The organism is Nonomuraea sp. NPDC050643, from assembly GCF_040654715.1.
Classification (GTDB): Bacteria; Actinomycetota; Actinomycetes; order Streptosporangiales; family Streptosporangiaceae; genus Nonomuraea.
This window is the reverse complement of sequence record NZ_JBFAIM010000043.1, coordinates 1-112,469: the sequence shown is the minus strand read 5'-3', so window position 1 is coordinate 112,469 and position 112,469 is coordinate 1. Positions and strand designations below refer to the sequence as shown.

The 112,469-nt window shown below is 69.6% G+C and carries 110 protein-coding genes and 3 pseudogenes (1 of these 113 running past the window's edge); 58 read left to right on the top strand and 55 right to left on the bottom strand.

Annotated features, from left to right (window positions below):
* Positions 1-90, bottom strand: partial view of a hypothetical protein gene (locus tag AB0I15_RS41880; protein ID WP_358108998.1) — the start only. The gene continues 357 nt to the left of window position 1, outside the view; 90 of the gene's 447 nt are visible here — the first part of the coding sequence; the start codon lies at positions 88-90; the stop codon falls past the left edge of the window.
* A 546-nt stretch (positions 91-636) separates the two neighbouring features.
* Here AB0I15_RS41880 and AB0I15_RS41875 point away from each other — a divergent pair.
* Positions 637-957 (top strand): GYD domain-containing protein, encoded by a 321-nt coding sequence (locus AB0I15_RS41875; protein WP_358108995.1) that lies wholly within the window; start codon positions 637-639, stop codon positions 955-957.
* Positions 958-1,678: 721 nt separating this feature from the next.
* Here the strand turns inward: AB0I15_RS41875 and AB0I15_RS41870 are convergent.
* Entirely contained in the window at positions 1,679-1,993 is a 315-nt protein-coding gene (locus AB0I15_RS41870) for a hypothetical protein (RefSeq protein ID WP_358108993.1), read from the bottom strand.
* A gap of 175 nt (positions 1,994-2,168) precedes the next feature.
* Positions 2,169-3,164, bottom strand: a complete 996-nt coding sequence (locus tag AB0I15_RS41865) for a S1 family peptidase (protein WP_358108990.1) — start codon at positions 3,162-3,164, stop codon at positions 2,169-2,171.
* A 1,480-nt stretch (positions 3,165-4,644) separates the two neighbouring features.
* On the opposite strand from AB0I15_RS41865, the gene AB0I15_RS41860 reads away from it, so the two are divergent.
* Positions 4,645-5,304 (top strand): hypothetical protein, encoded by a 660-nt coding sequence (locus tag AB0I15_RS41860; RefSeq protein WP_358108987.1) that lies wholly within the window; start codon positions 4,645-4,647, stop codon positions 5,302-5,304.
* A gap of 60 nt (positions 5,305-5,364) precedes the next feature.
* Here the strand turns inward: AB0I15_RS41860 and AB0I15_RS41855 are convergent, their stop codons facing one another.
* Positions 5,365-5,730, bottom strand: coding sequence for a hypothetical protein (locus AB0I15_RS41855; protein WP_358108984.1), 366 nt, complete (start codon positions 5,728-5,730; stop codon positions 5,365-5,367).
* A 365-nt stretch (positions 5,731-6,095) separates the two neighbouring features.
* Between AB0I15_RS41855 and AB0I15_RS41850 the strand changes: the two genes are divergently transcribed.
* Positions 6,096-6,854, top strand: coding sequence for a helix-turn-helix domain-containing protein (locus AB0I15_RS41850; protein ID WP_358108981.1), 759 nt, complete (start codon positions 6,096-6,098; stop codon positions 6,852-6,854).
* Positions 6,855-7,023: 169 nt separating this feature from the next.
* Positions 7,024-7,188, top strand: coding sequence for a hypothetical protein (locus AB0I15_RS41845; protein WP_358108976.1), 165 nt, complete (start codon positions 7,024-7,026; stop codon positions 7,186-7,188).
* Positions 7,189-7,264: 76 nt separating this feature from the next.
* On the opposite strand, the gene AB0I15_RS41840 is transcribed toward AB0I15_RS41845, so the two are convergent.
* From AB0I15_RS41840 to AB0I15_RS41830, 3 genes are all read right to left on the bottom strand, one after another.
* Positions 7,265-7,639: a VOC family protein gene (locus AB0I15_RS41840; RefSeq protein ID WP_358108973.1), complete on the bottom strand. Its 375-nt coding sequence runs from the start codon at positions 7,637-7,639 to the stop codon at positions 7,265-7,267.
* Positions 7,640-7,641: 2 nt separating this feature from the next.
* Positions 7,642-8,019: a VOC family protein gene (locus AB0I15_RS41835; RefSeq protein ID WP_358108970.1), complete on the bottom strand. Its 378-nt coding sequence runs from the start codon at positions 8,017-8,019 to the stop codon at positions 7,642-7,644.
* Positions 8,020-8,184: 165 nt separating this feature from the next.
* The gene (locus tag AB0I15_RS41830) at positions 8,185-9,189 is read right to left on the bottom strand and encodes a S1 family peptidase (RefSeq protein ID WP_358108967.1); all 1,005 of its coding nucleotides are present in this window, start codon (positions 9,187-9,189) and stop codon (positions 8,185-8,187) included.
* A 303-nt stretch (positions 9,190-9,492) separates the two neighbouring features.
* On the opposite strand from AB0I15_RS41830, the gene AB0I15_RS41825 reads away from it, so the two are divergent.
* The gene (locus tag AB0I15_RS41825; protein WP_358108964.1) at positions 9,493-9,948 is read left to right on the top strand and encodes a hypothetical protein; all 456 of its coding nucleotides are present in this window, start codon (positions 9,493-9,495) and stop codon (positions 9,946-9,948) included.
* Between the two features lie 36 nt (positions 9,949-9,984).
* Complete coding sequence (locus tag AB0I15_RS41820) at positions 9,985-10,443, top strand: GNAT family N-acetyltransferase (protein ID WP_358108961.1); 459 nt, start codon at positions 9,985-9,987, stop codon at positions 10,441-10,443.
* On the opposite strand, the gene AB0I15_RS41815 is transcribed toward AB0I15_RS41820, so the two are convergent.
* Both AB0I15_RS41815 and AB0I15_RS41810 read right to left on the bottom strand, forming a co-directional pair.
* The gene (locus tag AB0I15_RS41815) at positions 10,428-11,567 is read right to left on the bottom strand and encodes an MFS transporter (protein ID WP_358108958.1); all 1,140 of its coding nucleotides are present in this window, start codon (positions 11,565-11,567) and stop codon (positions 10,428-10,430) included. The two genes, AB0I15_RS41820 and AB0I15_RS41815, sit on opposite strands and share 16 nt — an antisense overlap.
* Positions 11,568-11,667: 100 nt before the next feature.
* A complete protein-coding gene (locus AB0I15_RS41810) occupies positions 11,668-12,120 on the bottom strand; it encodes a MarR family transcriptional regulator (RefSeq protein ID WP_358108955.1) in 453 nt (150 codons plus the stop codon).
* A gap of 60 nt (positions 12,121-12,180) precedes the next feature.
* Between AB0I15_RS41810 and AB0I15_RS41805 the strand changes: the two genes are divergently transcribed.
* Positions 12,181-13,461, top strand: coding sequence for a TIGR04013 family B12-binding domain/radical SAM domain-containing protein (locus tag AB0I15_RS41805; RefSeq protein WP_358108952.1), 1,281 nt, complete (start codon positions 12,181-12,183; stop codon positions 13,459-13,461).
* 36 nt (positions 13,462-13,497) lie between these two features.
* Here the strand turns inward: AB0I15_RS41805 and AB0I15_RS41800 are convergent, their stop codons facing one another.
* Positions 13,498-13,716 carry a hypothetical protein gene (locus AB0I15_RS41800; RefSeq protein WP_358108949.1) on the bottom strand — a complete coding sequence of 73 codons (219 nt, stop codon included), beginning with the start codon at positions 13,714-13,716 and terminating at the stop codon, positions 13,498-13,500.
* Between the two features lie 89 nt (positions 13,717-13,805).
* Positions 13,806-14,315: a VOC family protein gene (locus tag AB0I15_RS41795; protein WP_358108946.1), complete on the bottom strand. Its 510-nt coding sequence runs from the start codon at positions 14,313-14,315 to the stop codon at positions 13,806-13,808.
* A 61-nt stretch (positions 14,316-14,376) separates the two neighbouring features.
* On the opposite strand from AB0I15_RS41795, the gene AB0I15_RS41790 reads away from it, so the two are divergent.
* The 4 genes from AB0I15_RS41790 to AB0I15_RS41775 all read left to right on the top strand — a co-directional run bounded on the left by AB0I15_RS41790 (position 14,377) and on the right by AB0I15_RS41775 (position 17,662).
* On the top strand, positions 14,377-14,826 hold the full coding sequence (locus tag AB0I15_RS41790) for a MarR family transcriptional regulator (RefSeq protein ID WP_358108943.1): 450 nt from the start codon (positions 14,377-14,379) through the stop codon (positions 14,824-14,826).
* Positions 14,827-14,888: 62 nt separating this feature from the next.
* A complete protein-coding gene (locus AB0I15_RS41785; protein WP_358108940.1) occupies positions 14,889-15,077 on the top strand; it encodes a hypothetical protein in 189 nt (62 codons plus the stop codon).
* 30 nt (positions 15,078-15,107) lie between these two features.
* Positions 15,108-16,253 carry a xylose isomerase gene (gene xylA, locus AB0I15_RS41780; RefSeq protein WP_358108936.1) on the top strand — a complete coding sequence of 382 codons (1,146 nt, stop codon included), beginning with the start codon at positions 15,108-15,110 and terminating at the stop codon, positions 16,251-16,253.
* A complete protein-coding gene (locus tag AB0I15_RS41775; RefSeq protein ID WP_358108934.1) occupies positions 16,250-17,662 on the top strand; it encodes an FGGY family carbohydrate kinase in 1,413 nt (470 codons plus the stop codon). The genes xylA (AB0I15_RS41780) and AB0I15_RS41775 overlap by 4 nt, the downstream gene beginning before the upstream one ends.
* Positions 17,663-17,665: 3 nt before the next feature.
* Here the strand turns inward: AB0I15_RS41775 and AB0I15_RS41770 are convergent, their stop codons facing one another.
* Positions 17,666-18,562 (bottom strand): TIGR03619 family F420-dependent LLM class oxidoreductase, encoded by an 897-nt coding sequence (locus tag AB0I15_RS41770; protein WP_358108930.1) that lies wholly within the window; start codon positions 18,560-18,562, stop codon positions 17,666-17,668.
* A 151-nt stretch (positions 18,563-18,713) separates the two neighbouring features.
* On the opposite strand from AB0I15_RS41770, the gene AB0I15_RS41765 reads away from it, so the two are divergent.
* From AB0I15_RS41765 to AB0I15_RS41755, 3 genes are read left to right on the top strand one after another with little or no spacing between them, the layout of a single operon-like run.
* Positions 18,714-19,388, top strand: coding sequence for a DUF998 domain-containing protein (locus AB0I15_RS41765; protein WP_358108927.1), 675 nt, complete (start codon positions 18,714-18,716; stop codon positions 19,386-19,388).
* Positions 19,389-19,444: 56 nt separating this feature from the next.
* The gene (locus tag AB0I15_RS41760) at positions 19,445-21,799 is read left to right on the top strand and encodes a nitrate- and nitrite sensing domain-containing protein (RefSeq protein ID WP_358108924.1); all 2,355 of its coding nucleotides are present in this window, start codon (positions 19,445-19,447) and stop codon (positions 21,797-21,799) included.
* Positions 21,796-22,170, top strand: coding sequence for a DUF742 domain-containing protein (locus AB0I15_RS41755; protein ID WP_358108921.1), 375 nt, complete (start codon positions 21,796-21,798; stop codon positions 22,168-22,170). Before AB0I15_RS41760 ends, AB0I15_RS41755 begins: the two co-directional genes overlap by 4 nt.
* Here AB0I15_RS41755 and AB0I15_RS41750 read toward each other — a convergent pair.
* From AB0I15_RS41750 to AB0I15_RS41725, 6 genes are all read right to left on the bottom strand, one after another.
* Positions 22,167-22,739, bottom strand: a complete 573-nt coding sequence (locus AB0I15_RS41750) for an ATP/GTP-binding protein (protein ID WP_358108918.1) — start codon at positions 22,737-22,739, stop codon at positions 22,167-22,169. The genes AB0I15_RS41755 and AB0I15_RS41750 overlap by 4 nt on opposite strands.
* Positions 22,720-23,082: a DUF742 domain-containing protein gene (locus AB0I15_RS41745; protein ID WP_358108915.1), complete on the bottom strand. Its 363-nt coding sequence runs from the start codon at positions 23,080-23,082 to the stop codon at positions 22,720-22,722. Before AB0I15_RS41745 ends, AB0I15_RS41750 begins: the two co-directional genes overlap by 20 nt.
* Positions 23,079-23,486 (bottom strand): roadblock/LC7 domain-containing protein, encoded by a 408-nt coding sequence (locus tag AB0I15_RS41740; RefSeq protein WP_358108912.1) that lies wholly within the window; start codon positions 23,484-23,486, stop codon positions 23,079-23,081. Before AB0I15_RS41740 ends, AB0I15_RS41745 begins: the two co-directional genes overlap by 4 nt.
* Positions 23,487-23,499: 13 nt before the next feature.
* Positions 23,500-25,593, bottom strand: a complete 2,094-nt coding sequence (locus AB0I15_RS41735; protein WP_358108909.1) for an ATP-binding protein — start codon at positions 25,591-25,593, stop codon at positions 23,500-23,502.
* 167 nt (positions 25,594-25,760) lie between these two features.
* Positions 25,761-26,624 (bottom strand): PrsW family glutamic-type intramembrane protease, encoded by an 864-nt coding sequence (locus tag AB0I15_RS41730; RefSeq protein WP_358108906.1) that lies wholly within the window; start codon positions 26,622-26,624, stop codon positions 25,761-25,763.
* Entirely contained in the window at positions 26,621-28,186 is a 1,566-nt protein-coding gene (locus AB0I15_RS41725; RefSeq protein ID WP_358108903.1) for an FAD-dependent oxidoreductase, read from the bottom strand. Before AB0I15_RS41725 ends, AB0I15_RS41730 begins: the two co-directional genes overlap by 4 nt.
* Before the next feature lie 132 nt (positions 28,187-28,318).
* Between AB0I15_RS41725 and AB0I15_RS41720 the strand changes: the two genes are divergently transcribed.
* The 4 genes from AB0I15_RS41720 (at position 28,319) to AB0I15_RS41705 (ending at position 31,400) form a co-directional block, all read left to right on the top strand.
* Complete coding sequence (locus tag AB0I15_RS41720) at positions 28,319-28,519, top strand: hypothetical protein (RefSeq protein ID WP_358108900.1); 201 nt, start codon at positions 28,319-28,321, stop codon at positions 28,517-28,519.
* A gap of 10 nt (positions 28,520-28,529) precedes the next feature.
* Entirely contained in the window at positions 28,530-30,029 is a 1,500-nt protein-coding gene (locus AB0I15_RS41715) for an SPFH domain-containing protein (protein ID WP_358108897.1), read from the top strand.
* Between the two features lie 73 nt (positions 30,030-30,102).
* Positions 30,103-30,777 (top strand): hypothetical protein, encoded by a 675-nt coding sequence (locus AB0I15_RS41710; RefSeq protein ID WP_358108894.1) that lies wholly within the window; start codon positions 30,103-30,105, stop codon positions 30,775-30,777.
* Between the two features lie 140 nt (positions 30,778-30,917).
* Complete coding sequence (locus AB0I15_RS41705) at positions 30,918-31,400, top strand: hypothetical protein (protein WP_358108891.1); 483 nt, start codon at positions 30,918-30,920, stop codon at positions 31,398-31,400.
* 88 nt (positions 31,401-31,488) lie between these two features.
* On the opposite strand, the gene AB0I15_RS41700 is transcribed toward AB0I15_RS41705, so the two are convergent.
* Together AB0I15_RS41700 and wecB are read right to left on the bottom strand one after the other, a co-directional pair.
* Positions 31,489-33,525 carry a glycosyltransferase gene (locus AB0I15_RS41700; protein ID WP_358108888.1) on the bottom strand — a complete coding sequence of 679 codons (2,037 nt, stop codon included), beginning with the start codon at positions 33,523-33,525 and terminating at the stop codon, positions 31,489-31,491.
* A 55-nt stretch (positions 33,526-33,580) separates the two neighbouring features.
* The gene (gene wecB / locus AB0I15_RS41695; RefSeq protein ID WP_358108885.1) at positions 33,581-34,711 is read right to left on the bottom strand and encodes a UDP-N-acetylglucosamine 2-epimerase (non-hydrolyzing); all 1,131 of its coding nucleotides are present in this window, start codon (positions 34,709-34,711) and stop codon (positions 33,581-33,583) included.
* Between the two features lie 176 nt (positions 34,712-34,887).
* On the opposite strand from wecB, the gene AB0I15_RS41690 reads away from it, so the two are divergent.
* The 7 genes from AB0I15_RS41690 to hisC all read left to right on the top strand — a co-directional run bounded on the left by AB0I15_RS41690 (position 34,888) and on the right by hisC (position 43,092).
* The gene (locus AB0I15_RS41690) at positions 34,888-36,438 is read left to right on the top strand and encodes a glycosyltransferase family 4 protein (protein WP_358108882.1); all 1,551 of its coding nucleotides are present in this window, start codon (positions 34,888-34,890) and stop codon (positions 36,436-36,438) included.
* A gap of 118 nt (positions 36,439-36,556) precedes the next feature.
* The gene (locus AB0I15_RS41685) at positions 36,557-37,819 is read left to right on the top strand and encodes a nucleotide sugar dehydrogenase (protein ID WP_358108879.1); all 1,263 of its coding nucleotides are present in this window, start codon (positions 36,557-36,559) and stop codon (positions 37,817-37,819) included.
* A 19-nt stretch (positions 37,820-37,838) separates the two neighbouring features.
* Positions 37,839-38,927, top strand: a complete 1,089-nt coding sequence (locus tag AB0I15_RS41680; protein ID WP_358108876.1) for a glycosyltransferase — start codon at positions 37,839-37,841, stop codon at positions 38,925-38,927.
* Positions 38,928-38,954: 27 nt separating this feature from the next.
* Entirely contained in the window at positions 38,955-40,754 is a 1,800-nt protein-coding gene (locus AB0I15_RS41675) for a DUF4434 domain-containing protein (RefSeq protein ID WP_358108873.1), read from the top strand.
* Between the two features lie 54 nt (positions 40,755-40,808).
* Positions 40,809-41,474 (top strand): NUDIX domain-containing protein, encoded by a 666-nt coding sequence (locus AB0I15_RS41670; protein WP_358108870.1) that lies wholly within the window; start codon positions 40,809-40,811, stop codon positions 41,472-41,474.
* An 80-nt stretch (positions 41,475-41,554) separates the two neighbouring features.
* On the top strand, positions 41,555-42,007 hold the full coding sequence (locus AB0I15_RS41665) for a hypothetical protein (RefSeq protein WP_358108867.1): 453 nt from the start codon (positions 41,555-41,557) through the stop codon (positions 42,005-42,007).
* 26 nt (positions 42,008-42,033) lie between these two features.
* Positions 42,034-43,092 carry a histidinol-phosphate transaminase gene (gene hisC / locus AB0I15_RS41660; protein WP_358108863.1) on the top strand — a complete coding sequence of 353 codons (1,059 nt, stop codon included), beginning with the start codon at positions 42,034-42,036 and terminating at the stop codon, positions 43,090-43,092.
* Here hisC and AB0I15_RS41655 read toward each other — a convergent pair.
* On the bottom strand, positions 43,089-44,030 hold the full coding sequence (locus AB0I15_RS41655; RefSeq protein WP_358108860.1) for an EamA family transporter: 942 nt from the start codon (positions 44,028-44,030) through the stop codon (positions 43,089-43,091). The two genes, hisC and AB0I15_RS41655, sit on opposite strands and share 4 nt — an antisense overlap.
* Before the next feature lie 207 nt (positions 44,031-44,237).
* Here AB0I15_RS41655 and AB0I15_RS41650 point away from each other — a divergent pair, with 207 nt between their 5' ends.
* Positions 44,238-44,714 (top strand): rhodanese-like domain-containing protein, encoded by a 477-nt coding sequence (locus AB0I15_RS41650; RefSeq protein WP_358109013.1) that lies wholly within the window; start codon positions 44,238-44,240, stop codon positions 44,712-44,714.
* A 692-nt stretch (positions 44,715-45,406) separates the two neighbouring features.
* On the opposite strand, the gene AB0I15_RS41645 is transcribed toward AB0I15_RS41650, so the two are convergent.
* The 4 genes from AB0I15_RS41645 to purD all read right to left on the bottom strand — a co-directional run bounded on the left by AB0I15_RS41645 (position 45,407) and on the right by purD (position 50,289).
* Complete coding sequence (locus AB0I15_RS41645; protein ID WP_103956886.1) at positions 45,407-46,696, bottom strand: GTP cyclohydrolase IIa; 1,290 nt, start codon at positions 46,694-46,696, stop codon at positions 45,407-45,409.
* Positions 46,697-46,897: 201 nt separating this feature from the next.
* Positions 46,898-48,163: a UDP-N-acetylglucosamine 1-carboxyvinyltransferase gene (gene murA / locus AB0I15_RS41640; RefSeq protein WP_358108857.1), complete on the bottom strand. Its 1,266-nt coding sequence runs from the start codon at positions 48,161-48,163 to the stop codon at positions 46,898-46,900.
* A gap of 78 nt (positions 48,164-48,241) precedes the next feature.
* Positions 48,242-49,078: a phosphoribosylaminoimidazolesuccinocarboxamide synthase gene (locus tag AB0I15_RS41635; RefSeq protein ID WP_358108853.1), complete on the bottom strand. Its 837-nt coding sequence runs from the start codon at positions 49,076-49,078 to the stop codon at positions 48,242-48,244.
* Positions 49,075-50,289, bottom strand: coding sequence for a phosphoribosylamine--glycine ligase (gene purD / locus AB0I15_RS41630; protein ID WP_358108850.1), 1,215 nt, complete (start codon positions 50,287-50,289; stop codon positions 49,075-49,077). Before purD ends, AB0I15_RS41635 begins: the two co-directional genes overlap by 4 nt.
* 400 nt (positions 50,290-50,689) lie before the next feature.
* Here purD and corA point away from each other — a divergent pair, with 400 nt between their 5' ends.
* Positions 50,690-51,760, top strand: coding sequence for a magnesium/cobalt transporter CorA (gene corA, locus AB0I15_RS41625; protein WP_358108847.1), 1,071 nt, complete (start codon positions 50,690-50,692; stop codon positions 51,758-51,760).
* On the opposite strand, the gene AB0I15_RS41620 is transcribed toward corA, so the two are convergent.
* Entirely contained in the window at positions 51,757-52,662 is a 906-nt protein-coding gene (locus AB0I15_RS41620) for a glycerophosphodiester phosphodiesterase family protein (RefSeq protein WP_358108844.1), read from the bottom strand. The genes corA and AB0I15_RS41620 overlap by 4 nt on opposite strands.
* A gap of 109 nt (positions 52,663-52,771) precedes the next feature.
* Here AB0I15_RS41620 and AB0I15_RS41615 point away from each other — a divergent pair, with 109 nt between their 5' ends.
* The gene (locus AB0I15_RS41615; RefSeq protein ID WP_358108841.1) at positions 52,772-53,419 is read left to right on the top strand and encodes a GNAT family N-acetyltransferase; all 648 of its coding nucleotides are present in this window, start codon (positions 52,772-52,774) and stop codon (positions 53,417-53,419) included.
* Positions 53,420-53,495: 76 nt separating this feature from the next.
* On the opposite strand, the gene AB0I15_RS41610 is transcribed toward AB0I15_RS41615, so the two are convergent.
* From AB0I15_RS41610 to fbaA, 3 genes are all read right to left on the bottom strand, one after another.
* Positions 53,496-54,779, bottom strand: coding sequence for an adenylosuccinate synthase (locus AB0I15_RS41610; RefSeq protein WP_358108838.1), 1,284 nt, complete (start codon positions 54,777-54,779; stop codon positions 53,496-53,498).
* Between the two features lie 106 nt (positions 54,780-54,885).
* Positions 54,886-55,296, bottom strand: coding sequence for a DUF3151 domain-containing protein (locus tag AB0I15_RS41605; protein WP_358108836.1), 411 nt, complete (start codon positions 55,294-55,296; stop codon positions 54,886-54,888).
* Positions 55,297-55,365: 69 nt separating this feature from the next.
* A complete protein-coding gene (fbaA, locus tag AB0I15_RS41600) occupies positions 55,366-56,388 on the bottom strand; it encodes a class II fructose-bisphosphate aldolase (protein WP_358108833.1) in 1,023 nt (340 codons plus the stop codon).
* 128 nt (positions 56,389-56,516) lie between these two features.
* Here fbaA and AB0I15_RS41595 point away from each other — a divergent pair, with 128 nt between their 5' ends.
* Both AB0I15_RS41595 and AB0I15_RS41590 read left to right on the top strand, forming a co-directional pair.
* Positions 56,517-57,233 (top strand): VTT domain-containing protein, encoded by a 717-nt coding sequence (locus AB0I15_RS41595; protein ID WP_358108830.1) that lies wholly within the window; start codon positions 56,517-56,519, stop codon positions 57,231-57,233.
* 37 nt (positions 57,234-57,270) lie between these two features.
* Positions 57,271-57,714: a hypothetical protein gene (locus AB0I15_RS41590; protein ID WP_358108827.1), complete on the top strand. Its 444-nt coding sequence runs from the start codon at positions 57,271-57,273 to the stop codon at positions 57,712-57,714.
* Positions 57,715-57,832: 118 nt separating this feature from the next.
* Here AB0I15_RS41590 and pyrE read toward each other — a convergent pair whose 3' ends face one another.
* Both pyrE and AB0I15_RS41580 read right to left on the bottom strand, forming a co-directional pair.
* Positions 57,833-58,366 (bottom strand): orotate phosphoribosyltransferase, encoded by a 534-nt coding sequence (pyrE, locus tag AB0I15_RS41585; protein ID WP_358108825.1) that lies wholly within the window; start codon positions 58,364-58,366, stop codon positions 57,833-57,835.
* Positions 58,363-59,058: a hypothetical protein gene (locus AB0I15_RS41580; protein ID WP_358108822.1), complete on the bottom strand. Its 696-nt coding sequence runs from the start codon at positions 59,056-59,058 to the stop codon at positions 58,363-58,365. The genes pyrE and AB0I15_RS41580 overlap by 4 nt, the downstream gene beginning before the upstream one ends.
* Before the next feature lie 98 nt (positions 59,059-59,156).
* On the opposite strand from AB0I15_RS41580, the gene AB0I15_RS41575 reads away from it, so the two are divergent.
* Together AB0I15_RS41575 and AB0I15_RS41570 are read left to right on the top strand one after the other, a co-directional pair.
* Positions 59,157-61,499 carry a sigma-70 family RNA polymerase sigma factor gene (locus tag AB0I15_RS41575; protein WP_358108820.1) on the top strand — a complete coding sequence of 781 codons (2,343 nt, stop codon included), beginning with the start codon at positions 59,157-59,159 and terminating at the stop codon, positions 61,497-61,499.
* Positions 61,500-61,686: 187 nt separating this feature from the next.
* The gene (locus AB0I15_RS41570) at positions 61,687-63,027 is read left to right on the top strand and encodes an NYN domain-containing protein (protein ID WP_358109010.1); all 1,341 of its coding nucleotides are present in this window, start codon (positions 61,687-61,689) and stop codon (positions 63,025-63,027) included.
* A gap of 290 nt (positions 63,028-63,317) precedes the next feature.
* On the opposite strand, the gene AB0I15_RS41565 is transcribed toward AB0I15_RS41570, so the two are convergent.
* Positions 63,318-63,947 (bottom strand): response regulator, encoded by a 630-nt coding sequence (locus tag AB0I15_RS41565; RefSeq protein WP_358108817.1) that lies wholly within the window; start codon positions 63,945-63,947, stop codon positions 63,318-63,320.
* A gap of 3 nt (positions 63,948-63,950) precedes the next feature.
* Positions 63,951-68,132, bottom strand: a complete 4,182-nt coding sequence (locus tag AB0I15_RS41560) for a HAMP domain-containing protein (RefSeq protein ID WP_358108814.1) — start codon at positions 68,130-68,132, stop codon at positions 63,951-63,953.
* Positions 68,133-68,603: 471 nt separating this feature from the next.
* Between AB0I15_RS41560 and AB0I15_RS41555 the strand changes: the two genes are divergently transcribed.
* Positions 68,604-69,794 (top strand): SpoIIE family protein phosphatase, encoded by a 1,191-nt coding sequence (locus AB0I15_RS41555; RefSeq protein ID WP_358108811.1) that lies wholly within the window; start codon positions 68,604-68,606, stop codon positions 69,792-69,794.
* A gap of 281 nt (positions 69,795-70,075) precedes the next feature.
* On the opposite strand, the gene AB0I15_RS41550 is transcribed toward AB0I15_RS41555, so the two are convergent.
* The 3 genes from AB0I15_RS41550 to rho form a co-directional block, all read right to left on the bottom strand.
* Entirely contained in the window at positions 70,076-71,842 is a 1,767-nt protein-coding gene (locus AB0I15_RS41550) for a prolyl oligopeptidase family serine peptidase (RefSeq protein WP_358109007.1), read from the bottom strand.
* 144 nt (positions 71,843-71,986) lie between these two features.
* Positions 71,987-73,027 carry a putative RNA methyltransferase gene (locus AB0I15_RS41545; RefSeq protein WP_358108808.1) on the bottom strand — a complete coding sequence of 347 codons (1,041 nt, stop codon included), beginning with the start codon at positions 73,025-73,027 and terminating at the stop codon, positions 71,987-71,989.
* A 31-nt stretch (positions 73,028-73,058) separates the two neighbouring features.
* Positions 73,059-74,126 (bottom strand): transcription termination factor Rho, encoded by a 1,068-nt coding sequence (rho, locus tag AB0I15_RS41540; RefSeq protein ID WP_358108805.1) that lies wholly within the window; start codon positions 74,124-74,126, stop codon positions 73,059-73,061.
* A 433-nt stretch (positions 74,127-74,559) separates the two neighbouring features.
* On the opposite strand from rho, the gene AB0I15_RS41535 reads away from it, so the two are divergent.
* The 4 genes from AB0I15_RS41535 to AB0I15_RS41520 are packed head-to-tail and all read left to right on the top strand — an operon-like array spanning position 74,560 to position 76,852.
* Complete coding sequence (locus AB0I15_RS41535; protein ID WP_358108802.1) at positions 74,560-74,700, top strand: hypothetical protein; 141 nt, start codon at positions 74,560-74,562, stop codon at positions 74,698-74,700.
* A gap of 24 nt (positions 74,701-74,724) precedes the next feature.
* Positions 74,725-75,465, top strand: a complete 741-nt coding sequence (locus AB0I15_RS41530; RefSeq protein WP_358108799.1) for an MBL fold metallo-hydrolase — start codon at positions 74,725-74,727, stop codon at positions 75,463-75,465.
* A 24-nt stretch (positions 75,466-75,489) separates the two neighbouring features.
* Complete coding sequence (locus AB0I15_RS41525; protein ID WP_358108796.1) at positions 75,490-76,359, top strand: hypothetical protein; 870 nt, start codon at positions 75,490-75,492, stop codon at positions 76,357-76,359.
* A 7-nt stretch (positions 76,360-76,366) separates the two neighbouring features.
* Entirely contained in the window at positions 76,367-76,852 is a 486-nt protein-coding gene (locus tag AB0I15_RS41520; RefSeq protein ID WP_358108793.1) for an NUDIX hydrolase, read from the top strand.
* Here the strand turns inward: AB0I15_RS41520 and AB0I15_RS41515 are convergent.
* Positions 76,811-78,712: a nitrate- and nitrite sensing domain-containing protein gene (locus AB0I15_RS41515; RefSeq protein ID WP_358108790.1), complete on the bottom strand. Its 1,902-nt coding sequence runs from the start codon at positions 78,710-78,712 to the stop codon at positions 76,811-76,813. The two genes, AB0I15_RS41520 and AB0I15_RS41515, sit on opposite strands and share 42 nt — an antisense overlap.
* Positions 78,713-78,774: 62 nt before the next feature.
* On the opposite strand from AB0I15_RS41515, the gene AB0I15_RS41510 reads away from it, so the two are divergent.
* Positions 78,775-79,203 (top strand): hypothetical protein, encoded by a 429-nt coding sequence (locus AB0I15_RS41510; RefSeq protein ID WP_358108788.1) that lies wholly within the window; start codon positions 78,775-78,777, stop codon positions 79,201-79,203.
* 4 nt (positions 79,204-79,207) lie between these two features.
* Here the strand turns inward: AB0I15_RS41510 and AB0I15_RS41505 are convergent, their stop codons facing one another.
* Positions 79,208-79,576, bottom strand: a complete 369-nt coding sequence (locus AB0I15_RS41505; RefSeq protein ID WP_358108785.1) for a hypothetical protein — start codon at positions 79,574-79,576, stop codon at positions 79,208-79,210.
* Positions 79,577-79,649: 73 nt separating this feature from the next.
* On the opposite strand from AB0I15_RS41505, the gene AB0I15_RS41500 reads away from it, so the two are divergent.
* The gene (locus AB0I15_RS41500) at positions 79,650-80,177 is read left to right on the top strand and encodes a DUF6886 family protein (protein ID WP_358108782.1); all 528 of its coding nucleotides are present in this window, start codon (positions 79,650-79,652) and stop codon (positions 80,175-80,177) included.
* Here the strand turns inward: AB0I15_RS41500 and AB0I15_RS41495 are convergent.
* The 9 genes from AB0I15_RS41495 to xylA (AB0I15_RS41455) form a co-directional block, all read right to left on the bottom strand.
* The gene (locus tag AB0I15_RS41495; RefSeq protein ID WP_358108780.1) at positions 80,152-81,114 is read right to left on the bottom strand and encodes a 2-dehydropantoate 2-reductase N-terminal domain-containing protein; all 963 of its coding nucleotides are present in this window, start codon (positions 81,112-81,114) and stop codon (positions 80,152-80,154) included. The genes AB0I15_RS41500 and AB0I15_RS41495 overlap by 26 nt on opposite strands.
* 19 nt (positions 81,115-81,133) lie before the next feature.
* Positions 81,134-81,862: a glycosyltransferase family 2 protein gene (locus tag AB0I15_RS41490; protein ID WP_358108777.1), complete on the bottom strand. Its 729-nt coding sequence runs from the start codon at positions 81,860-81,862 to the stop codon at positions 81,134-81,136.
* A gap of 60 nt (positions 81,863-81,922) precedes the next feature.
* Complete coding sequence (locus tag AB0I15_RS41485; RefSeq protein WP_358108774.1) at positions 81,923-82,465, bottom strand: AAA family ATPase; 543 nt, start codon at positions 82,463-82,465, stop codon at positions 81,923-81,925.
* The gene (gene lysS / locus AB0I15_RS41480) at positions 82,462-84,093 is read right to left on the bottom strand and encodes a lysine--tRNA ligase (protein ID WP_358108771.1); all 1,632 of its coding nucleotides are present in this window, start codon (positions 84,091-84,093) and stop codon (positions 82,462-82,464) included. The genes AB0I15_RS41485 and lysS overlap by 4 nt, the downstream gene beginning before the upstream one ends.
* 47 nt (positions 84,094-84,140) lie before the next feature.
* Positions 84,141-84,347: a hypothetical protein gene (locus AB0I15_RS41475; RefSeq protein WP_358108768.1), complete on the bottom strand. Its 207-nt coding sequence runs from the start codon at positions 84,345-84,347 to the stop codon at positions 84,141-84,143.
* A gap of 16 nt (positions 84,348-84,363) precedes the next feature.
* On the bottom strand, positions 84,364-85,707 hold the full coding sequence (locus AB0I15_RS41470; protein WP_358108765.1) for a S8 family serine peptidase: 1,344 nt from the start codon (positions 85,705-85,707) through the stop codon (positions 84,364-84,366).
* Positions 85,708-85,816: 109 nt separating this feature from the next.
* A complete protein-coding gene (locus AB0I15_RS41465) occupies positions 85,817-86,917 on the bottom strand; it encodes a Gfo/Idh/MocA family oxidoreductase (protein ID WP_358108762.1) in 1,101 nt (366 codons plus the stop codon).
* Positions 86,914-87,657, bottom strand: a complete 744-nt coding sequence (locus AB0I15_RS41460) for a sugar phosphate isomerase/epimerase (RefSeq protein WP_358108759.1) — start codon at positions 87,655-87,657, stop codon at positions 86,914-86,916. The genes AB0I15_RS41465 and AB0I15_RS41460 overlap by 4 nt, the downstream gene beginning before the upstream one ends.
* Positions 87,654-88,805: a xylose isomerase gene (xylA, locus tag AB0I15_RS41455; RefSeq protein WP_358108756.1), complete on the bottom strand. Its 1,152-nt coding sequence runs from the start codon at positions 88,803-88,805 to the stop codon at positions 87,654-87,656. Before xylA (AB0I15_RS41455) ends, AB0I15_RS41460 begins: the two co-directional genes overlap by 4 nt.
* 112 nt (positions 88,806-88,917) lie before the next feature.
* Between xylA (AB0I15_RS41455) and AB0I15_RS41450 the strand changes: the two genes are divergently transcribed.
* A complete protein-coding gene (locus AB0I15_RS41450; protein ID WP_358108753.1) occupies positions 88,918-90,006 on the top strand; it encodes an ROK family transcriptional regulator in 1,089 nt (362 codons plus the stop codon).
* On the opposite strand, the gene AB0I15_RS41445 is transcribed toward AB0I15_RS41450, so the two are convergent.
* Positions 90,003-90,518 carry a DinB family protein gene (locus AB0I15_RS41445; protein WP_358108750.1) on the bottom strand — a complete coding sequence of 172 codons (516 nt, stop codon included), beginning with the start codon at positions 90,516-90,518 and terminating at the stop codon, positions 90,003-90,005. The two genes, AB0I15_RS41450 and AB0I15_RS41445, sit on opposite strands and share 4 nt — an antisense overlap.
* A 61-nt stretch (positions 90,519-90,579) precedes the next feature.
* Here AB0I15_RS41445 and AB0I15_RS41440 point away from each other — a divergent pair, with 61 nt between their 5' ends.
* The gene (locus tag AB0I15_RS41440; RefSeq protein WP_358108747.1) at positions 90,580-91,647 is read left to right on the top strand and encodes a beta-eliminating lyase-related protein; all 1,068 of its coding nucleotides are present in this window, start codon (positions 90,580-90,582) and stop codon (positions 91,645-91,647) included.
* A 48-nt stretch (positions 91,648-91,695) separates the two neighbouring features.
* On the opposite strand, the gene AB0I15_RS41435 is transcribed toward AB0I15_RS41440, so the two are convergent.
* Positions 91,696-94,734 (bottom strand): GH92 family glycosyl hydrolase, encoded by a 3,039-nt coding sequence (locus AB0I15_RS41435; protein WP_358108743.1) that lies wholly within the window; start codon positions 94,732-94,734, stop codon positions 91,696-91,698.
* Positions 94,735-94,875: 141 nt separating this feature from the next.
* On the opposite strand from AB0I15_RS41435, the gene AB0I15_RS41430 reads away from it, so the two are divergent.
* The 4 genes from AB0I15_RS41430 (at position 94,876) to AB0I15_RS41415 (ending at position 97,371) form a co-directional block, all read left to right on the top strand.
* Complete coding sequence (locus tag AB0I15_RS41430; protein WP_358108740.1) at positions 94,876-95,241, top strand: YciI family protein; 366 nt, start codon at positions 94,876-94,878, stop codon at positions 95,239-95,241.
* A gap of 90 nt (positions 95,242-95,331) precedes the next feature.
* Entirely contained in the window at positions 95,332-95,886 is a 555-nt protein-coding gene (locus AB0I15_RS41425) for a DUF4352 domain-containing protein (protein ID WP_358108738.1), read from the top strand.
* A gap of 183 nt (positions 95,887-96,069) precedes the next feature.
* Positions 96,070-96,324, top strand: a complete 255-nt coding sequence (locus AB0I15_RS41420) for a hypothetical protein (RefSeq protein WP_358108735.1) — start codon at positions 96,070-96,072, stop codon at positions 96,322-96,324.
* Positions 96,325-96,456: 132 nt separating this feature from the next.
* Complete coding sequence (locus AB0I15_RS41415) at positions 96,457-97,371, top strand: M23 family metallopeptidase (protein WP_358108732.1); 915 nt, start codon at positions 96,457-96,459, stop codon at positions 97,369-97,371.
* 95 nt (positions 97,372-97,466) lie between these two features.
* Here AB0I15_RS41415 and AB0I15_RS41410 read toward each other — a convergent pair whose 3' ends face one another.
* Entirely contained in the window at positions 97,467-98,330 is an 864-nt protein-coding gene (locus AB0I15_RS41410) for a LysR family transcriptional regulator (protein WP_358108729.1), read from the bottom strand.
* Positions 98,331-98,447: 117 nt separating this feature from the next.
* Between AB0I15_RS41410 and AB0I15_RS41405 the strand changes: the two genes are divergently transcribed.
* The 9 genes and pseudogenes from AB0I15_RS41405 (at position 98,448) to AB0I15_RS41365 (ending at position 103,658) form a co-directional block, all read left to right on the top strand.
* A complete protein-coding gene (locus AB0I15_RS41405) occupies positions 98,448-99,107 on the top strand; it encodes a dihydrofolate reductase family protein (protein ID WP_358108726.1) in 660 nt (219 codons plus the stop codon).
* Positions 99,104-99,679 (top strand): NAD(P)H-dependent oxidoreductase, encoded by a 576-nt coding sequence (locus tag AB0I15_RS41400; protein WP_358108723.1) that lies wholly within the window; start codon positions 99,104-99,106, stop codon positions 99,677-99,679. Before AB0I15_RS41405 ends, AB0I15_RS41400 begins: the two co-directional genes overlap by 4 nt.
* The gene (locus AB0I15_RS41395; RefSeq protein WP_358108720.1) at positions 99,669-100,241 is read left to right on the top strand and encodes a hypothetical protein; all 573 of its coding nucleotides are present in this window, start codon (positions 99,669-99,671) and stop codon (positions 100,239-100,241) included. Before AB0I15_RS41400 ends, AB0I15_RS41395 begins: the two co-directional genes overlap by 11 nt.
* A 138-nt stretch (positions 100,242-100,379) precedes the next feature.
* Positions 100,380-100,829 carry a hypothetical protein gene (locus AB0I15_RS41390; protein ID WP_358108717.1) on the top strand — a complete coding sequence of 150 codons (450 nt, stop codon included), beginning with the start codon at positions 100,380-100,382 and terminating at the stop codon, positions 100,827-100,829.
* A 546-nt stretch (positions 100,830-101,375) separates the two neighbouring features.
* Positions 101,376-102,218: pseudogene (locus AB0I15_RS41385) on the top strand (ISAzo13 family transposase); the annotation flags it as partial.
* Between the two features lie 29 nt (positions 102,219-102,247).
* A complete protein-coding gene (locus tag AB0I15_RS41380) occupies positions 102,248-102,643 on the top strand; it encodes a hypothetical protein (protein ID WP_358108714.1) in 396 nt (131 codons plus the stop codon).
* Positions 102,644-102,760: 117 nt separating this feature from the next.
* Entirely contained in the window at positions 102,761-102,922 is a 162-nt protein-coding gene (locus AB0I15_RS41375; RefSeq protein WP_358108711.1) for a hypothetical protein, read from the top strand.
* A gap of 12 nt (positions 102,923-102,934) precedes the next feature.
* Positions 102,935-103,303 carry a hypothetical protein gene (locus AB0I15_RS41370; protein WP_358108708.1) on the top strand — a complete coding sequence of 123 codons (369 nt, stop codon included), beginning with the start codon at positions 102,935-102,937 and terminating at the stop codon, positions 103,301-103,303.
* 4 nt (positions 103,304-103,307) lie between these two features.
* Complete coding sequence (locus tag AB0I15_RS41365; protein WP_358108705.1) at positions 103,308-103,658, top strand: 5-formyltetrahydrofolate cyclo-ligase; 351 nt, start codon at positions 103,308-103,310, stop codon at positions 103,656-103,658.
* Here the strand turns inward: AB0I15_RS41365 and AB0I15_RS41360 are convergent.
* From AB0I15_RS41360 to AB0I15_RS41350, 3 genes and pseudogenes are all read right to left on the bottom strand, one after another.
* Positions 103,655-104,767, bottom strand: coding sequence for a hypothetical protein (locus AB0I15_RS41360; RefSeq protein WP_358109004.1), 1,113 nt, complete (start codon positions 104,765-104,767; stop codon positions 103,655-103,657). The genes AB0I15_RS41365 and AB0I15_RS41360 overlap by 4 nt on opposite strands.
* Positions 104,768-104,843: 76 nt before the next feature.
* Positions 104,844-105,182: pseudogene (cutA, locus tag AB0I15_RS41355) on the bottom strand (divalent cation tolerance protein CutA); the annotation flags it as partial.
* 80 nt (positions 105,183-105,262) lie between these two features.
* Positions 105,263-105,727 carry a UTRA domain-containing protein gene (locus AB0I15_RS41350; protein WP_358108702.1) on the bottom strand — a complete coding sequence of 155 codons (465 nt, stop codon included), beginning with the start codon at positions 105,725-105,727 and terminating at the stop codon, positions 105,263-105,265.
* Positions 105,728-106,136: 409 nt separating this feature from the next.
* Here AB0I15_RS41350 and AB0I15_RS41345 point away from each other — a divergent pair, with 409 nt between their 5' ends.
* From AB0I15_RS41345 to AB0I15_RS41330, 4 genes are all read left to right on the top strand, one after another.
* On the top strand, positions 106,137-106,349 hold the full coding sequence (locus tag AB0I15_RS41345) for a hypothetical protein (protein WP_358108699.1): 213 nt from the start codon (positions 106,137-106,139) through the stop codon (positions 106,347-106,349).
* Positions 106,346-107,341, top strand: a complete 996-nt coding sequence (locus AB0I15_RS41340; protein WP_358108696.1) for a tyrosine-type recombinase/integrase — start codon at positions 106,346-106,348, stop codon at positions 107,339-107,341. Before AB0I15_RS41345 ends, AB0I15_RS41340 begins: the two co-directional genes overlap by 4 nt.
* A 117-nt stretch (positions 107,342-107,458) precedes the next feature.
* Positions 107,459-107,983 carry a helix-turn-helix domain-containing protein gene (locus AB0I15_RS41335; RefSeq protein WP_358108693.1) on the top strand — a complete coding sequence of 175 codons (525 nt, stop codon included), beginning with the start codon at positions 107,459-107,461 and terminating at the stop codon, positions 107,981-107,983.
* Positions 107,980-108,666, top strand: coding sequence for an integrase core domain-containing protein (locus AB0I15_RS41330; RefSeq protein ID WP_358108690.1), 687 nt, complete (start codon positions 107,980-107,982; stop codon positions 108,664-108,666). The genes AB0I15_RS41335 and AB0I15_RS41330 overlap by 4 nt, the downstream gene beginning before the upstream one ends.
* 704 nt (positions 108,667-109,370) lie before the next feature.
* Here AB0I15_RS41330 and AB0I15_RS41325 read toward each other — a convergent pair.
* Together AB0I15_RS41325 and AB0I15_RS41320 are read right to left on the bottom strand one after the other, a co-directional pair.
* A complete protein-coding gene (locus tag AB0I15_RS41325; RefSeq protein ID WP_358108687.1) occupies positions 109,371-111,818 on the bottom strand; it encodes a hypothetical protein in 2,448 nt (815 codons plus the stop codon).
* Between the two features lie 340 nt (positions 111,819-112,158).
* Positions 112,159-112,383, bottom strand: a pseudogene (locus tag AB0I15_RS41320) (integrase core domain-containing protein); the annotation flags it as partial.
* Between the last annotated feature and the right edge of the window lie 86 nt (positions 112,384-112,469).

The window sequence follows — 112,469 nt, the reverse complement described above, 5'->3', positions numbered from 1 at the left end:
GGCGATGGGCGCGGTAGCCAGGCCGGCGCACCCGGTAGTGAGGAGCGCGAAGGCGGTCAGGATCGACAGGCTACGGGGGTGGGCGTTCACGAGGTCTCCCATTCCGGACATTTCACGCTGCGTTTGCAGTTCGTGACACATTGTGAGACATCCCAGGTGAGACGTAGGTTCGCGGCCGTGTCGGAACTGTGATGCGTGGCTCTCGGTCTCGGAAATGAGTCGGGGCCGCCGCTGACGGTGGGCCATGCGGCGGCCGACGGCGCCCCTGCTATCCCTTTTGGGAAGAGCGGCCTCGTGCGGTCCACGCATCGGCCCTTGGGCCGTTCCAGAACTCAGAAGCTTGGTTCAGGCCCGGCATCGCGTGCGGCCGATCGAGTTGGTGATCGAGAGCGGCTCGGTATCAGAGAGATCTCCGATACCTGTCCACGAGGCGCAATGTCCCATGAGTGGATCACGCCTCACAAGAGCCTCCGGCTCCGGGATGATCGCCGCGCCGAGTGGCAGGACCGTGGGTGGTTGAGAGGGGAAACCAGTACAGCGCGTGGGATTACCGTCGCCCCAAGCCGAGAACTTCGACCACGTGACCGTAATGGCCGCCCCTGCGCGGGGTGGTGGCACGAGGAGAGGGACTCGACCATGCCCAAATACCTGATTCAGGCGACCTACACCGCCGATGGCCTCAAAGGAGTGTTGCGAGATGGCGGCACCGGACGTCGGCAAGCGGTGGAGCATATGGCGGAGAGCGTCGGCGGCCGGGTCGAGCAGATGTATTTCGCGTTCGGCGAGACGGACACGTATGTGATCCTCGACCTGCCGAGCAATGCGGCTTCGGCCGCTGTGGGGCTCACGATATCGGCGTCCGGGGCGGTGCGAACGAAGACGGTTGTTCTGCTGACGCCGGAGGAGATCGACGATGCCGCGCGGATGGACGTGGCCTACCGGGCTCCTGGCGCGTGACAGCCGGGTGAATGCGAGCGTCCGGACTGCGGCTTGTATGGCGTCATCGGAACGGGTCGCAACGCCAACCGGGGTTCGAAGCCCGATCCTTCGCAGGTAGAAGGCCCTCACCTTGAGATCGGGGTGAGGGCCTTCTGTGGTTGATGCGGTGTGGTGCGGACGTTCCGGATGGGGGTCCGGGGAAGTCGGCTCCTGGGGGGATGAGGTTCGACGGCGCCGTGGATGGGGTGGGCGGCACGGTGCCCGTTGGTGGCTATCTACGTCGGCCGGTGAATGTGGGCATTACCACCACGAATAATACCATCCGGGATGGGAATGAATGTAGCCGCAGTTGCTGACCTGGTAATAGTAGTCCATTTCCCGCCGAGAATTGCTGCACTCTCGGAGCGATTGGAACGGACCCATCCATATTGCCGCTATATTGACAGGATCGCCGTTCGGTGATCCCGGTGCACGGAATTCAGTATTGTCAGCGGCAATTGCCGGCCCTGCTGATGAGATTATCGTGGCCGCGGTCGCAGCGGTCACGGCCAGTCTTGTGATGACCCTCACTTGTCGGCGGTCTCCGTTCTGAATGCGAGTTCTTCGACCGGGTCGGCAAAGGCCCGGCGCGGGACCCAGGCAAGCAGGGCGCGCTTGTCGGAACCTGTCGCGGCTCTGTCGTCAGGTTGAGAGGCGGAGGTGGGCCGGCGCGTGGGAGGGCGCGTGGGAGGGCGGCGGGTCAGGTGGGGCGGTTCTCGTGGAGTGCGGGGCCGCGCAGGACGCGCCAGAGCAGGTACGACTGCAGGAGGCCGGCGGCGGTGAGGAGCGCGACGAGCAGCACGGGGTCCCCCATCGAAGGGGGGACCAGGTCCCAGCCCCACCAGATCAGTGGGCCGAGAGGGACGGTGATGATCATGAGGGCGACGCCGGTGAGCAGGATCGGATCCTGCACGGTCATCAGGATCACCGCTGAGACGACGCCGAGGATCACCACCAGACCGGCGTACGTGCCGGCGACGATTGCCGCGACAAGGCCTCTCCGGTAACGCCTCATCCGGTAACGCCTCATCCGGTCACGCTTTCTGGGCTGCCTGCAGAGGAGGCCGAGTGTACTCTTCGAGGCCGTTCGGTGATCGCAGGTGACAGGTCGCCCCTGGAACTGGGACGGGATCGCGTACACATGACGGCGTGCCCGGGCGGAGGGTCCGAGCACGCCGTCATGTGGGGAGTCAGCCGGTGACGAGGGTGAGGCCGAAGGCGTTCAGGATCTCGTTGACGGGCTGGTGGTACGTGGTGCCGCCGGACGAGCAGTTGCCGGAGCCGCCGGAGGTCACGCCCTGGGCCTGGCTGCCCGAGATGAACGGGCCGCCGGAGTCACCGGGCTCGGCGCAGACCGAGGTGCGCGTGAGGCCGCTGACCGAGCCCTGCGGGTATGTGACGGTGGCGTTGTGCTGCTGGATGGTGCCGCAGCGCCAGCCCGTGGTCGAGCCGGAGCGGCAGACGGAGGAGCCGACCACCGCCTGCGTGGAGCCGCGGACGATCACGTTGGCGCCGCCCGAACCGCGTACCCACGGGCGCGGCGTGTGGCCGGGGGTGGCGACCCAGGCGTAGTCGTTGCTCGGGAACGACGAGCCCTGGAAGGTGCCGCTGGGGTTGGAGGTGGTGTTACCGGCCCGGCCGCAGTGGCCCGCGGTGACGAAGCCTGGCGTCGAGCCCCTGGTGACGGCGAAGCCGATGCTGCAGCGGCTGGAGCCGATGTAGTAGGGGGCGCCGCCGATGATGTCCATGTACGGGGTCGGGCGCTCGGCGGTGGCCGAGACGGTGACCGCGTTCTTGTCGACGCCGGCCGCGTCGGCCAGGGCCTGGGCGGCCTCCGCCGTGGGGGCCTGGACGGCGACCTTGTTGGCGGTCACGTCCACGTACCAGAGGGCGGCTCCTGACCGGGTCCTCTGCGGGGCCTGGTCGAGCCGGGTCATGATGGCGTCGAGCTGGGCGAGTGTGCGCTCGACGACCACCGGCTGAGCGCCCTGCGCCTCGATCTCGGCGCTCTCGGCCGGGTCGGTGGTGGCGACCACCAGCTTGGAGGCGTCCTGGTTCAGCCAGGCGCCGCCGTAGGAGTCGTCGCCGAGCCGGCCGCTCAGCGTCGCCTGGGTGGCGGTGGCGCGCTCCTCGTTCGCGAGCCGGGTGTTGGCCTGCTCCTCGGTGAGGCCGAGGTCGCGCTCCATGGCGTCGATCATCGTGGGTGGCGCGGGGGAGGGAGAGGCGGATTGAGGGGGTGTGTCAGCGGCTGCGGGACTGAGGGGGGTGGCCAGGCAGGCGGCGAGTACGGCGGCGCCTACCAGCCCACAGCTCTTACTCAACATTTGCACTCCTTGTAACGGGATGCAGTCAAGTTAGCGGCTGGCAGAGATCTACGGAAGTCATACCAAAGGGGTCATATCTTCCCGTTATGGCGCACCAGAAGGGACAACTGGCCGCACGGTCCCCGCCTGTCCCCCGCCGAGCCGCAGGTCGGATGCTTGACAAGCTGTCAGGAAGGAGAGTCGAGACGCCTCTGCTGCCACCAGGGCAGATCGGGGGACGCGAGCGGATCCGGTGAGGTGCGGCTGAGGTAATACCGATCAACGGGGAGGATCAGCCCGTACAGGTACGGTCTCGACCACGGCGGTAAGGCCGAGAGAGCCCGGTGAAGGCGCAGGCGTGGCGCGTCGCCGGTGCATTCCTCGCACAGGCACCTGCCGAAGACCCGGCCGGTGGTTCCGACGAGGACCGCTGCCTGCCAGGCCACCAGGCTCGCCCCGACGTCGCCTGGTCGCATGCGGGTGTGTTCGAGAGCCGTCACCGCGGCCATGGGGCGGCGGCCGAGCCCGGGGACGTGATGGATCAGGGCTCTGTGGGTGCCGCACATCGATCCCGGTGTACGGACCTCGGAAGGGCGCCTACGCGGCACGGCACTTTCTGGTCGGGGTCATGAGGACGATGATCGCATGAAGGGCGCCCGCCGGGCCTTTCCAGGGGATATGCCGAAGGTGGTGACGGTGTTCTCGGCGGCTCGGCGTACTGCGCGATAGGAGGGCACTGATGGAGGCCCCTCGCGTTTTATCAGCTCGGTCCGGATCATTTCCGCGAAATGCTCCGCCTCCTCGTGAAGGGCGGGCATCGCCCCGCGTAATACGGGCTGATCGGCCGGCGAATGCCATTCTGGCGGATCGAGGAGTTGAGCGAGCCGAGTCCCCCGATCTTCGGGACCGATCACCCGCCGCCACCAGTCCAGCCATTCTGCCGCGGCCTGCCGGCGCAGGTCTTCGGCTATTTCGGCGGTGTGGTCGGTGACATCGCCGGACAGCGGAGGCGGTATGTCCGCGCCCGCGCCTACGTTCAGGCCGAGTGCGTCGCGTACGTACAGAGCCGCATGAGGGAGTATGTCGACCGGCTCTTCGAAATCGCCACGACTCGCTGTTCGCGAACGTCATCGTGTCCCCCTCGCAGGATATGGAGGTGGTCCAGGAGGCACGTTACGCCCCGGGCAGTCTTCCGCCTGGACAGGATGACGTCGCCCCCGGAAGTCCCGAACCGGCGCACAGTTCGGTGATTCTCACTGGATCGAGGGATGGCTGTTGCCGGGCCTCTTCCTTGATCTTCGCCGACGTGGGGGTGCGAGAACAAGACTGTTTCTGGCCGGTGCGGCCTGTGAAACTGCCGGTCGTGATGGATGACTTCGCCGGCCTCGGTCGTCGGCTCGCGCATGTTCGCTGGGTCGCCGGTGGCACCGGCACGGGCAAGAGCACGCTGAGCCGGGTCCTGGCCGAACGGTACGACGTGCTCGTGTACGACGGCGACCTGGCCGAACGCGGCTACGTGCGGCGGTGTACCCCGCAGCGACAGCCCCACCTGGACGCGCTGCTGCGAACGCCCCTGGAACAGCGGTGGGCCGGGCGTACCCCGGAGGAGATCTTCCTGGCGATGCCCAGCCTGCACGGCGAGACGTTCGGATTCGTGGTCGAGGACCTGCTCGCCCTGCCCACCGACCGGCCGGTGGTCGTCGATGACTTCCGTACGCTGCCCACCGAGGTCGCGCCCTTGCTGACGCGGCCCGAGCAGGCCGTGTTTCTGCTGCCCACACCCGAGTTCCGCCGCCGCGCGCTGGGCGACCGGTTCGCCGACACCGATCGGGCACGGGCGAACTGGGGGGACGTAGACCACGCCGAAGCGTTCGCGATGAGGCTGGCCCGTGACGAGCTGTGGGATCGGGAGGTACGCCGCCAGGCGCTCGAACTCGACCTCCCGATCCTGGAGGTCGACGGGTCACAGGATGTTGCCCGGCTGGCCGGCCGGCTGGCCGCGATGTTCTGGAACGCCCAGTGAGCGTCCGATGAACGCCCGGGGAGGCGACTCGGTGTGAGCCGCCTCCCCGAGGCCGGGACGTCAGAGCTGGATGGTGTGCGTGGTGCGGGTTCCGAGCAGGCGGTTGTCGCGGTAGAACCAGCACTTGGCCTTGTAGTGGTCGTTGTTGGTGCCGCGGATGCGCGGCGTCAGGAACAGGATCGCGTTGTTCTGGTGCTTGCTGTAGATCCCGTGCTCGTGCCAGCGCGGGAGCGGGAAGCCGTGGCGGTGCAGGGGACGGCAGGTGATCGCGTAGAGGCCGCGGCCGCAGCCGCTCGCGCCGGCGCCGATCTGGTAGCGGGTGTTGCTGCGCCGGTAGATGTTGGCGGCGATGCGACAGGCCGCCCCGGCCGAGGTCTGCGCCGCCGCGGTCGAGGTCTGCGCCGCCGCGGTCGAGGTCTGCGTCACGGTGGTCGAAGTCCGCGCCGCAATGGCAGTGGTCCGTGACGCGGTGGTCGCCGCAGTTGGCGCCGCAGTTGTCGATGCAGTTGTCGACGCGGTGGTCGATGCGGCGGCGGGGGCCGTGGCGAGTACGGGGCTGAGGGTGATCGCGGCGCCCAGAGCGGTCAGTGCGCCTATGACTCTGGTCATGGTGCCTCCTGTCGGGTGAGGGGGTGCGCTGCTGTCGAGGCTCATGGCCGCCGACGGCCTTGAACAGGCTCTGACGTTGCGCATTAATGGCTGCAACAACCGCACCAACCCCGACGCCGGCGGAGGCTGCCGTGGCACGCGGTGGACGCAAGGATCGCCCGATCGATCGGCACTCCGGTCCGTTGGCCGGCTTCGTCGACGACCTGCGGCGGTTGCGGGGGGCGACGTCGCTGCAGGAGATCGGCAGCCGCATGGGGTACCACTCCAGCACGGTGTCGCGCCGCCTGAACCCGGACGAACCACCTTCGCTGGACTTCGTCAGGGCGTACGTGACGGCCTGCGGAGCCGATCCCGGGCTGTGGGAGGAGCGGTGGCGGGAGCTCATGGAGCCCTCCGCCGGCAGCGCCGATGGGCTCGCGTACCGGCCTCCGGCGGTCAGGCCGGCACGCCGCCGGGCAGTGCTCTGGGGCGTCAGCCGCCGGGCGATGCTCTGGGGCGGCATCGGGGCGGCGGCGGCCGTGGTGGCGACCCTGGTCGTGGTGTCACGGCCGCTCGGCCCGCCCCCACCGGCCGTGTCGGCCCCGGCCTCCAGCCCCGCGCCTCCGGCGGGCGGCGCGGGCTTTCCCTGGAGGATCGACCGCATGGCCTCCCGCCTGAACTCGCACGTCTGGTCCCAGGAGGCCGCCGGGAGCGTCGAGATCTGGGCCAACCTGGCCTGCCCGCGGAGCGTGACGCCGTACTGGATCGCCCTGCGGCCGGAGGGCGAGGCCGTACGGTTCACGTGCGGCTCCTGGCAGCACCACCGGTGGGAGTCGGCCCGGCCGGGGAGCCATCATTTCGAGGTCTGGAAAGTCGACGACGGGCAGGCGCTGAGCGGGGAGGGAGTGCTCCGCTCCAGCACGCTCATCGCCGAGCAGACAAAGGCGGCGTCACCGGGCTGATAAGGACGGGCTCTCGGCCGGGGGCCGGGCGAATGCACCGCGGACGGATTCGCGCGATCGCCAGAATTCGTTCCCCGGAATGGGCTGACCGCCGAATTGCCGGTGGTGGTCACAGGAAGGCCGGCCAAAGCGTCGGCTGTCCCTTGGCAGGGCTGCGTACCATTCTCCCGTGATCTTAGGATGGCTGTTCCTCTTTGTGATCCTGGGTATTCCCTTCCTGCTGGCCGCCGGCTCAGTGGTGTTCGCCGCGTGCCGTGCGGGGCTCGCCGCGGTCGTCGCGGGGCTGCTCCCGTCCGACACGACCTTCCGGCGACGCGGCCGGCTCCCGGAGTGATGCGGCCCGCCACCGATCGCGGGGGGCCGGTTGAGCGGGCGCGCGCTCGCCACGGCGCGCGCGCCCGGCCGAGGGATCACACCTGGAGGACCGACAGGATGTTGCCCGCCGGGTCGGTGAACCAGGCGATCGGCGGGCCGCCGTCGCCCCTGGCCACGCCGTGCTCGTCCTGCTCGAAGCCCTCGTAGCGCTCGAACCGCACCCCGCGCGCCGTCAGCTCCGCCACCGCCTTGTCGATGTCCTCGACGGGGAAGTTGAGGATCGTGTACGTGGCCGGGACGTGCGCGTCCCCCTTGGGATAGGCCAGCACCTCCGTGCCGCCCGCCAGGTGCAGGGTCAGCAGGCCGTTGGCCTCCGAGACCCGGATGCCCAGGGTCTCGCCGTAGAACTTCCCGGCGGTCTCGATGTCGTTCACCGAGAAGCCGCTGAACGCCTTGCTCGTGCCGAACATGGTCACATCCCCCCTCGATGCGCCTCGCTGAGCTGGATGATCTGGACGTAGTTGCCGTCCGGGTCGATCGCGGTGGCGAACAGGCTGCCGTCTCGGTCCTCGAGCTCGGCCAGCCAGGTCACGCCCGCCCGGTCCATACGGGCCGCGACGGTTCGGGCGTCCGCCACGTCGAAGTTCATGATCACCCTGCCGGGTTCCGGGTTCTTGTCGGCCACGTCCGTCCTGGAGTCGATGAACAGGAAGAAGTCCCCGAACTTGAGCACCCGGTACCCGTTGACGTCGGTGTCGCCCTCCGGGTCGAGTACGGCGGCGTACCAGGTGCGCAGGCGGTCGGGGTCGGTGCTGGACAGCAGCAGGCTGCCCAGGACGGGTCGCTTCATCGCGAGGTCCTTTCTCTCGTCGATGTGCAGACCCGGCGGCCCGGCGAAAGTCATCGGCCCCGGGAAAAGATCATGTCCGATGCTTCCGATCGCGGCGCCACCGGCCGCCGACGTGAAATGGCGCGGCGCGCCCGGGGAAAGGGCACGCCGCGCGGTTTCGGGGGCCTAGCCGACTCTGAGGGTGAGCCCGTACGCGCTCAGGGCCTCATTGACCGGCTGGTGATATGTCGTACCGCCGACCGAGCAGTTGCCCGAGCCGCCGGAGGTCATGCCCTGGGCCTGGCTGCCCGAGATGAACGAGCCGCCGGAGTCGCCGGGCTGGGCGCACGCGCTGGTGCGGGTCAGGCCGGTGACGGTGCCCTGGGCGTACCGGACGGTGGCGTTGTGCTGCTGGATGGTGCCGCAGCGCCAGCCGGTGGTGGAGCCGGAGCGGCAGATGGACGAGCCGACCGAGGCCTGCGTGGAGCCGCGGACGGTCACGTTCGCGCCGCCGGAGCCGCGTACGTACGGCGTGGCGGTGTTGCCGGGGGCGGCGACCCACGCGTAGTCGTTGCCCGGGAACGACGAGCCCTGGAAGGTGCCCGTCGGCTGGGTGGTGGCGTTGCCGGCCCGGCCACAGTGCCCTGCCGTGGTGAAGCCGGGGGTGCTGCCCCTGGTGACGGCGAAGCCGACGCTGCAGCGGCTGCCGCCGATGTAGTACGCCGCGCCGCCGATGATGTTGATGTACGTGGTCGGCTGCTCAGCGGTCGCCGCCACGCTCACCGCGCTCCTGTCGACGCCCGCCGCGGCGGCGAGGGCCTCGGCGGCCGCGACCGTGGCGGCCTGGATGGAGACGGTGTTGGTGGTCACGTCCACGAACCACAGGGCCGCGCCGAGCTGGGCGCGCCGCGGTGCCCGGTCGAGCTGCGCCATGACGCCGTTGAGCTGTGCCATGGAGCGCGAGACGACGACGGGCTGTGCGCCCTGCGCCTCGATGGCCGCGGTCGCCGCCGCGTCCGTGGTGGCGACCATGAGCTTGGAGGCGTCGGCGTTGAGCCAGGCCCCGCCGTACGAGGCGCCCAGTGCGGTGGTCAGGTTCGCCTCCACGGACATGGCCTTCTCTTCGTTGGCCAGCCGGGTGACGACCTGCGCCTCGGACAGACCGAGGTCGCGCTCGAGTGCGTCGATCATGGTGGGGGGTGCGGGGGAGGCGGATTGAGGTGCTTGGTCGGCTGCTGCTGGGCTGAGTGGGGTTGCCAGGCTGACGGCGAGGATGACGCCGCCGACCAGCGCACAGCGCTTACTCAACATGTGCACTCCTCGGGTGGGGGTGCTGTCAAGCTAACGGTTGCTACGAATCCTGCTTAGATACCAAACGAGCACTATTTCGGTGTTATGGCGGCTTTTTGGTCGTAGACCTGAATCGGGAATTTGCCGCCTTAAAGGTGAACATCCTGACGGATCGGTAAGGTCCCGTTGCTGGAGGTGTTCTCTGTGCGTAATGGTGTTCGTCATCTGCTCGGCGCCGGTGCGGGCCTGCCGGCCACGCCGTTGATCGCGGCGGGCTTCCTGGGCCACGCCCATCTCGCCCCGGAGTGGGTCGCGCTCGGCACGCTCACCGCCACCATGGCCTTCGTCGGCGTGCTGGCCGGGTCGCGGATCTCGCCGCTGGCGTCCCTGGTGCCCGGCCTGGTCTTCACCGGGTTCGGCGCGGCGGCGCAGGCGGGCGTGCCCTGGCTGGTGCCCGTCCTGCTGCCGCGCCCGTACGTCGAGACGTACCTGGGGCTCCTCGACACCTGGGCCCTGCCCGTCGGGTGCCTGCTGCTGGCCGCCTCGGTCTTCCCCTCCCGCTGGCGCGGGGCCCGGCAGGAGCCGCCGCGACCGCCGCAGGACGAGGAGGAGGTGCCCGAGCCGCCGCCTCTGCCCAAGCGAATTCCGTCCCGCTACTGACCGTAATCCTGGGCCCGGTGAACCGAAGAAACGGGTATGGAGATCAGACGGATTCGCGAGGGCGAGGGCGAGACGGTCTGCGGCCTGTGGGACCGCATGTGCGCCGAGACGCCGGGCGGCGGGCCGCTCAGCGATGAGGGCCGGCGCGACCTGGCCCGGATGCTGTCCATGTCCGCCTGGCACCGCGACGCCTTCTGCCTGGTGGCGGAGGCGGACGACGAGCTCGTCGGATTCGTCAAGGGCCGGCTCGGCGGCGGCGACGGCCTGCTGCCCGGCCTGGTCGGGGAGATCGACTCCCTGTACGCCCTGCCGCGCGAACGCGGCGAGGGCGTGCCCAGGGCCCTGGCCGAGGCCGCGGTCGGGTGGCTGCTCGGGCAGGGCGCGCGGACCGTCCGCCACCTGTCCGACCGCGCGGCCACGGCCGACCACGACTTCTGGCAGGCCATCGGGTTCGAGGCCGACCTGGTGTGCCTGTCGCTCTACCGCGACGACTGAGCCGCCAGCAGGGCGATGAGCACGTACGGGAGCGTCAGGAGCGTGAACGTCACCCCATGCGACGCGTACGGCGACGCCGCCCCATAGGCGGTGTAGACGGTCAGCGTGACCACGTTCGTGCCCAGGCCGGCGACCGAGGTCACGGTGGCGCGGGCCGGGCCGGTGATGCGCTCCTGCAGCCGCACGTCGGCCAGCACCCCCGCGAGCTGGAACGCCCCGAAGGCCACGGCGATCGGCACGAACCCGGCCGCGTGCCCGCTGGCCGCCCCCGCCGCCAGGGCCGCCGCCGCCAGGCCGAGCGTCAGGGCGTACGCGCGGGCGGGCATGCGCTCGGCCGGTCCCGCCAGCAGGCCGCCCGCCGTGGCGCCCACCCACACCAGGAGGATCAGCAGCGGGATCGTGGTCTTGGCCACGCCCGTCTCGGCGCCCAGGTACGGCACGTACTCCTCCAGCGCACCCCAGATGGCCGTCACGAAGGAGACCAGCAGCACCGCGCGCAGCACGCCGCGGTCCGCGCGGGCCTGGGTGATCCCCTCACGCAGGATCGCCAGGTAGCGCCGCTCCCCGGCCGAGCCGGGCGTACGGTGCTCGGGCAGCGTCAGGGCCACGGCCGCGCCCACGACGCAGGCCAGCACGCTGGCCATGCCCACGACGGGGTAGCCGCCGGCGGCGAAGACGGGCACGGCCAGGCCGATGGCCGCCGCGTTGGCGACCAGGCCGAGCGAGGTCGCCCGGCCCATCACGGTCGCGTAGCGGTGAGCCCGGCCGCGCCGCTCCAGCTCCTCGTAGGCCAGGGCCTCGTACGAGCCCGAGATCAGCGCCTCGCCCGCGCCCCACAGGACGAACCCGAGGGCGAACACCCAGTAGGACGGGAACAGCAGCCACAGCGCGAACCCGAGGCCCGTCAGCAGCGGGCCCAGGAACAGGAGCAGACGCCTGGAGACCGTGTCGGCCCAGGCGCCCGAGGGGACCTCCAGCAGCAGGCCCGTCAGCGACCAGATGGCGAACAGGGAGGAGGCTTGGGCGACCGAGATCCCGGTGTCGGTGAACAGCAGCGTGTAGACCGGGTAGATCAGGATGAATTCACTGAGGAACGCGTAGACGTACAGCGATGCGACGAGCATGGGCCTTCCAGGGGGACGAGTAGGGACTCCGAGTGCTCGTCGTCTCGGAGGCCCGCGCCCCTTGGTTATGGATCAATGTCGCCAGGTCATGAGGACGAGTCTAGAGCGACAGGTCCCCGATGCGCGCGCGAAAATCGCGCCGGCCCAGCGCCCGCAGCATGGCCCCCAGCATCTCCTCCAGCGGCACGGGCAGCTCCGCGTCCAGCTCGCGCATCGCCCGCGCGGTGGCCTGCCACTCGGCCTCGATGAGGGGGAGCGCGGCGCGGGACTTGTCGGTGAGGTGCGCGATGCGGTGGCGGGCGTCGGCGCCCTTCTCCATGGTGACGAACCCGTCCCGGCGCATCTGGATCACGGTCTGGCTGGCGGCCGAGTGGGTCACGCCGATGGCCTTGGCCAGGTCGCGGATGGCCATCGGGCCCTGTTCGACCAGTGTGCGCACGACGGGGGAGTAGCGGGGCCGGTATTCCGGCAGGCCGACGCCGGCGTAGACGTCGGCGATGGCGTTGTCCATCAGCTCGTGGACGTGACGCATCAACGTTCCCAGTCCGGTCATGAGGTTAAAGTAACAGCGCTGTTGATTCCATGGCGGGCGTGCTGGGCTACGCTGCGGGACGTGGGGCTGGCAGTGAGCGTGGTGGTCCGCTATCGCAAGGCGGTGACGTACGGCGTGCACGCGCTGCTCGCCGCCCTGGAGACCGCGGGGGTCGAGCACGACCTGCGGCTCGGCACCACCCCCGAAGAGACCGCCGCGCACATCGTGGCCGGTGAGGCCGACCGCGTGCTCGTGCTCTGGTCGTTCTACTCCCCTGACGCCGAGGCCATGGCCGCCGAGCTGGCCACGGTCAGGTCGCTCAGCGGCGGGCGGGGGCTGCACATCGCGGGCGGCGTGCACGCCACGGCCGAGCCGCAGCAGGTCATCGACGCCGGCTGGGACCTGGCGGCGATCGGCGAGGGCGAGTCCACGATCATCGCCCTCGTCCGGGCGCTGCAGCGGGACGAGCCGCTCACCTCGGTGCCCGGCCTGGCCATCAAGGACGCCGACGGCGTCGCGCTGCGCACCAGGCCGGCGCCGCAGTTGCCGCTCGACGCCTACCCCTCGTTCACGGGCAGGAACGGGCCGATCGAGATCACCCGGGGCTGCCGCTACACCTGCCGCTTCTGCCAGACGCCGTTCATGTTCGGCGGCCAGTTCCGCCACCGCTCGGTCGCCAGTGTGCGCGAGCACGTGCGCGGCATGGTCGCCAGGGGCCTGCGCGACGTGCGGTTCATCACGCCGACCTCGCTCTCCTACGGCTCTCCCGGGCCCGACCCCGACCTCGACGCGGTGGAGGGGCTGCTGGCCGGGGTCAAGGAGGAGTTGCCGCCGCACGGCCGGGTGTTCTTCGGCAGCTTCCCCTCCGAAGTGCGCCCCGAGCACGTCACCCCGGAGGCCATGCGGCTGCTCAAGCGCTATGTGGCCAACGACAACCTGATCATCGGCGCGCAGTCGGGATCCGACCGGGTGCTGGCCGCCTCCGGGCGCGGTCACGACACCTCGCCCGTACGCGATGCCGTCCGGATCGCGGTCGAGCACGGCTTCCGGCCGAACGTGGACTTCATCTTCGGCATGCCGGGCGAGACCGAGCAGGATCAGGCGAGCTCGCTCGAACTCGCCTCCGACCTGGCCGACCTGGGCGCCCGCATCCACACGCACACGTTCATGCCGCTGCCGGGCACGCCGTGGCGCGACGCCGAGCCGGCGTTCATCCCGCTGGCGACCATGAGCGAGCTCGACCGGCTGGCCCAGCGCGGCGACGCCTACGGGCACTGGCGCAAGCAGGCCGAGCACGCCGCCCGCCTGGCGGAGACGGCCAAGGCCTACCCCCGCCGCACCCCTCGCCGCCGCACCCCCTGACCGCACCGGGCCCGGGAATCGTGACGACGGGCGGGGTCAGTCCCGCTCGTCGTCACCGTCGAAGGTTTGCAGCACCCGTTCGAACGCGTCGCTGACCGGACGCAGCGCCTGCGAGAACGCGTTGACCAGCGGACCGAAGATCTCGGTCACCTCGGTCATGAAATCGGGACTCTTGGTCTCGGGAGGCGCCCAGCGCATGGCGTCAGCGCTCAGGGTCTCCCACTCGTCGACGACACCGTCGATGGCGTCGAGCACATGGTCAGGATCGCTTGGCATGACCGTTCTCCGTGGAAGTCGGCCGTGGAGGTCTCCGCGGAAGGAGGGGTCGATGCTTCCACGGTACTTCAGACGGGGATGGACACGCCCACGCCGCCCCTGGTCTGTGCGCCGTACCGCTGCTTGTCGGCGCTCAGGTCGAGCGCGCGGATGCTGGTGCGGCCGGCGAGGATCTCCTCGGTCAGCAGCGCGGCCGGCACCAGCCACGACACCTCGAACTCCAGCCCGTCGGGGTCGCGGGCGTAGAGCGCCTTGGTGGTGCTGTGGTCGGAGGCGCCGACCAGCGCGTTCAGCTCGGACAGCTTGGCCTCGACCAGTTCGAGCTCCTCGAGCGTGTCGACCTCCCACGCCAGGTGATAGAGGCCGACGGAGGTGCGGCCGGCCGTTGAGGGGGCCGCGTTCGCACCGATCTCGAACAGGCCCAGGTCGTGGTCGTTGGACGAGCCGGGAGCCTGGAGGAACGCGGCGCCCCGCATGCCCATGACGACCTCGAAGCCGAGGGCCTCCCGGTAAAAGGCGACGCTGCGCTCCACGTCACGGACGTAAAGGACCGCGTGGTTGAGCCGCTGGACCGGCATGGTCTACCCCTTTCGACAAAGTTCTGCCCCAAGTATATGAGAGTTCAACTAAATTGGGAGGGTGACCAGATGGCTGGATGAGGACGAACAGCACGCCTGGCGGAACCTCGTGGCCGCGACCCAGCTCCTCAACGAGGCGCTCGACCGGCAGTTGCAGCGGGACGCGGGCATGCCGCACACGTACTACATGATCCTCGTGGCGCTCTCCGAGGCGCCTGAGCGCTCGATGCGCATGAGCGAACTGGCCGCCAGGGCCCAGAGCTCCCAGAGCCGTCTGTCGCACGCCGTGGCGCGCCTGGAGGAGCGCGGGTGGATCCGCCGCGAGCGCTGCCCCGCCGACCGTCGCAGCTTCTTCGCCGTGCTCACCGGCGACGGCTACGCCGCCCTGGCCGCCGCCGCCCCCGGCCACGTCGAGGAGGTGCGGCGCAGCCTGTTCGACATCCTCACCCCCGAGCAGGTACGCCATCTCGACGAGATTTGCGCCACCGTCCGGAACACGCTGGAGAGGTAGCGAGCGAAGTGTCGTGCGGAGGCCGTAGCGTTCTCCCGGTACCCGAACAAGGAGATTGCCGAATGCACGACACCGAAGAGGCTCTGTTCCTGGCGGTCCACGGCATCGCGGGGCGGTTCGCCGGCCAGCCCGTGCCTGTGGTGATGGACGCGCTGCTGCGCGACCTGCCCAAGGCGCCCGGCCTCGAGGTGACGGAGATCAGGAAGATCGCGGAGGAGATCAGCGTGGGGCGTGATCCCTCGGGCTTGTGAACAACTGATCACCAGGGGAGCATCGAAGGCATGTACGAGCCAACCCCTGATGATCGATTCACTTTCGGTCTGTGGACGGTCGGCTGGCAGGCGCGCGATCCGTTCGGGGACGCCGCTCGGGCGCCCCTCGACCCTGTCGAGAGCGTGCATCGGCTGGCCGAGCTGGGGGCCTACGGCGTCACCTTCCACGACGACGACCTGCTCGCCGTCGAGCCCGATCGCGACCGGGCGATCGCGGCGTTCAGGAAGGCGCTCGCCGAGACCGGGCTGAAAGTGCCCATGGCCACCACCAACCTGTTCACCCACCCCGTCTTCCGCGACGGCGCCTTCACCAGCAACGACCGCGACGTGCGGCGCTACGCGCTGCGCAAGGTCATGCGCAACCTCGACCTGGCCGCCTCGCTGGGCGCCACCACCTACGTGTGCTGGGGCGGCCGCGAGGGGGCCGAGTCCGACGCGGCCAAGGACGTGCGCTCGGCGCTCGGGCGCTACAAGGAGGCCATCGACCTGCTCTGCGGCTACGTACGCGAGCACGACTACGGTCTCCGCTTCGCCCTCGAGCCCAAGCCCAACGAGCCCCGCGGCGACATCCTGCTGCCCACGATCGGCCACGCCCTGGCGTTCATCGGCGAGCTGGAGCATCCGGAGATGGTGGGCCTCAACCCCGAGGTCGGCCACGAGCAGATGGCCGGGCTCAACTTCGTGCACGGCATCGCCCAGGCGCTGTGGCACGGCAAGCTCTTCCACATCGACCTCAACGGCCAGCACGGGCCCCGCTTCGACCAGGACCTGATCTTCGGGCACGGCGACGTGATGAGCGCGTTCTTCCTGGTGGACCTGCTGGAGCACGGCGGCTACGACGGCCCCCGCCACTTCGACTACAAGCCGCTGCGCACCGAGGAGCCATCGGACGTCTGGGCCTCGGCCGCCGCCAATATGCGGACATATCTGATTCTTCGGGAGCGGGCCCGAAACTTCCGCGCCGATCCGGAAGTACGTGACGCGCTGCGCGCCTCCCGCGTCGACGAGCTCGGCCTGCCCACGCTCAACCGCGGTGAGACGCTGGCCGACCTCGCCCACGACGACTTCGATCCGGATGAGGCCGCGGCGCGCGGATACCATTTCTCCCATCTGAACCAGCTTGCGCTGGAGCACTTGTTAGGAGTTCGTGGGTGACGCTGGTCGCTGGGGTCGATTCCTCCACGCAGAGTTGCAAGGTCGTCATTAGGGACGCGGAGACGGGAGCGCTGGTGCGGCAGGGCCGCGCCGCCCACCCCGAGGGCACCGAGGTGCACCCCTCACACTGGTGGACCGCGCTGCTGCGGGCCATCGAGGAGGCCGGCGGGCTGGACGACGTGGCCGCCATCAGCGTGGGCGGGCAGCAGCACGGCATGGTCTGCCTCGACGAGTCCGGAAACGTCGTACGCGAGGCCCTGCTGTGGAACGACACCCGTTCCGCCCAGGCCGCGCTCGACCTGATCGGCGAGCTGGGCGGCCCCCAGGCGTGGGCCGACGGCGTGGGCCTGGTGCCCGTCGCCTCGTTCACCGTGACCAAGTTGCGCTGGCTGGCCGAGCACGAGCCGGACAACGCGCGGCGCACGGCGGCGGTGTGCCTGCCGCACGACTGGCTCACGTGGCGGCTGGCGGGCGCGCTCGCCTCGGGCCCGTTCGACGCGGCGGCCTGGCAGGACGCGCCCACGCCGCCCCTCGACCGGCTCACGACGGACCGGGGTGACGCCTCGGGCACGGGCTACTGGTCGCCGGCGACGGGCTCCTACCGTACAGACCTGCTCAAGGCCGCCTTCGGCGCCGTCCCGCTGCTGCCCAGGGTGCTGGGCCCGGCGGAGGAGGCCGCGGGCGGGCGGGTCGTGATCGCGCCGGGCACGGGCGACAACATGGCCGCCGCGCTCGGCGTGGGCGCCCGGCCGGGCGACGTCGTCGTCTCGCTCGGCACGTCCGGCACGGTGTTCGCGGTCGCGGAGACGCCCAGCGCCGACCCCACGGGCGTGGTGGCGGGCTTCGCCGACGCGACGGGCCGCTTCCTGCCGCTGGTGTGCACGCTCAACGCCGCCCGCGTCATGGACGCCGCCGCCCGGATCACCGGGGCCGGGCTCGACGAGCTGAGCGACCTGGCCCTCCAGGCTCCGCCGGGGGCGGAGGGTCTCACGCTGGTCCCGTACCTGGAGGGGGAGCGCACGCCCAACCGCCCGACCGCGACCGGCTCGATCCACGGCCTGACCCTGGCCACCTCCACCCCCGCCCACCTGGCGCGGGCGGCCATCGAGGGCATGCTGTGCGGCCTGGCGGACGCGCTGGACGCGCTGGCGATGCGGCCGGAGCGGGTGCTGCTGATCGGCGGCGCGGCCCGGTCCGAGGCGGTCCGGCGCATCGCCCCCACGATCTTCGGCGTCCCGATCACGGTGCCCCCTCCCGCCGAATACGTCGCCAACGGGGCCGCCTACCAGGCCGCCACGCTGGTGACCACCCCCGACTGGGGTTCCGAGGACACGGAGTCGTACGAGGGGGAGGCGGTCCCCGAGATCCGCGCCCGCTACGCCCGCGCGACCCGGCACATCCTCGACTGATCCTCAGAGCCGGGCCGCGAGCGCCTCCAGCAGCTCGGCCTGGCGATCCGGATGCACGGACGCCAGGTTGAGCGAGAGGTGCGTCTCGTCCGCGCCCGCGGCCGCCGCCCGCTCCAGGTCGCCCAGCACCAGGTCGAGGAACGACTCCTCGGAGATCGGCCCCGCCGGATGGTCCTGGACGGTGTTCACCACGACGGTGCCCTTGCCGCCGAACCCGCGGTAGCGCTCGACGGCGCGGCGGGCGTCGTCCCAGCCCGAGGGCAGGGCCACCGTGATGAAGCCGTCGCCGACCCGGGCGGCGCGTTCGATGGAGCGGGGCACGAGCGCGCCGACGAAGAGCGGGATCGTGGCGCCCCACGGCTTGGGCCCGACCGCCGACAGCGGGATCCGGTAGTGCTCGCCCCGGAACTCGACCGGATCCGGCCCCCAGCACGCCCGCATCGCGGCGATGTGCTCCTCGAACCCGGCCCCGCGGCGGCTCATGGGCACCCCGGCGGCCTCGAACTCCTCGGCGATGCCGTACGCCGTCTCCGGGGTGCCGCCGCCTCCCTGGCCGACGCCGGCGTCCAGCCGCCCCCGTGACAGCCGGTCGAGCGTGGCCAGCCGCCGGGCCAGCAGAATCGGCGGCTGGTAGATCGCGTTCACGATGCCGGTGCTCACCCTGATCCGCTCGGTGTGGGCGGCGGCCCAGGTCAGCGTCTCGATCGGGTCCCACACGTGCGACCGCGGCAGGTCCGCGCCGTTGTGCCAGCCGGGCTGGGCGGGCATGAGCAGGCGCTCGCTCACGGACACGGCGTGGAAGCCCAGCCGCTCGGCCGCCCGCGCCACGGTGACCACGCCGTCCGGCCCGGCATGGGGTCCGAAATGCGGCAGGCTCACGCCGATACGTGGGATGTTCATCGGTTCCTCCTCTGGATGGTCGTTCCTGAGGTGGTCGGAGCACGACCGGCGAACTTGCCGTCCTTCCGGCTCCCGTCTCAGGGTCGCCTCAGGGACGGGTCGGGGACGGGGCCTGATGTGCGCATTCGCGCAGAACGGAAGAGTTGCCCCCATGACCGCAGCAAAGAGGCTCTACCCCCTGATCGCCTGTGCCTCGATCCTGTTCTCGGTGGTCGCCGTCGTCGTCGGGCAGTTCGGCCCCGACCCCTACCTCGACCCCATGAACATCACCGTCAGCGAGTACGCCGTGTCCGACCGCGGGGGCGTCACGGAGGTCGCGATGGCGGTGCTCGGGATCGGGTCACTGGCGCTGCTGGCGGGCCTGCGAGCGGCGGGGGCGCCGATCAAGGGGATGCCCGAGCGGTTGCTGCTGGTCTGGTCGGGCGCGCTGGTGGTGGCCGCGATCGTCCCGACGACGCCCATCGGCCACGACCTCGACCTCGCGGCCCAGATCCACCGGTACGTCTCCATCGCCGCCTTCGTCAGCCTGCCCGCCGCGGGCGCCCTGATGGTTCCCAGACTGGCCTCAGACGCCTCCTGGAAGCCCGTGGCGAGGGTGGTGGAGTGGGTGGCCCTGGCCGGGGGGTTCGGGCTGCTGGCGATCACCTACGTCGCCATGCCGGGCGAGCGGGTCATGATCGGGCTCGTGGAGCGGTTGCTCCTCGGCGCGGAGGTCGCCTTGCTGGTGGTGCTGGCGGCGTGGCTCGTGCGGCTGACATGGCGCCGACAGGGCGCAGAAGCCCTCAATTTCCCGACATATCACAGATTTATCGCTAGTCGATCTTAAAACCATCGCGTTCGGTGCTATTCTCTCCCGCGATCTTCTATCCGGGAGCAGGTGTCATGGCATCGGGCAGATCCATCAGATTCAAGATCTCGACGCTGCTCGTCATCCCCTTGATCTCCCTGATCGCTCTCTGGGGCTTCGCCGCGAGCACCACGGCGGGAGAGGCCGTCAACCTGCTCAGGGTTGAGACCATCTGGACCGGGATCATCAACAACACCGACGGCCTGGTGGGCAACCTGCAGACCGAGCGCCTGGCCTCCGCCGAGCTGCTGGCCGGCACGGTGAAGGATCCCAGCGCGCTGTCCAAGGCGCGGGCCAAGGTGGACAACAACCACAAGACCCTGCGCCAGCGGGTGATGGCCGAGGACACCCAGGCCGCGCTCACGCAGGACATGAAGACGCAGCTCCAGACCGTCTTCGCGGCCATCGACCGGCTGCCCGACATGCGGCTGAAGGTGGACCAGCGCCGGCTCACCCCCGGCGGCCTCGTCACCGAGTACGCGAAGATCTCCGACGAGGTCCACCTCCTCTACTCGCGCCTGATCGTGAGCACCGACCTCGACCTCGCCCTGCAGGCCCAGGGCCTCATCGCCGCCGACGAGGTGCGCGAGCTGCTGGCCCGCGAGCACGCCCTGATCGTCGCCTCGAACGGCCGGGCGAGCATGCACGACGTCCACCTGCTGGCCGGCATCGACGGCACCCGGACGTACCTGTTCCCGAAGGCCCTGGCCAACCTCGACACGGAGCTGCGCTCGCCGTTCGAGAAGCTGTACTTCTCGCCCCGGTACGTCACCATGGAGAACCTCCTGGAGGGCTACGTCAACGGCCAGCCCCTTGACGTCGACCTCTGGCGGGGCATCGCCGAGCAGGTGCAGAAGGAGTACCGCGAGGCCGTCTGGCGCACTGGCGACAAGCTGCTGGCCAGGATGGAGCCCGCGGGCATCGGCATCGTGGTGCGGGCCGCCGTGGCCGGCGCGCTCGGCCTGATCGCGGTCGTCTTCTCCGTCTTCATCTCGATCAGGGTCGGCCGCCGGCTCACCCGTGAGCTGGGGGCGCTGCGCCGTACCGCGCTGGACCTGGCCGAGATCAGGCTGCCCGAGGTCGTGGACAAGCTGCGCAAGGGCGAGAGCGTGGACATCGCGCTGGAGGCCCCGCCGATCGACGTGGGCCGCAACCCGACCAGCGAGGTCGGCGACCTGGCCGCGGCGTTCGACAGCGTGCAGAGCACGGCCGTGGACGCGGCCGTCGGGCAGGCCAGGATGCGCGAGGGCGTCTCCGAGGCGCTGCGCAACCTGGCCAGGAGGAGCCAGTCGCTGCTGCAGCGCCAGCTCAGGCTGCTCGACGAGATGCAGCGCCAGACGGAGGAACCCGAGGCTCTCGAGCGGCTGTTCAAGCTCGACCACCTGACCACCCGCATGCGCCGTCACGCCGAGGGCCTGGTGCTGCTCTCGGGTGGCGCGGCCGGACGCCGGTGGCGCGGCGTCATCCCGATGGAGGACGTCCTGAGCGGCGCGGCCGCCCAGGTGGAGGAGTACACCAGGGTCCGCGTCTACCCGATGCCCGAGGCCGGCGTCTCCGGCGCGGCGGTGGCCGACCTCATGCACCTGTTCGCCGAGCTGATCGAGAACGCCGCCTCCTTCTCCTCGCCCACCAACGAGGTGTCCGTCCGCGGCGAGATGGTGGGCAGGGGCTTCGCCGTCGAAGTGGAGGACCGTGGCCTGGGCATGGACGAGGCGACCCGCCGGGTCATCAACGAGCGCCTGGCCAGCCCGCCGGAGTTCGACCCGTCGCAGACGGAGCGGCTGGGCTTCGCGGTGGTCGGCATGCTCGCGGCCAGGCACGGCGTCAGGGTGACGCTCAAGCCCAGCCCGTACGGGGGCACGACGGCCATCGTCCTGGTGCCGGCCGCGCTGGTCGAGCCCATGACGACCCCGGTGCAGCCGATCGAGTTCGAGTCCGTCTCCGTGTCCGTCGTCCGGCCGGAGACCACGGCGCCGGGTGAGCTGCCGCGCCGGGTGCGTACGAGCCGGCGTTCCGCGACCACCGCGCTGCCGCAGCAGACGCCTGCGCAGACGCCCCAGGAGATGCCGCAGCAGGCCGCGCCGCAGGACGACGTCGAGCCGCTGCGCCGCGAGCGGCCCACGGGGCTGCCCCAGCGCGAGCGTCCGGCGGGCCTGCCGCAACGCGAGCGCTCCACCGGCCTGCCACAGCGTGAGGAGCGGCCCGCCACCGGCCTGCCCCAGCGCGAGCGGCAGACCAGCCTGCCGCAGAGGCTCAAGCAGGCGCCGTCCCCCGTACCGCCGGCTGAGGAGCGCTCGCCCGAGGAGGCCCGGGCATTGCTCTCCTCGCTCCAGTCAGGCTGGCAGCGCGGACGGCAGGAAAGCGACCAGGATGGGGGATCTGAATCGTGAGCCGCGAGCACGAGTGGGTTGACGAGGAGGCTGGGCCCGTCGTGCGGCCTTATGCGGTCGCGCGCGGACGCACCCGGTCCGCCTCCTCGGAGGTCGACCTGCTGGCGATCGTCGTCGCGACCGGGTTGCCCGCCCCGTCCAACGCCGAGCTGAGCGCCCAGCACCGGCGGCTGCTGAGCGGCACGGCGGGACAGAGCAGGCCCGTCGCCGAGATCGCCTCGGATCTGGGCCTGCCCGTCGGCGTGGTGCGGGTGCTGCTGGGGGACCTGCTCGAGTACGGCCTGGTGACCGTGCGGCCCCCGCGCGACAAGGCCGCCACCCCGTCGGAGAGTCTTCTCCGCGAGGTGATCAACGGCCTGCGGGCGCTCTAGTTCGCCGAGGCGAGCGTCCTCAAGGAGTGCTCGACGAGCGTGATCATGACCTCCTTGGCCGAGGTCCGCCGCCGTACGTCGCAGAGCATGACCGGGACGTCCTCGTCGAGGTCGAGCGCGATGCGCACGTCGTCGACGCTGTGCTGGTCGGCGCCCTCGAAGCAGTTGACGGCCACCACGAACGGCGTGCCGCGCTGCTCGAAGTAGTCGACGGACGGGAAGCAGTCAGTCAGCCGCCGGGTGTCGGCGATCACCACGGCGCCCAGCGCGCCGTAGGACAGCTCGTCCCACATGAACCAGAACCGTTCCTGCCCGGGGGTGCCGAACAGGTACACGACCAGCCCGTCGCGGATCGTGATGCGGCCGAAGTCCATCGCCACGGTCGTGGTGTTCTTGGTTTCCACGCCGTCGAGGTCGTCGATGCCGATTCCGCGATCGGAGAGCACCTCTTCCGTGCGCAGCGGCTTGATCTCGCTGATCGACCCGACCAGAGTGGTCTTGCCGACGCCGAACCCCCCTGCGATCAAGATCTTGAGCGCGACGGGGTCCTCAGAGAGCACGGAGTCCATTGATCACTTCCTTGAGAATGCGCTCATTCGAGCGCGACCCTCCAGCCGAGGGTGACGTCACCGAGATGAGGCCGTTGTCACGCATGTCACCGAGCAGCACCCGGATGACACCGACGGGCAGGTCGAGCTCGACGGCCAGGTCGGCCACCGAGATCGGGTTACGGGCTGCCCGCAGGATGAGTTGCTGTTCAGGACCGAGCTCGGCCGGCGGGTCGCCGATCGCGCGTACGGTCGCCACCAGGTCGAACGCGTCTCCCGAGGAGCGCGTCCGACCGCGGATGAGAGCATAAGGCCGGACCACGGGGCCGGCCTCCTCATCGAACCACTGCGGGCTATCGCTCATGACGCTCCAGCACGCGGATTCGTGGTGATGTGCTGCCCAACCCGCTTGACCAGCATCGCCATCTCGTAAGCGATGTGGCCCACGTCGACGTTCGCGTCGGCGATCACGGCCAGGCATGTGCCCTGACCCGCCGCCGTCACGAACAAGAACGCCGTCTCCATCTCCACAATGGTCTGCCGCACGTCGCCGCCGCCGAAATGGCGCCCGGTGCCGCGGGCCAGACTCTGGAACCCGGCCGCCACCGCGGACAGGTGCTCGGCGTCCTCGCGTACCAATCCTTTGGAATAGCCCACCGCCAGGCCGTCGGTCGACAAGATGACCGCCTGGCGCACCGCCGCGACCCTGGATGCCAGATCGTCCAGCAACCAGTTCAGCTCACCAGTGTTCGTGGTCGGCACACTCATGCATCCCCCTTACTCATGGCCCCTCCTCAGAGGCTTCTTCTCGGGCGCGTTGGGTTCCCCGCTGGAAGGCGGAGAACAGGTCGCGTACCTCGTCGGGAGAGCGTTCGGCCGGCTGCTCGGGCTCAGGCGGTCTCTCGTCCTTGAGCTGCGGCGGCAGATTGGTCTGGCGCGCTCTCCTCGGCAGCCCGGCGTGGGTGCCCGAGGTCACGACCGCGAGCGCCTTCTTCCTCGTACGGCCCGGCAGCGCGGCCTTGCCGTCGCCGCCGCCCGCCTCCAGCGCCGCCTGCTCGGTCACCATCGAGCGCGGCACGAGCATGATGGCCGTCGTGCCGCCGAACGGCGAGCGGCGCAGCAGGACCTTGATCCCGTGGCGTTCGGCCAGCTTGGCCACCACGAACAGACCCAGCCTGTCGCTGTCGGCCAGGTCGAACTCCGGCGGCGCGGCGAGCAGCGCGTTGAGCCGCTCGTACTCCTCGGGCGGCAGCCCGAGGCCCTTGTCCTCCACCTCGAGGGCGTATCCGTTGCTCACCAGGTCGCCGCGCACCCGTACGACGGTGTCCGGCGGCGAGTAGATGGTGGCGTTCTCGAGCAGCTCGGCGACGAGGTGGGTGAGGTCGGCCGCGGCGGTTCCGTCGAACGCGCTGACCGGCATCGTCTCGACCGAGACCCGGGTGTAGTCCTCGACCTCGGCGACGGCGGCCCGGACGATGTCGATCACCGGCACCGGCTTGCGCCAGGCCCGCCCGGGGGCGGCGCCGGACAGCACCATGAGGCTCTCGGCGTGGCGCCGCATGCGGGTGGTCAGGTGGTCCAGGCGGAAGAGCTCCTCCAGCCTGTCGGGGTCGTGTGTACGGCGCTGCATGGCGTCGAGCAGCGCGAGCTGGCGGTGCAGCAGGCCCTGCTTGCGCCGGGCGAGGTTGAGGAAGACCTGGCCTACCCCGTGCCGCAGCGCGGCCTGGCCGACCGCGGCGCGCACGGCGGTGCGCTGCACGGAGCCGAAGGCCTTGGCCACGTCGGTGATCTCAGCGGAACCGCTCACCTTGATGGGCTTGGCCTCCTTCCGCACGTCGACGTCCTCGCCCTTGCGCAGCCGCGCCACGATGTCGGGCAGCCGTCTCTGCGACAGCTCGACCGCGGCGGCACGCAGCCCGGCCAGCTCTCCGGCCAGGCGGCGACCGAAGCGTACAGAGATGATGATCGACGCGAGCACGGCGATCAAGCCGATGCCGCCCGCGACGGCGATCTTGACGACGGTGGAGGTGGCGGCCTCGGACGTACGGGTGGCCAGGGTGCCGGAGGCGGTGACGCCGATCTTGTCGAGGCGGGCGGTGAGCTTGTCCACGGCCTCGTGCCAGGCGGCGGGGTCGGGCGGCGGCGTGCCGGTCTTGACGACCCGGGCCTCCATGGTGGCGAAGGTGAGGAACGGCTCGGTGGCGAAGACCTGCTCGTACGGCCTGCGCAGCGACACGTCGAGCCCCGCGAGCCCGCGCGCGTGCAGGAACTTCCTGGAGGCCACGTACTCGGTGAAGGCCGCCCGCTCCGGCTCGGTGAGCCGCTTGTCGGCCAGCGCGCCGATGACGAGGGCGTGTCCTCTGGCGATGTACTCCCTGGCCATGCCCATGGCCTGCATCGACGACGCCTGCTGGAAGATCGTCAGGTCGGAGACCGAGACCATGTTGTCGTAGAGCATGAAGATCGAGTCGAGGATGCGGTTGTACTCGTTCAGCCCGGCGAGGCGGGAGCTGATCCCGCCGTCGATGTCGGACCTGATCGAGCCGAGGCGGTCGAGCTGGCCGCCGAGGGTGCCGAGGGACAGGCGCAGGTCGTCTCCGACGGCGTCGCCGGCCTCGGTCACGGCCTGCTTGAAGTCGGTCACCGACTTGTCGGTGCGGGCGCGCTGGCCGCCGAGCACCTCGGTGAGCTCACGCGTAGTGAGCGCCTCCGCGGAGCGCACCCTTTCGGCCTGCAACTGTAAGCCCAGGTCGGTGGAGGTGACGCCGATCGTCTGATAGAGCGTGTTGGCCCGGAGCAGTGACTGCGCGTCGCCCATGGTCAGGTTGAGGACGAAACCCCAGAGCGCGCTCAGAGACAGGAGGGGTAGCAGCAACAATAAGAAGATCTTGAACCGAATTGACCGGTTTCGCGAGCCCATGTCCCAACCTCGAGTCGGGGGCATTTCCACACCTTGTGTAAATACACCTCCGGAAGATCGCACAGGAGACTAGCACCGTTTATGCCCCGGGCGCAGTGGGAGGAACACGTTCATTACCGTGATTATTGGGACAAGATCTCCCGATCCCGGCGGGCCGACGAGGCGATCCTCCGCAGCCAGAGCAGCGCGACCAGCGAGATCAGGATGAGACCCGCCCAGTTCAGCGCTGTGTAAACGTGCACCTGCTGTTCCGTCACATCCGGCACCCGGCCGATCCGGAGTTGCTCGAACTGCCACGGACGGCCGGTCAGCACGAGCGTGATCGCGATGGCGAGCCCGCTCATCGAGTCCCACAGCGCGTGCAGCAGCGAGACGCCCAGGTAGGCCAGCGCCACGCGGGAGGTCAGCCGCCCGCCCGCGGCGAACAGCGCGCCACCCGCGATCGCGGTCCACAGGCCATGCCCCACGGGGGTCAGGATGCCGCGCAGCACCTCGGTCTCGACCAGTTGCGTCAGCGACAGGCCCGCGTGGGTGAACAGGGCGTTGAAGGCGTAGCCGGCACTCTCGAAGGCGGCGAAGCCGAAGCCGACGGTCGCGCCCAGCACCAGGCCGTCCCTGGTCGAGTGCCTGGCCATGCGCCGGGTCACGAACATCAGGGCCGCGAGCTTGACGCCCTCCTCGATCAGGCCGACCAGCACGTACATGGTGATCGACGGCCTGACCAGCCAGCTCTCCAGCAGCGAGGCGCCCAGCACGCCCAGCACGCCGCCCACGACGAACGCCGTGAACAGCAGCTCGACCGTCACCTGCGGTGAGCGGCCCCGCCCGTACGCCCAGATCACGAACGTCACCGGCACCAGGAAGCTGCCGAACAGCACCACGGTCGGCACCAGGTTGGAGTTCCTGGTGAGCGCGGTGACCACGACGGTGGCCAGCCACAGCACGAACCCCGTCAGGAAGACCCGCAGCCACAGTCTCTTCGTCATGCCAGCTCCTCGACGGCTCGGAAGGCGGCCAGGCCGGCGGCTTCGGCACGCGCGGCCGGTACGGCGTCGGAGCCCGCGATCGCGATCCTGCCGAACCGCCCCCGCGCCGCGTCCGCCGGGAACGGCCCGTCGGGGTAGAACGGGTGCCACGGCCGACAGTACTCCGGCGCGTTGGCATGGCCCCGGCGGTCGATGGTGATCGCCTCGATGTCCCCGGCCGGGTCGAAGCCGACCGGGCCGAGCAGCCGGGCGAGCTGGTCCCGGACGGTGCGCTCGAGCACGCTGTACGGCGTCCTGATCAGCACCCGCCGCCCGGCCGCCGAGCCCGCGTCGGGGCCCAGCTCCGAGCGGCACGGCGTGGCCAGCAGGCGCACGTCGGCCGGGGACGCCAGCTCGGCCGACGACCAGTAGGCGCCGGTCCAGCGGACCCGGTCCACGCCGAGGCGGCGCCAGGCCCGCGGGTCGCGCACGCGTACGGTGGCGTGCAGCAGCGGCACCCGGACGGCCCGGCGCAGCGCCCGCCGCCGCTCGCCCGGCAGTTCGGGCAGCAGATGGGGTACCACCGCCCCCCAGCACGCCAGGATCACCGCCCCCGCCGCCACGGTCAGCACCCGATGCCCGTCGAAGTACCCCACGGTCGCCGCGTCCGACCCGTCGCGCACGGACACCACCGGGCTGGACAGCCGCAACCGCACCCGCTCGTCCAGAGCGGGCACGGCGGCCGGGACGCCGGGATCCCCGTGCCACTCCCGCCGCACGGTGGGCGAGTTGAGCCGGGACGGCTTGTCCCGGTCGAGCCCCAGTCCCCCGAACCCCGGATATCCCGTCCCCCACGCGTCGATCGCGCCGAACGCCCTGGAGTCGTAGGCCCACTTCCGGCTCGGCATGGTCCGGCAGAACCGCTCGACGTCGGGATGGGCCGCGCACACCTCCCGCAGGAACTGCGAGTACGTCAGCTCCGCCAGCCGCTCCTGCTTGCCCTCGGCCGAGAGCCCGGGGAACCAGTCGGGCGGGTCGTGGTGGAGCATGCGCAGATCCCGCCTGGCCGCGACGGCGATCGGCAGCCGGTCGATCCAGCCGGGGGAGGCGAGCCGGACCAGCGTGTCCGCCCCGAACGTCTCCACGTCGCACACGACGCCGTCCACTCCGCCCGGCCCGCCGTCCGTCCCGCCCCGCCCGGTCGTCTCGTGCCCGCCGAGCGTGTCGTGGTTGTCCAGCAGCAGCACCCGGGCGCGCGGGTGCCGCCGCAGCCACTCGTGCGCCGCGCTCACCCCGCCCCGCCCGGCCCCGACCACGACGAGGTCGTAGGACTCGCCGGTGGGCTCGGGCGGGCCCGCGTACTCCCAGAAGCGGCCGTCCCGCAGCGCGTGCGGCACGCTGAGCGCCTCACTCGTGTCCCCGCTCACTGTGAAAGGCTCGGGCCGCGCGGCGTCCTTCTCGGTCCTCTCGGCCGTCCCGCACCCCGCCAGCGTGCTCCCCAGGGCGCCCACGGCGATGCCGTCGAAGAAGTCCCTTCGGGAGATCGGCCGGTCCATCCCGAGATCGCGCGGAGTCAGGCTCATGGCGTGATCATCAGCAGCCCGCGGAAAAGCCGCGCATGGGCGCGCAGTGCCTCGAGAAACATTTTGCGCGGCCTATTACCGCGAATGCCCCTTTGGAGTAGCGTCCGGCATATCACGACGGGGAGGAGTCCGGTGGTCGGCAAGCAGGGCAGGGTCACGGGAAGGATCGGCCCAGGGCTTGTCGGCGAGGTCATGATCCCCATCAGGGGAGGGGTGGAGGCGTTCTACGCCCACCCGAGCATCCCTGAGGAGGAGTTCCCCACCGGCTCCATCGTGGTCGTCGTCGAGTACTTCCCCCCGCGAACCGTGTACGTGGCCGCAGCACTCGTCTAGGGAGGCCCCGATGGCGCCCGAGCTCTTCCTCCTGGCCGGCGGCATCGTCGTCGCGGCCGTCGTCCTCATCCTGCTGTTCAAGGCCGTGTGGCGGGTCGCGGAGCCCAACGAGGCCCTGATCATCTCCGGTCTCGGCGCCCGGCGGCGTGGCGAGGGCGGCGTCGACAGCCTCGGCTTCAAGATCATCACCGGCAAGGGCACCGCGGTGCTGCCGGGGTTCCAGACGGCCAGGCGGCTGCGGCTGGACACCAGGGCCGCCAACCTCAAGGTCTCCTGCGTCACCCAGCAGGGCATCCCGGTGCACATCCGCGGCGTGGTGATCTACAAGGTCGGCGACGACCTCGCCTCGATCGCCAACGCCGCCCGCCGCTTCCTCGACCAGCAGGACTTCATGACCAGCGCGATCCACGAGCTGTTCACCGGCCACCTGCGCTCGATCATCGGCAACCTCACCATCGAGGACCTCATACTCAACCGCGAGCGCCTCACCAGCGAGACCAGGGCCTCGGCCGCCGACGAGATGAGCAAGCTCGGCCTGATCGTGGACTCGCTGCAGATCCAGGAGATCGACGACGAGACCGGTTACATCGTCAACCTGGGCAAACCACACGCCGCGAAGGTCGCCTCCACCGCCCGCATCGCCCAGGCCCAGCGCGACCAGGAGGCCACCGAGGCCGAGCAGATCGCCCTGGCCAACATGGCCGCCGCGCGCCGGGACGCCCGCATCAAGGAGGCCTCCTACCAGGCCGAGATCGACCGTGCCCAGGCCAGCGCCCGCCAGGCCGGCCCCCTGTCCGAGGCCACCGCCCGCCAGGAGGTCGTGGTCCAGGAGACCAGGGCCGCCGAGCTGGAGGCCCAGCTCTCCGAGCAGCGACTCCAGTCCCAGGTACGCAAGCCCGCCGACGCCAAGGCGTACGAGACCGTCACGCTCTCCCAGGCCGAGCGCGACGCCCGCATCGCCCAGGCCGAGGCCGAGGCCAGGGAGACCGAGTTGCGCGCCGTCGCGCAGGCGTCCCAGGTCAAGCAGGCCGCCGCCGCGGACGCCGAGTCCGTACGGCTGCGCGGCGAGGCCGCCGGCACGGCCACGAAGATCGCCGGCGAGGCCGAGGCCCAGGCCACCCAGGCCCGCGGGCTGGCCCACGCCGAGGCCGCCAAGGCGCTGGGCCTGGCCGAGGCCGCCGCGTCGCAGGCCAAGGGCCTGGCGGAGGCGCAGGCGATCCGGGCCAGGGCCGAGGCGCTCAAGGAGAACCAGGAGGCGGTCATCGCCCAGCAACTGGCCGAGCGCTGGCCGGAGGTGGTGGAGGCGGGCGCGAAGGCGTTCGGGAACGTGGACCACATGGTGGTGCTGAACGGCGCCCAGGGCGTGGAGGAGCTCCTCGCCAAGGCGCTCACGCTCGGCGGCACGGGCCTGGGCCTGGCCAGGGCGCTGCTCAACGGCGCGACACCGCAGGAAACCTCGAAAGACGCCGAATCGGAAATCATTCGTAAAGCCTCTGAATTGCGCGAATAGCGACGTTACCGAGCACCTTGCCGACCACTTCCTCTAGCGTTTGAGAATACCGCTAGAGTGAATTGGAGAATCCATGCTAAAGGCAATTTCGGGGGTATTCCTCAGCATGGTGGCCGTGGCCGGATGCTCGTCCGCCGAGCCGGCCCCGGCGCCCGCCGCCCCGGCCCCGGCCGCGCAACCGGCCGAGGAGTCGGCCAAGCTGCGCGCCGCCCTGCTGCCGGTGCCGAAGGGCATGACCGTCGCCTACGGGCCGGAGCTGGGGGCTTTCGGCTCGCTCAAGTCCACCCAGCAGGGCCTGGCCGCCGTCCGCCAGGCCAAGCTGCAACGACCGGAGTGCGCCGGCGCCGCCCAGCTCGACGCCGCCAAGCCGGACGTCGCCCAGTCGCCCGCCGCGGTGATCGCCTTCTCCGCCGAGCGCGGCTCGATCACCCAGGCGGTGGTGTCGCTGCCGTCGGAGACCTTCCCCGCGGCGCTGCCCCGGCAGTGCTCCTCCTACACCGCCGACGTCGGCGGCACGAAGGTCAGCTACAAGACACGCGCCCTCGACATGCCGACCAAGGGCGACCAGTCGCGGGCCTACCTCACCACGGCGGCCGGCAACAAGAAGAACGCGCAGATCGGCTCGGTGATGATCAGGCGGGGGACCCTGATCATGTCGATGCTCGTGGTCGGCCAGCGCGTCAAGCCCCAGGGCCTGTACGAACTGGCCCGCCTCGCCGACCAGAACCTGGCCCGGGTCTCCGCCTGACCGAGCCCTGCGGATCGATCGGCCCCACCGCCCCTACGCGCGGTGGGGCCGATCGATTCGGTATCTCTTGAAGTGTGGCGGCGACCAACGCCCGGCTTGTTAGCGTCCTCCCCGTTGATCACCTACTCACAGGGGGATACATGTTCATTCGCCGAGCCGCCGCCGTCGTCGCGGGCTGCGCCGCGACCCTCGCGCTGGCCGTCCCCGTCACGGCCCAGGCCGCCACCACCGGCACGGTCGACCTGGTGCGCTACTACAACTCGCCCGCCTCCAAGCACTACAGCACCACCGGCCAGGTGCCCGGAGGCTACAAGCGTGAGGGCGCGGTGACGATCCTCGCCCAGCCCGTCCGCGGCGCCATCCCGATCTACGGCTGCATGGCCGGCGGGGCCAGGAACGACCAGTACATCAGCCTGCACAGGAACTGTGAGGGCGCCCAGAACACCTTCATCAAGCTCGAGGGCTACCTGTACGCCAACCCCACCGGCCGCTTCACCCGGCCGATCTACCGCTGCTACTGGGCGCAGGCGCAGAGCCACTTCTACTCGATCAAGGCCGACTGCGAGACCACGGCCACCACGAAGGTGACGGCCGAGGGCCGGATGGGCTACGTCCTGGGCTGAGGTCGGCGCAGAAGACGAACAGGCGCGGGCGGTGCGGTGGACGTGGATCCGCCGCCCCTCCCGCCGCCGTCATGGCGGCGGCGGGCCGTCAGATGAGTACGTGGTCGTCGGGCCTGCCGACGAAGGAGAACTGGGCGTTCCTGGTCAGCTTGATGTGGTCGGCCTGCCAGGTGTGCATCGCGGAGTCGGCGCTGCGCCAGTAGACGAAGTTGAAGCGGTCGGCCGAGTAGATCTTGACAGCGTCCTCCCGCAGGCGCCGTACGAGGTGGGTGTCCTCGCCCCGGGTGAGGTCGGGGAAGCCGTACGAGCGGAACAGGTCGGCCTTGCCGAGGAACGTGCCGCCCTGCACCAGCCACGAGTAGCGGTGCTCCAGGCCCGGCAGGCGGAGCATGGTGGTGTTGATGCCCTCGAAGTACGCGTAGTGCGCGCCCTTGCCCACCATCTCGGCGTCCGAGTAGTCGAATGCCCGGACCAGGTCGGACAGGTAGTGCTCCCCGTACAGGTTGTCGTCGTCCATCTTGGCGATCAACTCGCCCTCGGCGGCGGCGATGCCCAGGTTCATGCACGCGCCCAGCGACAGCTCCGCGTCGGCGGGCAGGACCACGACGTCCGTGATGCCGGCCATGCGAGCCTTGTCCGCGACCACGACCGGGTCGATGTGCAGGCCGTGCAGCACCATGACGAGCTGCAGCGGGCGGTGGAGCTGCTTGGCCACCGAGGAGATCGCGTGCTCGATCTGGGAGGCGCGGTTGGTGGGCAGCACGACGGAGATCGAGCGCGACCTGGGTGAGACGTGGTGCCCGAGGTCCTGCAAGATCTGGTCCACGCGGTGCGAGAACAGGTGCTTGTCGAACACCTCCCGCATCGCCAGGTGGCCCATCCTGGCCCGCAGCTCGGGGCTGTTGATCAGGTGCAGCACCTGGTTGTACGACTCGATCGGCTCACGCGCGATCGGCACCAGCTCCCCGAACGTCTCCTCGATCGCCCGCGACCACCCCGACACGACCGGGGTCGAGCAGGCCGACAGCTCGAACACGCGCCTGGCGCACATGGTCGGCGAGTCGAGCACGGAGTTGACGTTGAGGAAGACCTTGTACATCCGGTACGCGGCCAGCATCTGGTCGTAGGGCAGCTCGCCCACGATGTGCGGACGGTACTTCTCCGGCCAGGCGTACTTCTCGTCGACCTCGCCGTTGCGCGCGAAGATGTGCAGCCCGAGCTCCCTGACCGGGTCGAGCACGGTCTCCATCTGCTCGCGGCGCTCGGGGTGCTTGTTCCGGAAGTACATCCCGGCGAAGACCACGTCGTGCAGCCGGCCCTTGTTCTGCTGGATCGGGTTGTGCACGCGGGGCTGGGCGGCGAACTGCAGCACGTCCACCCGGTCGTGTCCTAGAGTTTCCCGATATTTCGGCAGCATGTCACCGTCGCAGGTGAACACGTAGTCGAACAGCTTGGCCGTGTCGATGAAGAACTCGAAGTTCGGCGGGTCCTCCTTGTTCCAGAAGACCGTCGGGATGCCCTCCTGCTTGCACCACGCCACCAGCTCGCGCAGCGGCTCCTTGGGAGCGTTCGTGCCGGTCATCTGGTAGCGCCAGCGGCCCTGGTTGCCGTGCCAGGCCGACTCGCAGAACAGCAGGTCGGGCCGGTTCTCCGCGAAGATCTCCGGCCAGTCCTTGAGCCCGAACTCGATCTGGTCCCACTCGTAGCGGAAGGCCATCCTGGAGAAGTCGTCCAAGATCACCGCGACCTTCAGGTCCGGCCTGTTCACCGGGCCCTTGGGCCACTTCACCGCCGGCACCTCGACCAGCGGGGGCCGGTTGTTCGCCAGCTCGGTGACCTCGGTGACGGGGACCGGCGGCTTCGGCGCCCGCTCCTTCGACCGGACCGCCTCGACGATCTTCCCGGGGCTCTTCGAACCCAGGGCCTCACCCAGCTTGAACGTCCGCTTGGCCTGCGTGGCCTCCAGCTTCCAGTTCGCGTACGCGGCCTTCGCCTCGGCGATCTCCAGCCGACGGCGCAGCTCCCTGAGCTCCGTCTCGTACCGCTCGACGAGCTTGCGCTCCTCGGGCAGCCAGTTGACGGGGCCCAGCCGCTGGAAAGTGGGCTCTTCTGGGGTTCCGGCCATGGTGAGTACGCCTATCGCTCAGCGGAGGTCATTCATATTACGGCGGATAATGCCGTTATTCGGGGCGTTTGCCCTGAGAAGCGGGCGCCAGGTTGTCCCCCTTGAGCCAGGCGGCGATCACCGTGGCGATCCGCGGCCCGGCCTTGCCGTCCCACAGCACCGGCAGCTCACCGGCCGGCGTGGCGGCCCCGTCGGCCAGCGCCTTCTCCGCGGCTGCGGGCAGCAGCGCGGGCGTGACCAGGCGGTTCGTGCCGTGCGTGATCGTGATCGGCCGCTCGGTGTTGGGCCTGACGGTCAGGCAGGGGACGCCCAGCATGGTCGTCTCCTCCTGGACGCCGCCCGAGTCGGTGACGACCAGCGCGGCGCCCCGGACAAGTGAGAGGAAGTCCACATAGCCCAGCGGCTCCACGACCTTGATCGACTCACCGTCCACCAGGCCGGCCGCCGCCAGCCGCGCCTTGCCGCGCGGGTGGATCGGCACCACCAGCGGGATCTGCCGCGACACCTCGAGCACCGCGTCGACCAGCTCCTTGGCGGCCTCGGCCGTGTCGACGTTCGCGGGCCGGTGCAGCGTCGCCACCGCGTAGCGCTCCGGCAGGCCCAGCCGCGCCACCACCGGCGCCGGGTCCAGCGACGGCAGCGCCGAGAACAGGCTGTCGATCATCGGGTTGCCCACCAGGTGCACCTTGGACGCGGGCACGCCCTCGGCCGCCAGATAGGACAGCGCCTCGGGAGAGGTGGCGAACAGCAGGTCGGCCAGCGCGTCGGTGACCACCCGGTTGACCTCTTCCGGCATGCCCCGGTCGTAGGAGCGCAGGCCCGCCTCCACGTGCGCGGTCCTCACGCCCAGCTTGGCACAGACCAGGATCGCCGCCAGAGTGGAGTTCACGTCGCCGTACACCACGACCAGCTCCGGCTCCTGCTCCTGCACGACCTCCTCGAGGCCGACGAGCAGCGCCGCGGTCTGCTTGGCGTGCGTGCCGGAGCCGACCGCCAGGTTCGCCACCGGCTCGGGCAGTCCAAGATCGGCGAAGAAGACGTCAGACATCAGCGCGTCATAGTGCTGACCAGTGTGGATGATGCCCTGCCGCACGCCGAGTTCACCGAGTGCCCGCACCACCGGGGCCGCTTTCACGAAATTGGGACGAGCGCCCAGAACGTGCAGGACCAGGGGGTTCTCCCTCATTGACCTCGCCTTTCATAGCGGAAGGGAAAAAACGCTGCCTATGGTACGGTCCCTGCGTGGCATCCGACGCCAGTCGTCAAGACTCCTCAAAGGTTTCCGCGAAGTCCGCCCGTGCCGGCGTCGGTGGACTTCTCAAGGGCTTCGTCCAACATCCGATCATCGTCTCCCGCGTGGTCATGACGAAGGTCAAATCCGACCCCGTCCGGGTGGCCCAGGCAGCCGCCGACACGCTTCCGCCCCGGCTTCGCCCTCTCGTGGGCAGCGTGGCCTGGCCGGCCGCTCGCCGGGCCCGGCGCATTGTGCGCAAGTTCGGCATGCGCGTGGTCAAGGGGCCGTGGAACGAGGCCAAGGACCACTGGGACGCCGGACGGGTCACCGAGGCGGCCGCCGTCCTCGAGGCCCACACCAAATACCCCTTCGTCAAGCGCAGGGCCGCCTACTACCGTGGCGAGCTGGCCGCGATCAGCCCTGACCCGATCCCGCCGGGGCCCAAGGTGGCCCTGCTCGACCGGGTCCAGAACCGCGTCCTGCACGTGGTCACCAACGCGCTGCCGTACACGCAGGCCGGCTACACCGTCCGCACCCACCGCATCGTCACCGCCCAGAAGGCCGCGGGCATCGACCCGCACGTGGTCACGAGCTGGGGCTGGCCGATGCTGCAGGGGCACGCGGACGCGACGCCGTTCGAGGAGCTCGACGGCATCCCCTACCACCGGCTGCTGCCGGACGGGCATGGCGAGATGCCGTTCGAGACGCGGGGGCGCATCATCAAGGGCGCCGACCGTGTCACCCGGCTCGTGACCGAGCTGCGGCCCCAGCTTCTGCACGCCGCCACCGACCACCGCAACGGCTCGATCGCGCACGCCGTACGCGACCGGACGGGCACCCCGTTCGTCTACGAGGTACGCGGCTTCCTGGAGGAGACCTGGGCCTCGCGCGACCCGGTCCGCGTCGGCAGCCAGCGGCACCTGCTCCAGCGCGACCGTGAGGCGTTCCTCATGCGCGAGGCGGACGCGGTCGTGACGCTGGCCGAGACCATGGCCACCGAGATCGTCGAGCGCGGCGTGCCCAGGGAGAAGATCCACCTGGCGCCCAACGCGGTCGACGACACACTGCTCACCGCCCACTACGACGGGGCCTCGTTCAGGAACGCGTACGGCATCGCCGACGGGGAGATCGTCGTCGGCTCGGTGTCCAGCATCGTGGCCTACGAGGGCTTCGCCACCCTGCTGCGGGCCGCCGCGCTGCTGCGTGACGACGGCACGCCGGTGCGGGTGCTCATCGTGGGCGACGGCACCGAGCGCGAGAACCTCCTCGAACTGGTCGCCGAGCTGGGCCTGAGCGACGCCGTCCTGCCGGGGCGGGTCGGCCCCGACGAGGCGCTGCAGGCCCAGGACGCCATCGACATCTTCGCCTGCCCGCGCGAGGACCTGAGGGTGTGCCGACTTGTTACGCCATTGAAACCCGTCGAGGCGATGGCGCTCGGCAAGCCCGTGGTGCTCAGCGATCTGCCCGCTCTCTCCGAGCTCGTCGGCTCCGACGGGGCCGGGCTCCTGGTGCCGCCGGGCGACCCGGTCGAGCTCGCCAAGGCCCTCGCGGGGCTCCGCGAGGACCCCTCCAGGCGCGCTGAGATGGGCGAGGCGGGCCGGGCGGAAGTGGCGGCGAAGCGGACTTGGGCCCGCGTTGCCGAGACTTATCAAGCTCTTTACCGGTCCCTTGCGGAATGATGACCTTCGAGATGGCTGTCACTTGTGACGGGTTCTGTCGCATTAGGCGTGAGCTAGGTGGACTTGAGATAACCTTTGCGACCATGAAGTGTTGTTTCCGGCTCCCAAAGGCACAGCTGTGACAGAAATCGACTTGGCTGTCATCGGCCTGGGCTACGTCGGCATGCCGCTCGCCAAAGAGGCAGTGGCCGCCGGCCTGCGGGTCGTCGGCGTGGACGTCGACCCTCGCAAGGTCGACGCGCTCAACGCCGGGCAGTCCTACATCGATGACCTGACCGATGCCGACCTCGAGCACATGCTGGCCAACGGGTTCAGCGCCACGCTCGACGAGGCCGTGCTCGCCCGAAGCAACACGATCGTCATCTGCGTGCCCACCCCGCTCGACGAGGACCACCGGCCCGACTTGTCGGCCGTGGAGGGCGCCACCACGACCGTGGCCCGCAACCTGAGCAAGGGCACGCTCGTCGTGCTCGAGTCCACCACCTGGCCCGGCACCACCGACGAGGTGGCCAGGCCGCTGCTGGAGAGCTCCGGGCTGACCGCGGGCGAGGACTTCCACCTCGCCTTCTCGCCCGAGCGCATCGACCCGGGCAACCCCAAGTTCGGCCTGCGCAACACTCCCAAGGTCGTGGGCGGCTTCACGCCGACCTGCCGCGACCGCGCGACGGCGTTCTACGGGCAGTTCATCGAGCAGGTGGTGCCGGTCAGCGGCACCCGCGAGGCCGAGATGGCCAAGCTGCTGGAGAACACCTACCGGCACGTCAACATCGCCCTCGTCAACGAGATGGCGATCTTCTGCGACGAGCTCGGGATCGACCTCTGGGAGTCCATCGAGGCGGCGGCCACCAAGCCGTTCGGCTTCCACAAGTTCCTGCCGGGTCCGGGCGTCGGCGGGCACTGCATTCCCGTCGATCCCTCCTACCTGTCGTACACGGTTCGCAAGCTCGGCTACCCGTTCCGGTTCGTCGAGCTGGCACAGGAGATCAACGAGCGGATGCCGTCCTACGTGGTGGCCCGCGTCCAGCGGTTGCTGAACAGGTATAAGAAGCCCGTCAACGGCGCCAAAGTCGTTATGCTCGGCGTCACCTACAAACCGGATATCGCCGACGAGCGTGAGACTCCGGCCCTCCCGGTGGCGCGTGCGCTGCTGGAGCTGGGGGCAGAGCTCTCGTTCGCGGACCCGTACGTCAAGGAGTGGTCGGTAGACGGCACCCCGGTGCCGCGTGAGGAGGATCTGGCCGAGGCCGTGATCCACGCGGACGTGACGCTGCTCCTGCAGCAGCACGCCGCGTTCGACCTCGACATGGTCGAGGAGAAGGCCAAGCTCGTGCTCGACACCCGAGGCGTTCTCGCCGAGGGTGAACGCGTCGAGCGGCTGTAGCGACGGAGGGCTGCGCGCAGTGCACGTGCTCGTCATGACGGTGGTGCATAACCCCGAGGACGCGAGAATTCTGCATCGGCAGATTCGTGCCCTTGTGGATGCCGGTCATGAGGTCACGTACGCCGCCTCGTTCACCGCGCACGGCGTCGTACCCAGACCGTGGGTCACCGGTGTCGATCTCCCGAGGGCCGCCCAGCGCAGGCGGATGTCCGCCGTGTGGGCCGCGCGCCGGCTGTTCAAGCGGATGCGTGACAAGGTCGATCTCGTCCTCATCCACGACCCCGAGCTGCTGTTCGCGGTCTGGGGCGTGCGCAACCGGCCGCCCGTGGTCTGGGACGTCCACGAGGACACCCCGGCCACGCTCTCGCTCAAGCCCTGGCTGCCGTCGCTGCTGCGGCCGCCGGTGCGCTTCTTCGCCCGCATGCTCGAGGGCACGGCGGAGCGGCACATGCACCTGCTGCTGGCCGAGACGGCCTACGCGGGCAGGTTCAAGCACGCCCACCTGATCGTGCCGAACGAGACCTGGGTGCCCGACTCCGTGACGCCGCCGGGCGACGACCGGGTGGTCTACCTCGGGTGGCTGTCCAGGGCGCGCGGCGTGATGGAGGCGGTCGAGGTGGCCCGGCTGCTGCAGCCGTACCGGGTGGCGGTGGAGCTGATCGGGTACGCCGATCCCCAGAGCCGTCCGATACTCAACCAGGCCGTCACCGAGGGCGTGCTCGAATGGCGCGACTTCATGCCCAACGACGAGGCGCTCAAGCGGCTCGACGGGGCGCTGGCCGGGTTGTCGCTGCTGCACGACGAGCCGAACTACCGGCACTCGATGCCCACGAAGATCGTCGAGTACATGGCGCACGGCATACCGGTCATCACGACCCCCTCGCCGCGCGCGGTCGAACTGGTCGAGCGCTACGACAGTGGCGTCGTGGTGCCCTGGGAGGACCCCAAGGCGGTCGCGCAGGCCGTGCTGACCCTGCGGGACGACGTACGGGAGCGGCGGGCGCAGGGCGCGCGCGGTTACGCGGCCGCTCGCGCGAACCACCACTGGCCCAACTCCGCGAAGCGGTTCGTCTCCCAGCTGGAGTCCTGGGCCGGAGTCAAGCCGTAATTCACGAGGGCGGGTAGGTTCCTGAACGTGCGCTGGCTCTTCCTGGTCATTGGCGCAGCCATTTTGGCCGTGGTCGCGGCGGTGATCATCGTCCTGCCGCCGTCCGACGACGACCCACCGGTGACCCCCTCCCAGGCGGCGGTCACCAAGTCGGCGAGCGCCGAGCCCACCCCTCAGGTGAGCGCGTTCACCGACGACTGTGGAACGTTCGACACCGGCGAGAAGGCCCCCTACGCCGTCACCGGCTACTGGATCACCCCCAAGTCGAACCCCTGCACCTGGCGCAAGCAGCTCCAGGAGATCCACCGCGTCGGCGGCGACACGATCATCAGGATCGGGTACGGCCTGCAGTTCCGCACCGTCTCCGACTCCGGCGAGATCCTGGCCAAGGACGGCACGGTCGACCCGCTCTACAAGGCGTGCGAGGAAGACGGCCTGACCTGCTACGACGCGGCCGTGCGAGACCTCAAGGAGGCCAACCCCGGCAACCGCGTCGGCCGCACGTACGTCTACCGGACCGACGAGTTATTCGGTAAGGACCTGTTCCGCTGCCCGCAGCTCGAGCACACGATCGAGGCCGGCAAGCGCACCTACTTCCGGCTCATCACCCAGGCCGACGGCTCCGACGACTCCACCTGCGACTTCACCGGCAAGGCCAGGTCGTACGACATGATCCTGGTGACCGGCTCCAGCACCGACAGCCTGACCCAGTTGCTCGACCTGGCCGACCAGTTCGGCATGCGCGTCTACCCCGCGCTGCCGCTCGCGCCGCGCGACGCCAAGACGCCCATCCGGGCCGAGCGGCGCCACCTGGGCACGCTGACCACGCTGACGCGGCGCATCCTGCAGGACTACGGCGTGCGCTTCGCCGATCGGGAGTCCCTCGGCGGCGTCTATCAGCCGTTCGAGGTCCAGATGGCCGCCACGCTGGCCACGAACCCGACCCTTGAGGTGTACGCCGACCAGCACACGATCGTGGAGCAGGAGCTACCCGGCAAACCCATCCTGATCAGCCCTTACCTGGACGCGCGCCAGCGGGTGCCGTTCGGCCAGACGCCGAAACAGGTGGCCGAGGGGTTCAAGGCCCTGGTGAAGACCGGGGTCGGGATCATCGCGCCACAGGACAGCCGGGGCACCGGCAAGGTCGGGCTGTTCTGGCCGGACGAGCGCGACAGCGAGGTGGACGAGCGGCTGCGGCCGGTGGTGGGGGAGTCGACGTACGAGACGGCGTACCACGGGTCCACTCGCGACTACTACCGCGAGATGGCGGCGGCCCGCCAGGAGATGCTCGACTCGGGCTACACCGTGCAGCTCTGGGCGAACGTCGAGGCGTTCGAGCCGTCCGGCGACGAGCCGTGCGCCCCGCAGGGCACGCGCGGCAAGACCGACAAGGAACGCCTGGACCAGGCCGTGACGATGGCCGGCCGTTACGTGCAGAAGATCGTCTCCTACATGTGGAGCGACTTCATGACCTGCGGCAAGCCCTCGCTCGAAGAGGAGATCACCAAGGACTGGCAGCGGCCGATCGCCGTGGACGCGATCAGGCGGCCGCGCGACGTCCAGGACGGTCTCGAGGTACGCGGCTACAACCTCAAGGACAGCACCATCACCGTGCAGTGGTCGGGCGGCACCAGCGAGCTGGGGGTGTCGTCGGCCGGGTGGCTGGACGAGGACCCGATCGAGGAGGAACTGCCCGACGGGATGGCGACCGCGTGGGTGCCCTTCGACTGGGACAAGGTGCCGGCCGGAGAGTGGGTCAAGATCGGCGTCAAGGTGCCTTCGGGGAAGGCGACGACGGAGCTCCTTCACGTACGCATAGTCACGTAGGAGCTCTGTCGTACGGTTCGCTGGGCGCGTACGACTGCGTGTAACGTGCCCTGCATGGTCCCGAGCATCCCGGTCAGCGTCGACCTGGTCGTGCTCACGGTGCGTAACCATGCGTTGAGCGCCCTGGTATGGCGCCGCGACAATCCCCCGTTCCTGAGGCGCTGGTCCCTGCCCGGCGGCTTCATCCAACTGGACGAAGACCTCCCGGCCGCCGCCCACCGCATCCTCGCCGAGCGAGCCGGCCTCCCGGGCGCCCCGGTGCACCTCGAACAACTCCAGACCTACGGCTACCCCGACCGCGACCCCCGCCAGCGCGTCCTGAGCGTCGCCTACCTGGGCCTCGCCCCCGACCTCCCGGCCTCGGAGAAAGCCCATATGAGCTGGCAGCCGGTGAGCTCGCTGACGGTCATGGCCTTCGACCACCGCCGCATCATGCTCGACGGGGTGGAGAGGGCGCGGGCCAAACTGGAATACACCTCGCTGGGCGCCGCCTTCTGCCCCCCGGAGTTCACGGTGGCCGACCTGCGCCGGGTCTACGAGATCGTCTGGGACCGCTCGCTCGACCCCCGGAACTTCCACCGGAAGGTCACCAAGGCGGAGGGCTTCCTGGTGGAGGCCGGCGCCACCACGACCAGAGACGGCGGCCGCCCGGCCAAACTCTTCCGCCGCGGCCCCGCCGAACTCCTCCACCCACCGATGCTCCGCAGCCTGAAGGAGTAGCCGCTCTGGCGCTCGTCGAGATGACGTCGGCCTGACCATAGGGGTTCTCCAGGCCCGTGGTGCCTGGCACTCTTGGTCTCGTGACCCCAAGGACCGGCCCGTTGACCGTCCTCGCGTTCGCGCTCCTGGTCGTGGCCGCCGCCCTGGTCACCATGATCTCCCTGACCGGGTCGGGAAACGCCGAGAAGGAGCAGCCCAGGGTGGCCGTCGGGGTGCCCGGGGGGTCGGACCCGGTGGTGGTCAAGACCGAGCCCTGGACCCAGGACGGCGAGCCCGGTCTGCCCTACGTGGCCCACCAGCTCGTCGTGGGCGTCGACATCGAGCCCGGGACCTACACCACCCAGGGCGCCGACACCTCCGAGAACCCCGGCATCACCTGCACCTGGGCCAGGCTGAGCGGGCTGTCGGGCCGGAGCAGCGAGGTGATCGACCAGGGCGTCGCCACCGGTGCGACGTCCGTCACCATCCAGCCGACGGACAAGGCGTTCGTGACCGGCGGCTGCCGGGAGTGGGTGGGACCGGGCGCACCCTAGTGCCGCCGCGCACTTAAAGTAAGGCCATGCCTCGTTTCCGCCAGATTCTGGACACCATGGCCCCGTACAAGCCGGGCAAGGCCGTAGCCGCACCCGACGGCCGGTCGTACAAGCTGTCGTCCAACGAATCGCCGTACGACCCGCTTCCGTCCGTGGTCGAGGCGATCGCCGAAGGGGCGCGGCAGATCAACCGGTACCCCGATCCCGGCTCCGTCGCGCTGACCGAGGCCATCGCGGAGCGGTTCGGGGTTCCGGCCGAGCGCATCGCGCTCGGCGCCGGGTCGGTCACCGTGGCGCAGCAGTTGTTCGAAACGATCGGGGATCCCGGGGCCGAGGTCGTGTACGCGTGGCGGTCGTTCGAGGCGTACCCACTGCTCGCCGACCTGGCCGGGGTGAAGTCGGTCATGGTGCCGCTGGCGGGTGAGGACCACGACCTGGACGCCATGGCGGAGGCGGTCAACGACCGGACCCGCATGGTGTTCGTGTGCAACCCGAACAACCCGACGGGCACCGCCATCCGGCGCGGCGCGCTGGAGGCGTTCCTCGACCGGGTGCCCGAGCACGTGCTGGTGGTGCTGGACGAGGCCTACCGCGAATACGTGCGCGACGAGGACGTCCCCGACGGCCTCACCCTCTACCGCGACCGGCCCAACGTCTGCGTCCTGCGCACCTTCTCCAAGGCGTACGGACTGGCCGGCCTGCGTGTCGGCTACCTGATCGCCCACGAGCCCGTGGCGTCGGCCGTGCGCAAGACGATCATCCCGTTCGCCGTCAACCACCTCGCCCAGATCGCCGCCATCGCCTCGCTGCGCGCCGAGGACGAGCTGCTCGAACGGGTCGAGCGGGTGGTCAAGGAGCGTACGCGGGTGCGCGAGTCGCTCGTCGCCCAGGGGTGGACGGTGCCGCCGACCGAGGCCAACTTCGTCTGGCTCCGGCTCGGGGAGCGCACCCTTGACTTCGCCGCCGCCTGCGCGGTGGAGGGTGTGGCGGTGCGGCCGTTCGCGGGGGAAGGCGTGCGCGTGTCGATCGGCACACCCGAGGCCAACGACGTATTCCTGGCCGCCGCCAAGGAGTTCCCCCGTTAGACCTTGACCTTCTCCTGGAGGACGGGTTTCACGGTTTTCGAGCGTCGCTCTGTCGACACCACCAGGGCGACGCCGACCAGGATCACCAGGCCGCCGACGACGATCTGCGGGGTCACGTGCTCGTTCACGACGAGCACGCCGAGGATGACGGCGACGATCGGGTTGACGTACGCGTACGTGGACACGAGCGAGATCGGCGCGTTGCCGAGCAGCCACATGTACGCGGTGAACCCGACCAGCGAGCCCACCAGCACCAGGTAGACCAGCGCCGCCCACGACCGCCCCGAGACGGCGGCCAGGTCGAGCCGCTCCCCGATCGACAGGCCGGTCACGGCCAGCCCCGCACCGCCGACCAGCATCTCGACGGTGCTGGCCGCCCACACGTTGCCGGGCATCGGGATCCGCGACGACAGGAACGAGCCGATCGACCACGACAGCGAGGCCACCAGGATCACCACGATCCCCGTCGTGCCGGCCGCCTCGCCGCCGCCGTTGAGCGACAGGGCCGCCACCCCGCCGAACCCGACCAGCACCCCGGCCAGCGTCAGCACGGCCGGCCGATCCCTGACCACGAACCGGAACACCACCAGCCACAGCGGCACCGACGCGACGAGGAGCGCGGCCAGACCGCTGGAGATGTGCTGCTCGGCGACGGCGACCATGCCGTTCCCGCCGGTCAGCAGGAGCAGACCGACCAGCGCGGCGCCGCCGAACTGACGCGCCGACATCTTGAACGCCGAAAGGCCCTTCCTGACCACCAGGAAGCCGGCGAGCAACAACGCGGCCGTCACGAACCGCATCGCGCCGTGCAGCAGGGGCGGCATGGTCTCGATGGCGATCCGGATGCCGAGGTATGTCGAGCCCCACACCACGTAGACGATCGCCAGCGCACCCCATACCAGGAGTGGGGTGCGAGTGTCAGTAGTGTTTGCGCTCATGGCTCATGACCCTACAGGCGGGGGGCGACAAAAAGCTCGCGGGTATCAGACGCTGGACTATGGCCGAATTTCTGGCCATTTTTGGGGCTATGGCGGGATATTAGCGGTAGGCGACGTTCGCGCCACTGGCACCCCTTCATGATGCGCTGACAGGATCCTTGGCATCCATCCACCTCGAAGGGAACCCGCACCATGCCCTCCACCGCCATGCCTGCCACCGGGTCCTTTTCCGCCGTGTCCGCCGTCCCCGCCGCCGCCCATGACGTCGCGATCGCGCACTTCGCCGCGCGCCTGTCCGTCGAGACCGACGTGTCCGACGTGGCCGCCGATCTGGCCGCCTCGATCCCGGGCCTGGTGGTCGTGGACTCGCGCAGCCGGGAGAGCTGGGACCAGGGTCACGTCCAGGGCGCCGTCCACCTTCCCACAGCCGAGATCGCGGCGAAGGCCGCCGCCCTGATCGCCGGGGACGCGATGGTGGTGACGTACTGCTGGGGCCCCGGTTGCAACGGCGCCACCCGGGCCGCCCTGGAGTTCGCCAGGCTCGGTTACCGGGTCAAGGAGATGATCGGCGGCTTCGAGTATTGGGCGAGGGAGGGATTCCCCGTGGAGACCGCGTCGGCCGTCACCCGCCGTCCGGTGGACGCGTTGACCGCGCCGGTGTCAGGGATCTCCTGCGCTTGCTGACCGCTCCCCGGCATCCGGACTCCGGCACAACCCCGGAAAGCGCTCCCAGCGCCCCTGGAGCCCCGCACAGACCCCTTCTAAACCTGCCTCAAACCCCGCCAGACCCGCAACGGTGTAGCGATCAGCCCCAAACCCGCCAGTTCTGTACCAGTGAGCGCTCTCGCTGCCCAAAGTCGCCCGAACCTCGTGAGAAACGAACACCAACCGCGCCCAACTCAGGACACTCGGTGATGGAGGGGCTTCCCCGGAAAAATTTGGTGCCCCCGTCCGAATCCCGTCGATCGGGGGCGTGGGAGAACATACCCCCATCTACACGCGTCAACCAATTAGTTCACAAGAGTCAGCACTCAAGTTCGCAAAGCTGACACCTCCCGTCAATGACAAAGCCCTCCCCAGGTCACGGATCACCCCTCAGGCGGCCCACAGAGCGCCGTTACGGCGCCCGGCCCCGTGCGGGTCAGAGGCCGTTCTCCTGGAGGCCCTCAGCGCGCTACGGCGGGTGGCGCCCAGGTGGCTCCGCCGTACTGGATGGGGCGGGCGACAACCCGGGTCGGCGGCACGCCGCACGCACAAACGGGCACGCCGCACGCACAAACGGGCACGCCGCACGCACGAGCGGGCACGCCGGAAGCACAGTCGGGTGCACCCCGGCCCCCGGCCCGCCTGGGCGGCGGGCGCGGGGGCCGGGGTGTTCAGCGCGGACCCAGTTTTTCCACGATCAGCCGGTAAAGCTGCCGTGGACGCCCCGGTTGCGGCGTACGGTTCGGCGGAAGCGGCCACGCGAGTCCCTCGTCAACCAACGTGCGCAGCAATCGGCGAGCCGTACGAGGTGTGACCCCCAGCATCTTGCCCGCGCCCTCCGCGTCGACCACCGTGTCGCCGCCTTCGAGCTTGGCCGCCAGCCTGGCCAGCACCTCCACCCCCTTTGGTTTGAGGGCGGTGGATCCGGTCGGTGGCATGCGCGGGGCCGGGATGAGTGCCCGCCCCTCGCGATCCACCGCGAACCCCTGTGCCTGCTTGCCCGCTTGTGTGCGGGCCAGCGCGGCCCTGGCGTGCGACTCCGCGTCGTGCGTCGTGCGTCCCATTCCCACGCCGACCTCGACCGCCAGCCCCAGCTCGTCCCTGATCCTGGCGGCGAACGGCAACACCCTGAACCCGTCTGTCGCCGCCGCGATCGAGCCCCTGGTCGCGGTGACCAGGTAACTGTGATCGTCGATGGGCCAGACGGTGGCGTTGATCCGATTCGCCTCCTGGACCAGCAGCCGGTGCAGCGACAGCCGCAGTTCGTCGCGCCAGTAGCGGGGGGCCGCGCGCCGCACGGGTTCGCGCAGCGTCGGCACCTCCACCAGCACGACGGTGAGTTGCGACTCCTCCAGCCGGTGATGCGCCCCGAGCAGCGCCGCGGTGTGCAGCGCCGTACGGACCGCCGCGGAGGTCGGCCTGATCCTGATGACCGGTACGCCCGCCGCGTGCAGGCGTTCGGCCACCGCCGGAAGACACGTCAGTGCCCCCGTGGTGGCCCCCTGCCGAGCCAGGCGTTCGTGGTATGCCGCGATCGTCCCGGTGGCTCCGGGTTCGTCGCGGCTGTGCACGTCCGTGGCGGGGATGCCGAGGTCGGTGTACGCCTCCTCGACATCTGCCCTACTGACCACGTCGATGCTGACCCTCTGGGGGTCCATGCGGGTGTCCAGCGCGGCCTTGGCCAACGCCGCCACCAGTGCTGCTCCACCGAGTTGCACGTACGTCGCGGGCATCGTCAGCACACCGGATCGCCTGGCCAGGTCATAAGGGACCGGGCTGGCGAACAGGCACGCGTCGACACCTGGACCGAGCCGCGTCACCTTGTCGGGCGCCTCCTGTTCGTCGCGGTAAGCGGCCGCGACCAGGCGACACGGCAGCGGTGCCGCGGCGTGACCCATCAGCATGACTCGCTCGACCAGGTCGTGGGGTCCGACCACGCCGATGGTGAGGTCCGGTGTCATAGCGCCCGGGCGTGACACTCGGGGAGTTTCTTCGGCCCTCTCGACCAATGTTCGTCCCATCCTGCCGTCCGTTGCAGTGCTCTCTTTTGGAACGATCGCTCGCGGGGGCCGTAATGTCACGCCCGACTTTTCCGGAAAGCCGTTCTGGTTGACCGCCCGACAAGATGTCCTAGCAGCTCAACGAGGTTTTTCTCGCGTTTTTTAGAGCTCGGAAATCTCTCGTGTAATGTCCGCGCCGAGCGCACGCATTCGAGCGGCGAGATGTGCGTGACCGCGATCGATCAGGTATCCCGAGTCGATGAGGGTCTCTCCTTCAGCCGCCAGTCCGGCGAGCACCAGGGCGATCCCGGAACGCAGATCGTGAGCCGTGACCTGGGTGCCGGTCAGCGGCGTGCGGCCGCGGACGACGGCCCGGCTGCCTTCGACCTCCACGTTGGCGCCCATCTTGTTGAGCTCGCCGGCCAGCGCGAACCGGCCGTCGAAGATGCGCTCGTGAATGTAGCTGGTGCCGTCGGCGAGCGCCGCGACGGTCATCATCGGCGACTGCAGGTCGGTGGCGAACCCGGGGTAGGTGTCGGTGATGATGTTGATCGGCCGCAGCGGGCCCTCGCAGCCCACGTGCAGCACCGCGCCCTGCCGGTGGAACTCGACGCCCATCTGCTCCAGCTTGTAGCGGACCACGCCCAGGTCGAGGCCGGTGCCCACGAGGCTGAGCTCGCCACCGGTGATCGCCGCCGCCATCGCGAACACGCCCGCGTCGAGCCGGTCGGGCATCACCGTGTGCTCGACCGCGTGCAGCTCCTCGACGCCCTCCACGGTGATGAACCCGGTGCCGCCGCCACTGATGCGCGCGCCCATCTTGGTGAGCATGCCGATGACGTCGAGCACCTCGGGCTCCAGCGCCGCGTTCTCGATCACGGTGGTGCCCTTGGCCAGGGCGGCGGCCATGATGAGGTTTTCGGTGCCGGTGTGGGAGGGGGTGTCGAGGTAGAGGGTCGCACCGGTCAGGCCGGACGCCTTGACGTGGATGACGGTCTCACCCTCGTCGACGATCGCGCCCAGCCGCTTGTAGCCCAGGTAGTGGAAGTCGAGGTTGCGGCTGCCCAGGTTGCAGCCGCCGACCCCTTCCACGATCGCCTCTCCGAGCCGGTGCAAGAGCGCCGGGGTGAACAGGACCGAGCCGCGGAACCGCCTGGCGATCTCGGCGGGCAGCACGGGGCTGCTCACCCGGGAGGCGTCGATGACCAGCGTGCGCTCGGACTCGTGCAGCTCGACATACGCGCCGATCGCCTCGGCCAGCTCGACCGCGCGGCGGACGTCCTCGATGATCGGCACGTTGCGCAGGACGGTGCGGCCCGCCGGGGCGAGCAGAGCCGCACCGATCATGGGTAGCACGGCGTTCTTCGCGCCCTGAATGAACGCGGTTCCACGCAGTGCGTTGCCACCGCGCACGCGGTAACGGACCATTCGTGCGGCTCCTTGAATTCTGGCGGTGAGGCTCGATCGGGCCAACAGTAGTCGCTCACACCACATGACCCAGCCGAATCATCCGCTAAAGGGAACCCCCGTGACGCGCTCATACGCTTCTAGGTATCGCTGCCGAGTGCGCTCCACCACTTCGTCAGGAAGTCGAGGTGGGGGGGTTCCAGAGGATTTGTCCCATCCGGATTCGGGCGATACTAGCCAATCGCGTACATATTGCTTGTCAAAAGAAGGCTGTGAACGGCCCGGATTCCATTCGTCGGCCGGCCAGAACCGCGAAGAATCGGGAGTCACCACCTCGTCGCCCAATGTCAGCACGCCGTCGGAGTCCCATCCGAGCTCGATCTTGGTGTCGGCCAGGATGATGCCCCGCTCGGCCGCGATCTCCGCCCCGCGCGTGTAGACGCCGAGCGTGATCTGCCGCAGTCGCTCGGCGGTCTCCGCGCCGACCTGCGCCACGACCCCGTCGTACGAGATCGGCTCGTCGTGCTGCCCCTCCGGCGCCTTGGTGGACGGCGTGAAGATCGGCTCGGGCAGCCGCGACCCGTCCTGCAGCCCCTCGGGCAGCCGCACCCCGGACACCGTCCCGGCGGCGCGGTATTCGCCGAGCCCGCCGCCCGCCAGATAACCCCGGGCCACGCACTCGACCTGGACCATCTTGAGCGGCCTGCACAGCACGCTGCGCGCGTCGTCGCCCGGCCCCACGACGTGGTTGGGCACGACGTCCTTGAGCTGGTCGAACCACCACAACGACATCTGCGTGAGGATGGCCCCCTTGTCGGGGATGTCGGGCTCCAGGACGTAGTCGAAGGCCGAGATCCGGTCGGAGGCGACCATCAGCAGCAGACCGTCGTCGGTTTCGTAGAGGTCGCGTATTTTGCCGGAGTGCACGTGCTTCATCGGGCGATGTCCGTCCTGTGGAAGGAGCCCCGCAGCTCGATCTTGCCGACGAGGTCGTAGGCGGCCGCGCGGGCGCTCTCCTGGTCGGGCCCGCTGCCCACGATGCCGAGCACGCGCCCGCCGTCGGAGACGATGTCGCCGCCCGCCCGTCTGGTGCCGGCGTGGATCACGTAGGCGTGCCCGGTCTCCTGCAGCCCCTCGATCACGTCGCCCTTGACCGGCGCCTCCGGGTAGTTCTCCGCGGCGATCACCACGATCACGGCCGAGCCGTCCTTGAACACCGGGTCGAGCCCCAGCTCGCCGGTGGCGGAGGCCATCAGCAGCCCGCCGAGCGGCGTCTCCAGCCGGTCGAGGAGCACCTGCACCTCGGGGTCGCCGAAGCGCGCGTTGAACTCGATCACCTTCGGCCCCTTGGCCGTCAGCGCCAGCCCGACGTAGAGCACCCCCTGGTAGGGCAGCCCGCGCCGGGTCAGCTCGCCGATCGTCGGATGCACGACCTCCCGCATGACCTGCTCGGTCAGCCCGTCGGGCGCCCACGGCAGCGGGGTGTAGGCCCCCATGCCGCCGGTGTTGGGCCCGCGGCCGTGGTCGTAGGCCCGCTTGAAGTCCTGCGCGAGCTGTAGCGGCACGGCCGTGCTCCCGTCGCACAGCGCGAACAGCGAGACCTCGGGCCCGTCGAGGAACTCCTCGATCACCACCCGCTCGCACGCCAGCGCGTGGGCCAGCGCCTGCTCGCGGTCGTCGGTGACGACGACGCCCTTGCCGGCGGCCAGCCCGTCGTCCTTGACCACGTAGGGGGCGCCGAACTCGTCGAGCGCGGCGGCGGCCTCGGCCTCGGTGACGCAGGTCCTGGACCGCGCGGTCGGCACGTCGGCGGCGCTCATGATCTCCTTGGCGAACGCCTTGGAGCCTTCGATCATGGCCGCGTCGCGGGAGGGACCGAAGCAGGCGAAGCCGGCCTCGCGTACCGCGTCGCTCACCCCCGCCACGAGCGGCGCCTCGGGACCCACCACCACGAGATCCACCCGCAGCCGCCCGGCCAGCTCGGCCACCTGAGCGGGGTCGAGCGGGTCGACGGCGTGCACGGTGGCGACCGCCTCGATGCCAGGATTGCCTGGCGCACAGTGGAGCTCGGTGACCTGGGGGTCGAGCTTGAGTGAACGGCACAGGGCGTGCTCACGCCCTCCGGAACCAATGACTAGAACGCGCACGGGCTCCATTGTCGCAGGCCCGCCGCCTGCCGCACGCTCAGGCCCGCACCACACCAAATGCCGGAATAGGGCTCGATCTTTGTGGAGTTCTACCTGAGCCGAGGCCCTCCGGGCGAGTATCGTCAGTTGGGTTAACCCGCCTGTGGTAGGTTAAGGCGGCTTTGCGGCGTCCCTTGTGATTGGAGGTGGTCCGGGATGAATCCTGGTGATCCCAGCGATACGTGCTTTCACACGTACGGCCTGAATACCCCCGACCACTCCAATCCGGCAGCCTGATCGTGCCTCCACGCACCTTCGTTGATTGAGGTGACAGTTCATCGCGCGTGGAGCGTGCCATGTCGGGCGGAAAGGGACTGCCATGCGCTCGTCCACTCTCTTCCGTCGCATCAACCGTCACCCCGTGCAGACGCGTACGGCCCACCAGCTCCACAAGCCTGTGCCGAGTGAGGTCTGCGGGCCTCCCGTCGAGTCGCTGGTCGAGTTCGGGGCCTACCTCCAGGGCAAGAAGGTCGCCGCCACGGGCATCACCGAGGCCCTCGACCTCGTACGCGAGCACAACAGGAGCGCCGACGGCGCCAACGCCTTCGTCTGGGTCGGGCTGCACGAGCCCGAGGCTCCCGAGGTGGAGTGGCTGTCCGAGGTGTTCGGCCTGCACCCGCTGGCCGTCGAGGACGCCGTCAAGGCCCACCAGCGCCCCAAGGTCGAGCGATACGGCGAGTCGCTGTTCATGGTGCTCAAGACCGTCGCCTACCTCGACCATGACGAGCTGACCGCCACCAGCGAGATCATCGCCACCGGCGAGATCATGGTGTTCCTCGGCCCCGACTTCGTGGTGACGGTGCGGCACGGCCGGCACTGCCCGCTCACGGTGGTCCGCGAGCGCCTCGAGGACAAGCCCAAGCTGATGAACCGGGGCCCGGCGGGCGTGCTGCACGCCATCGCCGACCACGTGGTCGACCAGTACCTGCAGGTGGCCGACCTGATGCAGCTCGAGCTCGAAGAGGTCGAGGCGACGGTGTTCGCCGATGTCAGCTCCCGCGACATCAACCGGATCTACCAGCTCAAGCGCGAGATGCTGGAGATGAAGCGGGCCGTCACCCCGCTGATGGCCCCCCTCGCCGCGCTGCCCCAGCGCCGCGTCATCCCCTCGGAGATGCGCGAATACTTCCGTGACGTCGGCGACCACCTGTCGCGCGTGTGCGAGCAGGTGGAGTCCTCCAACGAGCTGTGCAGCTCGATCCTGCAGGCCGCGCTCGCCCGCTCGAACGCCCTGGCCAACGAGGACATGCGCAAGATCTCGTCCTGGGTGGCCATCCTGGCCGTGCCCACGATGATCGCCGGCATCTACGGCATGAACTTCGACTTCATGCCGGAGACCAAGGCGGTCTGGGGCTATCCGGCCGTGCTGGCCGTCATGATCACGACCTGCGTGCTCCTGCATCGCGGCTTCCGCCGCAACGGCTGGCTCTAGACGCCGACGGGCCTGAGCGGCCCCACGGGCTCGGGCAGGTCGAGGCCCCGCTCCCGCCACAGCTCCCGCATCCGGTCGGGGTAGTCGGTGACGATCCCGGCGGCCCCGAGGTCCAGCATCCTGGCCGCGAGCCCGGGCTCGTTGACGGTCCACACCGCCACGTCGAGCCCGGCGGCGGCGGCCTGCGCCATCAGCGCCTCGTCCACCATGATGTGCTCGGGCGAGAGCGTGGTGGCCCCGGCCGCGCGTGCCGCGGCGGGCACGTCGTCGCCCACGCCCTCGTTCCAGTGCAGCGTGTCCAGCTCGATGAGCGCGAAGCGCCGCGTGTCGGGGGCGATCTCGGCGGCGTGCGCGATGATGCGCCAGTCGAAGCTGAGGATGGCCGCGTTGCCGAGCCGGCCGTGCCGGTCGAGCTCCTCGACGACCAGCTCGGTGAAGGCCTCGGGGTCGGGGGTCAGCGCCGGCCTCGTGGGGTCGGACTTCAGCTCCACGTGCAGCCGCACGTCCTCCGCCTCATAGGCGTTGACCAGCCCCAGCACCGCGCCGAACGTCGGCATCCGGGTCTCGGGCATGGCGACCTGCGTCAGCGCGAAGGGGTCGTCGGGGTGCCGCGGCAGGCGTACGCCCACGTCGAGCGTGCGCAACTGCGCCAGGGTGAGCGCGTTGATCGGCTTGCCGACATAAGGGAAGAGAGGATCGGACGGCCGGACCGGCCGCCTGTCGGCGCTCGTCACGGCGGAGACCGTGAGGTCGTGCGTGAGCACGAGGCGCCGGTCGGCGGTGAGCGCGACGTCGAACTCGAGCGCATGCACGCCGAGCTCCATCGTGCGGCTCATCCCGGGCAGGGTGTTCTCCGGCCAGAGGCCTCGAGCCCCCCGATGACCATGAATCTCAACGCGCACAACCGGGACCCTACCTGGCTGGAGGCACGTCCCGGCAGTGCCACGCCGTGTCCTTTTTATCCTGCTACGCCCGGTCGTGCGATAACAGGCAGACAATAGGCTGTTCTCTATGACGGAGGTTCTCAAAACGGCCTATTCCGCAACGGTGCGGGCGTGGGTCGACGGCTGGGTCATCTCCCGCAACGCCCCCCAGCCCGTACGCGAGCCATGGGGCCTGCGTGTGGACGTGGGCCTGCCCGGCCACGTGGCCCGCCACATCGTGGCCAGGCCGACCCCGGAGGTCCTCCACCGCCTGACCGAGACGCTCACCACACCCGGCACCTGGCTGAAACTTTGCGCGCCCGCCGAGGCCGTCGCCCCGCTGCTGCCGCCCCGCTGGGCCGTCCAGGACCCGGAGTTCATGATGACCGTCCCGCTGGCCCGCGGCATCGCCCAGGTCCCGCCCGGCTACACCCTCGCGATCACCACGAGGGCGGGAGTCACGGCCGCCCGCCTCCTGACGGCGGCGGGCGAGGTCGCGGCGCGGGGGCAGTTCGCGGTCGCGGGTACGACAGCGGTCGTGGACAAGGTGGAGACGGCGGGCGGCCACCGCCGGCGCGGCCTCGGCACGGTCGTCATGAAGACGATCGCCTCGACGGCCGCCTCCATGGGCGCCCGCACAGGCGTCCTGGTGGCCACCGCCCAGGGCCGCTCACTGTACGAGACCCTCGGCTGGAGCCTGCACACCCCGGTGACGGCGGCCGTACTCAACGGCTGAGCACGGCCGTCCACGCCGTCCGGGTACGGCCGTCCTCGCCTGTACGGGTACGGCCGTCCTCGTCGTCCGGGCGCGCTCAGACGAGCGGGCGCACCACGATGGTCTGGTCCCGGCCCGGCCCGACGCCGATGGCCGAGATCGGGGCCCCGCTCATCTGCTCCAGCGTCCGCACGTACGCCTGCGCGTTCGGCGGCAGGTCCTCGAACGACTTGGCGCTGGTGATGTCCTCCTGCCAGCCGGGGAACTCCTCGTAGATCGGCTTGGCGTGGTGGAAGTCGGTCTGCGTCATGGGGATCTCGTCATGGCGCACTCCGTCCACCTCGTAGGCCACGCACACCGGGATCCGCTCCAGGCCCGACAGCACGTCGAGCTTGGTGAGGAAGTAGTCGGTGACGCCGTTGATGCGGCTGGCGTAGCGGGCGATGACCGCGTCGAACCAGCCGCAGCGGCGGTCGCGGCCGGTCGTGACGCCGTACTCGCCGCCCGTCTGGCGCAGCCATTCGCCCATGTCGTCGGTGAGCTCGGTGGGGAAGGGGCCGGAGCCGACGCGGGTGGTGTACGCCTTCAGGATTCCGATGATCTTGGTGAGGCGGTTCGGCGGGATGCCGGCCCCGGCGCACGCGCCCCCGGACGTGGGCGACGACGACGTGACGAACGGGTAGGTGCCGTGGTCGATGTCGAGCAGCGTCCCCTGCCCGCCCTCCAGCAGCACGAACTTGCCCTGGTCGAGCGCCTGGGAGAGCACCAGCGAGGTGTCGGCGATGTGCGGCTTGAGCCGCTCCGCGTACGCCAGGTACTCCTCCAGCACCGCCTCCGGCTCGATCCCGCGCCGGTTGTAGACCTTGGTCAGCACCTGGTTCTTCTCGGTCAGGGCGACCTCGATCTTCTTGGCCAGGATGCCTGGGTCGAGCAGGTCCTGGACCCGCACGCCCATGCGGTAGATCTTGTCGCCGTACGCGGGGCCGATGCCACGCCCGGTGGTGCCGATCTTGGCCTTGCCCAGATAGCGCTCGGTCACCTTGTCGAGCGCCTTGTGGTGAGGCATGATCAGGTGCGCGTTCGCGCTGATCAGCAGCCGCTCGGCGGAGATGCCCCGCTCGGCCAGGCCGTCGATCTCACTCAGCAGCACCCCTGGGTCGATGACCACACCGTTGCCGATCACCGGGACCACCTCCGGCGACAGGATCCCCGTGGGGAGCAGGTGCAGTGCGTACTTCTGATCGCCGATGACCACGGTGTGACCCGCGTTGTTGCCACCCTGATAGCGGACGACGTAGTCGACGTCGCCACCGAGCAAATCGGTGGCCTTGCCCTTGCCCTCATCGCCCCACTGGGCACCAACGAGAACGGCAGCCGGCATGGTTCAGTCTCCCGAGCACAAAACGAAACCCCTGGCGCAAGCGCGACAGGGGCTCTTGCGTTGAGAGACTACCCGAACGTGCCCATTCGTCCCAAGGGACCTGGGCCTATCCCTTGCTCAGCGCGTCGTAGCCGCTCTCGGTGCTGTCCTTCAGGAACTGCAGGCACCGCTCGGCCTCGTCCTTCTCACCGATCGCCTGAGCCGCCCTGGCCAGGGCGTAGAGGCAGCGAAGGAAGCCCTGGTTCGGCGCATGCTCCCACGGGATGGGCCCATGCCCCTTCCATCCGCTGCGGCGCAACTGGTCGAGGCCACGGTGGTAGCCCGTGCGGGCGAAAGCATAGGAGGTGACGGCGTGCCCCTGGGAGAAGTACTCCTCCGCGAGCGCGGCCCACGCCGCCGGGTAGGCGGGAAAACGGGCGGCCACGTCGGAGGCCTTGACCCCGGCCTCGAGCGCCTCCCTGGCCTCGGGCAGATCCGGCAACTGAGTCGGGGGCGGCCCGGCGAGAAGGTTGTCCATAGGACAAGTCATACCCGCCAGGCCGCTCTTTGGGCTACTGGTGCGCAACCCGCGCCGCGGGAGCCGGGGTCAGGAGCGCTTCGTGCCGGCGCTCTTCAGGTGCTGGCAGGCTTCGACCACGCGGGCCGCCATCCCGGCCTCGGCGGCCTTGCCGTACGCGCGGGGGTCGTAGGCCTTCTTGTTGCCGACGTCGCCGTCCACCTTCAGGACGCCGTCGTAGTTGCGGAACATGTGGTCCGCGACCGGGCGGGTGAAGGCGTATTGGGTGTCGGTGTCGACGTTCATCTTGACGACGCCGTAGGAGATGGCCTCGTGGATCTCCTCCATCGCCGAGCCGGAGCCGCCGTGGAAGACCAGGTCGAACGGCTTGTCCTTGCCGTATTTGGCGCCCACCGCCTCCTGGATGTCCTTCAGCACGCCAGGCCGCAGCTTGACGTGGCCCGGCTTGTAGACGCCGTGCACGTTGCCGAACGTGGCGGCCAGCATGTAGCGGCCCTTCTCGCCGAGACCCACGGCCTCGGCCGTGGCCAGCGCGTCCTCGGGCGTCGTGTAGAGCTTCTCGTTGATCTCGCCGACGACGCCGTCCTCCTCGCCGCCGACGACGCCGATCTCCATCTCCATGATGATCCGCGCCCTGGCGCACTTCTCCAGGAGCTCCTTGGCGATCTCCAGGTTCTCCTCGAGGGGCACGGCGGAGCCGTCCCACATGTGGGACTGGAAGAGGGGGTCGAGGCCCCTGGAGACCCGCTCCAGGGAGATGTCGATCAACGGCCGCATGAAGCCGTCGAGCTTGTCCTTCGGGCAGTGGTCAGTGTGCAGCGCCACCGTGACGGGATATTTGTCGGCCACCACCCGGGCGTACTCCGCCAGCGCCGTCGCGCCCGTGACCATGTCCTTGACCGTGGCCCCCGAGAGGAACTCGGCACCGCCGGTGGAGACCTGCACGATGCCGTCGCTCTCGGCCTCGGCGAAGCCGCGCAGGGCGGCGTTCAGCGTCTGCGAAGAGGTCACGTTGATCGCCGGGTAGGCGAATCCACCGGCCTTCGCCCTGTCGAGCATCTCAGCGTAGACCTCTGGAGTCGCAATAGGCATGATTCATCTCCCTGAGAAGTTACGGCTTCGCGCCAGGGCCCAGTATCCCGGCTCACTACCCCTTGTGGTAGAGACAACGCGTCCTTGATGGTCATGTCGCGCATCCCGGCTACGGGTAGGCTCTCCGCGTGGACTGGCTTTGGAATCTCCTCGACCCGACGTGGTGGCTCACGATTCTCGGCGCTTTCGCCACCATCGGCGTTCTCGCGATCATCTTCGCCGAAACGGGTCTGCTGCTCGGCTTCTTCTTGCCGGGTGACTCGCTGCTGGTGGCCGCGGGGATTTTCAGCTCGGCGTCGGTGGCCGCGGGAATGGGCATCGAACCGCTCTCCTTCCCCATGCTCCTCATCGGCACACCGCTGTGCGCGATCGCGGGCGCCCAGCTCGGTCATTTCCTCGGGGCGCGATTCGGGCGCAAACTCTTTGACAAGCCGGATTCGCGTTTGTTCAAGAAGGAGCACGTGCTCAGGGCCGAGGTGTTCTTCGAGAAGTTCGGCCCGGCCAAGGCGGTGATTTTGGCCAGGTTCGTCCCGATCGTGCGGACGTTCATGAATCCTGTGGCGGGCGTGCTCGAGATGTCCTCCAAGCGTTTCTTCATCTGGAACGTCGTGGGCGGCATCGTCTGGGTCGAGGGCCTGCTGCTGCTGGGCCACTTCCTCGGCGGCCAGGTCGACCCCAAGCAGATCGACAAGTACATCCTGCCGGGCGTCTTCGTGATCGTCCTCATCTCGCTGATCCCGATCTTCGTCGAGGCCATCAAGCACCGCCGGGAGGCCAAGAAGCTGCCGGTGCCCAACGGCAAGCACCACCGCATCCCGTCGTCCAGCACGGACACTCAGTACTGACGGGATCCGCGGATCATCACCGGGTACGCTGCCCACTGTGGGACGCCACAGGTCAGATCCGATGGGCCTCGCCCGATTAGCGCTCGCCGTCGTGGCGGCCGGGGCCGTGGTGACGCTCCTGGTCATCGGCGGTCGCGCGCTGCTCGGCTCGGCAGGCGCGCCATCGCCCGAGAGTGAGCGCGCCTCCGCCCCCGCGACGCTCGCCTCCGCGACCGAGGAGGCGGCCACCGCGCAGGTGCCGACCGTGCGCATCGAGTGCGTGGCCGAGACCTGCCCCCTCGTCACGGTCCGCGTGCCGGGGGGCGACGTGCTCCAGTATCGCGAGATGAGCAGGGGCGAAGAGGTCAGCTATTTCGAGCCCGAGCTCGACGTGGTGCTCAGCGACGCGGGCACGGTCCGCGTCACCGAGAACGGCGAGCCGCGCAAGCAGGGCGAGCAGGGCGCCCGCGAGGCCTTCACCGTCCGCGGCAAGAGCGGTTAGCACCAGAGACCCTCCGGCGCGCCAAGGGCCCGAGTGGGCTCCAGACAGCCAGAGCCCGAGACCCTACCCTCCGGCGTGCCGGTCGCGTGGTCAGAGACCCGTGGTCAGAGACCCGTGGTTAGAGACCGAGGTCGGCCAGCGTGTAGGCCGTGCGGTAGTCGAGACCCTCGGCGGTGACCCGCTCCCGGGCGCCGCGGTCGACGATCGTCGCCACCGCCACGACCTCGGCCCCCGCCTCGCGCAGCGCCTGCACGGCCGTCAGCGGCGAGCCGCCCGTCGTGGAGGTGTCTTCGACGGCCAGCACCCGGCGGCCCTTCACCTCGGGCCCCTCGATCCGGCGCTGCATGCCGTGCTCCTTCTGCGCCTTGCGCACCACGAACGCGTCGAGCGCCCGCCCCCGCGCCGCCGCCGCGTGCAGCATCGCGCCCGCCACCGGGTCGGCCCCCATCGTGAGCCCGCCCACCGCGTCGAAGTCGAGGTCGGCCGTCAGGTCGAGCATCACCCTCCCGACGAGCGGCGCGGCCACGCCGTCGAGCGTGATGCGCCGCAGGTCGAGGTAGAAGTCGGCCTCCTTGCCGGAGGAGAGCGTGACCTTGCCGTGGACGATGGCCTTGCTCTTGATCTCGGCCAGCAGGTTGTCGCGATCTGTCATGGGTCCAAGCTTAGGGTCCTGATCAGGGCGAGAGCCTGCCCGTACGCCCTGGGCAGAGGGCGGACGCGGACCTCGGGGCGGCGGCCGTACAGGATCTCCGAGGCGCGCAGCCGCGCGAGCCTGCCCGGCAGGCGCTCGTCGTTCTCGGTGAGGGCCGCCACCCGGGTGGAGGCGAGCAGCGCCAGCGTCTCGTCCCCCGGGAACGCCCCGCGCAGCGCCGTGGCCAGGTTGAGCGCCGCGGCCAGCCGCTCGGCCAGCTCCCGCGCCCCTTCGGACGGCTCGGCCACGACCAGGCACATCCCGGCGACCGGCCCCCGGTAGAGCTGCGTCAGCCGGGTGCGCAGGTAGGCCACCGTGACGAGCCCCGTCAGCGGATCCTCGCAGTGCAGCTCCTCCATGGGCGCGAAGCTCCGCTCCGCCCACCCCGCCGCGAACGAGCGCAGCGCGGCGAACGGCGGCTCGCCCATCCCCGACACGGCGAAGAGCGCCGCCAAGTCGTCCAGGCCCTCGGCGACGCCCACCCCGGCGCCCGCCCGCGCGGATCCCAGGGCCCAGCACGCCTGCGACGGGTCGAACCCCTCGCACACCGCCTTGACCGTGAGCTCCACCTCCGGCGCCCACCAGTCGTCGGCGAGCGACCAGCCCGCCGCCATGCTCCTGCCACGCCAGCGCGACAGCACGTCCTCCACCATCGATTCCTCCCTGGGAGTAAAGACGCGGCTGCGGTTTAGTCATGACGGGGAATGCGGAATGATTGCGCGGGGCAACCCCGCGTAATCGTGAGGTCACTATGGGTGTCGAATCGCCGCAGAGCGATGCGGATCTACTGCAGGCGGTCAGAGAGGGCAACGCCGCCGCCTACGGCGAGCTCTACGAGCGCCATGTCGGCGCGGCGCGCGCGCTGGCCGGGCAGCTCGCCAGGCGTGCCGAGGTCGAAGACGTGGTCGCCGAGTCGTTCACGAAGATCCTCGAGATGGTGGGCAGGGGCGGCGGGCCCGAGTCGGGGTTCCGCACCTACCTGCTGACCGCGGTGCGGCGCACGGTCTACGACCGTTCGAGGATCGAGAGCCGGCAGGTGACCACGGGGGAGATCGAGCTCTACGACCCGGGGATGCCGTTCGTCGATCCGGCGCTGGTCGGGCTGGAGAAGTCGCTGATCGCCAGGGCCTATCTCTCGCTGCCCGAGCGGTGGCGGGCGGTGCTGTGGCACACCGAGGTCGAGCGGGCCAAGCCGGCCGAGGTGGCGCCGCTGCTGGGGTTGTCGGCCAACGGGGTGGCCGCGCTGGCGTACCGGGCCAGGGAAGGGCTGCGGCAGGCCTACCTGCAGATGCACCTGGGCGCGCCGCCGCCGCACGACTGCCGTCCCGTGCTGGGCAAGATGGGCGCCTACGTCCGGGGCGGGCTGGCCAGGCGCGACTCCAAGGTCATCGACGAGCACGTGAACGGCTGCGAGGAGTGCCATGGGGTGCTGCTCGAGCTGACCGACGTCAACCGCGGGCTGCGCGTCATGGTCGGGCCGCTGATCGCCGGGCCGCTGTTCGGCGGCTACGCGGTGACGCTGGCCAAGTCGGCGGTCGCCGGCGGCGGCGCGGGCGGGCTGCTGCGGGTGTTCGGGTGGGTGCGGCGGGTGCCCGGGCCGCAGGCGGCGGTGGCCGCCGGCACGGTCGCCGTGGTGGCCGCGGCGGCCACGCTGCTGCTGGTCGCGGACGAGCGGCCGATGAGGCGGACGCCCGAGACGCCGCCGGTCGCCCAGCCGCCCGTCTCGGCGCGGCCGGTGCCCGTGCCGGTGCCCCTGCCGCTGCCGAGCCGGCAGCCGGCCCGGGTGCCGCCGGTCAAGCAGTCCAAGCCGGGCCCGGCGCGGCTGCGGGCCACCATCGACGCGCTCGGCGCCCTCGTACGCGCCCAGCCCGGCATCGTCGGCATCCGCCTGCGCAACTACGGCGAGGCGCCGAGCGAGGAGCTGGCGGCGCACGTGGACCTGCCGCCCGGCGTCACCCTCGTCCCGCCGGCCAGGCGCGGCCACGGCGTCGCGCTGCTCGACCCCGTGGGCACGGTGGACGGCTGGGCCTGCCGCCCCTCGGGAGGCGGCGCACGGTGCGCCAGGAGGCCCCTGGAGGCGGGTCAGGGCACGGCGGTGTTCCTGCGGGTGCTGGTGGCCGAGAAGGCCCCGCAGGGCGCGGGCCCCGCCCTGCGCGTCGCCGCGGGCTCGCTGCGGGTCAGCGCGCGGGCCGAGGAGGGCGTGCGGACGACGGGAGCGCCCGCCAGGTTCGCCACCGACGGGAAGGTGGCGGTCAGGGCGATCGGCAACGCGCTGCTGAGCTGCCCGGAGGAGCGCGCGGGCTGCCAGGAGGCCAGGCGGCGCGAGGGCGCCCAGCGCGACAACGACCTGTGGCCGATGACCGCGCTCGACCAGGACGACAGGTCCGACACCGACGCCTCCAGCGGGGCGGCGCTGTCGCTGCCGAAGGGCGGCGAGGTGGTGTGGGCCGGGCTCTACTGGTCGGCCGCGAGCGGGAAGCCCGGTCCCATCAAGATCAGGCCGCCGGGCCGGAGCCGCTACCTGACGGTCCGGCCCTCCCACGTGGCGCTGCGGGAGCTGCCGCTCGGGCCCGCCTACCAGGCGTTCGCCGACGTGAGCGACCTGGTGGGAGACGCGCGCAAGAACGGCACGTGGTGGGCGGCCGACGCCCCGATGGAGGAGGGGGTGTCGCGTCATGCGGGGTGGAGCCTGGTGCTGATCGTCACGGATCCGGCGGAGCCGTACAGTCAGGCGGTGGTGCTCGACACGGCGACGGTGGTCGGCGGCGAGTCCCGCCGCGTGCACATCCCGCTGGGCGGCCTGAGCCCCGCCGCCTCGCCCGCCCGGGTCGAGCTGGTGACCTGGGAGGGCGACGCCGACCTCAGGGGCGACAGGGTCTCGCTCGGGTCCGGCGCGCTCACCCCCGCCGCCGGCGACCGCGACGCCGCGAACGTCTTCGACGGGTCGTCGAACGGCGTGGCGGAGATGACGTTCGGTGCCGACGTCGATACGGTCAGCGCTGAGCTCGGGGTCGACCCCGGGCTGACGATCGTCACGGACAAGGACGTGGTCCTGTTCGGAGTCGCTGCCTTGAGCGTGCGTGCGCGATCGTGATGGCGAACGGGACAAACTGGTACGGTCTGCCTGGTTGGTCCGGCGGGACGGCGGGCGGGGGTCGAATCGTCGGGATTAACCCTCGCGCGATCACCTGCTTTCATTACCCTGAGAGAGGGCCGCCGAGTCCGGTCTCTGACGGTGCAGAGCCGAGCAAGGTCGGACCACCAGGAAAGGGGCGGTGTCAGTGGATCGCTGTGCGCTGTTCGTGGACGCTGGCTATCTGCTGGCTGACGGAGCGATGGCCGTGCACGGCACGCGTCATCGCGAAGCGGTTTCCTGGGACTACCCAGGGCTGCTCCAGCTGATGACCAGCCTGTCGCGCGAGCGCACCGGCCTGCCGCTGCTGCGGTGCTACTGGTACGAAGCGACGGTCGAAGGCCGTCGCACACCGGAGCACGACGCACTGGCCGACATCCCGGGCCTCAAACTCAGACTGTCGCGCATCCGGCCGGGCCGGCGCGAGGGCGTCGACGCCCAGGTCCATCGTGACCTGATGACGCTCGCCCGCAACAACGCCATCTGCGACGCGGTCGTGGTCAGCGGCGACGAGGACCTGGCGCAGGTCGTGTGCGACGCCCAGGACCTCGGCATCAGGGTGAGCGTCATCCACATCGCGGCCGACGGCGGCTGGGCGGTCTCGCGGTCGTTGCGGCAGGAGTGCGACGACCTGGTGGAGCTGGGGGCGGTCCACCTGCGCCCCTACGTCAGCCTGGTGACGGGCGTGTCCGAGTCGTCCAACGGCCACCATCACCACCATCAGCCCCAGCCCCAGCCCCTCAGCAACGGCCAGGCCACCCACTCCCTGCCTCCCGCGCAACCCTCCCTGCCTCCTTCGCCGTCGTCCACGGGCAGTCACTCGGGCAGCCACGGTGGCTCTCACAGCGGCTCTCATGGCGGCTCTCACGGCACGGGCACCCATGGCACGGGCGGTCTCGGCACCGGCAGTCTGGGCACCGGCAGCCACGCCGCCGGCGCCACCTCCTCGCCCGGTGGCCAGCCGTCGTCCAACGGCGGCCCGTCGTCGGGCCGTGGCCAGTCCTCCACGCCGCCGGCGCTGCCGGCGCTGCCGACATACGCGAGCTACCAGCCGGAGCAGCCGCCGGTCCAGCCGCCCTCCTCGGCCCCGGTCACGGGCCCCATCCAGGCGCAGTCGTCCTCGCCGACCACCGGCCAGTTCGCCTCGCCGTCCAACGGCACCTACCAGCCCTCGCAGCTCGGCCCCTACACCGGCCCGCAGCCGGCCCCGCTCACGCCGTCACCGGCCTCCACGGCGGGCGCCACCACCCTGTCCGACGCCGTCAAAGCCGCCCACAGGGAGGGCCACGACTTCGGCGACTCGGTGGCCCGCGACGCGCCGGCGCTCTGGCTGGAGGCGGTCCTGGCGCGCAAACCGCGCATGCCCTCAGACCTGGAGGCCAGGTTGTTGCAGGGCTCGTCGCTACCGATCGACTTCCTGCTCCACGACGAAGTCCGCCACGCCCTGCGCCGCGGCTTCTGGGACGCCTTGGAACGCGCCCGCCACTGACCCCCCACCAGCGTCACCCGCCCCACACCCCCCACCAGGCCCGACGGCATCAGAGCCCGCGCTGTACGCCCCGGCTCACCCCGTCGCAGCGACTCGTCGGCCGCCGCTTCTCCGGCCCTCGCCGACCGCGCCTCAGCCGGCCTCTCGCACTCTCCCGATCGGATTAACCGATCACCCGCCACCCGGTTCACGATGCCCGAGGCGGACGAAACGCGAGCCCCGGAATCCACGCCGGCAAATGATCACGCCCCCGGGCGCACACCTACGGCCCAGGGGCGGAACGCGGGAGGTCAGGAGAGGGCGTCGAAGCCGGCGCGCAGGTGCTTGAGCCGATCCGTCAGATCGGCCAGCGGCACGGCCAGCGCCGGGTCCTGCGACTTGCGGGCCAGCTCTCTGACCCTGGTCAGCTCGTCCTCCACCGCGGTCAACCGCCGGGACAGCTCCGGCAGCACCGACGCGTGATCCCCGGCCCCCGGCGGCAGTTCGCCGCTTACGCGGTCGCGGAGCAGCGACGCCTGTTCGGCCAGGCGCTTGTTCATGTTGTACAGCTCGCTGAACACCGACACCTTCGCCCGCAGCACCCACGGGTCGAACGGCTTGGTCAGGTAGTCGACCGCCCCGGCCGCGTAGCCGCGGAAGGCGTAGTCGGGGGCGCTGTCGACCACGGTCAGGAAGATGATCGGGATGTTCCTGGTGCGCTCACGCCGCTTGATGTGCGCGGCGGTCTCGAAGCCGTCCATGCCGGGCATTCGCACGTCCAGCAGGATCAGCGCGAACTCCGTGTTGAGCAGCGCTTTGAGCGCCTCCTCGCCCGACCTGGCGCGCACCGGCACCAGGTCCAGGGAGCTGAGGATGGCTTCGAGGGCGATCAGATTCTCCTCGCGGTCATCGACGAGGAGGATCTTGGCACGATCCGGCATCGATCACGACCCTTCGGCTGATGAATCTGATGAGTCGGACGCGGCGCCCCGCCCGCGGCTGAGCCAGCCGCGCAGGCGTTCGAGCAGGCGGTCGACGTCGACCGGCTTGGGCACGTAGTCGGACGCGCCCGAGGCGATGCTCTTCTCCCGGTCGCCGCGCATGACCTTGGCGGTCAGCGCGATGATCGGCAGGTCGGCGAACTGGGGCATGCGGCGGATGGCCGAGGTCGTCGCCCAGCCGTCCATCTCCGGCATCATGATGTCCATCAGCACGAGCGCGACGTCCTCGTTCCGTTCGAGCTGCTCGATCCCCTCCCGCCCGTTTTCAGCGTAGACGACTGTGGAACCATGTCGCTCCAGGACGCTGGTCAGCGCGAACACGTTACGGATGTCGTCGTCCACGATGAGGATCTTGGCGCCGTTGAGCGGGTCGTCGCCCTGCCACTGGCTGGGCGTCTCGATCGGCTGCTCGACCAGCTCGGGCATCGGCAGGTCCAGCGGCAGCGGCGGCTCGGGCGTCGCGGTGGGCTCCTCGGCCGGAGACGTCATGAGCTGTCTGCGCGCCGCCCCTCCGTCGGTCGCGGCCAGCGGCCCGGTGTAGGAGGCCGGCAGGTAGAGCGTGAACGTGCTCCCCTTGCCCAGCTCGCTGTCCACGTGGATCTCGCCGCCGAGCAGCCGGGCGATGTCCCGGCAGATCGCCAGGCCCAGGCCGGTGCCACCGTATTTGCGGCTCGTGGTGCCGTCGGCCTGCCGGAACGCCTCGAAGATCACGTCCCGCTTGTCGGGCGCGATGCCGATGCCGGTGTCGACCACCTGGAAGGCCAGCAGGTCGTCGGCGTCGTGCAGGGTGTCGTCGTCGTAGTCGACCCCCACGGGCGCCTTGGACACGCGCAGCTTGACCTCGCCCCGCGGGGTGAACTTGACCGCGTTGGAGAGCAGGTTGCGCAGCACCTGCTGCAGGCGCTGCTCGTCGGCGCGCAGCTCGTGCGGCACCTCGGAGTCGATGTCCACGGTGAGCGACAGGCCCTTGTCCTGCGCCAGCGGCGCGAACGCGGCCTCCAGCAGGTCGACCATCTTCGGCAGCGACACCTGGATCGGGTGGATGTCCATCCGGCCCGCCTCGACCTTCGACAGGTCGAGCATGTCGTTGATGAGCTGGAGCAGCGCCGAGCCCGCGCTGTGGATCGTCCGGGCGAACTCCACCTGCTGCGAGGTCAGGTTGCCCTCGGCGTTCTCGGTCAGCAGCTTGGCCAGCACCAGCAGGCTGTTGAGCGGCGTGCGGAGCTCGTGCGACATGTTCGCGAGGAACTCGGACTTGTAGCGCGAGGACACCGCGAGCTGCTCGGCGCGCTCCTCCAGCGTGCGGCGGGCCTGCTCGATCTGGAAGTTCTGGATCTCGATCGCGCGGTTCTGCTTGGCCAGCAGCGCCGCCTTGTCCTCCAGCTCGGCGTTGGACCTGCGCAGCTCCTCCTGCTGGCGCTGCAGCTCGTCGGAGCGTTCCTGCAGCTCGCGGGTGAGCCGCTGCGACTCGGTGAGCAGGTCTTCGGTGCGGGAGTTGGCGATGATCGTGTTCATCGTGACGCCGATGGTCTCGACGAGCTGGGTCAGGAAGTCGAGGTGCACCTCCCCGAACGGCGTGAACGAGGCCAGCTCCAGCACGCCCAGCACGCGGTTCTCGAACAGGATCGGCAGCACCACGATCTGCGCCGGCGTGGACCGGCTGAGCCCGCTGTCGATGGTGATGAACTGCGGCGGCACGTCGTCGAGCACGATGTGCCGGCCCTCGGCCGCCGCCTGCCCGACGATGCCCTCGCCGATCCCGAACCGCTGACGCGGCCCCCGGTCGGGGCGCACGCCGTAGCCGCCGATGAGGATCAGCTCGTGGTCGCCCTCGGGGTCGATGCTGTAGAAGGCGCCGTAGCGGGCCGACACCAGCGGCGTCAGCTCGCTCATCGTCAGCTTGGCCACCTCGAGCAGGTCGCGGTGACCCTGCATGAGTCGGGAGATACGGGCCAGGTTGGACTTGAGCCAGTCTTGTTCCTGGTTGGCCTGGGTGGTCTCGCGCAGGCTGCCCACCATGGAGTTGATGTTGTCCTTCAGCTCCGCCAGCTCGCCCTGCGCCTCGATGGCGATGGAGCGGGTGAGGTCACCGCGCGCCACGGCGCTGGTGACGGTCGCGATGGCGCGGATCTGCGTGGTGAGGCTGCCCGCCAGCTCGTTGACGCTCTCGGTGAGCCGCTTCCACGTGCCCTCGACGCCCTCGACCCGGGCCTGGCCGCCGAGCTGTCCTTCGGTGCCCACCTCGCGGGCGACTCGGGTCACCTCGGAGGCGAACGAGGAGAGCTGGTCGACCATCCGGTTGACGGTCGTCTTGAGCGCGAGGATCTCGCCCTGCGCGTCGACGTCGATCTTGCGGGTGAGGTCGCCGTTGGCGACCGCGGTGGTCACCTCGGCGATGTTGCGCACCTGGTAGGTCAGGTTGTTGGCCATCGAGTTGACGTTGTCGGTGAGGTCCTTCCAGACGCCCGACACGCCCTTCACCCGGGCCTGACCGCCGAGCTGCCCCTGCGTGCCCACCTCGCGGGCCACTCGGGTGACCTCGTCGGCGAAGGAGGACAACTGGTCCACCATCGTGTTGAGGGTGTCCTTGAGCTGGAGGATCTCGCCCTGGGCGTCGACGGTGATCTTCTTGGACAGGTTGCCCTGGGCCACCGCGGACGACACCGCGGCGATCTGGCGCACCTGCGAGGTGAGGTTGTTGGCCATGGAGTTGACGTTGTCCGTCAGGTCCTTCCAGACCCCGGACACACCCCGCACCTGGGCCTGGCCGCCGAGCTGCCCTTCGGTTCCCACCTCCCGGGCGACCCGGGTCACCTCGGAGGCGAACGAGGAGAGCTGCTCGACCATCGTGTTCATGGTCGACTTGAGCTCGAGGATCTCGCCCTGGGCGTCGACGTCGATCTTGCGGGTGAGGTCGCCGTTGGCCACGGCGGTGGTGACCTGGGCGATGTTGCGCACCTGGTAGGTCAGGTTGTTGGCCATCGAGTTGACGTTGTCGGTGAGGTCCTTCCAGACGCCCGACACGCCCTTCACCTCGGCGCGCCCGCCCAGCTTGCCCTCGGTGCCCACCTCGCGGGCGACCCGGGTGACCTCGTCGGCGAAGGAGGACAACTGGTCCACCATCGTGTTGAGGGTGTCCTTGAGCTGGAGGATCTCGCCCTGGGCGTCGACGGTGATCTTCTTGGACAGGTTGCCCTGGGCCACCGCCGTCGCCACGGTCGCGATGCTGCGTACCTGTGAGGTGAGGTTGTTGGCCATGAAGTTGACGTTGTCGGTGAGGTCTTTCCAGACGCCCGACACGCCGGTCACCTGGGCCTGGCCGCCGAGCTGGCCCTCGGTGCCCACCTCGCGGGCCACTCGGGTCACCTCTTCGGCGAAGCCGGAGAGCTGGTCGACCATCGTGTTGACGGTGTTCTTGAGCTCGAACATCTCGCCCACGGCGTCGACCGTCACCTTGCGGCTCAGGTCGCCCTTGGCCACCGCGGTGGTCACCACGGCGATGTCGCGCACCTGCGCCGCCACGCGGGAGGACATCGTGTTGACGGCCTCGGTGAGGTCGCGCCAACTGCCCGACATGCCCCGCAGGTTGGCGCTGCCGCCCAGCCGGCCCTCCGTGCCCGCCTCGCGCGCCACCCTCGTGACCTCGGAGTTGAACAGCGCGAGCTGGTCGACCATGCCGTTGATGGCCTTGCCGAGCCGGCGCACCTCGCCGCGCGCCGACCGGTCGAGGTCGATGCGGCGGGACAGATCGCCCTTGGCGACCGCGTCGATCACGTCGGCGGCGCCGCTCACGGGGCTCACCAGGGCGTCGATCAGCATGTTGACCGACTCGACGCTCTCCGCCCACGCGCCGACGCCAGGCCCCGGCGTCAGCCGTTCACCGAAGCGGCCTTCCTTGACCACTTCTTTACGCACGCGTACGAGTTCGTTCGCGAGATGCTCGCGCCGATCGGCCACCTCGTTGAGAAGCAGCCGCACCTCACTGAGGATTCCAGGAGGCGCATGAGGGACCCGACGCCGGAAGTCGCCGTCACGCCAAGAGAAGAGAGTCTCCAGGATGGGAACGAGATCCGATTCCGTGTAAGTCCTCTCCTCGGGGCTTGGCGCGGCCTTGGCCGTGGTCATTGGGCCTCCTTCACTCGCTGCCGGCTCCGGCGAGTGATTCAAGTCTGTCACGATGAGTAGCTCGTAGTCCTGTCCTTGGATTTACCCCAAGTCAGCGGGAAGTGTGGTAGGCACGTTGGGATGACTGCTTCTCCCCATGCGGTGCTCGCTGCGACGTTCGCGCCAGGCGAGACCGCTGTGACGGCTGCGATGAGGTTCACGCGTGAGGTGATGACCGCGTGGGCCACTGGTGGCATGCTCCATACTGCCGAGCAAGTCGCGGGAGACTTGGCCGAGCAGGTCGCTGACGAGCCGTTTGAGGTGATTTGGAAGCATTTCGGGGACGCCGTGCAGGTGGAGCTGCGGCAGCGCAACCTCTCGCAGAGTGATCCGAAAGCTCCCTCCGTGAACGTCGAGGAATGGGGAGTCACCTTTGCGGGCGATTCCCGTGTCCATTGGGCAAGGCTCACGCTACCCGGCTCCGTCGACAGGGTGGCATCCGAATGGCTGGAGGAGAGCGCCAGGGGCCCCCACTGGCTGGGATTTCTCGCCGACGCGAGCGACCTGCTCGCGGGCACGCTAGACCCTGACATGGTGCCCGCGATCATCGCTCAGGTCGTGGTCCCGCGGCTGTCGAGCTGGTGCGCGGTCTACACCTCCGACAACTCCGGCCCGCCGCGGCTGGTCTACCTCTGGCACGCCGACGAGGCCCGGATCGACGGCCTGCGCGAGCAGCTCGTGGACATGGACGTCGCCGCCGCCGACACCCGGGTCACCTCGACCATCCACCTGGCCGAGTCGCAGGTGCTGGCCGTGCCGCTCACGGCGCGCGGCCGCAGCCTCGGCATGATGTGCCTGGGGCGCTCCGACCGCTTCCCCGACGAGGTCATCCAGTTCGCCGAGGACATCGGCCGGCGCGCCGCGCTGGCCATGGACAACGCCCGGCTCTACGCCCAGCAGGCCGCCGCCAACCGTGCCCTGCAGCGCAGTCTGCTGCCGCCCAACGAGCCCGAGGTGCCCGGCCTCGACTACGGCGTCATCTACGAGCCCGCAGGTGAGGCCAACGAGGTCGGCGGCGACTTCTACGACCTGTTCAAGGCGGGCGACGACTCGTGGCGGTTCGCGATCGGCGACGTGTGCGGCACCGGCCCCGAGGCCGCGGCCGTGACGGGCCTGGCGCGGCACACGCTGCGGTTGCTGGCCCGCGAGGGCTACGGCGTGGCGGCGGTGCTCGGCCGGCTCAACCAGGCGATCCTGGAGGAGGGCGAGCGGGCCAGGTTCCTCACGCTGCTGCACGGCGACATCACGCCCGTCGCTGACGGCCTGGAGGTGCGCCTGGTGTCCGCCGGCCACCCGGAGGCGCTGCGGCTCAAGCCCAGCGGCAAGGTGGAGGCGGTGACCACCCCGCAGTCGCTGCTCGGGGTGTTCCACGAGGTCGTGTTCGAGGCCGACACCGTCCATCTCGACCACGGCGACGTGCTGCTGGCCGTGACCGACGGGGTGACGGAGCGGCGTTCGGGCGGGCGGCTGCTCGACGACGACGGCGGCCTGGCCAAACTGCTGGCCGAGTGCGCCGGGCTGTCGGCCCGGGCGGTGGCCGAGCGCATCCGCAGGGGCGCGGCCGAGTTCGCCTCCGAACCCAGCGCCGACGACCTGGCCATCGTGGTCCTGCGCGCCCGCTGATCCGCCCCCCACCGCACTTCGGCGCGGGTCCCTTCGGGGGGAGCCCCAAGAGCACGGCGGGCCCGCCCGCGACGGCCCTTGCGGGCAGGGCGAAGGGGGCGGCGTTCGGGGGAGGAAGTGGCAGGGTGAGGGGGCCCGTGTGGAGGGCGTGATCGGCGTTGGTCCGGAGTGGGGGATCAACGTGCGCCTTCCGACGTCGGTGCGGTGGGCGCGATCGTGACAGGTGTCAGAGCCGACGGTCAAGGTAGCCCGTCGGGTGGTTTCTTACACTTTGTCAGCGTTCAATGATCATGAATGTGCTTGCGCGCGAACTCGAGCTGGAGCGCCGTCTGGGCGATCCGCTCTGAAACCACCAGGGAGCCGCGAATGGCGTCGTAGGTGTAGACCTCGTGCTCGCGGCCGTGCTCGGCGAGTTTGGCCACGTATTTCTCGATCTGCCGCAGCGGGCAGCGGGTGTCGTTCTCGCCCGCGAGGATCAGCAGCGGGCTCTTCACCTGGTCGACGTAGGTGATCGGGGAGCTGGCCGCGTACCGGTCGGGTCGTTCGTCGGGCGAGCCGCCGAGCAGCGCGCGGTGGTAGGCGCGCAGGCTCTCCGCCTCGTCCTCGTACGAGGTCTGGTGGCAGGCGATGGGTACGGCGGCGATGCCGGCCGCCCAGAGGTCGGGCTGGGTGCCGAGGCCGAGCAGCGTGAGGTAGCCGCCCCACGCCGAGCCCGCCAGGACCATCCTGCTCGGGTCGGCGATGCCCTGGTCGGCCACCCACTGGCGGACGGCCGCCACGTCGGCCAGCTCGATGTGCCCGACGTCGCCGTGCAGCGCGTCGCGCCAGGCCGAGCCGTAGCCCGTCGAGCCCCGGTAGTTGACCCGGACGACCGCGAACCCCGCGTCCACCCAGGCCGCGACCTCCGGCGAGTAGACGTCGCGGTCGTGCGCCGTCGGCCCGCCGTGCAGCAGGAAGACCGTGGGGAAGGGTGCGGTGCCGACCTCGGGCTTGGAGACCAGCGCGTGGATGCGGCCGCCCTCGCCCTCGACGTCGACGTCCTCGACCGGGACGCTCGGCGGCGCGGCGGGGCCGCTGGAGTTGACCACGACCTGGCCGGTGCTCGACCGGATCACCGGCGGGCGTGAGGCGCTGGACCAGGAGTATTCGACGTGGCCGCCGGGCCGGGGAGCCGCCTCGTCGATCACGCCGTGCGGGGTGTCGATGAGGGTCAGGCCGCCGCCCGCGAGGTCGTAGCGGTGCAGGAAGCTGCGGGCCCGGTTGTCGCGCAGGATGAGCAGGCCGCGGCCGTCGTCGTACCACTCGGCGGTCAGGTCGCCCGAGTCGCGCAGCCAGATCTCGCGCTGCTCGCCGGTCGCCGGGTCCCAGACCAGGGGCTCCTGGCGCTGGCGGCGCTCGTGCAGGGCGAGCAGGCGGCGGTCGCCGGCCACCGGGGCGAAGCTGAGGCCGACCACGCCTTTGCCGGCGCCGTCGTAGAGCTCGCCTACCGTGTCGCCGTTCTGGCGTACGACGCGGAGCGCGGGGTGGCGGAAGTCGCCGTATTCGCCGTGGTTGATCGCGATGAGGGAGCCGTCCAGCGACATGTCGGCCACCCAGGCGGCCTCCGCGTGCTCGTACAGGAGCCTGGCCGGTTGGCCCACCCGCACCAGGTGGATGCGGAACGCGCCGTCACAGGCCAGGCTGATCGCCACCTCGCCGGTCGTGGACAGCGCGATGCCGCCGGGCTGGCCCGGCGGCAGGTCGGGGGCGATCGGCTCGTCGGCGCCGCCGGTGAACGGCTGGCGCCACCATTCGCCGTACTCGTCGCCGTCGCTGTCGGCGAACCAGTAGATCCACTGGCCGGTGGGGTCGATGGCGGCGTACGCGGTGCCCTTGGGGCGGTCGGTGACCTGGCGGGTGGCGCCGGTCACGCGGTCCCAGGCGTAGACCTCCCACGTTCCGGTGGCGTTGGAGCGGTAGATGGAGCGGTTCGGGGCCTGGCGCGCCCAGGACGGCAGCGTCATGCGCGACGCCCGGAACCTGGCCTGCCAGCGTTCCTCCGCCTTCATCCGGCGCGCCCCCTCCCTGTGATGTCCCACGCCTCCCGGCGTGGGATGCCGTCCAGTATTGCGCCTGTGCCGGGGAAATACTTGGAGAATGTGGGGGAATTTCGGACTAAATGCCCCATCAGTAACACCTGTCACACATGTCCGTCAAGGAACGCGTCTTGCTCGAGGTGTGGGCGCGTAGATAGACAGGTGAAACGCCGCGCGCGTTACTACTTTTCGTTGTCTTTTCGCGACATTCCGGGAGACAAATGTAGCGATTCGCTCATCCAGCGTGGTCGGGTCGTTATGCCACGCACTCGGGCCCATCCCGACCACCTGGGCGATGTCGCCATGCCCCAACTCCATCTCGAACTCGATCGAGCGCCGCTCGGACTCGGCGAACCCCTCAAGACTGCGGGCCAGCCTGCGCTCCTTCTCCGCGTCCACGGAGAGCAGCCCCAGCTCCTCGACCAGCGGGCTCAGATGCGCCGGTGTCGGGGTGACGACCAGCGCGACCCCGTCGGGCCGCAGGATCCGCCTGAATTCGGGCCCGTTCCTGGGCGCGAAGACGTCGATCACCACGTCGGCCACCCCGCCCCTGATCGGAAGCGGGCGCCACACGTCGGCCACGAACGCCCCTGCCCTGGGATGCACCCGCGCCGCCCGGCGTACAGCGTGCTTCGACACATCGAACGCCATCCCGATGCCATCGTTCACCGCGTTGAGCACGGCCGCCAGGTAGTGCCCGGTGCCCGCGCCAGCGTCGACGATCACCGGCGCGTCCCTGCCTTCTGCGCGACGACCCTCGACGTTCTCCGGCTCCCGCGCGGGTCCTGTCGGGCTCGCGCCGTATCCGGCCTCCACTCCCGCCCCACGGTACGCCCTCAACTCCGCGCCGTCATTCGTTTCAGTAGAGGTCTCATGTTTTCCTGGAACGTTCTGACCTGTCACATGCGCGCGCACCGTCTCGGCGATCGCGTCGGCAAGCGGGGCGTAGTGCCCTCGGTCCAGAAACTCGGCCCTGGCGGCCACCATCGCGGGGCTGTCGGCGGTGCCCGGCGGCCTGGAGCCGACGAGGAGGCTGACGTATCCCTGCCTGGCCACGTCGAACGCGTGCCCTCCCGCGCATCGGAGCGCGCCCTCGCCGAGCCGGACGTCGGCCTGGCAGATGGGGCAGATGAGGTATTCGACGATGTCGGCCAGCATGTGGCCCATTCTCGCGGGCCGGTGCGACCGCTCAGGCACTGGCCTCGAGGAGGAAGGCGGCGTTGGAGGGGGTGGAACGGAGCCTGTCGACGAGGAGCTCGAGGCCCTGCCGCTTCTCCAGGCTGGTGAGCATCCGCCGCAGCCGCCAGACCACCTGCCGCTCCTCGGGGTGCAGGAGGATCTCCTCGCGCCGCGTCCCGGAGGCGTCGAGGTCCACGGCCGGGAACAGCCGATGCTCGGCCAGCTCGCGGGTCAGGTGGACCTCCATGTTCCCCGTCCCCTTGAACTCCTCGTACAGGTTGTTGTCCATCCGCGAGCCCGTGTCCACCAGCGCGGTGGCGAGGATGGTGAGCGAGCCGCCGCCCTCCACGTTGCGGGCGGCGCCGAAGAAGCGCTTCGGCGGGTACAGCGCCCGGGCGTCGATGCCGCCCGTCAGCACGCGCCCGCCGCCCGGCGCCAGGTTGTTGTACGCCCGCCCCAGCCGCGTCAGCGAGTCGAGCAGGATCACCACGTCCCGGCCGGACTCCACGAGCCGCTTGGCGCGCTCGATGGCCAGCTCCGCGATGGCGGCGTGGTCGCGGTCGGGGTGGTCGAAGGTCGAGGAGTACACCTCGCCGTCGATGGTGGCGCGTATGTCGGTGACCTCCTCGGGCCGCTCGCCCACCAGGATGACCATGAGGTGCACCTCGGGGTGGTTACGGGCGATCCCGGCGGCCAGCGCCTGCATGACCATGGTCTTGCCGGCCTTGGGCGGCGCCACGATGAGGCCGCGCTGTCCCTTGCCGATGGGCGCGAAGAGGTCGATGACGCGCGTGCTGAGCGACTCGGTCTCGATGTTGAGCCGCTCGGTGGGGTGGATGGGCGTCAGGTCGGCGAAGTCGGGGCGGTCGCGCCAGTGGGCGGCGCCGTTGACCGACTCGACGTCGATGAGCCTGTTCCCGGCGAAGGAGGCCACGATGTGGTCGCCGGGACGCAGGTCGTACTGCCGCACCTTGTCGGGCGGCAGGCGTACGTCGTCAGGGCCCGGCAGGTGGGCCGGCCGGACGAACGCGGACTTGTCGCGTACGTCCAGGAGGCCGCGGACCTGCCTGATGGGCACGGAGGCACGCTGCTCTGGAATGGTGTGCAAAGACATGATGAAGCCCCTCTGGGGGAGATGCGCCGGACCCTGAGGTCGGGCGGGTGATGAAAAGAGAGCCGGGCCCTCAAGAAGGGGGCTGGGCTTTGAAGATCCGCGGAGCTGAAGCTCAACGCTTGATCGCAAGATACCACACGATCTGACCCATGGAACGCCTAGCCCTCTTGGGCTATTCCCGGGCTGTTCTCGTGTCTTCGCCCGCGAAGGCGGGACAGGGCGCGTGACAATGTTCTTCTCGGCACCGTACTGCGAGGAAAATTACCGCACCCCGGTGTATCGAACGGCACAGAGCCCTTAACGGCACAGCGTCATCGTGTCAAGTGACATGCAGGGTCCCTGCAACTCGATGAGGGTTCCATAGGGACGAACAGAGAACACTCCTTGGGGGAGCACCATGAAAACCGTCAACTGCCCGCGGTGTCACCACGAGCTGGACGAAGGCCCGATCATGTACCGGTGCGCGCACTGCTGCCGCGCCGTCTACGCCGCGGACCTCGACATCGAGTACGTTCCGCGCCAGCCCGTCGCCGCCTAGGCCGGGCCCCCGTAGTCTGGCGGGGTGCCGCATCAACCGATAACCGTGTCCGGCGTCGAGGTGACACCGCTCTGCGACGCCGTGGGTCCCATGGGAGCGGCGATCCGCCGCCCGCCGGGGGAGATGTTCCCCGGCTCCGCGCTCCAGGACGAGCCGTGGGTCCTGCACTTCCACTGCTATCTGCTCCGCGACCCCGCCGGCCGGCTGACCCTCGTCGACACCGGCATCGGCGGCACCGACTCCCCGGCCTCGAGCTGGGCGCCGGTTCCCGGCACGCTGGCCGGTGAGCTGGCCGCAGCGGGCGTGACGCCCGCGGAGATCGGCACCGTCATCCTCACCCACCTGCACAGCGACCACGCCTCGGGCGCGGTCGCGGACGGCAGGCCGGTGTTCGAGAACGCCCGCTACGTGCTGCAGCGTGCCGAGCTGGAGGCCGCCCACGGCCCGATGCTCGACGAGATCGTCTCCCACATCAAGGCGCAGCTCCACGTGGTCGAGGGTGACGCCGAGGTCGCGCCGGGCGTGCACGTCCATGCCGCGCCGGGGCACACGCCCGGCCACCAGATCGCCAGGGTCGGCGAGGTGGCGATGACCGGCGACCTGATCCTGCACCCCGTCCAACTGGACGACCCGGCCATCCGCTATCTCTACGACGACGACCAGGAGGCGGCCGCGCGCACCCGGGCCGAGGTGCTCGCCGCACTCAGGGCCGAACGGGCGATCCTCGCCACCGCTCACTTCAGCGAGCCTTTCGTACGTCTGTGACCGCCTCGGGCACGATGTCTTCTCATGAAGACCTACATCGCGACCGGTGTCGCGCTCGGCGCCGTCCTGATGGCCCCCTCGACCGCGTCGGCCGCCACCGCGCCTGAGCTGTCCGGCGCCGCCGTCTACGCGGGCGCCGGCAACCAGCTCAGCCGCTACGACGGCGGCCGGTGGAGCACACTGGCCAAGACGGGCGACATGCCGCAGTTCGCCGCCTCGCCCGACGGCAGGAAGGCCGCCTGGGTGACCTCCGACGGCCGGCTCCAGGTCAGGCAGGGCGGCAGGACCACCACGATCGTGAGCGGTCTCCAGGGCGGCACGCCGTGCCTGACGCCCGTCTGGTCCGCGGACTCGACGGACGTCGCCTACACCGAACACGGCACCACGATCATGGCGGTCAAGGCCGACGGCAGCGGCGCCCCGCGCGAGCTGGGCCGCTCGCGCGGCGTCTGCCACCTGGCCTGGTCGGCCAACGGCCGCTACGTCGCGGGCTACACCGGAGAGGCCGACGCCCTCTACCGGCTCGACGTCAAGTCCGGCAAGGCGGTCCGGGCCAAGGGCGTCAAGCTCGTCACCCACCTGCAGAGCCTGTCGCCGAACGGCCGCAGCGCGGTCGTGGAGTTCCCGCGCAACGCCGACACCCTGGGCGACGGGAGCTGGCCCACCTTCTACAAGCCGGTCGTCGTGGACATGGTGACGGGCAAGAGGGTCCCGCTGAAGGTCAAGGGCACGCCGCTCGGAGCCCTCTACCTCGCCGACGGGCGCCTGGTCGTGCGGGTGAGCGGCAAGGAGCACAACACGCTGGTCGTGCTCGACGGCGAGGGCAACGAACTGCAGCGGATCGCCGAGCCCGCCAAGGCGAAGAAGCAGGCGTTGCTACAGGTTCTGCCATAGTGCCTGTGTGAGCGATGACTTCTATACCACGGTCAACCGCGTGATCACGGGGGCGGCGGCGTACATCACCGACGAGCGGGGCCGGGTGCTCCTGGTCGATCCGAACTACCGGGAGCACTGGTCGTTCCCCGGTGGCATCATCGACGCGGGCGAGCATCCCGCGCAGGCGTGCGCCAGGGAGGTCATGGAGGAGGTCGGCCTGGCGGTCGAGGTCGGCGGCCTGCTGACCGTGAGCTGGGTCGACGGGCTGCCGAACATCCCCTATCCGCTGGTCAACTTCATGTTCGACTGCGGCGTGGTCTCCTCCGACACGCCGATCACGCTGCAGGCCGAGGAGCTCGACGACTACGGCTTCTTCACCCTCGAGGAGGCCCGGGGGCTGCTGGCGGACTTCGCCCACGAGCGGCTGCTGGCCACCGCCGCCGCCCGGGACTCCGGCACGCTGACCTACCTACCGCCCGGCCGGAACGGGCTGGTCGGCAAGGAGGGCTGAGGGCAGGGCCACCATCGCGGTCAGGCCACCGTACGGCGAGGGCGTCAGGGTCACCTTGATGCCGTGCCTGGTGGCCAGCCTGGAGACCACGAACAGGCCGAGCCGGTCGCTCTGCGCCAGGTCGAACTCGGGCGGCTTGACGAGGCGGTCGTTCAGCTCGTCGAGTTCGACGCGGGGCAGGCCGAGCCCGCGGTCCTCGACCTCGACCATGAGGCCGTGGGCGGTCATCGTGCTGCGCACGTCGACCTTGGTCTGGGGCGGCGAGAAGAGGGTGGCGTTCTCGATCAGCTCGGCCATCAGGTGGGCCACGTCGGTGACCGCCGCGCCGGTCAGCGCGACCGGCGGCGGCTGGAGCACCTCGACCCGCTCGTACTCCTCCACCTCCGCGACCGCCGCGCGCAGCACGTCGAGCATCGGCACCGGGTTGCGCCAGCCGCGCCCCGGAGCCTGGTCGGACAGGATGATCAGGCTCTCGGCGTGCCGCCGCATACGGGTGGTGAGGTGGTCGAGCTTGAACAGCTCGGCCAGGACCTCGGGCTCCTCGGTGGCCCGCTCCATGCTGTCGAGCTGGAGCAACTGCCGGTGCAGCAGCGACTGGTTGCGCCTGGCCAGGTTTACGAAGACCTGGCTGACGCCGTGTCGCAGCCTGGCCTGGCTGACGGCGGCGGCGACGGCCGTGGACTGCACGTCGTTGAACGCTCGTACGATGTCGGCCACCTCCGACGTGTGCGCTTCGACCTCGATGGGCGCCACCTCGGTGGCCGTGGGCGGCTCGGCGCCCTTGCGCAGCCGCTTGACCAGCCCGGCCAGCCGCACGTCGGCCAGCTCCGAGGCGGCGTCGCGCAGCCCGGCCAGCTCGCGGACCAGGCGCTTGCGGAAGCGCAGCGAGAGCATGATCGAGGCGATGACGGCGATCAGGCCGATGCCGCCCGCCACGCCGATCTTGATGAGCATGCCGATGGCCGTCGGCATCACCCGGCGCGTGATGTCCTCGACGGCCGCCGCCTGGTTGCGCTCGACGGCGGCCCACAGGTTCTGGCCGTCGATGGGCCAGGTGGCCGCGGTGGCGGGCAGTCCGTTGGTGGCGGCCTGGCCCTTGATGGCGTCCTCGGCCTCCAGGAACTCCCGGTAGACCGGCGAGGAGGCCAGCTTCGCGAACGGTCCCCGCAGGGTGCCGTCCAGATGCGAGAGCGCCTGGGTGTAGAGCAGCCGCCTGGTGGCCACCATCCCCGTGAACGCCTCACGCTCCCTGGGCTCCACCTTGCCCCTGGCCAGCACCACCGCGATCAGCGCCCGCTCGCGGGACAGCACGTCCTTGGCCTCGCCCAGCATGGTCACCGCCCTGGCCTGCCGGTAGAGGGCCATGTCGGGCACCAGGACCATGGCGTCGTACATGCGGAAGGAGGCGTCCACGATCTGGCTGTAGCCGTCGACGACGTCGAGCGGCACGACGGAGCCGCCGTCGACCTCGCGGCGCACGTCGGTGATCTGCTCGATCTTGCCGTTCAGCGCGGTGACCTGGGCGGTCATCTCGGGTGACAGGTCGCGCTGCTTCTTGGACAGGGTGCGGAATTCCGTCACGGCCTGGTCGGTGTCGCCGCGCGCCTCGGCCATCGGGCCGGCGCCCTGGCCGGTGACCAGGAACTCCACCGAGACCAGCCGCTCGTTCTGCAGCGCGATGTTGACCCGCTCGGACGGGGTGGCCAGGTTGGTGGCCAGGTCGTTGATCGCCAGTAGGCGGACGCCGTCGCCGCCGGTCAGACCGGCCGCGAACGCCCACAGGCCCACGAGGGACAGCAGGGGAACGAGCAGCAGGATGAGGAGTTTCAGCGCGATGGGGCGGCCACGCGTGGGGGGCATGCGACCTCCGGGTGCATGATGAGATCGCCTCGCAGAGTACACCCCCCATTGGAAGGATTTCTGTGCGTCTTCCGCGTTCTTTCTCCGGCTGGACCATCGCGGTCTTCGGCGTTCTCGCCTTCGCCCTCGGCCTGCTCGGGCTGATCTCGCCCGGCACCCTGCTGGTCATGCTGGGTTTCGAGGTGCTCGACGTACGACCCAGCGGTGACTACACGCTGGTCTACATGGCCGCCTCATCGATGGCGGCCGTGAACATGGGCGTCTATTACATGTTCGCCGCGTCGGCGGACTACACGCCGTTCTTCCGGTGGACCGTGCCGTTCAGACTCGTGACGTTCGTCGTCTTCACCACGCTGGTCCTGACCGGGGCCGCGCCCGGCAAGTTCTTCGGCGTCGGGCTCTGGGAAGGTCTGGGGGCGGTGATCACCGGTCTCGCGCTCTGGCGCGAGGGCAAGCTGCTGCCCTCGCGCCAGACTGAGCAGGCGGCCTGACAGCTCACTGACGCTCGTGCGCGCCGCGGGCGACGAGCTGGTCGCCGTCTGACGACGGTGACGCCGTGTGCTCGCGCTCCAGCTTCCGCTCCAGGTCGCGCTTCTCGTCCTCCAGCTTGGCCACCCGGCTGGAGGTCTCGGCCCGGGCGGCGCGCATCCGGCGTCGTTCCCGGGCGGTCCTGCGCGAGCCCGAGCCCAGCAGCCAGAGGCCAAGCAGCAGAACGGCCGCCGCGGCCGCTCCCGCGAGGAACATCTCCACATGCCCGAGCTCGAAGGTGTACCCGAACAGGATGTACCTGGCGCTCTCCTCGGTGAGCACCAAAGCGATAGCGCCGCCGGCCAGCAGGACCAGAAGTAGTCCTAACAGAATCATCCAACTCACCCCTTGTCGTAAGAGCGACACTCCACTTCCCAGAGATCGGCGGGGTATGCGCGATGATTGGTGGATGAGACCCGAGCCAGGGGAGGTCCTGCACTTCTCCGAGGACCCGAGCATCGAGCGCTTCGTGCCGCACGTGGCGGTGACCAGCAGTTTGAGCGAGCCGTACGTGTGGGCGGTCGGTCACGACCGCTGCCCCGACTACTGGTTCCCACGGGCCTGCCCGCGGGCGATGGCCTGGATCGGACCGCGCACCACCGACGACGACGCGTTCCGGATCATCGGCTCCGGCTGCGGGCAGCGGGTGCACGCCATCGAGTACTGCTGGTTGAAGGCGCTGATGGACGTGCGGCTCTTCGCCTACCGCCTGCCCGCCGACGGCTTCGCGCCCATCGGCGACCCGCCGCACGCCGTCGTCTCCAAGGCACCCGTGCTGCCGCTGGGCCCTCCCGAGCCGGTCGGCGACCTGTTCGAGCTGCACGAGGAGGCGGGGATCCAGCTCAGGGTGCTGGACAACCTGTGGCCGTTCTGGAACGAGGTGACGGCCAGCACCCTGCAGTTCAGCGGGATCAGGCTGCGGAACGCCCGTCGATGAGCGCGGCCAGCGTCTCCGGCGACATTGAGCCCGGCGGCAGCTTATCGGCGGCGGCGCGGTTGGCCTCGCGCCGCAGCACCTCGTTGACCGGGGTGGGCACGCCGTGCAGGCGGCCGAGCAGGACGATCTCGCCGTTGAGATAGTCGGCCTCGATCGAGCCGCTCGACCTGGCCAGGCTCTGCCAGGACGATCCGCCGCCGCGCTCGACGCCCTCGATGGGGCGCATGTCGACCTTGTGGCCGCGCACTTCGGCCTCTTCCGCGGGGGTGGAGTAGGCGATGCCGGCTTGGTCGAGGACGGTTCTGGCCTCGGCCCTCGCGCGCTCGGCCAGATCGGACAGGCCGGGCGCGTGGCCGACGAGCGCTTCGGCGGCGTTGGCCAGGTTGCCGATCAGCTTGCCGTATTTCCAGCGCATGACGTCGGGCGAGCGGCGCGCCACGAGGCCGTGCTTGCCGAGGTCGGTGACGATCTGCTCACCGAGGTCGTCCACACCCTGTGGATAACGGCCGACGTGCAGCATGCCGGAGTAGGGGTGTCCGCCGGCGGCGATGACGCCCGGCTGCGGGATCTGGGCGGGCAGCCACACGCACATGCCGTAGACGCGGTCGAACCGGCGCAGGACCATGCGCTCGTTGGCCACGCCGTTCTGGGCGCACACCACGGGCAGGTCGGAGGGCCAAGGGGCGAGCGCGGCGATCGTGTCCTGGGACTTGGTCGCCAAGATGAGCACGTCGTCATCGCGCGTGGGCACCGGGCCGTCGGCGGCGGGGATGTCGAGGGTCTCTGCGGACTCGGAGGTGACCAGGCGCAGGCCGTCGCGCTTGAGCGCCGCGTAATGGGCGCCTCTCGCGACGAGGAGAACCTCGTGCCCGCCTTGGTACAGGCGGGCTCCGATGGTCCCCCCGACTGCTCCTGCTCCGACCACTATGTAGCGCATTGTCAGAGAATGTCACTCTTTACTTCGCGAGCGCCACTTGGGTCTGCGCCGTCACGGAGGTGCCGCGCGTGCGCTCGCGCACGATCGTCTTGAGCACGCGCCAGCCGTCGCGCACCGCGTGCAGGTTGCTCTCGCCGTGGATGCGGGAGCGCTCGTGGCTGGGGACCTCGCGGATGATGAGGCCGGCCTGGGCGGCGCGGACGTTCATCAGGGTCTCGATCTCGAAGCCGTCGCAGTCGAGCTCGAGGACCTCGAGGTGGCGCGCCCAGAAGGCGTTGTAGCCGTAGCAGAGGTCGGTGTAGCGGGTGCCGTAGAGGAGGTTGGTGAGCCCGGTGAGGACCTTGTTGCCGAGCGAGCGGATCGGACTGAGGTCGTCCGAGCCGCCACCAGGGGCGTACCTGGAGCCCTTGGCGAAGTCGGCGCCGTGGACGAGCGTGCTGACGAAGGAGCGGATCTCCCGGCCGTCGGTGGACCCGTCGGCGTCGATCATGACGATGATGTCGCCCCGGGCGGCCTGGAAGCCCTCGATGAGCGCGTTGCCCTTGCCGCGCCGCGTCTGCACGACGACCCGGAGGTCGGGGCGCAGCCTGCGCGCGACGTCGACGGTGTCGTCGGTCGAGTTACCGTCGACCAGGATCACCTCGTCGACCCAATCGGGCAGCGTGGCGAAGACGTGAGGAAGGTTCTCGGCCTCGTTCATCGCGGGGACGATGATGCTGACGCTGGCGGCGAAAGGCTGCTTGTTCATGGAAGCAAGGTCTCTCCGCGTACATGCAATCCACTTGAAAGTGCCTTGCATAGATCGGCGTTATTCGGGATCTTCGCGGATTCTCGCTTCCGCGGCCCGGGAAATGATCTCGTCAACGGTCTCCGCGACCGTTTGGCGGGAGGTGTCCAGCCAAAGGCCGATGCGTGGGGTTTCGCTCCTGAGTGAGCCGTTGAGCTGGGCTATCGTCCAACCGCCGCCGTAGCCGATCTTGTTTCTGGCCTCTTCCCGGCGCTCCACCGCCGCGGGGTCGGGTGCCAGGACGATCACATGAAGAGGACGGCTATGTATCAACTTCATAAACCGTTCCAAGTCCTGCCCGAGAATGACATCTTGAACTATTGCCGTGAACCCTGCGTCGAAATACATGTCCGCCGCATTCGCGGCAATTCGATATCGCAAGTGAAGCTGCCGCACCGCCTCGTCCGGCACATCCGGGGTCATGTCGGCGCGCCCGCCGACCACCATGCGCCGGAACGCGTCACCCCGGACGTGCGCCGAGCGCGGCAGCCGCTCCGCCAGCGCCTGGGCGACGGTGGACTTGCCGGCGGCCGAGACGCCGGTGATCAGGACGACTCCCTTCACGCCCCCACCAGCTTGCGCACCCGGTCGGCGCCCACGGCCATCAGCAGCGTGGGCAGGCGCGGCCCCGTGTCGCGGCCGACCAGCAGCCGGTAGAGCAGGGCGAAGAAGGCCCGCTGCGCCGTCTTCAGCTCGGGCGTGGCCTTGGCGTCCGCGGGCAGCCCCGCCTGGAGCTTGGGCACGCCGTAGACGAGCGTGGTCAGGCCCTCCAGTGACCAGTCGTCGAGCCCGTCGGCCAGCAGCCGCAGCGACTCCAGCTCGTCCGGTCCGAGCGAGTCGAGAAGTTCCTGGTCGGGGGCCTCGCGCACGCGTACGCGCTGGTCGGCGGGCAGGTGGTCGTCGACCCAGCGCTGCGCCCGGTCCAGGCGCGGACGGGCCGCGTCGAGGGACTCGACGCTGTCGAGGTCGCGCAGGATGCGCAGGGTCTGGTCGGCGTGCCCGGTCGTGATGTCGACGACGGAGGCCAGCGTCCGGTAGGGCACCGGGTGCGGAGTGCCGGGCAGCCAGCCGGCCGCCGTGCCCACCGCCCGCCGGTAGGCCGCCAGCTCGGCGGGCTGGGCCTGCCCGGCGGTGACCTTGCGGCCCAGGGCGTCCCACTCGTCGTAGAGCCGCTGGATCTCCTGGTCGAAGGCGATCTTGAAGGACTGGGCCGGCTTGCGGCGGGCGTACAGCCAGCGCAGCACCGGGGCCTCCATGATCTCCAGCGCGTCGGCCGGGGTCGGCACGTCGCCCTTGGAGCTGCTCATCTTGGCCATGCCGGTGATGCCGACGAAGGCGTACATGGGGCCGATCGGCTGCGCGCCGCCGAACACCTCGCCCACGATCTGGCCGCCGACGATCCACGCCGAACCGGGTGAGTGGTGATCGACCCCGGACGGCTCGAAGATCACGCCCTCGTGGGCCCAGCGCATCGGCCAGTCGACCTTCCACACCAGCTTGCCGCGGTCGTGCTCGGCCAGGCGCACGGTCTCGCCGAACCCGCACTCACAGGTGTAGGCCAGCTCGGTGGTCTCGTCGTCGTAGGCGGTGACCGTCGTCAGGTCGCGCTCGCACAGGTCGCAGTAGGGCTTGTACGGGAAATAGTCCTCGGCCTGCTCGGACCTCGCCTGCTTGGGCTCGCCCGGCTTGGAGCGGTAACGCGACAACACGGCGTCGATCCTGGCCCGCTCGCGCACGGCCACCAGGATCTGCTCGCGGTAGGCCCCCGACGTGTACTGCTCCGTCTGGCTGATGCCGCGGAACTCGACGCCCAGCTCCTTCAGCGCCGCGATCATGGGCGCCTTGAAGTGCTCGGCCCAGTTGGGGTGCGGGCTGCCGGGCGGCGCGGGGACGGAGGTGAGGGGCTTGCCGATGTGCTCGGCCCACGACGGGTCGATGCCCGCGGGCACCCGCCGGAAGCGGTCGTAGTCGTCCCACGACAGCAGGTGCACGCACTCCAGGCCGCGCCGCCTGATCTCGTCGGCGACCAGGTGGGGCGTCATCACCTCGCGCAGGTTGCCCAGGTGGATCGGGCCCGACGGGCTCAGCCCGGATGCGCAGACGATCGCTTCGCCGGGGGCGCGTCTCTCCGCTTCGGAGATCACCTCGTCCGCGAACCTGGAGACCCAGTCGGTCTCGGCAGTGTCAGCCATCGCGCCATTGTCGCGGGTCCGCCGGGTTCAAGCCAACGCGTTACCGATCACCCCGGCTCCTGCGGCTCGATACGGGGGTCGGAGAAGACCTCCGCGACGTCGGGATCGACCCGCCCGGCCGCTCCGCCGGTGACGCGTAGCACGTATCGCCCGGGGGCGACCGCCACCAGCCCGAAGGCCGCGTCGGCGTCGTCGGCGGTCAGGCCGAGGAGCCGCAGCGCGTCGTCGAGGGTGGCGTCCGGTGGCAGCCGCACCTGGACCAGGGTCACGTCAGGCGGCCCGCGTCCGGTTCTGCCTGGCGAGCGCGGCCACGACGGCCGGCGGGTCGATGACGCCGTAGCCGTAGTCGTGGTCGAAGCCGACCGTGCTGCGGTCGTCGGCCGTGCGGTGCAGGAGCGTGCGGAGCTGAGAGGGGGACAGCTCGCCCGCGGTCCTCTGCGTACGGACGGCGGCGACCACGCCGGCGGCGACGGGGCAGGCCGCCGAGGTGCCGGTGTCGGCGGCGCCGGTCGCCTCCGAGCCGGCGAAGTGCGTGTAGGCGCACAGGTCGGGCTTGCGCTCCGACAGCCGGCCCGGACCCTGCGAGGAGTAGCCGACCCGCTCGCCCCGGGTGTCCACGCCGCCGACGGACAGGACGCGCGGATGGGAGTTGGCGCCCACGATCGACCGGTCGGAGTAGCCGCACCGCCGGTCGGGGCATTCGCGGCCGCAGTTGCCCGCCGAGAACAGGATGTCGGCGCCCGCGCCCTCCAGGCTGCCCACGATCACGTTGAACGGGTGCGCGGGGTTGTCGGAGTAGTTGCCGGGATGGCCGGGCGGGAAGTCCGTGTCGGGCGAGAACAGGCCCCAGCTGTTGGTGACCACCAGGGACCTGGAGTCGTCGGGCATGGCCTGGATGACGCCGTTCAGGTGCGCGTACGCGGCGATCGCGTCGGACAGCAGCCCGGCGATGGTCGACTCCCGGGTGAGCAGGACCGGGATGTCGAGCAGGGTCGCCTTGGGCGCGGCGATCAGCGCGTCGAAGGCGCACATCGAGCCGTGGCCGACGGGGTGGCGGCCGGGGGTCTTGGCCAGGCCCGGCGGGCTCCAGCTCCGCGCCTCGTCCACGGCCACGTCGTGGCCGATGCGGGCCGCGACGTGGTCGGCGTTGATGCCGGTGTCCACGACCGCGATGCTCACCCCCTCGCCGTCGTAGCCGGCCGCCCAGAGGTCGTGGACGTGCAGGAGCCGCCTGACCGCCTCCCAGTCGCCGACGGGGCCGTCTCCGCCGCAGGTGACGTGCCGCTCGATGGCCGGGTCGGCGAACAGGCCCGTCACCTCGCGCACGGACGAGGACAGCAGGACCGACCGGGTGGACAACTCGGTGTCGGGGATCTCCCCGCGCACGAGCACCGAGGCGTCCTCGGGGGCGAGCGAGAACTGCACCCGCTGGTTGAGCGACAGCGGGGCTCCGTCGGCGGAGACCGGCCGGGGGACGGGCACGGGGGTGAAGCCCTGGTCGAGGAGGACGCCGGGGAGTTCGGTGACGACGTCGGCCACCGTGCTGCGGACACCGGGGTCGATCACCGAGGCGACGACGTCGGGGGCCGGGCGGAGCTGGATCAGAACGCGCATGAGATCCTCTCTGTTACTTTGTCATTACTCAAAGTAACTATGCCCGGCCGCTGTCATGACGACTCCTTTGACATTGGGCGACGGAAATTTCCCGCCGCCCACGTCGCGGCTACAGGGTGGCGGCGTAGGGGTCCCAGCCGGCCGGCAGCGGCTCCGGCGCGGCCAGGGTGGAGGCGATCGGCTGGAACGCCGCCCGCTCACCCGACTCCGTGATGGCCGCCATCAGCTCGAGCACGTGGTAGGCCAGCTCGCCCGACGCCCGGTGCGGCGCTCCGGCGCGGATCGCCCTGGCCAGGTCCAGCACCCCGATGCCGCGCCCCGCCGTGGTGCCCGTCAACGGCAGCTCCCGCCAGTCCGCGTCGTGCAGCCCGCGGGCCAGCAGCGGGCCGTCGAACGTGTTGGGGTCGGGCAACGACAGGGCGCCCTCGGTGCCGATGATCTCGATCATCCGGCGGTTGACCGCCGAGTCGAAGCTGAACGTGGCCGTCGCCGTCGCCGTGCCGGGGAAGTCCAGCAGGGCGTTGACATGGGTCGGCACGTCCACGGGGAAGACCGTGCCCTCCTTGGGCCCCGAGCCGACCACGCGCTCGTCACGGGCCCTGCGCGTGCCGGCCGCCACCCGGACGACGGGGCCGAGCAGGGACACCAGCGCGGTCAGGTAGTAGGGGCCCAGGTCGAAGAGCGGGCCGGCGCCCGGCTGGTAGAAGAACTCGGGGTTGGGATGCCAGGACTCCGGGCCCAGGCTCTGCGTGGCCGCCGTGACGGCGACCGGCTCGCCCACCAGGCCCGAGCGCAGGGCGTGCAGCGTGGACTGCAACCCGGCGCCCAGGAACGTGTCGGGCGCGCCGCCCACGCGCAGGCCCCGGCCGGCGGCCTCGGCCATGACCTTGGCCGCCTCGTCCATGTCCATGGCCAGCGGCTTCTCCCCGTACACGTGCTTGCCGGCGCGCAGGGACTCCAGCGCGACGGCCGCGTGCGCGGACGGGATCGTGAGGTTGACGACGATCTCGACCTCGGGCAGCGCGAGCACCGCGCCGAGGGTGCCGGACGTCGGCACGTCGTGCTCACGCGCGACGGCCTCGGCCCGGTCGGTGTCGATGTCGGCGACGGCGACCACGCGCACGTCGGGGAAGGCGGTGAGGTTGCGGAGGTACTGGCCACTGATCACTCCGGCGCCGACCAGGGCGACGCCGACGGGGCCGTTGCTCAAGAGCCCTCCAAGGAGGTGAGGTAGGCGTGGCTGTCCGCGAGGGCGGCGAAGACGTCGGTCGCGCACTCGTCGAGCTCGACGACCCGCCGGGCGGCCGGGGCGGCGGCGAGGATCTCCGGCACGGGCATGACACCCGCGCCCACCGCCGTGTGCGGCTCGCCCTTGACCACCGGCCCGTCCTTGACGTGCAGCGCCAGCACGCGCTCGCCCAGGCGGCCGAGCAGGGCGGGCACGTCGGCGCCGCCCACGGCCGCCCAGTAGGTGTCGATCTCCAGGAAAACCCCGGGAGCGAGCAGGTCGGCCAGCGCCTCGATGGCGTGCCGGCCGTCGATCTCGGGCTCGATCTCCCACCAGTGGTTGTGGTATCCGATCCGCATCCCGTGCCCCGCGGCCTGCTCGGCCAGGCCGTTCAGCAGGTCGGCCGTGCGCGCGAGACCGTCGCGCGTGGTGAACTCCTCGTGCGCGATGCCGCCGGGGATGATCACCAGGTCGGTCCCGACCGTGGCGATCGCGTCGAAGACCTTCGCGGGCTCCTCGCTGAGCAGCGCGTACGCGTGCGTACCCGACACGCTCAGCCCCAGGTCCCCGGCGACCCGGCGAAACCCCTCGGGATCGGCCGTGGGGTCGTAGGGCTCGACCGACCGGTAGCCGATCTCCGCCAGCCGCCGCAACGTGTCGTCGCGGTCGGCGGCCATGGCGTCCCTGACGGTGTAGAGCTGGACGCTGATCGGTTCGGTCATCCGCGTACCCCCATGAGGTGCTCGAGTGCGAGCTGGTTGAGGTGGGTGAAGTGGAAGCCGCGGGCCGCCGCCGCCTCGACGTCGAAGTCGTCCCCGGCCAGGTCGGCCCACGACTCACCGGCCGCGAGCGTGGGCTGGGAGAGCTCGTCCACGCGGGAGGCGCGCAGGGCCTCCTGCACCTCGGGGTCGGCGCGGAAGGCGCGCGACTTCTCCTTCAGGATCAGGTAGGTGCGCATGTTCGCCGCGGCCGAGACCCACACGTCCTCGGGGTCCTCGGTGCGCAGCGGCTTGTAGTCGAAGTGGCGGGGGCCGTCGTAGCCGCCGTTCTCGAGCAGGTCCACCAGGAAGAAGGCGCTCTTGAGGTCGCCGTGGCCGAAGATGAGGTCCTGGTCGTACTTCGGGCCGTGCTGGCCGTTGAGGTCGATGTGGAAGAGCTTGCCGTGCCACAGCGCCTGGGCGATGCCGTGCACGAAGTTGAGCCCGGCCATCTGCTCGTGGCCGACCTCGGGGTTGAGGCCCACCATCTCAGGGTGCTCCAGCTCGCCGATCAGCGCCAGGGCGTGGCCGATCGTGGGCAGCAGGATGTCGCCGCGGGGCTCGTTGGGCTTGGGCTCGAGGGCGAAGCGGAGGTCGTAGCCGCGGTCGATGACGTACTGGCACAGGAGGTCGAGGCCCTCCTTGTAGCGGGCCATGGCGGCCTGGACGTCCTTGGCCGCGTCGGACTCCGAGCCCTCGCGGCCGCCCCAGCACACGTAGGTCTTGGCGCCCAGCGAGGCGGCCAGGTCGATGTTGCGGATGACCTTGCGCAGCGCGTAGCGGCGGACGTCGCGGTCGTTGCTGGTGAAGGCGCCGTCCTTGAACACCGGGTGGGTGAACAGGTTCGTGGTGGCCATCGGGACCTTCATGCCGGTCTCGTCGAGGGCCTTCCTGAAGGCGGCGATGGCCTTCTCGCGGTCGGGCTCGACGGCGAGCAGGTCGTCGTCGTGGAAGGTGACGCCGTGCGCGCCCAGCTCGGCCAGGCGGTGCACGCTCTCCACCGGGTCGAGCGCCGGACGGGAGGCGTCGCCGAAGGGGTCGCGGGCCTGCCAGCCCACGGTCCACAGGCCGAAGGTGAAGCGATCGTCGGGAGTGGGAGTGAATGCGGTCATTTTGTGGCCCTCTACCTTTAGTCCATAATCTGTACATAATCCTTAGGAGGTGAACGGGGTGTCGTCAAGAGGGATCAGGCATGATTCCATGCGCGCCCGTAACCTCGCCGTAGTGCTGGCGACCATCCACGGATCAGGACCTCACACCCGCGCCGCGCTCGCCGAGATGACCGGGCTCACCAAGACCACCGTGTCCAGCCTGGTCGCCGACCTGCTCGAGGCGGGGGTGGTGACCGAGAGCGGGGCCGTGCGGGGCGGCGAACGGGGGCGGCCCGGGGTGGCGGTGAGTCTGAGCGGGCACCGGGTGGCCACGCTGGGGCTGGAGGTCAACATCGACTACCTGGCCGCGTGCGTGGTGGACCTCAGCCGTACGGTGCGGCTGCGGCGTACGCGGCAGGCCGACAACCGCAACTCCGACCCCGTCCGCATCCTCGAGGAGCTGCGCGACCTGGCGAAGGAGGTCACGGTCGCGGCCGAGGAGACCGGGCTGCGGGTCATCGGCGCGGCGCTCGCCGTGCCGGGCACCGTCGAGGGTGGGGTGCTGCGCAGCGCGCCGCACCTCGGCTGGCGGGACGTGCGCGTGGCCGACCTGGTGGAGCTGCCCTTCGCGGTCGACAACGAGGCGAACCTGGCGGCGCTCGGCGAGCTGTGGTTCGGCTCGCGGGAGCCGGACTTCCTCTACGTGTCCGGCGAGATCGGCATCGGCGCCGGCCTGGTGGTCGGCGGGACGGTGTTCAAGGGCACCTTCGGGCTGGCCGGCGAGCTGGGCCACGTGGTCGTCGTGCCCGACGGGCCCACGTGCCGCTGCGGCGGCCGGGGCTGCCTGGAGGTGTACGCGGGCCAGGACGCCCTGCTCGGCGAGCTGACCTCGGTGGCCGAGCTGGTGTCCCGGCTGGAGTCGGGCGACCCGCGGGCGGTCGCGGCCTGCGAGCGGGCCGGGCACGCGCTCGGCGTGGCGCTCACCTCCGCCGTGCACCTGCTGGACCCCGGCAGGATCGTGCTCGGGGGCGTCTACGCGCCGCTCTTCCCCTGGCTGAACGGGCCGGTGTCGGAAGGGCTGGGCGCCCGGCTGGGACAGATGCGCGGCACGCCGCCCGCGCTCGTGGTCTCGGGCATCGGCGCCGACGCGGCCGTGCTGGGCGCCGCCGGGCTGATCATCCAGCAGCTCCTGGCCGAGCCGGCCCAGATGCTCGGGCTCTAGTAGTAGCCCTTCTGGCCGTCGAGCAGCTCCCTGATCGTGTCGAGCTGGCCGACGTGCCTGGCGGTCTCCTCGACCATGTGGATCAGCATCCAGCGCAGCGTCGCCTGGGCGGAGCCGAAGTCGGGGTGCTTGCCCACGTCGTCGAGCGAGTGGGCGGCGGCGATCTCGTTGGAGACCTCGCACTGGCGCTCGAACTCGTCGAGCAGCCGGGTCAGCGGGACACCCTCGACGCGCATGTCGGCGTCCTCGGCCGACTCGTCGAACTGCGGGTTCCCGCCGAAGTCGCGGCCCAGGAAGAGCACCTCGAACCAGCAGTGCTCCGTCCAGCGCATGTGGGAGACCAGGCCCGCCACCGTCATGAGCGGCGAGGTCGGCAGCACCGGCCGGTACGCGTCCTCCTCCGACAGGCCCTCGCACTTCCATCGGACCAGCGCGCGCTGCATGTCGAGCCAGCCGACGAGCTGGGTGCGTTCGTCGGCCACGAAGGGAGGGCGTACACGGGGAAGACTCATGGGCGCCGACGCTACTTCAGCGACCCTGGTGTCGCACGGTATTTTTCATGGCGAGGAGCTTATGAACCCTTCCAGCCCGATCCGGCGCTCGCTGTTCCTGCACGCCTCGCTCCGGCGCAGGCCGGCCGCCGTGCTGCGCCGCATGCTCGAGCTCGTCGACGACGACACCCTGCCCGGAGAGCCGCAGGCCGCACTTGAGCGGCGGCTGGCGGAGCTGCTGGGCAAGGAGGCCGCGCTGTTCTTCCCCACCGGCACGATGGCGCAGCAGGTCGCGCTGCGCGTGCACGCCGAGCGCCGCGGCAGGTCGGCCTTCGCCGCACACCCGCAGACCCACCTGGACGGCTGGGAGATGCAGGGCTACGCCGTCGTCCACGGCCTGCGCCTGCACCGCGCCGGCGACCGCCACGAGCTGATGACCACCGCGGACATCGAGGCCGTCGCCGAGCCGCCCGCGGCCGTGCTCTGGGAGCTGCCGCAGCGCGACCTCGGCGGCCTGCTGCCCGAATGGGCGGATCTGCGCGCCCAGACCGACCTCGCGCGGGCCAGAGGGGCCGCCGCCCACCTGGACGGCGCCCGCCTCTGGGAGGCGCAGACCTACTACGACCGGCCCCACCACGAGATCGCCAGGCTGTTCGACTCCGTGTACGTCTCGCTCTACAAGTCGCTGCAGGGCGTCGCCGGCGCCGTCCTGCTGGGCGAGGCCGGCTTCGTCGCCGAGGCCGGCGTCTGGCTGACCAGGCTCGGCGGCCACGAGCCCGAGACCTGGCCGCAGGTGCTGACGGCGCTGGCCGGGCTCGACACGCTGCTGCCGCGCATGGCGGCCTTCCGTGCGCACGCCATCGCGATCGCGGCGGCGATCAACAAGGACGGCGCGGCGTACGCCTACCCCGATCCGCCCCAGACGCCCCTGTTCCACGTGCACGTGCCGGCCGGACGGCGGGCCGTCACCGAGGCCGGCGCCGCCATCCTGGCCGAGCGAGGGGTACAGATGTTCGCCCGGGTGCGCTCGGCGCCCGACCCGCGCCGGTCGAGCTTCGAGATCACGGTGGGGGAGAACGCCATGGAGTTCGCGCCCGAGGAGGTCGCCGGGCTCGTCCACGAACTCGTGGAACGAGCGGGCGGCACCTGAGCTTTGCAGGTGGGAGCTGACGGCTTCATGAGCGGGACCTGACGGGCTCTACGGGCGGGAGCTGAGGGCGAACACCTTGACGTTGGGGGCCGCGCCGCTGGTGAACGAGAGCGCCTCCCGGGCCGGGTCCACCGGGACGGAGACGCGCCAGATCGTCACCTTGCGGCCGTCCGCGGTGCCGTTGACGTTGTAACGGGTGCCGGCGGTGAGCGCGGCCTGCTCGCCGAAGTGCGGGGACGTGCTCGCCCAGTCGGTCACCTTCAGCGGCGCCTTGGAGGTGGTGCCGTCGGCATAGGCGATCGTGAGCTCGGTCTGCTGGTCCCCGTTCACGGCCGTGACCAGCAGGTCGAGCGCCTGATAGCGGCCCAGGGCAAGGTAGGTGCGCTGGCCCCGCAGGCTGTGGAAGTTGCCCGCCGTGCCCTTGGTGTCGGGGATCAGGTGACCGTCGCGCGGCCCCGGCGCGGGAAGCTGCTCGGCCGGGAAACTCCAGCCCTTGCCGTCCAGGTTGCCCTGGGACTTGGCGTCGGCGGTGGCCACGCCGTCCACGTCGTACTGCAGGCGCTGGGCGCAGGAGGAGCCGACCGGCACGCAGGCCCCGGGCAGGTTCGGGATCGGCTCCGACGCGGTGGGCACGTGGTCCACCGGCAGGTCGGCGGCCTGGGTGGCCCACGACTTGTCCGCGGTGGCGCCCACGTTCACCACGACGTCGCCGCCCTCGTTGAGCAGCGACTCCGGCAGCCAGGAGCGGGTGTACGCCTTGCCGCCGACCTGCACGTCCTGGACGTAGATCGCCTCCGGGGCGGCCTGCGGAGCCGTCACGGTGATCGTTCTGCCGTTGCCCCGGTTGATCCACGCCTTCGGGAACATCGGGCTGGACAGGAGCATCTCGGCGCGGCTGGGCGTCTGGGGGTACATGCCGAGGGCGGCGAAGACGTACCAGGCGGACATGGTGCCGAGGTCGTCGTTGCCGGGCAGGCCGCCGGGGCCGGTCCGGTAGACCAGGGACGCCATCGCGCGTACCGTCTCCTGGGTCTTCCAGGGCAGGCCGAGTGCGTTGTACAGCCACGGGACGTGGATGCCCGGCTCGTTCGTCGGGTCGTAGCGGAAGCCGTCGCCGCCGGTCGCCCAGGAGCCGTCGGGGCGGTGGAAGAACGTGTCGAGCCGCTCGGCGGCCCGCTGCCGGCCGCCCATCGCGGCGGCCAGGCCGGACACGTCGTGCTGGACCATCCACGTGTAGGTCGCGCTCGTGCCCTGGGCGAAACCGGCGTCCGAGGTCGCCGAGAACGGCCACAGCCAGCTTCCGTCGGCCTTGCGCGCCTGCTGGTAACCGCCCTCGGCCCCGGCCGACGGGTTGAACGTGTTGCGCCACCAGCTCGCCCGCGGCATCAGCGCGTCGCGCTCCGCGTCGTCCCCGAGCCGGTCGGCCCAGTCCGCGAGGGCGAAGTCGGCGGCCGCGTCCTCCAGCGTCTCGGCGGCGCCGCCCCAGCAGTGGCAGGTGTCCTGGGGGGCGTACCTGAGCCGCAGATATTCGGCCAGGTTCGGGCGCTGGCCCTCGCACTGGCCCGGGCAGCCCTTGTCGGACAGGCCCGACAGGTGCGGCACGGTGGCCTGCCTCACCAGCGACTCGAACGCGCCGCGCACATCGAAGTTGCGCACGCCGAGCGAGTAGAAGCCGGCCAGCGCCGGGGCCGACGGGTCGCCGGTCATCACGTGGGTGGGGCCGTTGACGTGCACCCAGCGGTCCCAGACACCGCCGTTCTGCCGCGCCAGGTTGTACAGCGACTGGGCGTAGTCGCCGGCGACCTCGGGTTCGAGCAGGGCGAGGAGCTGGGTGTGCGCGCGGTACTGGTCCCAGCCGGAGAAGTTGCCGTACTGGGCCTGCTGGCCGCTCTCCAGCCGGTGCACCTTCTGGTCGCTGCCGAGGTAGGTGCCCGCGACGTCGCTGGTGACGTTGGGCTGCAGGTAGGCGTGGTACATCGCGGTGTAGAACGTCGTGAGCAGATCGGCGGAGCCGCCGGCCACCTCGACGGAGCGGATCCGGTCGTTCCAGGCCGTGCGCGCCTTGGCGGCCACGGACTCGACCGTGTCGCGCGGGGCCAGCTCGCGGGCCAGGTTCTCCTTGGCCGCCGCCAGGCTGGTGTAGGAGATGCCGACCCGCATGCCGACGTCGGCGTCCGTGGTGGTGTCGAAGCTGACGTAACCGCCGGAGCCGCGGCCCGCGCGGTCGGCGCCGGTGGCGTAGCCCTCGCCGCCGCGCGCCGTGGTGGTGCCGGGGCGCAGCTCGCCGTCGACCCACGTACCGGTGCCGGAGAAGGCGCGGTCGAACGAGGCCACGAAGTGCAGCCGGTAGTAGCTCTTGCGGTTGTTCACGCCGCCGTTGGCGCGCCGGCCGCAGAACGCGCCGGTCAGCACCGAACCGGAGACGGTACGCGTGGCCGGGTCGATCGTGATCTCGGCGTCCTCGCTGCCGTTGAGCGAGTTGGACACCCGGAACAGCAGGTTGGCCGCGGCGCCCTTGGGGAAGGTGAACGCGCCCGCGCCCGCGCGGGTGGTGACCGCCAGGTCGGTCTTGACGCCGGAGTTGAGCGTGACGGTGTAGCGGCCGGGCTCGGCTCGCTCGTTGCCGTGACTGAAGTCGGCCGCGAAGATCCTGTCCGTGGTGTCCGCCGTCGGGGACGAGGTCACCTCACCGGCGAACGGCATGATCGGCACGTCTCCCGCGGCTCCTGGATGGCAGCCGGCGCCGTTGACGTGCGTCAGCGCGAAGCCGCGTACACGGGGGGTGTTGTAGGAGTAGCCGTTGGCGCCCGCGGCGTTGGTCTGGTCGCCCGCGGTGTTGGTCGGGCTCCACGAGATCATGCCGAACGGCATGACCGCGCCGGGATAGGTGTTGCCGCCGTTGGCCGAGCCGATCAGCGGGTCGACGTGGCGTACGGGGTCGACGTCCTTCACCGGCGGGCGGCTCGGAGCGGCCGAGAGGCTCGGGCCGGTCGGCAGTGGGGAGGCGGCGGCCGGCGGGACCGCGACGCAGGTGCCGAGCAGGGCGCCTAGGGTCGCGACGGCGAGCCACGAACGGGGAGAGAGCACCTCGTGATCACACTGCTCCAGATTAACCGGGTCATGAACGCGCAAGTAAGTGCGGGAGAAAATCTTCGGCGAGGATGTCGAAGACCCCGGGCCGGCTCCGACCGAGGGGTAGACAGAGAGTCACCACCCGAGGAGACCAGCATGAAGTACATGATCATCATCTACGGCAACAAGGAGCTGTGGGAGTCGTTCTCCGGCGAGGACACCCAGCGCGCGATCGACGAGCAGGACGCGTTCAACCGCAAATACGTCGAGACCGGGGAACTGCTCGGCGCGTACGGGACCGCCGACGCCGCGGAGGCCAGGACCGTACGCGTCCGCGGGGGCGTCCCGGCCGTGACCGACGGCCCGTACCTGGAGTCCAAGGAGCACCTGGCGAGCTGGTACCTGATCGACGTGGCCGACGAACGGCGCGCCCTGGAGCTCGCCGCCGAGGTGCCGTTCGCCTCGGTCGGGGCGGTCGAATTGTGGCCCGTACCGCACGAAGCCCCCGGCAACCGTTTGTAATCGCGCGGGAAGATATCAATCCCGCCAACACCGCTGATATCAGGAGCCTCCGGGGCTACGCTCTGGTCTTCCCCGTCGATCGGAGACCCGATGGCGCACCCCGGCTCCCCGCCCAGGCTCGACCTCCCGGCCGACGCGGGCCGTGGCAGGAAAAAGACGATCATCGTCCTCTCCGTCGTCGTGGCCGTGGCCGTGCTTATTGCCGCCGCGGCCCTGATATTCCTCGGTGGCGAGGAGGCCACCTCCCAGGGAACGCCGCGGGAGGTCGGCATCGGCATCGCCACGGAGGACGGCGCGCTGTCGTTCTCCGTGGTCAAACTCCAGTGGAGCGAGCAGGTCGGCAACGCCAAGAACGGCACCACCGCGCAGGGGCGGTTCCTGCTCGTGCACGTGATGGTGCTGAACACGGGGGAGGAGCCGGAGACCTACCGCGCCTCGGCCCAGAAGCTGTACGCGGGGGGCCGCGAGTACGCGACGTCGGCCAAGGCGGCGACGTACCTGCGGGACTCCTCCGAGAAGGTCATCAACCCCGGCGACAGCCTTGTCGTGTTCGTCCCCTTCGACCTGCCCAGAAACGTGACCCCCGACAGCATCGAACTGCACACCACACCGGACTCCACCGGCATCAGGGTCACCCTGCGCTGACCCCGTCCGCGCTCGACGATCCGCCGGTACGTGCACGCCGCCTCGCCGTCCAGCCGCGCCACCCACGCCGCGAACCCGTCCGGCGAGCCGACCTCGTCGGCCGGCCGCAACCCGAACCCGTCCTCATGAACACCGGGACCCCCCTCGGCATGCGCCTCGAGCCAGGCGGCGTGCAGGCGTACGGTGGGCGCGATCAGCTCGGCCACCCGCACGACCGCTGTGACGGGCGGAGAGGCCGCAAATCGGGTCATCGGTTTGTACAAGTTATATGCGGGCGATATGCAGCCCTCGGCTACCTTCCATCGGGAATCACCTGGACGCCAGATCGTGACCGGATCACCGCGAACTGGCCGGTTCGGCAGCAAGCCTGGAGCGCCGCAAGATTTCATGTTCGCAGAGATTGATGAAGAAAACTTTCAGGACCACGCACTTCCCTGAAAGCGGCCTCCTCCTCCGTTGAAGTGGATCAACATGCCACGAGAGTAGCCCTGTCGCCACGGGGCTCAACGGCATCGAGGAGTTGGGCGTGCCGACCGTGTCCCCCGTAACCACCTGTTCAGAGAGGTGAGCATGCCCGAGACCAGCAGGCCGGCCTGGCCGAAGACCCTCAAGTTCGCCATTGTCGCCCTGTCGGCCGCCTTCGTGGCGACCCTGGCGCCCCAGGCCGCGTCGGCCCAGAACGCCGGCGCCCTGGCCGTGTCCCACAAGAGCCCGTTCAACTGCGGCAAGACCTTCAACGCCAACAACTGGACGGGCAGCCCCAACCACAACCCGTTGGGCTCGATCGACTGGCAGAACTATGGCAGTGACGCCATCAACGGTGAACCCGTCCGCGCCACCGCCGCCGGCACCGCGTACTTCTACAACGCGGGCAACACCAGCTACGGCAGGTGGGTGGAGATCCGTCACAGCGACGGGAGCCGCACCCGCTACGCGCACCTCGCGACCCAGGTCAAGGCGGCCGGCAGCTCCATGAGCGTCAGCCAGGGCACCCAGATCGGGACCGTCGGCTCGACGGGCGGCTCCAACGCCCCCCACCTGCACTACGAACAGCGGACCTCCGGCGGCGGGATGGACACCAGCCCGACCGTGGAGGGCACGACCGTGTCCGTCGGCCAGAAGAAGGCTCTCAAGAGCACCAACGGTTGCGGCGGCAGCGGCGGCAACCCCAACACCGCCGAAGAGGTCTGCGGCAGCGGCTACGCGGTCATCGACTCGGCCGCCCTCACCGGTGGTCGCACCTACCTGCTGTACAACTCGGGTAACGGCTACAACTGCGTCGCGACGCTGAAGACGACGAACCTCAACTCGTCCTCCGCGGCGTCGGCCTTCCTGGAGCCGAAGGGGGAGAACAGGACCACCGACTCGGGCAGCTACCAGTACTACGCCGGACCCGTGAAGCGCGACGCGGCCGGACAGTGCGTCAAGTGGGGCGGCTCGATCGGCAGCAGCACCTACACCAGCGGGTTCGAACACTGCGGCTAGGAGCGCGACTCCGCTGATGGTCTCGAAGGCCACCACTCCGTCAGGGGTGGTGGCCTTCAGCCTGTGGTGCAGACCTGCCCGGGAGAGCCGAGGCCCTACCGGGCGGAGTCCTGGAGGGCCTGGATCAGCGCGATGGTGGCGGGCGGGTCGGGTGGGTCGCCGTAGGTGGCGGCGTAGAGCCGCCGGGTGTGGTTGGTGAGCTCGGTGGTGTGGATGTCGGGCCGGCGGTGGGCTTGCAGCGCGAGGCCGGGCAGGGTGGTGACGCCCTTGCCGGCGGCGACGAGGGCTTGCACCACGACCATGTCGTCGCTGAGTGATGCGATGCGCGGGGTGAAGCCCTCTTGCCGGCACAGCGTGACCAGCTCGTTCTGGCATCGTTTGCAGCCGCCGATCCATGCGGAGTGGCGATGGTTGGCGATGCTGTCGTCGGGTCGCCGGCTGACGAGGTGGATCGGGTCGTCGCCGATGTGGACGAGCCGGAATCCCTCTTCCTCGACCGGGGCGTGGGCGTACTGGAAGATGAGGGCGACGTCGATCTCGCCCTGTCGCAGCATCTGCAGCGCCTCGACCGGATGACGCTCGATCAGGATCAGCTCGAGTCCCGGATGCGCCTGGTCCAGGGCCATGGCCGCCTTCGGCACGATCGTGCTCAGCGGCGAGGCGTTGGCGGCCAGGCGGACCCGCCCCGTCCGCAGACCGACCTGCGCGGCCAGCTCGCTGGTCGCCGCGTCGACCCGGCCCACGATCTCGATGGCCCGGTTGGCCAGCAGCCGCCCCTCGGGGGTCAGGCGGATGCCACGGCCCACCCGCTGGACGAGCTTGACACCGGTGGCCGCCTCCAGGCGGGACAGGTGATGACTCACCGACGGCTGCGAGTAGTGCAGCTCCCTCGCCGCCTCCGTCACGGACTCATGTCGCGCCACCGCGGCCAGCACCTTGAGATGGACCAGGTTCAGCATTCATCAAAGATATCAATATGAAGGGCGATGGATTGGCATTAGACGTCATCTCTTGATGCGTCCATGCTCTCTGGTGAGGGCGCCGGACGTTGGCGCCGAACCGACTGAGGGAGCACGATGAGCAAGCTCAGGTGTCACATCTCGATCTCGCTGGACGGTTTCGTCGCCGGCCCGGACCAGAGCGAGGAGAACCCGCTCGGCGTGGGTGGCGATCGGCTCCACGACTGGGTGGTTCCGCTGGCCGCCTTTCGCGGGGCCCACGGTGAGCAGGGCGGCGAGGTGAACGCGAGCACACCGGTGTTCGAGGAGTCGATCCAGAACATCGGCGCCGGGGTGATGGGCAGGAACATGTTCGGCCCCATCGGCGGTGGCGCCTGGGGCGATGAGCGGTGGACGGGCTGGTGGGGCGACAACCCGGCTTTCCACTACCCGGTGTTCGTCCTCACCCATCACTCGCGTGAGCCGGTGGAGATGAAGGGAGGGACCACGTACCACTTCGTCACCGACGGCATCGAGTCCGCGCTCGAACGGGCGAAGAAGGCCGCCGGCGGCAAGGACGTCATGCTGTGGGGCGGCGGCGACGTCGCTCGCCAGTACCTGGCAGCGGGACTGCTGGACGAGCTCGAACTGCACGTCGTTCCGGTGCTGCTCGGCGGGGGTTCCCGCCTCCTCGACGATCTCGGGGGCGCGGACGTGCGACTCGAGCAGGTCCGGGCCGTCGAGGGGCCCGGCGTGACCCACCTCAGGTACCGGATCCTGCGGGGTGTTCCGTCATGATCGACGTGGCGATCATCATCGGCAGCACCCGCCCCGGACGCAAGGGCGAGGCGGTCGCCGGCTGGGTCCATGACCTTGCGGTCAGGCGCGGCGACGCCAGGTTCGAGGTGGTGGACCTGGCCGACTTCGCGCTTCCGCCCCTGGACGAGCCGATGCCGGCGATCACGGGCCAGTACACCCGGGCGCACACCCGTACGTGGGCGGCGAAGATCGCCTCGTACGACGCCTACGTGTTCGTGACCCCCGAGTACAACCACTCGGCACCCGGCCCGCTGAAGAACGCGATCGACTATCTCTACGCCGAATGGACCAACAAGGCAGTCGGGTTCGTCGGCTATGGCACCGCCGGCGGCGCCCGCGCCATCGAGCACCTGCGGCTGGTGATGAGCTGCCTGCAGGTCGCCCACGTCAGCGCGCAGGTGGAGCTGTCGCTGTTCACCGATTTCGAGGACTTCACGGCCTTCCACCCGGCGAGACGCCACAAGGACACCCTCACCACCCTGCTGGACCAGGTCATCGCTTGGAGCACCGCGCTGCGGGCACTGCGCAGAGGAGAGCACTGTGGAGCCTGATCGCCTGCGTACCTTCATCGACGAGGTGGCACTCGTGGTGAGCGGCACCGACGACGAGCACGAGATCACGGCGCGGATCGCCGAGCGGCTGTCCGCCCTGCTGGCCGGCGGCTACCGGCTCCCGCCGGAGGTCACGCGAGCATCGTCCGCGCGTCACATGACGTATCCGCTCTACATCGCTCCCGACGAAAGCTGGTCGATGGCGTCCGTGGTCTGGGACGTGGGCCAGCAGACCAACGTGCACTCGCACCAGACGTGGGGCGTCGTCGGCATCTACGCGGGAGTAGAACACGAGACCCGCTACCTCAAGCCGACGGCGTCCACCGCGAACACGCCACTGACGCCGGCCGGCGAGGCACGGTGGACGCCGGGGCAGGTGACCGTCTGCTGCACCACCGACGACGACGTCCATGCCGTCGCGGCCGTCGGCAGCGAACCCACCATCGGGATCCACGTCTACGGCGGCAACATCGCCACGATCAGACGGCGATCGTACGACCCCGCCACCGGCGAGGCCCACTGGTTCGTCTCCGGCTGGGACAACCCCGAAGATCTGCCCTGAAGCCCGGTCCGGCCGGCGATTCGGACCGCGTCCGGTGACGGCCCGGCACCGGCTCAGTGACGCGCTATACCGCAGACATACCGGCCCTTCGTAGCCTTGGCGGCGAAATTTCAGCGCCGTTCGCAAGAAAGGGCCACCATGGCATCCTTCAGATATATCCGCAGCTTGAAAGCCGTATCCATTCTCAGTGCGTCGCTCGTGGCGGCTTCCATCTTCGGAGCCGCTCCGGCGTCCGCGGCGGGCTCGTGGTCGGTGGAAGCGCCGACCCAGGCCACGCAGGTGAGCACGCTGGTGAAGAAGGACTTCGGCGGCTACACCCTCCAGCTCCGCTACGGCAGGTACGGGGGCAAGGGATGGATCTGGGCGCGGATCACCGACATCGACTCGGACATGAGCGGCGACAACCTCTGGATCAAGGTCCACAATCGCGCCAGCGACGCGGAGGTATCCAAGTGGACGTCGATCAACGGCAAGAAGACGACCTTCAGCGTCGCCTACCGGTACCGCGCTGACCACACGTTCCAGGCCTGCGAGAAGAACAACATCCTGGGTGGCAGCCCGGCCGTGTGCATCACCCACCGCATCTGAGAACCGGCATCCGGGCCGCGTCACCTGCATTCAGGCGCTGCCCCGTGCCGCCCGCCTTTCGGGTCGAAGGTGAACTCGTCCGGGCCAAGACGGTCGCGACGTGCCGGTACCGCTCAGCCATGCCCATCGGTTCTCCAGACATTAAGGTCACTCGTGATGAGCCGGACGTGACGCTGGGCGTGTGCCACAACATCGACGGGCTCTTCGCAGACCCCGAGCCCGTCCCTCCGCCCGAGACCTTCACCCTGCTCGCACCCTGCTCGGCTGCGATCCGGCGGGTCCGTTGCTGGAGGCGCTGCGGCGTATGGGGACCGAGCGGGCGTGACTGTCCAGCACCGCCCTGACGCCCGTCCACCGGCCAACCAGCAGCGGCCCGCCGGGTGCTGGGAGTACGAGCACGCGTGAGGAGGAGCTCATCGACGTCACCGTGGTCGGCCGACGACCGTCGGCGGCCCGGGACGCTTAGGACTTGCCGAGAAATAACTTGTAGCGTTTCGGCTTCGCTGCCGATGCTCTGGTGTGAGCGTGTCGGCGGAGACCGTGGAGATGCTGGCGGGCAAGCTCGCGGTGATCTTGCCGCATTTGGATGAGCAGCAGCGTCGGCTGTTGCTGGGTGCCGGGGCTCGTGCGTTGGGGCGGGGCGGGATCCGGGCGGTGGCCCTGGCCGCGGGTATGCGGGAAGCCACCGTGTCGCGGGGCATGAACGAGTTGGATGCGTGGGGTGAGCCGTCGGAACGGGTACGTCGCCCGGGCGGGAGCCGCAAACGGCTGGTCGAGACCGACCCGGAGTTGCGGGTGGCGCTGCTGGCCCTGGTGGAGCCGGATGAGCGCGGGGATCCGACCTCGCCGCTGCGCTGGACGACCAAGTCCACGCGCAAGCTGGCCGGTGAGCTCATCCGGCAGGGACACCAGGTATCGGCCGACACCGTCGCGGGCATCCTGCGTGGCGAGGGGTTCAGCCTGCAGGCCAACGCCAAGACGCTGGAGGGTGCCCAGCACCAGGACCGCGACGCGCAGTTCACCCATCTCAACGAGCAGGTCCGTGAATATCGGGACGCCGGACAGCCGGTGATCAGCGTAGACACCAAGAAGAAGGAACTGATCGGGCCGTTCAAGAACGCCGGGCGGCAATGGCGGCCGAAAGGTGAACCGGTGCCGGTCAACGTCTACGACTTCGCCGACTCCGCCGAGGGCAAGGCGATCCCGTACGGCATCTACGACATCGCGGCCGACAGCGGCTGGGTGAACGTCGGCACCGATCACGACACCGCCGCGTTCGCTGTCGCCTCCATCCGCCGCTGGTGGCACGCCCAGGGCAGTGCCGCTTACCCGCGTGCCACCCGGTTGCTGATCACCGCCGATGCCGGCGGCGCCAACGGCTATCGCACCTGGTCACGGTCGCCCATCTCGCTCAGGAAGTGAAACGGCTCAACACCGAATACGACCGTGCGCCGTCTGCGTCACTACTGGCCGGTGCTGCTCAAGCACACAATCAAGTGACGTTGCTGCGATCGCATGCGCCGAGGGGGCGCATCCGCCGCGAGCTTTCGATCTCCGCTGCCGAGTCTGCCACGTTGATGGGGCAACTGGTCTGGGACGCATCCCAGCGGCATGATCATGTCGTCGCGGTGCAGTATTTCGATCAGGCGATAGAGGCCGCACGCGAGATTCGTGATCCGGTGTTGGAAGCCCACGCTCACCTACGCAAAGGATTCATCGCCTTGTACGGCACAAAGGATCCCGAGGAAGGCTTTCTCGCCCTCCCAATTCGGGCGCCTTGCCGGATCGTGCTACCTGTTCCTCGGCGTGAATGACAAGGCCGAACGGATCCTCTCAGGCACGGCCCGCACGCTGGTGCAGTGGAAGAAGTCCCAGTCCATCGTGTTGGGCAATCTCACGCCGCCTACATCAGGCAAGGCAAGTTGGAGGAGGTGTGCAGCACGCTGCATGAGGCGATCGACCTGATCGAGGCCACGCGCGGCGGAGGTGGGCTCAACATCGCGTTCTCCGCGGGCCGTGAGCTGGCGCCGTGGCGGCACGAACCATGGGTGCAGGAGATCAGTGACCGCCTGTTCGGGCTGATGACGACGTGATGCACTTGGAGCATGAGTCTTGATGCTGCCAAGAACGCAGTCCGGGAACGTATCTGGTCCGCACTGATCGAGGCTCAGGTCTCGACCGCGGACGCCCAGGGGTACATCCCTGATTTCGTCGGCTCGGACCGCGCGGCCGAACTGCTCGCCTCTATGGATGTGTGGCGCTCAGCTCGAACGGTGAAGGCCAACCCCGACACCGCCCAGCTCCCAGTCCGCGCACGGGCGCTGGCCGAAGGCAAGATCCTTTATATGGCTGTCCCGAAGATCGCCACGATCGAGCGATTCTACCTGATCGACCCCGCCGAAACCCGTCTTCCGCCTGCTCAAGCGGGCATCGAGCAGTGTCGCCGCCCAGGCTGGTCCGCGTGTGGGGATTGAGGAGATGCGCCTTATCGACCTGGTGGTGTGCGGCACAGTAGCGGTCAATCATCAGGGCGTACGGCTCGGCAAGGGGGCCGGCTACTCCGACATCGAGGTAGCCCTGTTGATCGAGGACGGGCTCGTGACCGATGAGACCGTGATCGTGACCACGGTGCACTCATTGCAAGTGATCGACGAGCCTCTACCTGAGGGCAACCACGATTTTCGGGTGGACTTCATCGTCACTGAGAACGACATCATCCAATGCCCGCGATCGCGGCGCCCCTCCGGTCTGATCTGGGAGAGCATGCCCGCCGAGAAGATCAGGGCGATCCCGATCCTGGGCGCGCGAGCGAAGAATCACCTGAACTAAGGCCCCAGGCTCCAGATTCGTATCGTCTTGTCACTCCCGCCGGTAATCACGACAGGAGTCCCGTCACTGCGTTTGCCTGCCGACACAGCGTAGATCGTGCCGGAATGCGCGGCGAATGGCTCTCCCGCTGCCGCTCCGGTGTCCAGATCCCACACGGACACGTTGCCGGAGACATCGCCGTAGACGATGGCAGGGGAACCATCACCGCGTCGCCCCACGGCCAGGTCCGCGAACTGGGTGGCTGGGATCCTGATGGACTTCCCAATCGGCTTTCCGGTGTTCAGGTTGTACGTCCAGATCTTGCCGTCCGGTGTGTCTTCATCCGGCAGGGGAAAGTCGGTGTTCGCGGAGATGGCGACGGGTGTGCCGTCGCGGCGCTTCCCAACCGCCAAGGCTCGGGCCTGGCACTGGTCACAACTGAAGAGCGACTTAGTGAGCGGCCTTCCGGTCTCCAGGCTCCAGATGCGTGTCCGGCCCTCGGTGTTGGCGGTGACGACGACGGGCGTGCCATCGCCGCGCTTTCCGGTCGCCAGGTCTGTGGTTGTGGTGAAGACCTCGGTGAAGGATCTCTTGATGTGTTTGCCTGTGTTCAGGTTCCACAGGCCGACGACGGATCTGATTCCTCCTGCGGTGGCAGCGACGACGGGGGTGCCATCTCGGAGTTTCTCCGTCGCCACTCCCCACATGATGTCGCGTTCGGACACGATGGGCTTGCCGAGAGGTTTCCCGGTGTCCAGGTTCCAGATCCGTACGGTGCTGTCCTCTCCGCCGCCGGAGATGATGACCGGGGTGCCGTCACTGCGCTTACTGATCGCGAGGCTGTAAACCTCCTGGCGATGTCCCTTCAGCGGTTTTCCGATGGGCTTTCCGGTATCCAAGTTCCAGATGCGGATGGTTTTGTCGAAACTGCCGGAGACGACGATTGGCGTGCCGTCACTACGCTTGCCGACGGCCAATGCCAGTACAGAACTCGTGTGCCCCTTCAGAGGGTCACCGATCTGAGTGCCCAGGGGAGGGATGTCGGCCGAAGACGAAGGACCTGCAGAGAGTACGGCCCTGGATACCGCGCTTTCCGCTGGCAGGTTCAGCGAACCAACGGCTAACAGCACACCCGCAGCAACGACTAGGGACCTGGCGCCCACCGCACGTACCTCGTATCCACGTTGATCATCGGTCGGGATCAGACTAGCCACTGTGCCGACGCGACAGGAAGAGGCTGGCTCCCGACTTCCACGGATCGCAGGCACCCCGGTTCAGGGGCGCTGGTTCTCCGTCCGGAGCCATTCGAGGTAGCTTTCGGCCCCCGCCTCCACAGGTGGGGTCGTGATGGGGCGGATTCTCGTCTTCCTGGCTGTCCAGGATGTGTTTACGCAGGGCAGGATAGGTGGTTTCAGTGGTGACGATCGCGAGTCGCCAGAGCGCGGCTTCTTCAATGCCGACATCCCAGCGTATGACCCTGGTCACCTCGGAAATCTCGACGAATGCAGCAAGCCCGGCTTCGAGAATGCCGTGAGCCAACTGGGTGGCCGCCTCGCGCCCCCTCCACGCTTACGCGGACCTCGATGAATTCCGCCATGACGCCTCACCCTACTCACCGGGACGTCTTAACGGGAGGGTTTCGTGATCGGGAGATCGTAGAAGACCTCCAGTGCTTCTCCCAGGCCGATGAACTCCTCCATGAGCAGGGGCCTATCCTTGCTCGACATCAGACGAGTGATCTGGAGGACGGGCGTTCCAGGTATGGCGTGCAGCGACTCTGCCTCATCGGGGAGGGGCATGCGAGCGCGGACGTGTTCCCGCCAGTGGAGCCGCGACGTGGTGCCGGCGAAGTGTGCGTAGATGTCGGGTGGGGCTGGCAAGACGGCATCCTCGGCCCATGGCGTGGTGGTTGCGACGCTGAAGGGAACGTACGTGCGGTGAAAGCGTCGGATGTCGTCGCTCACTTGCAGTACCGAACGAACCAGCATCGGCTCACCCGCAGGGATTCCGAGGAGTTCGGCATGCGCGAGTGTGGCGTTGAGCCGTACATATGACGGCTTGTCGGCGTCGCGCCATGTCAGCTCGCTCACGTCGTGGTAGCCATCTGAGGCGTGCGCGATGCCCCGCCTCTCGGCATGAGCGGGGGCGTGACCGCTGCCGTGGAGCTGGCGCTGCTCGTGTGGGGACGCTGGGTCAACCTGACCCGACCGATCGAACGCGGCTACGCGGCGATCACCACGGCGCGGGCGGGTGGCTGACCGCCGCCGCTCCCAACGGTCCCTTCACACCGCCGCTACCGGCGATCCTGCTGATCGGCGGGGTATTGCTGGCGGTGCCTTGGTGGGCGCACCGCCGGTGCCGCGCCCACGTCCGCGTCGAACGCACCCTGGCCGCCTGGCCCGACATCGCCAAAGCGGCCGGTCTGGCTGGATCTCGCGTTCAGTCCGCGATCGTGGACCTGTGGGGCTATCGCTTCCGGCTCGGGCTGGGGCTCGGCCAGTGGCCACCAAGCAGGCCAACCGCGCCGACATTCGAGTGATCGAAACTGACCCGCACGCCGATGCCATCGCCTGGGCAGGTCCGTCCATCACCTCGATCACCCAGCCCGTCAAGCTGGGGCTGTTCGAGGACGGCAGTCCAGTCCGCGTTCCCTGCTGCGGCGGCATGGGCTGTTCGCGGGCATGTCCGGGGCGGGCAAGTCCGGCGGAGTGAACGTCCTGCTCGGGGAGCTGACCGCTTGCCAGGACGTGATCCTGTGGGCGATCGACCTCAAGCGCGGCATGGAGTTACAGCCGTGGGCATCGTGCATCGATCGGTTGGCCACCACCCCACAGGAGGCAGAGGCCTTGCTGGGCGATGCCGTGGTGATCCTCGACGGACGGGCCGATGACCTCACCAGGCGTAGCGCACGTGTGTGGGAGCCGTCGCCAGAGCGGCCCGCGCTGATCATCGTGGTCGACGAGTACGCCGAGTTGGCCAGCGAGGCGCCACGCGCGATCGACTATGCCGACTCGATCGCAAGTCGGGGCCGCGCGCCGGCGGTCAATCTGATCGCTGCCACCCAGCGCCCCTCCAAGGACGCGATGGGCAAGAGTGCGGTCCGCTCCCAGATGGATGTCCGGCTGTGTTTCCGCGTTCGGGAACCGCGCGACGGGGACCTCGTCCTGGGACAGGGCATGGTCAAGACCGGCGGCCTCAAGGTGTGGCATCCGGTGACCGAGGCAGGGTTCAAGCACAAGAGGTTCGCCATCTACGTGTGGCGAGCCGACCGAGTAGGAGGTGACACCAAGACCCGCAAGTCACGCCGAACGCTGGAACTGCCCAAGCTCGCCGCTGAGGCACTCCGGCAACACCACACCCGCCAGGCCGCCCACAAGCTCAAGGCGGGCGAGGCTTGGCAAGATCACAACCTGGTGTTCTGCACGAACGTCGGCACTCCGCTCGACGCGGCGAATGTACGGCGAGCGTTCCGGAACATCACCAAAAACGCGGGAATCGGAACCGACTGGACGCCCCGCGAACTGCGTCACTCGTTCGTCTCCATCATGAGCGACCAGGGCGTACCCATCGAGACCATCGCCGATCTCGTCGGTCACGCTGGCACCAGCGTCACAGAGGCGGTCTACCGGCACCAGCTCAAGCCGGTGATCACCAAGGGCGCCCACACCATGAACACAATCTTCGGCGACAAGCCGACGGGTTGAGTCCGAGTGAGCCTGTCGGGGTGGCGGTGTGCTGGTTCAGGACATAGGAAACCCATGTCGCAAGACATAGGAAACTTCAACAGCGTGTGTCTCGGGACATAGGCAACCGCCGCTGTCATGAGCGTGGGCGGTGTGTCCAAGGCCAGAGTTGTCATCACCGCTGTTGTCGTCGAAGGCCGGTCTCAGGCAGAGGTGGCCCGCGCGTACGGGGTGTCCAAGGGCTGGGTGTCCAAGCTCGTCGCGCGTTACCGGGCCGAGGGCGAGGCGGCGTTCGGGCCCCGGTCGCGACGGCCGCTCACCTCGCCGAACGCGATCGACGCCGACACTGTCGAGTTGATCGTCCGGTTGCGCAAGGACCTCGCCGAGCAGGGCCTGGATGCCGGCCCGGACACGATCGCCTGGCACCTGCGCCAGCATCACGGGCGGACGGTGTCACGGGCCACGATCAGCCGCCATCTGATGCGGCACGGGCTGGTGACGCCCGAGCCGAAGAAGCGTCCCCGCTCGTCCTACATCCGCTTCCAAGCCGCGCAGCCGAACGAGACCTGGCAGGCCGACTTCACCCACTACCACCTCGCTCACGGCACCGACACCGAGATCCTGTCCTGGCTGGACGACCCTCCCGCTACGCCCTGTCGGTGACCGCACACGCCCGCGTCACCGGCCCGATCGTCCGCGACACCTTCCGTCAGGCCGTTGCCGCCCACGGCGTGCCGGCCTCCACCCTGACCGACAACGGCATGGTGTTCACCACCCGGCTGGCCGGCGGCCGCGGCGGCCGCAACGCCTTCGAACACGACCTGCGCCGCCTGCACGTCCGCCAGAAGAACTCCACCCCCAACCACCCCACCACCTGCGGCAAGGTCGAACGCTTCCAGCAGACCATGAAGAACTGGCTACGCGCCCAGCCCCACCAGCCGGCCACCCTTGCCGACCTGCAAGCACTCCTGAACCGTTTCTGCGACGCCTACAACCACCACCGCCCGCACCGGTCCCTGCCGCACCGCGCCACCCCGGCAGCGGCCTACACCGCCTTGCCCAAGGCCTTGCCCGACGGCAGCCGCGACGCCGACACCCACGCCCGCGTCCGCCACGACCGCATCGACCCCTCCGGCGTGGTCACCCTGCGCGTCAACGGCCGGCTACACCACATCGGCATCGGACGAACCCACGCCCGAACCCACGTCATCCTGCTGATCGACGACCTGCACATCCGCGTCGCCAACGCCATCACCGGAGAACTCCTGCGCGAGCTGATCCTCGACCCCACCCGCGACTACCAACCTCAGGCAAACCCCAACAAGACGAAACCCCCGAACCCGTAGGTTCGAGGGTTTCCGATGTCGTGAGACATCACACCTGTCGGGGTGGCGGGATTTAAACCCACGACCTCTTCGTCCCGAAGCAATTCGAACACCTATTCAAGTGGGTCGCGCCAGCCCTGTGGCCTGCGGTGAGAGTGCGGGACCGTCCGCCAACGTTCGTGATCGACCACGGCGATTGTCACGCAGTCTGTCACTCAGCCGACCTCACGACAGGTGACGGACTCCCAGCGTGATCACACCAGGGATCAGCAATGCACTGCCGAAGTGTTCCTGCAGGTATCAAGGGGCGGCGGCGCTGCGCGCCGAGCGTGCGGCCTGGAGGCCGGTCCCGGCGCGCGCAGGACTCCTGGCCGTCGCCGCACGCCCGCCCGCCCCGCCGTACCCATACGAACTCGCCAACCAGGGCCACGCCGCCGCTCCAATTCAGCACGACGATCATCACATCGTGGACGGTCGCCGTACGTGGTTGGGGCGATCGAAGGCCCAGGGCTTCGCACCTCAGCCGCGGCCCACCGGATTGCGTGCAACTCTCTGTGCCGGCTGAGCATGCGGGCACTGGCCATTGAAGGTCGTGTCCCGTAAGCAACCGAGCTACGGCGACTCCTGTGCACAGACGTTGTGAAACGTGGTTAGCCTCGCCCTCTCTGGCCACCGCCTAAAGTTCCCTACGACGCACCACTAGGATCTAAATCGGACTTACAGGTTTACGCGCGGCGGAGTGTTCGACTGGCCGCAGCGATCACGGTGGTAGCTAGCACCCATCCGCTCATAACGAGCACCATGGTGACCAGTTTCGACACTCCGAGCGGATCCCAAGCTTTCTCGTGCCCGAGGTCTACCAGTGGTATCAGCAGGTCGAGGGAGTATAGCCACGGATCCCAAGTGGGATGTTCGTCGGCCTTAACAGGGCACAGCCCAGGGCTTGTTGGAAGACAATCGGGTGCCCCGAAGGTGAACCAAAGGCCCGCTCCCATCAGCAATAGCGCGAAGACAGCAAGCGCCCGGCCCGGCGCATAACCGTACCCAATCACTGCGTCTTGCAGGCTGCCCCACAGTCTGATCATCAGGTTCTTCGATTGGTGCGCCCGCCGGATTGAAGCTAGGCGTATCGTGCGAGCGTCATCGTCTTGGCCAGCCAGGTCAAGGCAGGCGGCAAGTTCCTCGTACGGCCCTGACGCGTATGTGGGAGTGGCGCGTTTGAGCCACATCAGGCGCTCGGCTGCAGAAAGGTCAGAGTCGAGGCGCTCGTAGTTGAAGCCGGAAATGTTGATGGGTGCCGCCGCAGGCCACGAGGTGGCCCCATCGGCCAATTCTTGAACGCTTGCCGACGCCAGCGAGAAGGCGTGGACCGGCTGTAGGGCGGGTCTCAGCACGAGCGTCCCGGCGGTGAGCCCATCCGCCCGTAGCGCTAACGGTCCATCGGTGGCTAGGTGAGTGCATTCGAGGCGGACAGTGCGCCCGACGGTCACGCTGTCCATCACCAGCCCTCGCTTCAGTTGGGCCCCTCGCAAGTCGATGTCGCCAGCTATCCGCGCTCCTGTGCACCGCAGGGCCAGGCCACGCCACTCGCCCTTGGCATCTACCACAGTGCCGCGCGACGACTCGTCGGCGCTCAGGCCGTTCAGGGTAGCGTCGACGAAGCGCAGGTCGCCGTCGAGCAGGCTGCCAGCCAGGTCGATCAGCCCTTCCACGGTGCAGCGGTCGGCGATGAGGTCACCAGTAAGCTGCAGCCCAGAGGCGCCCAGGGCTATGCCGCGCGGGTTTGTCAGCTTTGCATCGGTCATCCTGAGATTGACTCCGACGGCGGCGTTCGTTAGCTGGACCGATCCTGTAGCGACGAACGAGCCGGTAGTTGCCAGGGATCCCTTGATAACAGCGCGGCGCAGGTCAAGGGCAGTGGCCGAGCCATTGCTGATGGTGGCGTTGTAGAAGTCAGCATTGCCGTCGATATGAATAGCGGTCAGGGTTACCGCACCATCGGAGGTGCAGTTTGCGGCTGAGAAACTGTTGCCGATGTTCGCCCCATTGGCATCTAACGCTGACCGCTTGTCCGAGGCGGACAATTTGGCACGCACGATCATGAGATTACACGCAATTCGTGCACCGTGCATGTACAAGGAGGAAGCAAGGTCGACGTCATTAAATAGCGCGGACCCTTCGACTTCTAGGTGGTCGGCGCGAATGGCGTCATCGTCCTTCTTGAGATCGCTAATTATGCTGCGCTTCAAGCTGATGTTGCAGCCGACTACCATGTGGTGAAGTTGCACCGCGCCGCGAATTCGAGCGTCGTCGCTACGAAATCTCATTGCGACGCGGCAGTGGTCAAAACTGAGTGCGGTCTCTAGTGGTCGCGATACCTCCAACCTATCCAGCAGCACGCTGTCGCCAATCGTGGCGCCTGCTAACAACACGCCGCCCGTCACCTGCACGCCTGTGCTTCCGATGATGGAGCCGCCGACTACAAGCGCAGGTGCGGCGAGAGCCCAGTTGCCTGGTGCGGCAAGTCTGGCGCCAGTCAATAGTAGGTCGCCGTCAATCCGCGCGGAGTCCATCCTCACCCAACCGGTGATGTTGGCGCCGTGGAGGTTGAGATCGCTGGCGACGTGCGTGCCGTTAAGTCTGATAGCTAGCTTGGCTTCCCCGGCGTCGATCGTCGCGTTCTTGAGTACAAGGTCCCCGCCTATTTCGGCGTCACCCAGGTGGATGGGACCGAGAACCCGGCTGCCGTCCAAAAACATAGGCCCCGAGCACGTCACCCGTTCCGCATTCAACCCTGGTAGCAGGCAGTCTGTGAAGCCAATGAACTGCGTATTTGCGTCGCTTAGGTTGAGGGTTCGGTCGAAGGCGCACCCCAGGAAGAGGAACGACTCCAACTCGCCACATCCAACGTCGAGCCAGCCGGATACCCGCGCTCCCTTGAGGATGAGCCTGGCAGGGCTACCGGGCAGTTGCGGGGGGCCATGCATGAGCAGATGGGCAATGACTTCGGCACGAATGATTCTTTCTAGCCCCCAATATTCGTTGCCGGGAGATCCAGTGACAGGACTCGGTCCTTCGAGATCGAGTTGCGCGCCTCGACGGAATGCGGTCCATAGCCGTTGTTCCGGCAGGCTCCAGTCATCTGGAGGGGACAAATCATTAGTTTGGGTCATCCGTGCCCCTCCAATCGTAACGATTGCTGGCGAATTCCCTGAAGATACATCAGGCTGAGGTCAGGTACGCACCTATAAGGGACTCACCGGTCAGCCCCAGCCGCGGTGGCCATGCCACCGCCCAAAACGGCACGAGGATCGCCACATCGTGGCGGGTGGTCGTCCATGGTCGAGGGGGCGGGAGTTCCAGGGTTGCGGCGGTGGAGTACTCGCCATGGCATTCAGCGTGGCATACGAAGAGCAAGATTGGCCATGGTGCATCGAGAGGTGACGGCAACGTTGACGACAACAAGGACGAACAAGCCCTCACTGAACCGCGCCGGGTTTGTTGGAGACCGGGTTACCTGGCTGGGGCGAGAGTAGCTGAGTTGATCTCTGTTCGGTAGAGGGCTTCGTATTCGGCGGGTGGAAGGTCTTGGCAGGCGCTGTGGATGCGGCGGTTGTTGTACCAGTCGACCCATTCCATGGTGGCGAGTTCGACGTCGTCCAGGCCCTTCCACGGGCCGTGGCGGTGGATCAGTTCGGTCTTGTACAGCCCGATGGTGCTCTCGGCCAGGGCGTTATCTCGATCCGTCAACTCCTCAGGTTCACGACTCTGAAGATGGTCTGGTGAGGGTCACTCATCCGTTCCATCCGCTGGCCGGGCAGGTG

Bases quoted from the DNA above. Each gene is read 5' to 3' on its own strand.
- AB0I15_RS41875 (WP_358108995.1), top strand. From the start codon at position 637: ATGCCCAAATACCTGATTCAGGCGACCTACACCGCCGATGGCCTCAAA.
- AB0I15_RS41870 (WP_358108993.1), bottom strand. From the start codon at position 1,993: ATGAGGCGTTACCGGAGAGGCCTTGTCGCGGCAATCGTCGCCGGCACG.
- AB0I15_RS41865 (WP_358108990.1), bottom strand. From the start codon at position 3,164: ATGGAGCGCGACCTCGGCCTCACCGAGGAGCAGGCCAACACCCGGCTC.
- AB0I15_RS41840 (WP_358108973.1), bottom strand. From the start codon at position 7,639: ATGTTCGGCACGAGCAAGGCGTTCAGCGGCTTCTCGGTGAACGACATC.
- AB0I15_RS41835 (WP_358108970.1), bottom strand. From the start codon at position 8,019: ATGAAGCGACCCGTCCTGGGCAGCCTGCTGCTGTCCAGCACCGACCCC.
- AB0I15_RS41830 (WP_358108967.1), bottom strand. From the start codon at position 9,189: ATGATCGACGCACTCGAGCGCGACCTCGGTCTGTCCGAGGCGCAGGTC.
- AB0I15_RS41820 (WP_358108961.1), top strand. From the start codon at position 9,985: ATGGAGATCAGACGGATTCGCGAGGGCGAGGGCGAGACGGTCTGCGGC.
- AB0I15_RS41815 (WP_358108958.1), bottom strand. From the start codon at position 11,567: ATGCTCGTCGCATCGCTGTACGTCTACGCGTTCCTCAGTGAATTCATC.
- AB0I15_RS41810 (WP_358108955.1), bottom strand. From the start codon at position 12,120: ATGACCGGACTGGGAACGTTGATGCGTCACGTCCACGAGCTGATGGAC.
- AB0I15_RS41795 (WP_358108946.1), bottom strand. From the start codon at position 14,315: ATGCCGGTCCAGCGGCTCAACCACGCGGTCCTTTACGTCCGTGACGTG.
- AB0I15_RS41785 (WP_358108940.1), top strand. From the start codon at position 14,889: ATGCACGACACCGAAGAGGCTCTGTTCCTGGCGGTCCACGGCATCGCG.
- xylA (WP_358108936.1), top strand. From the start codon at position 15,108: ATGTACGAGCCAACCCCTGATGATCGATTCACTTTCGGTCTGTGGACG.
- AB0I15_RS41770 (WP_358108930.1), bottom strand. From the start codon at position 18,562: ATGAACATCCCACGTATCGGCGTGAGCCTGCCGCATTTCGGACCCCAT.
- AB0I15_RS41765 (WP_358108927.1), top strand. From the start codon at position 18,714: ATGACCGCAGCAAAGAGGCTCTACCCCCTGATCGCCTGTGCCTCGATC.
- AB0I15_RS41760 (WP_358108924.1), top strand. From the start codon at position 19,445: ATGGCATCGGGCAGATCCATCAGATTCAAGATCTCGACGCTGCTCGTC.
- AB0I15_RS41750 (WP_358108918.1), bottom strand. From the start codon at position 22,739: ATGGACTCCGTGCTCTCTGAGGACCCCGTCGCGCTCAAGATCTTGATC.
- AB0I15_RS41745 (WP_358108915.1), bottom strand. From the start codon at position 23,082: ATGAGCGATAGCCCGCAGTGGTTCGATGAGGAGGCCGGCCCCGTGGTC.
- AB0I15_RS41740 (WP_358108912.1), bottom strand. From the start codon at position 23,486: ATGAGTGTGCCGACCACGAACACTGGTGAGCTGAACTGGTTGCTGGAC.
- AB0I15_RS41730 (WP_358108906.1), bottom strand. From the start codon at position 26,624: ATGACGAAGAGACTGTGGCTGCGGGTCTTCCTGACGGGGTTCGTGCTG.
- AB0I15_RS41725 (WP_358108903.1), bottom strand. From the start codon at position 28,186: ATGAGCCTGACTCCGCGCGATCTCGGGATGGACCGGCCGATCTCCCGA.
- AB0I15_RS41715 (WP_358108897.1), top strand. From the start codon at position 28,530: ATGGCGCCCGAGCTCTTCCTCCTGGCCGGCGGCATCGTCGTCGCGGCC.
- AB0I15_RS41710 (WP_358108894.1), top strand. From the start codon at position 30,103: ATGCTAAAGGCAATTTCGGGGGTATTCCTCAGCATGGTGGCCGTGGCC.
- AB0I15_RS41705 (WP_358108891.1), top strand. From the start codon at position 30,918: ATGTTCATTCGCCGAGCCGCCGCCGTCGTCGCGGGCTGCGCCGCGACC.
- AB0I15_RS41700 (WP_358108888.1), bottom strand. From the start codon at position 33,525: ATGGCCGGAACCCCAGAAGAGCCCACTTTCCAGCGGCTGGGCCCCGTC.
- wecB (WP_358108885.1), bottom strand. From the start codon at position 34,711: ATGAGGGAGAACCCCCTGGTCCTGCACGTTCTGGGCGCTCGTCCCAAT.
- AB0I15_RS41690 (WP_358108882.1), top strand. From the start codon at position 34,888: ATGACGAAGGTCAAATCCGACCCCGTCCGGGTGGCCCAGGCAGCCGCC.
- AB0I15_RS41670 (WP_358108870.1), top strand. From the start codon at position 40,809: ATGGTCCCGAGCATCCCGGTCAGCGTCGACCTGGTCGTGCTCACGGTG.
- hisC (WP_358108863.1), top strand. From the start codon at position 42,034: ATGCCTCGTTTCCGCCAGATTCTGGACACCATGGCCCCGTACAAGCCG.
- AB0I15_RS41655 (WP_358108860.1), bottom strand. From the start codon at position 44,030: ATGAGCGCAAACACTACTGACACTCGCACCCCACTCCTGGTATGGGGT.
- AB0I15_RS41650 (WP_358109013.1), top strand. From the start codon at position 44,238: ATGCCTGCCACCGGGTCCTTTTCCGCCGTGTCCGCCGTCCCCGCCGCC.
- AB0I15_RS41645 (WP_103956886.1), bottom strand. From the start codon at position 46,696: ATGACACCGGACCTCACCATCGGCGTGGTCGGACCCCACGACCTGGTC.
- murA (WP_358108857.1), bottom strand. From the start codon at position 48,163: ATGGTCCGTTACCGCGTGCGCGGTGGCAACGCACTGCGTGGAACCGCG.
- AB0I15_RS41635 (WP_358108853.1), bottom strand. From the start codon at position 49,078: ATGAAGCACGTGCACTCCGGCAAAATACGCGACCTCTACGAAACCGAC.
- AB0I15_RS41615 (WP_358108841.1), top strand. From the start codon at position 52,772: ATGACGGAGGTTCTCAAAACGGCCTATTCCGCAACGGTGCGGGCGTGG.
- AB0I15_RS41610 (WP_358108838.1), bottom strand. From the start codon at position 54,779: ATGCCGGCTGCCGTTCTCGTTGGTGCCCAGTGGGGCGATGAGGGCAAG.
- AB0I15_RS41605 (WP_358108836.1), bottom strand. From the start codon at position 55,296: ATGGACAACCTTCTCGCCGGGCCGCCCCCGACTCAGTTGCCGGATCTG.
- fbaA (WP_358108833.1), bottom strand. From the start codon at position 56,388: ATGCCTATTGCGACTCCAGAGGTCTACGCTGAGATGCTCGACAGGGCG.
- pyrE (WP_358108825.1), bottom strand. From the start codon at position 58,366: ATGACAGATCGCGACAACCTGCTGGCCGAGATCAAGAGCAAGGCCATC.
- AB0I15_RS41580 (WP_358108822.1), bottom strand. From the start codon at position 59,058: ATGGTGGAGGACGTGCTGTCGCGCTGGCGTGGCAGGAGCATGGCGGCG.
- AB0I15_RS41575 (WP_358108820.1), top strand. From the start codon at position 59,157: ATGGGTGTCGAATCGCCGCAGAGCGATGCGGATCTACTGCAGGCGGTC.
- AB0I15_RS41565 (WP_358108817.1), bottom strand. From the start codon at position 63,947: ATGCCGGATCGTGCCAAGATCCTCCTCGTCGATGACCGCGAGGAGAAT.
- AB0I15_RS41560 (WP_358108814.1), bottom strand. From the start codon at position 68,132: ATGACCACGGCCAAGGCCGCGCCAAGCCCCGAGGAGAGGACTTACACG.
- AB0I15_RS41550 (WP_358109007.1), bottom strand. From the start codon at position 71,842: ATGAAGGCGGAGGAACGCTGGCAGGCCAGGTTCCGGGCGTCGCGCATG.
- AB0I15_RS41545 (WP_358108808.1), bottom strand. From the start codon at position 73,027: ATGCTGGCCGACATCGTCGAATACCTCATCTGCCCCATCTGCCAGGCC.
- AB0I15_RS41535 (WP_358108802.1), top strand. From the start codon at position 74,560: ATGAAAACCGTCAACTGCCCGCGGTGTCACCACGAGCTGGACGAAGGC.
- AB0I15_RS41525 (WP_358108796.1), top strand. From the start codon at position 75,490: ATGAAGACCTACATCGCGACCGGTGTCGCGCTCGGCGCCGTCCTGATG.
- AB0I15_RS41515 (WP_358108790.1), bottom strand. From the start codon at position 78,712: ATGCCCCCCACGCGTGGCCGCCCCATCGCGCTGAAACTCCTCATCCTG.
- AB0I15_RS41505 (WP_358108785.1), bottom strand. From the start codon at position 79,576: ATGATTCTGTTAGGACTACTTCTGGTCCTGCTGGCCGGCGGCGCTATC.
- AB0I15_RS41500 (WP_358108782.1), top strand. From the start codon at position 79,650: ATGAGACCCGAGCCAGGGGAGGTCCTGCACTTCTCCGAGGACCCGAGC.
- AB0I15_RS41495 (WP_358108780.1), bottom strand. From the start codon at position 81,114: ATGCGCTACATAGTGGTCGGAGCAGGAGCAGTCGGGGGGACCATCGGA.
- AB0I15_RS41490 (WP_358108777.1), bottom strand. From the start codon at position 81,862: ATGAACAAGCAGCCTTTCGCCGCCAGCGTCAGCATCATCGTCCCCGCG.
- lysS (WP_358108771.1), bottom strand. From the start codon at position 84,093: ATGGCTGACACTGCCGAGACCGACTGGGTCTCCAGGTTCGCGGACGAG.
- AB0I15_RS41470 (WP_358108765.1), bottom strand. From the start codon at position 85,707: ATGCGCGTTCTGATCCAGCTCCGCCCGGCCCCCGACGTCGTCGCCTCG.
- AB0I15_RS41460 (WP_358108759.1), bottom strand. From the start codon at position 87,657: ATGACCGAACCGATCAGCGTCCAGCTCTACACCGTCAGGGACGCCATG.
- xylA (WP_358108756.1), bottom strand. From the start codon at position 88,805: ATGACCGCATTCACTCCCACTCCCGACGATCGCTTCACCTTCGGCCTG.
- AB0I15_RS41445 (WP_358108750.1), bottom strand. From the start codon at position 90,518: ATGAGTCTTCCCCGTGTACGCCCTCCCTTCGTGGCCGACGAACGCACC.
- AB0I15_RS41440 (WP_358108747.1), top strand. From the start codon at position 90,580: ATGAACCCTTCCAGCCCGATCCGGCGCTCGCTGTTCCTGCACGCCTCG.
- AB0I15_RS41430 (WP_358108740.1), top strand. From the start codon at position 94,876: ATGAAGTACATGATCATCATCTACGGCAACAAGGAGCTGTGGGAGTCG.
- AB0I15_RS41425 (WP_358108738.1), top strand. From the start codon at position 95,332: ATGGCGCACCCCGGCTCCCCGCCCAGGCTCGACCTCCCGGCCGACGCG.
- AB0I15_RS41415 (WP_358108732.1), top strand. From the start codon at position 96,457: ATGCCCGAGACCAGCAGGCCGGCCTGGCCGAAGACCCTCAAGTTCGCC.
- AB0I15_RS41410 (WP_358108729.1), bottom strand. From the start codon at position 98,330: ATGCTGAACCTGGTCCATCTCAAGGTGCTGGCCGCGGTGGCGCGACAT.
- AB0I15_RS41405 (WP_358108726.1), top strand. From the start codon at position 98,448: ATGAGCAAGCTCAGGTGTCACATCTCGATCTCGCTGGACGGTTTCGTC.
- AB0I15_RS41400 (WP_358108723.1), top strand. From the start codon at position 99,104: ATGATCGACGTGGCGATCATCATCGGCAGCACCCGCCCCGGACGCAAG.
- AB0I15_RS41390 (WP_358108717.1), top strand. From the start codon at position 100,380: ATGGCATCCTTCAGATATATCCGCAGCTTGAAAGCCGTATCCATTCTC.
- AB0I15_RS41370 (WP_358108708.1), top strand. From the start codon at position 102,935: ATGAGTCTTGATGCTGCCAAGAACGCAGTCCGGGAACGTATCTGGTCC.
- AB0I15_RS41365 (WP_358108705.1), top strand. From the start codon at position 103,308: ATGCGCCTTATCGACCTGGTGGTGTGCGGCACAGTAGCGGTCAATCAT.
- AB0I15_RS41335 (WP_358108693.1), top strand. From the start codon at position 107,459: ATGAGCGTGGGCGGTGTGTCCAAGGCCAGAGTTGTCATCACCGCTGTT.
- AB0I15_RS41325 (WP_358108687.1), bottom strand. From the start codon at position 111,818: ATGACCCAAACTAATGATTTGTCCCCTCCAGATGACTGGAGCCTGCCG.